At 38.9% G+C, this 115,343-nt stretch carries 92 protein-coding genes and 1 tRNA gene (2 of these 93 cut by a window edge); 43 read left to right on the top strand and 50 right to left on the bottom strand.

All coding sequences use genetic code 11. From position 1 onward, the window contains the following. A protein-coding gene (locus HUU81_RS06060) for a S9 family peptidase (RefSeq protein WP_407644846.1) crosses the window boundary here: on the bottom strand, nt 1–637 show its start. 1,484 nt of this gene lie to the left of the window's left edge; 637 of the gene's 2,121 nt are visible here — the first part of the coding sequence; its start codon is at nt 635–637; its stop codon lies beyond the left edge, outside the window. A gap of 182 nt (nt 638–819) precedes the next feature. Continuing rightward, nucleotides 820–2,349, bottom strand: a complete 1,530-nt coding sequence (locus tag HUU81_RS06055; protein ID WP_199611366.1) for a fumarate hydratase — start codon at nt 2,347–2,349, stop codon at nt 820–822. Between the two features lie 291 nt (nt 2,350–2,640). Between HUU81_RS06055 and pabB the strand changes: the two genes are divergently transcribed. From pabB to HUU81_RS06040, 3 genes are all read left to right on the top strand, one after another. After that, on the top strand, nt 2,641–4,065 hold the full coding sequence (pabB, locus tag HUU81_RS06050) for an aminodeoxychorismate synthase component I (RefSeq protein WP_199611365.1): 1,425 nt from the start codon (nt 2,641–2,643) through the stop codon (nt 4,063–4,065). Nucleotides 4,066–4,067: 2 nt separating this feature from the next. After that, nucleotides 4,068–4,643, top strand: a complete 576-nt coding sequence (locus HUU81_RS06045) for a CoA pyrophosphatase (protein ID WP_199611364.1) — start codon at nt 4,068–4,070, stop codon at nt 4,641–4,643. An 85-nt stretch (nt 4,644–4,728) separates the two neighbouring features. Further along, a complete protein-coding gene (locus HUU81_RS06040; protein WP_199611363.1) occupies nt 4,729–6,105 on the top strand; it encodes an L-serine ammonia-lyase in 1,377 nt (458 codons plus the stop codon). An 83-nt stretch (nt 6,106–6,188) separates the two neighbouring features. On the opposite strand, the gene HUU81_RS06035 is transcribed toward HUU81_RS06040, so the two are convergent. Continuing rightward, a complete protein-coding gene (locus HUU81_RS06035; protein ID WP_233520580.1) occupies nt 6,189–6,704 on the bottom strand; it encodes a hypothetical protein in 516 nt (171 codons plus the stop codon). Nucleotides 6,705–6,736: 32 nt separating this feature from the next. Next, nucleotides 6,737–8,179 carry an MFS transporter gene (locus HUU81_RS06030; RefSeq protein ID WP_199611362.1) on the bottom strand — a complete coding sequence of 481 codons (1,443 nt, stop codon included), beginning with the start codon at nt 8,177–8,179 and terminating at the stop codon, nt 6,737–6,739. A gap of 95 nt (nt 8,180–8,274) precedes the next feature. Between HUU81_RS06030 and HUU81_RS06025 the strand changes: the two genes are divergently transcribed. Further along, on the top strand, nt 8,275–8,721 hold the full coding sequence (locus HUU81_RS06025; protein ID WP_199611361.1) for a helix-turn-helix domain-containing protein: 447 nt from the start codon (nt 8,275–8,277) through the stop codon (nt 8,719–8,721). A gap of 1 nt (nt 8,722) precedes the next feature. Here HUU81_RS06025 and HUU81_RS06020 read toward each other — a convergent pair whose 3' ends face one another. Together HUU81_RS06020 and cysB are read right to left on the bottom strand one after the other, a co-directional pair. After that, nucleotides 8,723–9,283, bottom strand: coding sequence for a thioredoxin family protein (locus HUU81_RS06020; RefSeq protein WP_199611360.1), 561 nt, complete (start codon nt 9,281–9,283; stop codon nt 8,723–8,725). 46 nt (nt 9,284–9,329) lie between these two features. Beyond that, entirely contained in the window at nt 9,330–10,307 is a 978-nt protein-coding gene (gene cysB / locus HUU81_RS06015; RefSeq protein WP_199611359.1) for an HTH-type transcriptional regulator CysB, read from the bottom strand. A gap of 324 nt (nt 10,308–10,631) precedes the next feature. Between cysB and HUU81_RS06010 the strand changes: the two genes are divergently transcribed. The 11 genes from HUU81_RS06010 (at nt 10,632) to HUU81_RS05960 (ending at nt 19,730) form a co-directional block, all read left to right on the top strand. Further along, nucleotides 10,632–12,254, top strand: a complete 1,623-nt coding sequence (locus HUU81_RS06010) for a response regulator (RefSeq protein ID WP_199611358.1) — start codon at nt 10,632–10,634, stop codon at nt 12,252–12,254. Continuing rightward, nucleotides 12,247–12,954 carry a sensor histidine kinase gene (locus tag HUU81_RS06005; RefSeq protein WP_199611357.1) on the top strand — a complete coding sequence of 236 codons (708 nt, stop codon included), beginning with the start codon at nt 12,247–12,249 and terminating at the stop codon, nt 12,952–12,954. Before HUU81_RS06010 ends, HUU81_RS06005 begins: the two co-directional genes overlap by 8 nt. 99 nt (nt 12,955–13,053) lie before the next feature. Continuing rightward, nucleotides 13,054–13,821 (top strand): hypothetical protein, encoded by a 768-nt coding sequence (locus HUU81_RS06000; RefSeq protein WP_199611356.1) that lies wholly within the window; start codon nt 13,054–13,056, stop codon nt 13,819–13,821. Nucleotides 13,822–14,200: 379 nt separating this feature from the next. Then, nucleotides 14,201–15,103 carry an esterase/lipase family protein gene (locus HUU81_RS05995; protein ID WP_199611355.1) on the top strand — a complete coding sequence of 301 codons (903 nt, stop codon included), beginning with the start codon at nt 14,201–14,203 and terminating at the stop codon, nt 15,101–15,103. Between the two features lie 18 nt (nt 15,104–15,121). Next, nucleotides 15,122–15,421: a YciI family protein gene (locus tag HUU81_RS05990; RefSeq protein WP_199611354.1), complete on the top strand. Its 300-nt coding sequence runs from the start codon at nt 15,122–15,124 to the stop codon at nt 15,419–15,421. 153 nt (nt 15,422–15,574) lie between these two features. Further along, nucleotides 15,575–16,063: a hypothetical protein gene (locus HUU81_RS05985; protein WP_199611353.1), complete on the top strand. Its 489-nt coding sequence runs from the start codon at nt 15,575–15,577 to the stop codon at nt 16,061–16,063. Between the two features lie 116 nt (nt 16,064–16,179). Next, nucleotides 16,180–16,788 (top strand): glycine zipper 2TM domain-containing protein, encoded by a 609-nt coding sequence (locus HUU81_RS05980; protein WP_199611352.1) that lies wholly within the window; start codon nt 16,180–16,182, stop codon nt 16,786–16,788. Nucleotides 16,789–16,853: 65 nt separating this feature from the next. Continuing rightward, nucleotides 16,854–17,099 carry a hypothetical protein gene (locus HUU81_RS05975; RefSeq protein WP_199611351.1) on the top strand — a complete coding sequence of 82 codons (246 nt, stop codon included), beginning with the start codon at nt 16,854–16,856 and terminating at the stop codon, nt 17,097–17,099. Between the two features lie 16 nt (nt 17,100–17,115). Beyond that, the gene (locus tag HUU81_RS05970) at nt 17,116–17,790 is read left to right on the top strand and encodes a response regulator transcription factor (protein WP_199611350.1); all 675 of its coding nucleotides are present in this window, start codon (nt 17,116–17,118) and stop codon (nt 17,788–17,790) included. Nucleotides 17,791–17,826: 36 nt separating this feature from the next. Beyond that, complete coding sequence (locus HUU81_RS05965; protein WP_199611349.1) at nt 17,827–19,239, top strand: ATP-binding protein; 1,413 nt, start codon at nt 17,827–17,829, stop codon at nt 19,237–19,239. A 59-nt stretch (nt 19,240–19,298) separates the two neighbouring features. Next, entirely contained in the window at nt 19,299–19,730 is a 432-nt protein-coding gene (locus tag HUU81_RS05960) for a hypothetical protein (RefSeq protein WP_199611348.1), read from the top strand. Nucleotide 19,731: 1 nt separating this feature from the next. Here the strand turns inward: HUU81_RS05960 and HUU81_RS05955 are convergent, their stop codons facing one another. Together HUU81_RS05955 and HUU81_RS05950 are read right to left on the bottom strand one after the other, a co-directional pair. Beyond that, nucleotides 19,732–21,405 (bottom strand): response regulator, encoded by a 1,674-nt coding sequence (locus tag HUU81_RS05955; RefSeq protein WP_199611347.1) that lies wholly within the window; start codon nt 21,403–21,405, stop codon nt 19,732–19,734. Nucleotides 21,406–21,551: 146 nt separating this feature from the next. After that, nucleotides 21,552–21,636, bottom strand: a tRNA-Tyr gene (locus HUU81_RS05950). Between the two features lie 113 nt (nt 21,637–21,749). On the opposite strand from HUU81_RS05950, the gene HUU81_RS05945 reads away from it, so the two are divergent. Then, nucleotides 21,750–22,259: a VC2046/SO_2500 family protein gene (locus tag HUU81_RS05945; protein ID WP_199611346.1), complete on the top strand. Its 510-nt coding sequence runs from the start codon at nt 21,750–21,752 to the stop codon at nt 22,257–22,259. A gap of 67 nt (nt 22,260–22,326) precedes the next feature. On the opposite strand, the gene HUU81_RS05940 is transcribed toward HUU81_RS05945, so the two are convergent. The 3 genes from HUU81_RS05940 to HUU81_RS05930 form a co-directional block, all read right to left on the bottom strand. Next, entirely contained in the window at nt 22,327–27,825 is a 5,499-nt protein-coding gene (locus tag HUU81_RS05940; RefSeq protein WP_199611345.1) for a FimV/HubP family polar landmark protein, read from the bottom strand. Nucleotides 27,826–28,078: 253 nt separating this feature from the next. After that, complete coding sequence (locus HUU81_RS05935; protein WP_199611344.1) at nt 28,079–29,098, bottom strand: aspartate-semialdehyde dehydrogenase; 1,020 nt, start codon at nt 29,096–29,098, stop codon at nt 28,079–28,081. 12 nt (nt 29,099–29,110) lie between these two features. Further along, nucleotides 29,111–30,325 (bottom strand): 4-phosphoerythronate dehydrogenase, encoded by a 1,215-nt coding sequence (locus HUU81_RS05930; protein ID WP_199611343.1) that lies wholly within the window; start codon nt 30,323–30,325, stop codon nt 29,111–29,113. A gap of 281 nt (nt 30,326–30,606) precedes the next feature. On the opposite strand from HUU81_RS05930, the gene guaD reads away from it, so the two are divergent. Beyond that, nucleotides 30,607–32,007: a guanine deaminase gene (guaD, locus tag HUU81_RS05925; RefSeq protein ID WP_199611342.1), complete on the top strand. Its 1,401-nt coding sequence runs from the start codon at nt 30,607–30,609 to the stop codon at nt 32,005–32,007. Nucleotides 32,008–32,059: 52 nt separating this feature from the next. Here the strand turns inward: guaD and fabB are convergent, their stop codons facing one another. Then, nucleotides 32,060–33,274, bottom strand: coding sequence for a beta-ketoacyl-ACP synthase I (gene fabB, locus HUU81_RS05920; RefSeq protein WP_199611341.1), 1,215 nt, complete (start codon nt 33,272–33,274; stop codon nt 32,060–32,062). A gap of 291 nt (nt 33,275–33,565) precedes the next feature. Here fabB and mnmC point away from each other — a divergent pair, with 291 nt between their 5' ends. After that, on the top strand, nt 33,566–35,650 hold the full coding sequence (gene mnmC / locus HUU81_RS05915) for a bifunctional tRNA (5-methylaminomethyl-2-thiouridine)(34)-methyltransferase MnmD/FAD-dependent 5-carboxymethylaminomethyl-2-thiouridine(34) oxidoreductase MnmC (RefSeq protein WP_199611340.1): 2,085 nt from the start codon (nt 33,566–33,568) through the stop codon (nt 35,648–35,650). A 175-nt stretch (nt 35,651–35,825) separates the two neighbouring features. Next, nucleotides 35,826–36,434, top strand: coding sequence for a hypothetical protein (locus HUU81_RS05910; protein WP_199611339.1), 609 nt, complete (start codon nt 35,826–35,828; stop codon nt 36,432–36,434). Nucleotides 36,435–36,481: 47 nt separating this feature from the next. Here the strand turns inward: HUU81_RS05910 and HUU81_RS05905 are convergent, their stop codons facing one another. After that, nucleotides 36,482–37,351 (bottom strand): flagellar protein MotY, encoded by an 870-nt coding sequence (locus HUU81_RS05905; RefSeq protein ID WP_199611973.1) that lies wholly within the window; start codon nt 37,349–37,351, stop codon nt 36,482–36,484. Nucleotides 37,352–37,642: 291 nt separating this feature from the next. On the opposite strand from HUU81_RS05905, the gene rnt reads away from it, so the two are divergent. Continuing rightward, nucleotides 37,643–38,350, top strand: a complete 708-nt coding sequence (gene rnt, locus HUU81_RS05900; protein ID WP_199611338.1) for a ribonuclease T — start codon at nt 37,643–37,645, stop codon at nt 38,348–38,350. Between the two features lie 38 nt (nt 38,351–38,388). Here the strand turns inward: rnt and HUU81_RS05895 are convergent, their stop codons facing one another. The 9 genes from HUU81_RS05895 to HUU81_RS05855 all read right to left on the bottom strand — a co-directional run bounded on the left by HUU81_RS05895 (nt 38,389) and on the right by HUU81_RS05855 (nt 49,372). After that, nucleotides 38,389–39,483, bottom strand: coding sequence for a response regulator (locus tag HUU81_RS05895; protein WP_199611337.1), 1,095 nt, complete (start codon nt 39,481–39,483; stop codon nt 38,389–38,391). Next, nucleotides 39,480–41,885 (bottom strand): ATP-binding protein, encoded by a 2,406-nt coding sequence (locus tag HUU81_RS05890; protein ID WP_199611336.1) that lies wholly within the window; start codon nt 41,883–41,885, stop codon nt 39,480–39,482. Before HUU81_RS05890 ends, HUU81_RS05895 begins: the two co-directional genes overlap by 4 nt. Before the next feature lie 5 nt (nt 41,886–41,890). Next, nucleotides 41,891–42,436: a heme NO-binding domain-containing protein gene (locus HUU81_RS05885; protein WP_199611335.1), complete on the bottom strand. Its 546-nt coding sequence runs from the start codon at nt 42,434–42,436 to the stop codon at nt 41,891–41,893. Nucleotides 42,437–42,653: 217 nt separating this feature from the next. Further along, a complete protein-coding gene (locus HUU81_RS05880) occupies nt 42,654–43,109 on the bottom strand; it encodes a hypothetical protein (protein ID WP_199611334.1) in 456 nt (151 codons plus the stop codon). Nucleotides 43,110–43,278: 169 nt separating this feature from the next. Then, on the bottom strand, nt 43,279–46,302 hold the full coding sequence (locus HUU81_RS05875; protein WP_199611333.1) for a DUF1194 domain-containing protein: 3,024 nt from the start codon (nt 46,300–46,302) through the stop codon (nt 43,279–43,281). Nucleotides 46,303–46,393: 91 nt separating this feature from the next. Then, entirely contained in the window at nt 46,394–46,756 is a 363-nt protein-coding gene (locus tag HUU81_RS05870) for a dihydrolipoyllysine-residue succinyltransferase component of 2-oxoglutarate dehydrogenase complex (protein WP_199611332.1), read from the bottom strand. A 151-nt stretch (nt 46,757–46,907) separates the two neighbouring features. Beyond that, nucleotides 46,908–47,519, bottom strand: a complete 612-nt coding sequence (locus HUU81_RS05865) for a cohesin domain-containing protein (protein ID WP_199611331.1) — start codon at nt 47,517–47,519, stop codon at nt 46,908–46,910. Nucleotides 47,520–48,251: 732 nt separating this feature from the next. Next, the gene (locus tag HUU81_RS05860; RefSeq protein ID WP_199611330.1) at nt 48,252–48,857 is read right to left on the bottom strand and encodes a peroxiredoxin; all 606 of its coding nucleotides are present in this window, start codon (nt 48,855–48,857) and stop codon (nt 48,252–48,254) included. Nucleotides 48,858–49,027: 170 nt separating this feature from the next. Then, on the bottom strand, nt 49,028–49,372 hold the full coding sequence (locus HUU81_RS05855) for a Grx4 family monothiol glutaredoxin (protein ID WP_199611329.1): 345 nt from the start codon (nt 49,370–49,372) through the stop codon (nt 49,028–49,030). Between the two features lie 363 nt (nt 49,373–49,735). On the opposite strand from HUU81_RS05855, the gene sodB reads away from it, so the two are divergent. From sodB to HUU81_RS05825, 6 genes are all read left to right on the top strand, one after another. Beyond that, nucleotides 49,736–50,320 carry a superoxide dismutase [Fe] gene (gene sodB / locus HUU81_RS05850; protein WP_199611328.1) on the top strand — a complete coding sequence of 195 codons (585 nt, stop codon included), beginning with the start codon at nt 49,736–49,738 and terminating at the stop codon, nt 50,318–50,320. 106 nt (nt 50,321–50,426) lie between these two features. Next, nucleotides 50,427–51,377 carry a citrulline utilization hydrolase CtlX gene (ctlX, locus tag HUU81_RS05845; protein ID WP_199611327.1) on the top strand — a complete coding sequence of 317 codons (951 nt, stop codon included), beginning with the start codon at nt 50,427–50,429 and terminating at the stop codon, nt 51,375–51,377. Nucleotides 51,378–51,605: 228 nt separating this feature from the next. Next, entirely contained in the window at nt 51,606–53,528 is a 1,923-nt protein-coding gene (locus tag HUU81_RS05840; protein WP_199611326.1) for a PrkA family serine protein kinase, read from the top strand. A 27-nt stretch (nt 53,529–53,555) separates the two neighbouring features. Next, the gene (locus HUU81_RS05835) at nt 53,556–54,824 is read left to right on the top strand and encodes a YeaH/YhbH family protein (protein WP_199611325.1); all 1,269 of its coding nucleotides are present in this window, start codon (nt 53,556–53,558) and stop codon (nt 54,822–54,824) included. A 65-nt stretch (nt 54,825–54,889) separates the two neighbouring features. Beyond that, entirely contained in the window at nt 54,890–56,425 is a 1,536-nt protein-coding gene (locus HUU81_RS05830) for a SpoVR family protein (RefSeq protein ID WP_199611324.1), read from the top strand. 34 nt (nt 56,426–56,459) lie between these two features. Then, nucleotides 56,460–56,711, top strand: a complete 252-nt coding sequence (locus tag HUU81_RS05825; RefSeq protein WP_199611323.1) for a hypothetical protein — start codon at nt 56,460–56,462, stop codon at nt 56,709–56,711. A 65-nt stretch (nt 56,712–56,776) separates the two neighbouring features. Here the strand turns inward: HUU81_RS05825 and topA are convergent, their stop codons facing one another. Then, nucleotides 56,777–59,491 (bottom strand): type I DNA topoisomerase, encoded by a 2,715-nt coding sequence (gene topA, locus HUU81_RS05820; protein WP_199611322.1) that lies wholly within the window; start codon nt 59,489–59,491, stop codon nt 56,777–56,779. Nucleotides 59,492–59,725: 234 nt separating this feature from the next. Here topA and astB point away from each other — a divergent pair, with 234 nt between their 5' ends. Continuing rightward, nucleotides 59,726–61,063, top strand: coding sequence for an N-succinylarginine dihydrolase (gene astB / locus HUU81_RS05815; protein WP_199611321.1), 1,338 nt, complete (start codon nt 59,726–59,728; stop codon nt 61,061–61,063). 274 nt (nt 61,064–61,337) lie between these two features. On the opposite strand, the gene HUU81_RS05810 is transcribed toward astB, so the two are convergent. After that, the gene (locus tag HUU81_RS05810; RefSeq protein WP_199611320.1) at nt 61,338–63,518 is read right to left on the bottom strand and encodes an Ig-like domain-containing protein; all 2,181 of its coding nucleotides are present in this window, start codon (nt 63,516–63,518) and stop codon (nt 61,338–61,340) included. A gap of 191 nt (nt 63,519–63,709) precedes the next feature. Here HUU81_RS05810 and HUU81_RS05805 point away from each other — a divergent pair, with 191 nt between their 5' ends. Next, nucleotides 63,710–65,065 (top strand): dicarboxylate/amino acid:cation symporter, encoded by a 1,356-nt coding sequence (locus HUU81_RS05805; RefSeq protein WP_199611319.1) that lies wholly within the window; start codon nt 63,710–63,712, stop codon nt 65,063–65,065. A 140-nt stretch (nt 65,066–65,205) separates the two neighbouring features. Here the strand turns inward: HUU81_RS05805 and sohB are convergent, their stop codons facing one another. Then, nucleotides 65,206–66,207 (bottom strand): protease SohB, encoded by a 1,002-nt coding sequence (sohB, locus tag HUU81_RS05800; protein ID WP_199611318.1) that lies wholly within the window; start codon nt 66,205–66,207, stop codon nt 65,206–65,208. A 122-nt stretch (nt 66,208–66,329) separates the two neighbouring features. Beyond that, nucleotides 66,330–68,786, bottom strand: a complete 2,457-nt coding sequence (locus tag HUU81_RS05795) for a VolA/Pla-1 family phospholipase (protein ID WP_199611317.1) — start codon at nt 68,784–68,786, stop codon at nt 66,330–66,332. 204 nt (nt 68,787–68,990) lie between these two features. On the opposite strand from HUU81_RS05795, the gene HUU81_RS05790 reads away from it, so the two are divergent. After that, nucleotides 68,991–69,737 carry a YciK family oxidoreductase gene (locus HUU81_RS05790; RefSeq protein WP_199611316.1) on the top strand — a complete coding sequence of 249 codons (747 nt, stop codon included), beginning with the start codon at nt 68,991–68,993 and terminating at the stop codon, nt 69,735–69,737. Nucleotides 69,738–69,816: 79 nt separating this feature from the next. Here HUU81_RS05790 and rluB read toward each other — a convergent pair whose 3' ends face one another. From rluB to HUU81_RS05760, 6 genes are all read right to left on the bottom strand, one after another. Then, nucleotides 69,817–70,671, bottom strand: a complete 855-nt coding sequence (rluB, locus tag HUU81_RS05785; protein WP_199611315.1) for a 23S rRNA pseudouridine(2605) synthase RluB — start codon at nt 70,669–70,671, stop codon at nt 69,817–69,819. Next, complete coding sequence (gene scpB / locus HUU81_RS05780) at nt 70,664–71,284, bottom strand: SMC-Scp complex subunit ScpB (protein ID WP_199611314.1); 621 nt, start codon at nt 71,282–71,284, stop codon at nt 70,664–70,666. The genes rluB and scpB overlap by 8 nt, the downstream gene beginning before the upstream one ends. Nucleotides 71,285–71,342: 58 nt before the next feature. Beyond that, nucleotides 71,343–72,200 carry a segregation and condensation protein A gene (locus HUU81_RS05775; protein WP_199611313.1) on the bottom strand — a complete coding sequence of 286 codons (858 nt, stop codon included), beginning with the start codon at nt 72,198–72,200 and terminating at the stop codon, nt 71,343–71,345. A gap of 19 nt (nt 72,201–72,219) precedes the next feature. Then, nucleotides 72,220–72,840 (bottom strand): L-threonylcarbamoyladenylate synthase, encoded by a 621-nt coding sequence (locus tag HUU81_RS05770; RefSeq protein WP_199611312.1) that lies wholly within the window; start codon nt 72,838–72,840, stop codon nt 72,220–72,222. A 35-nt stretch (nt 72,841–72,875) separates the two neighbouring features. Next, the gene (rnm, locus tag HUU81_RS05765) at nt 72,876–73,715 is read right to left on the bottom strand and encodes an RNase RNM (protein WP_199611311.1); all 840 of its coding nucleotides are present in this window, start codon (nt 73,713–73,715) and stop codon (nt 72,876–72,878) included. Nucleotides 73,716–73,958: 243 nt separating this feature from the next. Beyond that, nucleotides 73,959–76,031 carry a hypothetical protein gene (locus tag HUU81_RS05760; RefSeq protein WP_199611310.1) on the bottom strand — a complete coding sequence of 691 codons (2,073 nt, stop codon included), beginning with the start codon at nt 76,029–76,031 and terminating at the stop codon, nt 73,959–73,961. 1,011 nt (nt 76,032–77,042) lie between these two features. Between HUU81_RS05760 and HUU81_RS05755 the strand changes: the two genes are divergently transcribed. The 7 genes from HUU81_RS05755 (at nt 77,043) to HUU81_RS05725 (ending at nt 84,496) form a co-directional block, all read left to right on the top strand. Continuing rightward, nucleotides 77,043–78,650: an anthranilate synthase component 1 gene (locus HUU81_RS05755; protein WP_199611309.1), complete on the top strand. Its 1,608-nt coding sequence runs from the start codon at nt 77,043–77,045 to the stop codon at nt 78,648–78,650. A 3-nt stretch (nt 78,651–78,653) separates the two neighbouring features. Next, on the top strand, nt 78,654–79,277 hold the full coding sequence (locus HUU81_RS05750; protein WP_199611308.1) for an aminodeoxychorismate/anthranilate synthase component II: 624 nt from the start codon (nt 78,654–78,656) through the stop codon (nt 79,275–79,277). Nucleotide 79,278: 1 nt separating this feature from the next. Then, nucleotides 79,279–80,319, top strand: coding sequence for an anthranilate phosphoribosyltransferase (gene trpD, locus HUU81_RS05745; protein ID WP_199611307.1), 1,041 nt, complete (start codon nt 79,279–79,281; stop codon nt 80,317–80,319). 32 nt (nt 80,320–80,351) lie between these two features. Further along, nucleotides 80,352–81,731, top strand: a complete 1,380-nt coding sequence (gene trpCF, locus HUU81_RS05740; protein ID WP_199611306.1) for a bifunctional indole-3-glycerol-phosphate synthase TrpC/phosphoribosylanthranilate isomerase TrpF — start codon at nt 80,352–80,354, stop codon at nt 81,729–81,731. Between the two features lie 11 nt (nt 81,732–81,742). Next, nucleotides 81,743–82,945, top strand: coding sequence for a tryptophan synthase subunit beta (gene trpB / locus HUU81_RS05735; protein ID WP_199611305.1), 1,203 nt, complete (start codon nt 81,743–81,745; stop codon nt 82,943–82,945). Continuing rightward, on the top strand, nt 82,945–83,751 hold the full coding sequence (trpA, locus tag HUU81_RS05730) for a tryptophan synthase subunit alpha (protein WP_199611304.1): 807 nt from the start codon (nt 82,945–82,947) through the stop codon (nt 83,749–83,751). Before trpB ends, trpA begins: the two co-directional genes overlap by 1 nt. Nucleotides 83,752–83,944: 193 nt before the next feature. Next, on the top strand, nt 83,945–84,496 hold the full coding sequence (locus tag HUU81_RS05725) for a septation protein A (protein WP_199611303.1): 552 nt from the start codon (nt 83,945–83,947) through the stop codon (nt 84,494–84,496). Nucleotides 84,497–84,572: 76 nt separating this feature from the next. Here HUU81_RS05725 and HUU81_RS17565 read toward each other — a convergent pair whose 3' ends face one another. Continuing rightward, nucleotides 84,573–85,475, bottom strand: coding sequence for a methyl-accepting chemotaxis protein (locus HUU81_RS17565; RefSeq protein WP_199611302.1), 903 nt, complete (start codon nt 85,473–85,475; stop codon nt 84,573–84,575). Nucleotides 85,476–85,827: 352 nt separating this feature from the next. Here HUU81_RS17565 and HUU81_RS05715 point away from each other — a divergent pair, with 352 nt between their 5' ends. Continuing rightward, entirely contained in the window at nt 85,828–87,057 is a 1,230-nt protein-coding gene (locus HUU81_RS05715) for an EAL and HDOD domain-containing protein (protein ID WP_199611301.1), read from the top strand. A 103-nt stretch (nt 87,058–87,160) separates the two neighbouring features. Here the strand turns inward: HUU81_RS05715 and HUU81_RS05710 are convergent, their stop codons facing one another. The 10 genes from HUU81_RS05710 to HUU81_RS05665 form a co-directional block, all read right to left on the bottom strand. Continuing rightward, a complete protein-coding gene (locus HUU81_RS05710; RefSeq protein ID WP_199611300.1) occupies nt 87,161–87,463 on the bottom strand; it encodes a ComEA family DNA-binding protein in 303 nt (100 codons plus the stop codon). Between the two features lie 214 nt (nt 87,464–87,677). After that, complete coding sequence (locus tag HUU81_RS05705; RefSeq protein ID WP_199611299.1) at nt 87,678–89,399, bottom strand: SLC13 family permease; 1,722 nt, start codon at nt 89,397–89,399, stop codon at nt 87,678–87,680. A gap of 139 nt (nt 89,400–89,538) precedes the next feature. Next, nucleotides 89,539–90,966, bottom strand: a complete 1,428-nt coding sequence (gene cysN, locus HUU81_RS05700; protein ID WP_199611298.1) for a sulfate adenylyltransferase subunit CysN — start codon at nt 90,964–90,966, stop codon at nt 89,539–89,541. Between the two features lie 97 nt (nt 90,967–91,063). After that, complete coding sequence (cysQ, locus tag HUU81_RS05695; RefSeq protein ID WP_199611297.1) at nt 91,064–91,831, bottom strand: 3'(2'),5'-bisphosphate nucleotidase CysQ; 768 nt, start codon at nt 91,829–91,831, stop codon at nt 91,064–91,066. Nucleotides 91,832–91,836: 5 nt separating this feature from the next. Then, nucleotides 91,837–92,457 carry an adenylyl-sulfate kinase gene (cysC, locus tag HUU81_RS05690; RefSeq protein WP_233520611.1) on the bottom strand — a complete coding sequence of 207 codons (621 nt, stop codon included), beginning with the start codon at nt 92,455–92,457 and terminating at the stop codon, nt 91,837–91,839. A 68-nt stretch (nt 92,458–92,525) separates the two neighbouring features. Continuing rightward, nucleotides 92,526–93,434: a sulfate adenylyltransferase subunit CysD gene (cysD, locus tag HUU81_RS05685; RefSeq protein WP_199611295.1), complete on the bottom strand. Its 909-nt coding sequence runs from the start codon at nt 93,432–93,434 to the stop codon at nt 92,526–92,528. Nucleotides 93,435–93,617: 183 nt separating this feature from the next. Then, nucleotides 93,618–95,603, bottom strand: a complete 1,986-nt coding sequence (locus HUU81_RS05680; RefSeq protein ID WP_199611294.1) for a polysaccharide biosynthesis protein — start codon at nt 95,601–95,603, stop codon at nt 93,618–93,620. A 244-nt stretch (nt 95,604–95,847) separates the two neighbouring features. Continuing rightward, a complete protein-coding gene (locus HUU81_RS05675; protein WP_199611293.1) occupies nt 95,848–97,023 on the bottom strand; it encodes a DegT/DnrJ/EryC1/StrS family aminotransferase in 1,176 nt (391 codons plus the stop codon). A gap of 15 nt (nt 97,024–97,038) precedes the next feature. After that, a complete protein-coding gene (locus HUU81_RS05670) occupies nt 97,039–97,665 on the bottom strand; it encodes an acetyltransferase (RefSeq protein WP_199611292.1) in 627 nt (208 codons plus the stop codon). Continuing rightward, nucleotides 97,662–98,255: a sugar transferase gene (locus HUU81_RS05665; protein ID WP_199611291.1), complete on the bottom strand. Its 594-nt coding sequence runs from the start codon at nt 98,253–98,255 to the stop codon at nt 97,662–97,664. Before HUU81_RS05665 ends, HUU81_RS05670 begins: the two co-directional genes overlap by 4 nt. A 299-nt stretch (nt 98,256–98,554) precedes the next feature. Here HUU81_RS05665 and HUU81_RS05660 point away from each other — a divergent pair, with 299 nt between their 5' ends. The 6 genes from HUU81_RS05660 (at nt 98,555) to HUU81_RS05635 (ending at nt 107,224) form a co-directional block, all read left to right on the top strand. After that, a complete protein-coding gene (locus HUU81_RS05660; protein WP_199611290.1) occupies nt 98,555–99,745 on the top strand; it encodes an MATE family efflux transporter in 1,191 nt (396 codons plus the stop codon). Continuing rightward, complete coding sequence (locus tag HUU81_RS05655; RefSeq protein WP_199611289.1) at nt 99,729–100,829, top strand: glycosyltransferase; 1,101 nt, start codon at nt 99,729–99,731, stop codon at nt 100,827–100,829. Before HUU81_RS05660 ends, HUU81_RS05655 begins: the two co-directional genes overlap by 17 nt. 88 nt (nt 100,830–100,917) lie before the next feature. Further along, a complete protein-coding gene (locus tag HUU81_RS05650; RefSeq protein WP_199611288.1) occupies nt 100,918–102,042 on the top strand; it encodes an O-antigen ligase family protein in 1,125 nt (374 codons plus the stop codon). After that, complete coding sequence (locus tag HUU81_RS05645) at nt 102,039–104,186, top strand: bi-domain-containing oxidoreductase (RefSeq protein ID WP_199611287.1); 2,148 nt, start codon at nt 102,039–102,041, stop codon at nt 104,184–104,186. The genes HUU81_RS05650 and HUU81_RS05645 overlap by 4 nt, the downstream gene beginning before the upstream one ends. Then, nucleotides 104,187–106,004: a heparinase II/III family protein gene (locus HUU81_RS05640; RefSeq protein WP_199611286.1), complete on the top strand. Its 1,818-nt coding sequence runs from the start codon at nt 104,187–104,189 to the stop codon at nt 106,002–106,004. Further along, complete coding sequence (locus tag HUU81_RS05635) at nt 106,001–107,224, top strand: glycosyltransferase family 4 protein (protein WP_199611285.1); 1,224 nt, start codon at nt 106,001–106,003, stop codon at nt 107,222–107,224. The genes HUU81_RS05640 and HUU81_RS05635 overlap by 4 nt, the downstream gene beginning before the upstream one ends. 148 nt (nt 107,225–107,372) lie before the next feature. On the opposite strand, the gene wecC is transcribed toward HUU81_RS05635, so the two are convergent. The 7 genes from wecC to HUU81_RS05600 form a co-directional block, all read right to left on the bottom strand. Further along, on the bottom strand, nt 107,373–108,635 hold the full coding sequence (gene wecC / locus HUU81_RS05630; protein ID WP_199611284.1) for a UDP-N-acetyl-D-mannosamine dehydrogenase: 1,263 nt from the start codon (nt 108,633–108,635) through the stop codon (nt 107,373–107,375). A gap of 18 nt (nt 108,636–108,653) precedes the next feature. Beyond that, nucleotides 108,654–109,793, bottom strand: coding sequence for a non-hydrolyzing UDP-N-acetylglucosamine 2-epimerase (gene wecB / locus HUU81_RS05625; RefSeq protein WP_199611283.1), 1,140 nt, complete (start codon nt 109,791–109,793; stop codon nt 108,654–108,656). A 106-nt stretch (nt 109,794–109,899) separates the two neighbouring features. Then, nucleotides 109,900–110,649, bottom strand: coding sequence for a WecB/TagA/CpsF family glycosyltransferase (locus HUU81_RS05620; RefSeq protein ID WP_199611282.1), 750 nt, complete (start codon nt 110,647–110,649; stop codon nt 109,900–109,902). Between the two features lie 53 nt (nt 110,650–110,702). Beyond that, entirely contained in the window at nt 110,703–111,995 is a 1,293-nt protein-coding gene (locus HUU81_RS05615; protein WP_199611281.1) for a WzyE family oligosaccharide polymerase, read from the bottom strand. Then, nucleotides 111,985–112,929: a Wzz/FepE/Etk N-terminal domain-containing protein gene (locus HUU81_RS05610; protein WP_199611280.1), complete on the bottom strand. Its 945-nt coding sequence runs from the start codon at nt 112,927–112,929 to the stop codon at nt 111,985–111,987. The genes HUU81_RS05615 and HUU81_RS05610 overlap by 11 nt, the downstream gene beginning before the upstream one ends. A gap of 113 nt (nt 112,930–113,042) precedes the next feature. Then, the gene (locus HUU81_RS05605) at nt 113,043–114,086 is read right to left on the bottom strand and encodes a glycosyltransferase family 4 protein (RefSeq protein WP_199611279.1); all 1,044 of its coding nucleotides are present in this window, start codon (nt 114,084–114,086) and stop codon (nt 113,043–113,045) included. A 23-nt stretch (nt 114,087–114,109) separates the two neighbouring features. After that, nucleotides 114,110–115,343 carry the 3' portion of an asparagine synthetase B family protein gene (locus HUU81_RS05600; RefSeq protein ID WP_199611278.1) on the bottom strand. Its footprint extends 278 nt past the window's final position, so the window shows 1,234 of its 1,512 coding nt (coding positions 279–1,512); its start codon lies beyond the right edge, outside the window — the gene reads right to left on this strand; it ends in the stop codon at nt 114,110–114,112.

Raw genomic sequence — 115,343 nt, 5'->3', positions numbered from 1 at the left:
CATGTGTACGTAAGTCATCTTTCCAAGTATCCCAGTGACGTACAAACAATTGATCATATACTTGACCAGAATGCTTCTGCTTTGACTTGTCTTCTTTGTGTTTCGTTGTACAAGCCAGTGTTTTACAACTTGGTAGCACTGACATAGCCAATGCTAGCTGTTTGTTGTCTGGCGATAAAATTAGCCCTTCCACATCTAAAGGTAAATCAGTAACCTGCTCGGCTTCACCACCACTTAAATTAAGTTTCCAAACCTGAGTACTGCCCGTTCGGTCAGCTAAAAAGTAGAGTGATTGACTATCACTGCTCCACTGCACACTGTGTTCAGAGGATTGATTGCTGGTAAGCTTCGCAATTGAAGGTGTTTGTTTGGTTAAGTCTCTTAGATATAAATTGTCTGACGCCTTTTTTCCTTCATCGTCATACGCTTTTACACCATAAACTAACCACTTTTGATCTGGTGATACTTTTACATCATGTAATTTAGAAAACGTATTTAATTTTTCAACAGTTAAGTATGGAGAATTAACACGCTGCTCAACTTGGTTTTCAACCGCTACTTGATTTGAAGTTGATGATTGCGCTTGCATCGCAGTAGCTTGGCTAGCCAGCACCAAGGTAGGTGTAGCAAGTAGCATGCAACTTAACGCTAACTTACTATAAAAATGTTGTTTTATTCTTTTCATTATAACGCTCCCTTCACTCAATATCTTTTGAGTTCATTTATTTTGTATTCTTTTCTTTCTTTGCAAGTTAAAAAGCTATACCCATAAAAGAAAAAGAGCGTTTATCACGCTCTTTCATTTACCGTTAGCGAGCCTTATTTAGATAGCTCACCATCAAGTTCTTCTATTTTGGCTTTCCAGATTGCAGGACCACGCTCATGTGCATTAGTGCCTTGGCTATCTACGGCCACCGTAACTGGCATATCTTCAACTTCAAACTCGTAAATTGCTTCCATACCCAAGTCTTCAAACGCAACCACACGTGCTTTCTTAATTGCTTTTGCCACTAAGTAAGCGGCGCCACCAACAGCCATTAAGTAAACCGCTTGATGCTGTTTAATACTTTCAACTGTTGCAGGGCCACGTTCAGCTTTACCAATCATGCCTGCTAGCCCTGTTTTTTCTAGCATCATGTCAGTAAATTTATCCATTCGGGTTGATGTTGTAGGTCCTGCTGGCCCAACAACCTCGTCGCCAACCGCATCTACTGGGCCAACGTAATAAATAAATTTACCATTGAAGTCGACACCTTCAGGCAATGGTTCACCACTCTCAATCAAACCTTGAATACGCTTATGCGCCGCATCACGACCAGTTAATATTTTACCTGATAACAACACTGTTTCGCCGGTGCGCCACTCTTTGATGTCTTCTTTGGTAATATCATCCAAATTAACACGACGCACGTTATCACCTAGCTCCCATGTGACTTTTGGCCAATCTTCTAGCTTTGGTGGCTTTTGATCGTAAGGGCCCGAACCATCAAGTACAAAATGCGCATGACGAGTTGCAGCACAGTTTGGGATCATCGTAATCGGTTTTGAGGCTGCATGAGTTGGAACTGAGTTAATTTTTACATCAACGACCGTTGTTAAACCACCTAAACCCTGTGCGCCAATACCTAGGTCATTCACACGTTTGAAGATTTCTAAACGTAGCTCTTCTTCGGCATTTTCAGGGCCACGGTCCATTAACTCTTGAATATCGACTGGATCCATTAGCGACTCTTTTGCCAATACCGCAGATTTCTCTGCCGTGCCACCAATACCAAGACCAATCATCCCTGGAGGACACCAACCTGCCCCCATAGTAGGAATCGTTTTCACTACCCAATCAGCAATAGAGTCTGAAGGATTCAACATAGCCATTTTAGACTTGTTCTCTGAACCGCCACCTTTTGCAGCAATCATCACTTCAACTTTATTGCCAGCAACCATATCAATATGAACAACCGCTGGCGTATTATCTTTTGTATTAGAACGTTTCCCAGCTGGGTCGGCAACAATTGAAGCACGTAACGGATTGTCTGGATTCAAATATGCTCTACGTGTGCCTTCATCAACCATTTGCTGAACGGTTAAGTCGGTTTTGTCCCACTTAACATCCATGCCTACTTTTACAAAACAAGTAACAATACCCGTGTCTTGACAGATAGGACGATGCCCTTCAGCAGACATTCGTGAATTAATTAGGATTTGTGCTATCGCATCCTTGGCAGCTTGGCTCTGTTCTTTGTTATAGGCTTTTTCTAATGCTTGAACAAAATCGAGTGGATGATAATAAGAGATGTATTGCAGTGCATCTTCAACACTGTCGATGAAATCTTGCTGGCGGATTACCGTCATAATGAGCCCTTCCACGTATTTAAATGTGCTTTTAAATAATAGTATTAGTATTCTTATTAATGATGGTTTAATTAACCTTAAACCACTAAAAATAGTAGATACTAGGGTGTACCCTAAGATATCTCGTTAAAATAAGGCGAATATGATAACCTGCTTGGCATTTTGCGGCTAGTACTACAATCTAAAATAGCCTTTAACCATATATACCTAAAGAAATTGAAGATAACGATTACCGTATCTACAGCAAATAAGTTTCTTAGGTATCAATGACCAAATTTAGTAACGAATAACATGTCAAAACCCATTTTCATCCAGTCGTTCGACCGTGCCATTACACACTCAATTACCGACTTATCGTGCGTTTTTCCATTATTTAAAGACTTACCATGGGCCATGTTGCTTGATTCAGCCAACAGCAACCATGTAAATAGCCAGTATGACATTCTTGTTGCTGCACCTATTCATAAAGTTGAAGCCAAAAATAACCGTGTATTTATAGATGGCCATGACGTTGAATCAGACCCCTTTTCGGCAATAAATACCACCTTAAAGAAAGCGGGCCTCTATCAAGTAAAACGGCCTGCCAATGCCTTGGATAATGATGCTAGCCAATTACCTTTTTTAGGTGGTGCATTAGGCTACTTTGGCTATGATACTGGACGATACATTGAAAAACTGCCGCAGCATGCAAATAACGATATCAATATTCCTGACATGGCTGTTGGCATTTATCATTGGGCGCTTATATACGACAACAAAACGCGCACGTTATGGTTGATTGACCATTCCGATAATGCGCAACAGCGGTTTGACGATATTTCACAGCAACTGCTTACACAGCAACATATAAATATAAATCAAACTTTTTATATCACTGATCAATGGTCAGCTAACATGTCCGCAAAAGATTACGAGAATAAATTTAATGCGGTTCAGCGTTATATTCGCGAAGGTGATTGTTACCAAATCAATTTAGCACAACGGTTCTCTGCGTCGTACTCTGGGGATGAGTGGCAAGCATATCGTTTATTACGAAAAGAAAATCGTGCACCTTTTTCTGCCTTTTTATCGTTCGACGAGTTCAGTATCTTGAGCATTAGCCCTGAACGCTTTTTACAGTTAAACGGTCAGACTATTCAAACGAAGCCGATTAAGGGAACACGCCCACGCTCCACCAACGCAGAACAAGACAACGCATTAGCAGCAGAGTTAAAAGCCGCAGAGAAAGATCGTGCTGAAAATGTCATGATTGTTGATTTATTAAGAAACGATATCAGTAAAGTGAGTCAGCCAGGCACGGTAAAAGTGCCACATTTATTTGAGATTGAGAGTTTTCCTGCAGTCCATCATTTAGTGAGTACGGTAGTAGGTGAAATTGCACAACCTAATACTGCCTGCGACTTGTTAAGAGCTGCATTTCCTGGCGGGTCCATTACGGGCGCACCTAAAATTAGAGCCATGGAGATCATTGAGGAGTTAGAGCCTCATTGCAGAACAGTGTATTGCGGCTCTATTGGTTATATTTGTGCAACAGGTAATATGGACACCAGTATTACTATTCGTACACTTGTAGCTAAAGATAATACGCTATTTTGTTGGGCTGGCGGCGGCTTAGTGGCAGATTCAGTTATGCATAGTGAATATCAAGAAACCTATGATAAAGTAAATAAGATTTTACCTGTATTAGCAAGTTTGAATAAATTGGAAAGCAACTAATTATGACGCTTGAGGAATTCATTACTCGTTTTAATTTATTTCAACCCGAAGGCATTGTAACTCCTTTTCACAAGCAGCCTAAATTAAGGCAAGCGAGTGTCCTCATTCCATTAATTGATCATGGCACTTCATTATCTATCTTACTCACAAAACGTGCTGCACATTTAAAGCATCATCCTGGGCAAATTAGTTTTCCGGGTGGACGAGCCGAGCCTTATGATAATTCAGTTGTAGACACCGCGTTGCGTGAAACTGAAGAAGAAATCCAAATTTCACGCGAACATGTCAACGTTATTGGCGTGTTGCCGCAATATGCAACTATTTCAGGATATATGATCACGCCAGTCATTGGAGTAATTGAAAGTGGTTACGAAAGCGTAAACGACGAAAATGAAGTGGTTGATGCGTTTGAAGTTCCCTTTGAGTTCTTTCTTTATCGCCAAAACCAACATCAACTTATGGTACATCGGCTTGGCCAACAATACCCTATCCACTTTATGCCTTATAATGATAAGTTTATTTGGGGCGCAACCGCGGCCATGCTTAACCAACTGATTCATCAAATTGAATACCAATAAGCCCGACCAGTCTTTATCTTAGTTACAAATGCTGTGCTAAGGTTTATTATACGCGCCGAAGTTATACCAAACGATTAGAAGATTTATGATTAGTGTATTTGACATGTTCAGCATTGGCATTGGTCCATCAAGCTCTCACACCGTAGGGCCGATGCGCGCGTCAGTAAAATTTTGCGAAACATTGACTGAAAAAAACCTCTTAAACGAGGTTACATCGGTAAAAGCAGAGTTATTCGGTTCATTAGGACAAACAGGAGTAGGCCACGGTACAGGTAAAGCCGTTATCTTAGGCTTATTAGGATATTTACCAGAATCTATTGATCCTGAAATGATTGATAGTTTATTAGAAAATGTTGCGCAGACCGAGTCGCTAAATCTTAATAATCAAAAATATGTCGCATTCCCTAAACAGGGTGCAATTGTCTTTCATCGAAGAAAATCATTGCCAGGCCACGCCAATGGTATGACGTTATTTGCTTATAAAGGTGAAGAAGTTATTCTGGCTGAAAGTTATTACTCCATTGGTGGTGGCTTCATTGTCAATGCTGATAACTTTGAAAGTGAGAAAAACAAAGCGCTTGATTTTGAAGAGTCTCATTGTCCTCCGTATCCATTTGAAACGGCAGCAGAATTAGTTTCACTTTGCAAAGAACACGGCTTAAGCATTTCAGCATTAATGATGAAGAATGAAAAGTCGGTATTACCAGAAGCCGAAATAAGAGAACGATTGGTACAAATTTGGCACACCATGAAGGCTTGTGTTTCGCGTGGAATAAATACCGAAGGTATATTACCTGGCGGATTAAAAGTAAAACGCAGAGCGCCCAGCTTATATCACCGCTTAAATTGTGAAAACAGCAACGACCCACTACAAGCAATGGACTGGGTAAATTTATTTGCACTTGCTGTGAATGAAGAGAACGCTGCTGGTGGTCGAGTTGTTACCGCACCCACCAATGGCGCTGCTGGCATTATCCCTGCGGTACTCATGTATTATGATAAGTTTGTTAAAGAAGTGGACGATACAATTGCAGTACGCTACTTACTCACTGCAGCAGCAATTGGGATCTTATATAAAAAGAACGCATCTATTTCGGGTGCTGAAGTTGGCTGCCAAGGCGAAGTTGGTGTTGCATGTTCAATGGCTGCTGGTGCATTAACCGAAATTGTTGGCGGTAGCGTGGACAATGTAGAAAATGCCGCTGAAATTGGCATGGAGCACAACTTAGGGTTAACGTGCGACCCTGTTGGCGGGTTAGTGCAAGTACCTTGCATTGAACGCAACGCAATGGGAGCGGTAAAAGCGATAAACGCGTCTCGATTGGCATTACGTGGTACTGGCGAACATAAGGTATCGTTAGATAAAGTTATCAAAACCATGTGGGATACCGGCAACGATATGAAAACCAAGTACAAAGAAACCGCTCGCGGTGGCCTAGCAGTTAATATTATTGAGTGTTAATACTGCATTTCTTACTTCTTTAAAAGTTACTTCTTAAAAGTTAAATAAATAACGCAGTATTACATTAAAGTCGCTGCGTTATTTTACTCTGATAAATATTGAATCAACCGCCCTTCCGATTTTTCCTTTTTAAAATCACAACTCGTTAATCTAAACATTAATACATAATCTGATAAACATTCAGTATCATGAATATCGCCGGGCAAAAATGCCTTACAGCCACCCACGGTAATTAACTCTTCACCGCGACTTACCAAATGCGTTTTGCCACTTTGATTGGTAACCGAACTATATGTCGACATTGCCATACGACCATGCTGAATAGCATACAACACCCAGCCTGCACCATGATTGTGTGGCACTCTGTATTTACCTTGTCTTTCAACATGCGCTAAAAGAATAAAGCCATGCACCTCGTCTCGATATAATTCAATGCTTTCCTCCTTCTTCTCATGTAACTGTACAAGCCAAGGCTCTGTCGAGGGTGCTTTAGCAAGTTCGCTAAGCAATGCTCTGCTCTTACTCACTGTTTCGCTGTTTAATCCGCTCCAACATTGTGCAATCTCTGTTATAAAATGTCTTAAAGAATGTTTAATCATTATTTTTCCCTCTATACGTTTATCATTGTGAATTAATGTCTTGTTGTTATAGGTGTTGTTATACGTGCAGTTATTTGAGCCAATATTGCGACTACCAATAACAAACATGCTAAGTAGTAAGCTGAATGCAACCCGGCCTCTATCAGTTGAGAATGAGTCACTGAAGTACTTGTCATGCCAGAGTTGCTGGCAAAAATTGAACTCATTAGCGAAGCGCCGGTGAGTAAGCCAAGCATTCTTGATAGGTTTAATATGCCTGATACGCTACCGCGAGAATTCGCAGGCGCATTAATCATCGTAAATGTGTTATTCGCAGATAAAAAAATGGCATAACCAATTGATATAACAACCGTGCAAGCCATATAACCCACTAAACCATGCTCCACAGTTAACTGCGTCATGCAGAATGTGCCAAGCACCATAATAAATAGACCCGTTAAAATGATGTCTGTTAATTTATCAACAGTGGCAAAACGTCCAACTATTGATGATGTTATCGCAACCGCACAAGGACTAACGGCAATCACAAAGCCTATGTGAACCAAACTAAGCTGTAGTGCAATTGATAAATAAAACGGTCCGATAACCATCGAAGTCATCGCCACCGTCGATACCATTAAATTACTAAATAGGCTGGTTACACGTTCACCGTTACTAAACAAAGTAAAATTGATCAACGGAGATTGGGCCTGCTTTTCCGCATGAATAAAAAGCCACAAGAACAACATCGAAACAAAGAATAAACCGACGCTTTTCGCACTAACAATATGCACTGCCTCTTTAAGGCTAAAGGTGTAAATAACAATGGATAAAAAAAGTAAGACAATACCTAGGTAATCAACAGAAAATTTCTTTTTGGTTTGCGCACGGTGTGGATTAGGTATGTCAGGTAAGTACTTGTAAGCTATCAGGAAGGTGACACCACCTAAAAACGCTTTTATTAAAAAAACGCTCTGCCAGTTAATTAAGTCGGCAAGTATGCCGCTGATAACAGGCCCAAGAGCAGTACCTAAGGCAGACATACTTCCTGTTAACCCGATAACTGCGGCAACGTTACGCTTAGGAAAAACATCACTAATAATTGCCAACGTAAGGGTAATTAAGATTGCACCACCCACCCCTTGTATTGCTCTTACTGTAATTAGCAACCCTAAATTATCTATCAACCCACACATTCCCGCAGAAAGAGTGAATATGATGAGCCCTAATAAAAACAGTGGCTTACGACCGAGCGTATCACTTAACTGACCAGTAATTATTAAAGTAGGAGTTAAAGAAAGCATATAGGCAATTGTTACCCATTGAACGTCTTCAAAATTTGAACCTAACGCTCCCACTAATCTAGGTAAGATAATGTTCACGCTACTAATCGCAAGTGACGTAATAAATACCGTCATGGCTAGCACTACGGTGATACCAACACTTGAAGAAATAGGCTGACGTAATGCTGGGGTATTGTTTGACTTTTCTATCACAGTTATTTTTCTCTATGGAAAATAGTTTACTGGATAGCTATGATAAAACCTCAAGTTAACTTTAGGTCAAGTAAGAACTAAAAGAAGGTAGTGATATGAATAATAAAACCGAATTAACCATCAGAGAGGTCTCAATTCAATGTGGCATTCCGACGCCCACACTGCGCTTTTACGAAGAGAAAGGGCTAATTTCATCAATAGGCAGAAAAGGCATTACCAGAGTGTTTAAATCGAGTGTTATTGAGCAACTGTCATTAATATCACTTGCTCGATATGCGGGGTTTGCTTTAGATGAGATTGCTGGCATGTTTTCACCCAATGGCACGCCAACCATTAACAGAGATCAGCTTCTTACAAAGGCAGAGCATTTAGAAAGAAAAATTCAACAATTATCGGCCATGCGTGACGGGCTGCGCCACGTTGCTAACTGCCCTGAAGAAAACCAACTGACATGCCCTAAGTTTCAAGCACTTGTCACCAAGGCAGCAAAAGCACAACTACTTGAAGATAAAAGAAGACATTTAAATAAAAGCGCCAAGTAACTTACATTGCGCTAAGTAACTTTTCCTGAGCATCATTATTGGTGATAACAAATAAATCTTGCGCTAATGATGATTCAGGTTGCTCAACAATACGGCCTATTTCAACGTCATCCTCTAACACTACAAACGTTGGCGTATATTTTAACTTGTGTTTTTTCGCTACCCCTTGTTCATCTTGCTTTTTGTAATTAACCGCAACATATTGAACATCAATTAACGGGTTAGGATGCTGTTCTAATATCTTTATAAATCGTGGTACTTCTCGCTGACTGTCATGGCACCATGCACCAAATAGCACAATAATTGAAATTTTCTTCTCAATTTTTTTCAACCACGCAATATCACTTTCAGAAACTTCATACGAATCATAATGATGTTGGAACTTAGGGTAGTCGCTAAGCAACTTTTCGCTCGAAACCTCCCCAATTAACATAGAGGATGTTGTGCCAGCCTTTTTAGAAGAGGTTAACTCATGTGCTTGTACATTGGCACTTGCAAAAAGTAACACCAACGCCAATAGAGATATTTGTATTTTTGTTAGGGCTTCAAAAGGATAAATCACGTTACATCACTTCTTAATTTTAGAGAGTTTCACTGAATTTTCGTTATTACCTAACTGGTAAATCGAACGACTTAAACATTTCATCAATGTCATCTTGGTTACGCAGCAGTGTTGCTTTTTCAACTACATCGCGTGTTAAATGTGGAGCAAATCGCACAATAAAGTCAAACATATAACTACGCAAAAACGAGCCTTTTCTAAAACCTATTTTAGTGGTGCTCGCTTTAAATAAATGGCTTGCATCAATTGACACAAGATCTTTATCAACAATGTCATCAACCGCCATGGACGCAACAACACCAACCCCCAGCCCCATGCGCACATAGGTTTTAATCACGTCAGCATCTGTCGCAGTAAACACAATTTTTGGTTCAAGCCCTTTATCTAAAAACGCCTTATCTAACTCTGAGCGACCTGTAAAACCAAACACATAAGTGACTAACGAGTACTGAGCTACGTCTTCAATCGTAATATCGTTACCTTTTTGAGCCAAAGGATGGTCGGCATTAACAATGATGCTTCGGTTCCAATGGTAGCAAGGCAACATCACTAAATCGCTGTATAAATGTAACGCTTCAGTAGCGATAGCAAAGTCGGCATCGCCTCTTGCAGCGGCATCACTAATTTGCTGTGGTGTACCTTGGTGCATGTGTAGGGATACTTTTGGGAATTTATCCATGAACCCTTTAATGACATCTGGCAATGCATAGCGGGCTTGAGTATGAGTAGTCGCAATATTTAACTTACCCTGATCAGGCAACGTATGTTCTTTGGCGACTGCTTTTATGCTTTCAACTTTCGACAGAATTTGCTGCGCGATATCAATAATATCTTTACCAGCTGACGTTACGTGCGTTAAATGCTTACCACTTCGCCCAAATACTTGCACACCTAGCTCGTCTTCAAGCATTCGAACTTGTTTACTGATCCCCGGTTGTGAAGTGTATAAACTCTCTGCAGTAGCCGAAACATTTAAATTATGATTGAGCACTTCAACGATGTATCTAAGCTGTTGTAATTTCATTTTATAATGCGCTAGCTATTCTTTGATTACATATTACTAATTTATATACTTTTCTCGGCATTTATTCCATAAAATTTTTAATATGCACATTATTTAATCTAATAAATGTCTATGCTTGCCACTTTCGTTGAATATTTGCGGTAATCGACTGAGTTTTACCGTAATGCTGATTGCTTTCGCGCAAGAATATTTACCCCAAGTATTACATTCAAACCTGAAAGATAGCACCGCCCTAAACGATGATATTTGCAAGCGTAGGATAAACAGTGATATTTTAAAAAAATAGCTTAAACTTCAAGTTAACTAAACAAAATTTATGACGACATGCCTAGTGCGCTAAACCGCTATATCGACAAACACTTTCTAATTATTGACGACTTCGCCGATTTTAGAGTCGCCATTAAACAAATGTTAGAAAGCATTGGTATTAAACAAATTGAAACTTGCTCAACTGGCGAAGAAGCGATTGAGTTATACGCGCAAGCAAATCATGACGTGGTGTTTTGTGACTTTAATTTGGGCGAAGGCATTAGCGGTCTGCAAGTTTACGAAGAATTAAACTATCGTGGCCTGCTTCAACCCCACACCCTATTTCTTATTTTAACTGGTGAATCAACGGTCAGTTTAGTTACAGGTGCCATTGATTTTAAGCCTGATGACTATTTAGTAAAACCGTTCACCAAATCTACCCTTAAAGCGCGACTAGATAAGGCCTATTCAAAGAAAAAGCTGCTTGAACCAATTAATAAAGCTCTAAATGCTGAAAAGTTTGCGTTAGCTGCTGCGCATTGCGAGCAAGTTGCAGCCAAACATGTAAGACTTGCCAATGCTTGCAATAAAATTCATGCGGACTGCCTTCTAAAGCTAAATCAAGTAGATAGTGCCATCAGCATCTACCAAACAGCACTATTAAAAGGAACGCAAGCATGGGCCCAATTAGGGTATTCGCGATGCTTGATTCATCAACATCAATATATTGAAGCAATTCATATATTAGAAGAGTTACTTGAACGCAATAAATTCTCAATTGAAGCGTATGATTTAAAAGCCGAGTGCGAGAAAGCTACAGGACAAAACGAAGCCGCATTTCACACCCTTACAGACGCCGTAGAACTAAGCCCTAATGCACCAAATAGGTTAAGAGCATTGGGTGAATTGGCTTTGGCATTTCATAAATTACCGATTGCCCAAAAAGCTTATCGGCAAGCAATTAGGCTAAGTAGAAACACCACAAAACAAACACCGCTTGATTATGTAAGATATGCGCAAATTCAAACGCTACTATTTATTGGCAACAAAGGCGTAACTACTCGCAGAGTGCTTCATGAGTTAAGTAATCACACCAAAGTCACACATCGGCATAACCCAAAAGATATCCAGCTACAATTAGCTATGGACATTCATACAGGATTGATGCAACTTTTGACTAGCCAAAAAGAAAAGTCTAACGCCTTACTTTCAGATGTCGTTGTCAAAATACATGACTTACCCGACAAGCCTCACAGCTATTTACTTGATGAAATAAAATTTGCTTATAAGCATGCTAGCGATAATACACATATCGAAAATTTATACCGAAATATTTATGAGCCGCACACTCAATTTATAACGCAAGACGAGCCAATTAAAGCAAACAGCGAAAATGCGAAAGGCATGGAGTATTTCCAAGCTAAAAACTTTGAGGCAGCCTATTTGGCGTTTAAATCAGCATTTTTGAATTCACAGAACAACGTCAACATCGCCCTTAACTTAATGCAAGCCATGTATAAATTGCTAACTAAAGAAGTGATAGATAAGGAATTTGAGCCGCTCTTAACAATGGCCGTTAATTCATGCCGTACGTTGAATGCCTCAGACCATCGATTTGAGCACTTTCAATCACTATTAAAAAATATTCGCATTAAACTTTCAGCTCAACAATTAACCGAGGAAAATAGCAATGAATGAGGATCTTCGTCCAGATCATAACAGCACCATCGACTTTTCGACCGTGCTGGCATCGGCGGTGCATGACATGAAGAACTCATTATGCATGCTTATCCAGTCAATTGACCAACTTAGCGGAGACACTGCGAATAAAAATGAAAAAGAGTCTAACGAACTCGCTAAAATTCATTACGAAGCCTCTCGCCTTAACACCAATCTACTACAGCTATTGTCTTTATATCGCGCAGAAAAAAATCAACTTCCGCTTATGATTGAAGAGCATTACTTGGATGACATTTGTGATGAGGTCATCGAAACCAATCGTTTTTATATCGAAAATCGGGATTTATCTATTGAACTAAACGTTCAACCTGATTTAGCTTGGTACATGGATGGCAGCCTTATCGCTAACCTACTTAATGATATTATTGTAAATGCACTGCGTTACACTAAAACCAAAATAAAAGTCTCGGCACATGAAAAAAATAATCAACTCGTCTTAACCATTGAAGATGATGGTGACGGCTACCCGCAGTCAATGCTAGAAATAACCGAAATGCCAATGCAGGATATTAATTTAAACGCTGGTAGAACAGGATTGGGCTTATTTTTTGCAAGAATGATAGCTAGTGCGCATACTAATAAAGGTAAATGTGGTGAAATTGCATTAACCAATGGAGGTGAGTTAGGAGGCAGTACTTTTACATTAACCCTGCCCTAACGGTTTTTGTTTGTAAAACATGACGCTACCTTATTTCTAAAAAATTAGGTAGTATGTTAGAACACCGTAGTATTTAGGTCATCTTGTGTAGGAATTTACATGGTCATTTCTATCATTGTCGTTTTAATAGTTGCGCTTGTAATTATTGGAATTTTTGTAAACGCAGTACAACAAAACAAACAAAAGCGTGAACGACAACGTAGGCAAGAAACTGCTAAGTTAAAAACAGTCATTGAAGAAACGGAAAATGTGCTAATGAACGGCGCCAATATCCCGATGTCTGGTAATTTAATTAAAATTTTGCATAAACGTATTTTTGAAGCCTTAAAAACAATGAGCGAATTACAACCCGAGGCTAAAGAAATAAAAAAGCGTTTAGGTGATGCTAAGGCTCGTGCTGAGAGTGCACCTGCCGCAGGCGCGAACGAATCAAGTGATTCAGTTAAATTACCTGATAACGATAAGCAGCTAGTTGCTATGTTACAAGGCATTAAAAAATTAAGAGCAATTCTGCGCACCGAAAATGCCAAAGGTGTACTAGATACACAGTTATTCATGGTAGAAGATAAAAACTTAGAAAAACTACAACTTCGCATTAATGTTGAAAGCCAAATTAAACGCGGGCTTATGGCGAAGAAAAGTAATATGCTTGGTTCTGCTCGTCAATATTTTGAAAAGGCATTAGCAACGATGGACGCACAATCGTTTGCTGATGAATACACCACTAAAAGAAGAGCTTATATTTCACAACAATTAGAAGAAATTGTTGGCGAATTAAAATCTGCTAATGCGGAAGACCGTAAAAAACGCGCTGAAGCAGAACATGATGAACTAGACGAACTATTCGCGCCAAAGAAAAAGTGGTAATGGTGCTAGAGCGTGTTGATAGGTATTCATTAACATGCTCACTTTAACAGCCTTCAAATCACTTTGCTTGTTTAAACTTTATTTTTTTAATATTCATATAGTTGCCTGAAAACTTAAGTTTTAAGCCTAATACTCCCGACAAATGTATGCAAAATGTGAATTTTTTGTCTATTCTTTAACTGGGAGTAAGGCTAATGCATAGAAATCAATAGCAGTTAAACTTAGATGCGCTGAAATACGACTTAAGTGCATTGTACCTCAGCATAATAATTGTTCTAGAAGAACTAAATGGCTGGTGGTGTTGTTGATTCACATCATGAATTGGTGTTCATCATGGACAGTATGCGAATTGCACTATTGCACTGAGGGTTCTTCAAGAATGCAAGTATTGCTCATTTTTTTATTTTTAGTTTGCTTAGCTTATGGCTGTGCAATCGCGTTTGCATATATAAAAATAAAAAATATTTATGCTGCAAAAAACATCCCCTTCTCTTCACTTTCTAAATCGCAGTTATTTGCTTTCGCCATTCAAATCATTAAAGGGCTAGCCTCACTTGTCTGGTGGGCATTAAGTAAAAATAAATACACACATCAGCCATTAGCTAATTCCTGTCTTATTGTAAAAAATGCACGCCAACTGAAAGCACCTCCCGTTATTTTATGTATACATGGATTTCATGCAGATGGTACATGTTTTTGGGGAATGCGAAAATTTTTGGAAGAAAATGACTGTACCACTTATGCGGTAGACATGGGCTTACCTTACGTTAACCTTGATAATTATATTCAGCGTTTATCCGCGCAAATCGATAACATCTTACGCGCTCACCCTGAACAAAAACTAAATATAGTCGCCCACTCGATGGGAGGCCTCATGACTCGTTTACTATTAAAACATAAACCTGACTACGCTAATCACATAGATAGCATCATTACACTAGGCTCTCCACACTCCGGTACTCAATTAGTAAACAATTACTTCCTTACATGGATGAAATCTCTTTTTCATGTTGATAGTCCATTTTTAAAAGCGCTTCCTACGCTTCACGAGCTTGCTCCCCATACAAATGTTACCACCCTTGCTTCGCAACACGATCTCATTGTATATCCATATCCAAATGCTCACTTACCTAATGCTAGTAACATCACTGTAGAGTCCCTAAGCCATATAGGCATGCTAACTGAGCCACATATTCACCAATTTATATTAGATACATTGCGGGCGAGAAAGATCAATCAACTTATTTCTTCACCAAAGGAAGGGCAATATGCAATTAAATAACAAGATAGGTAGTAGTAAATGTGGTACATGATTTGTTCTGAAGACGTTGAAAATAGCCTTGAATTAAGACAACAAGTGCGTGACCTACACATTGTTAGGCTAACAGAACTTAAAAACCAAGGACGACTGTTAATTGCAGGTCCGTTACCTGCAATAGATAGCACCGACCCCGGAAATAATGGATTTACAGGCTCGCTAGTAGTGGCTGAGTTCGATAGTTTATCGGACGCCCAAACGTGGGCAGACTGCGATCCTTACATTACTGGCGGTGTATATAAATCAACAATTGTAAAGCCATTTAAAAAGGTTCTACCTTGATGGATTAAAAACTTTACACAAGTGTGTGTTGTTAAATGGCATTCTGGACGTGGTTACTAAAGGGTTTTTAACCACGACCGTTAACAGTATATAAATTAGATTTAATGTGCATAAAAGCATACTTATAATCTTATGTGTCATGAGGAAAAACGTATGAATGCTCTAAACAATACCACAGATAAAGCCCCCCTCGATTTATCTGCTAAGCAAAGTAAAGTCGCTCAGTTTTCAAAAATGGCTGGACTATCTAAGACAGCGGCATTAGTTACCGTTGCTGTCTTAACCATTTCTGTACTGATAACGGGCAAAGCGTACATAACGCCTGCTTCTTATACCTTCGACACGGTTCCGTCTAGTATGGATGCAAGTATTGAAGCGTCTTTATCAAAAGTATTAGATGACATTAAACGCGTGGAGGAGTGGAATTATAAAGGTGCGGTACGCACTTCAGACAACACTACCCACGTTTACGTAAAACTTTCACTGGACTCTTACGAGAAGAAAGCAACTAAATTACTTGCTCGTACTAAAAAGTGGTGTAATAACAGTGTAGGCGACTTCTATTCTGCAGGTGCAGACGAGTCTATTAAGCTTCACTTGTATTATAAAGAGAACCAAAAAGAGCATTTAATTGCTTGCTAAGTGCATCAGGCATACTTTTGAATTTGTCGAGTTAAGTAACAAAGTAAGCTAGGTTCAGATTATGTTCAGCTAATGTCCATTATGCTTATTACAAAGGTTAATAGAGGAAGACCATTGTGAAAGCATTAACATTATTATCTGGCCTATGTATTTTGACCGCTTCACAATTAGTGGCGCAGCCAACGTATGCAGCAGAGTTAGAAAAAAGTCAGTCTAACAACGAGTACTATTCTGCAATAGAAGAAAGTGCTCTACACCACAACTCAGGGACTCTTTACGACTACGCTACCGTGCTAAGTGCTGAGCCCGTTTTTAAAACTATTCACCACTCTACTCCTGTAAAAAACTGCTGGGTTGAGCCAGTAACAGTCCACCATAAGCGAAAAGATTCTGCCACTCCAGAAATCTTCGGCGCCATAATAGGTGGCGCTATTGGTAATGCCATTGGGCATAATAAGTCTAATAAGCGTGTAGGCACAGTGGCAGGTGCCATTTTAGGTGCATCCATCGCGCATGATGCCGAAGGGAGTAGTAAACGCCGCCACCATCATCACGTTGAGTATCGTGAGCACTGCGAAATAACCGAAGTAACAAACCACGTTGAGCGTAAACTTAAGGGTTATCATGTTACCTACCGATACAAAGGACAAACACTACAGACTTATACAGATTCACACCCCGGAAAAAAGCTAAAAATAGCATTAAATATTTCGGTGGCCGAATAATCGAGTTTTAATTATCAGCATTACGAATTACACTAGCGAATACATCTGTTTATTAGGAATAGTCGATGCGTTTATTACTTGTAGCATTAATCATAAGTATTGTTCTTCTAATCCCGCATAACACCTTCGCTAACAATAGTAATGTGGTTAAAAGCAAGCAAGACGCTGTGCGGGTGGTTAAAAAGCAAGTACAAGGTAAAGTGTTGAAAGTAGAAAAAGTAAATCAAAACTTTAAAGTACGAATGCTTACCAAAAAAGGGGTTGTCACTACTTTAGTTGTTACGCCCAACGGCCGAGTAAAAAAACAGTAGTAGGTTGAGAAACAGTATGCGTATATTAATTGTAGAAGATGAAGATCAGATACGTGAGCCATTAAAAAACACTCTACAACAAGAAGGTTATAGTGTTGATGATGCAGCAGACGGTGATGCAGGATTATTTCAAATTGTTGAATACCCGTACGACTTAGCTATTGTCGATTTAGGCTTACCAAAAATTGACGGCATCGAACTTATTAAAAAAGCTCGTAAAAATAATATTACTACGCCAATTATTATCCTTACCGCCCGAGATAAGTGGCAAGAAAAAGTTGCGGGATTAGACGCAGGCGCAGATGACTACTTAACCAAACCCTTTCATTCTGAAGAACTTCTTGCAAGGTGTAATGCGTTAATTCGTAGAGCATCTGGTGATTCATCTCCAGAAATTGAAAAAGGCCCACTGACCATCAATACACGCAGCCAAACAATTATGATTAACAGCCAAGAAATTGACTTAACGGGCCATGAATATAAAGTTCTAGAGTATTTAATTCTGAATGACGATAAAGTCATTACAAAAACGGAATTAACCGAGCATATTTATGATCAGGATTTTGATCTCGATAGTAATGTCATTGAAGTCTTCATTATGCGATTAAGAAAGAAGCTAAATCTAGGGGACGGTTACAACCCTATCAAAACAAGGCGCGGACGCGGCTATCAGTTTAGTGAACACGCTTAAGCCACTACAATTAATTACTAGACATTAAAGAATAAAATGCAAATTACTGCGCTAGCACTAAGAACTCGGTTTATTACCCTAGCCATCGCAATCGCTTTGATTATTATTCCTTTAATTGCGCTGGTGCTTGATCAAGCACATTACCGTTCTTTACAGACAACCACCCAACAAAAAATAGAAGCATTCTTATATAACATTATCGCTGAAATTGAGGTAAGCAACGGTGACGCATTTGTTCAAGACGGCTTATTGCCTCCTGTTTTCGAACAAGAAAAGTCTGGTATTTTAGCAGTAGTGACGAGTGATAAAAGGATGCTGTGGCAATCACTGTCCGCAATTCACTTCTCAAAAAGTACCATTAGTACGCTGCTATTTTCAAATTCGCAACGCAGCGAGTTTAAAGGCAAGCAGCAGGGAATAGAACATAATGCTGTTACCGCAGATTATGGAAAAATCAATTGGGCAACGAGTTCACACAAGAAAGATAATTATTTAACGGCCATCATGCCACTTAAATTTGAATCGAATAATAAAGCCATTCCTATCAATGTGTATATTTTGCACGATAATGCGCTAATCGACGAGCAGCATAAAAGCTACCGCACCACCCTCTTCATGGGATTGTTCACCGCCACATTTATCATCATTATTTCACTTTCATTAGGTTTTTGGTGGTTTTTACGCCCAGTTCAACGCTTAGATGCCGCAATTAAAGAAATTGAAAAAGGGAATAAAACACAAATTGATGACAATTTTCCTAAAGAGTTAACTAGCCTAGTTACCGATCTTAATTTGCTACTTAACAACCAAGATAAACAAAAGCAACGCTATAGCAAAGCGCTGAGCGATTTAACCCACGCACTCAAAACGCCCTTAGCGATACTTAATACATCTCCCTTAGCACAGCAACATGAATTGAAAGAACAATTAGACCGTATCAATAACACCATTGAGCATCAATTAAAGCGAGTGAGTACAGGCTCAAGTACCATTTGGAAAAAGCACATCAGTATCGCCCCTCTGCTAGCGCAGTTAACCAATGCAATGAATAAGATTTATCGTGACAAGCAATTACGTATTGAAGTTAAATCTGAACAGCAAACCAGCTTTGCTGGAGATGACACTGACTTTATGGAGATAATGGGAAATTTACTAGATAATGCCTGCAAAGCCGCAAAGAAAAATATTGTGATCACTGCACAGAACCAACCTGACTATCTATTATTAACTATAGAAGATGATGGTTGTGGCTTAAAACAAAGTGATCTATCACAATTATTTGAGCGTGGTACCCGCTTAGATAATTACAGTCAAGGACATGGTGTAGGCTTAGCAATAGTTAGCGATTTAGTATACGACTATCACGGCACTATTGATGTTAATCAAAGTCACCTAGGCGGTGCTAAATTTTCAATTGTGCTCCCTACGCAGAAAGTAATTGCAAGTTAGCCTGTATATTTATTTAAATTAATTATAAATAATTTAACCACTAGTTTAATAGGAAAATAATGTCTATATCTTTCAACGCTGTAAAGCCTACTGTTTTCTCATTTATGTTGTTGTACGTGTTTTTATCTAGCACTGTAACGGCAGCACAAAACAAAGTAGATGCATGTTTGAAAAAAGATCCCATTACCTCACAGCTCCAATGTTTGGATCAACATATTGCATCCTTACAGCGCATTCAAGAGTCTTGGGAAAACAGCCTGACTGTGGGATTAGAAGAAATTGCACGCAACAAAGGACGAAAAGACGCTTTAGCAAAAGCGAAGAAGGAAAAAATATTTTACGACAAAATGGTAAAAGAAAGTTGCGGGTGGCAGTACTTGTTGCAATTGCCAAACACCCAAGTAGGGGCGCTATTTTATAAAAAGTGCGAAATTAAAATGATTGAGCAACGAATTGATAATTTAAAATATTTTTCAAACTTACTGAAGTAGCTTATTTTTTTCGTGCCTCTTCATTATTCAAAATACTATCAAATTCCTCCCGTAGTGCTTTATGGCGAGCACTATGTGCTTTAGGGAGGTTCATACCATCAACCACTTTAAATGTTTGCTTTGCTTTGTCGATAAGCGCCTGATTAATCTCTTTCTCATCATTCAAAAGCTGTAAACAGGCTTGAATTAAGTTAAGCGCACTACCAGTATTCATTGGAGCAAATTTTAAAGCGTTTTCAAAATGTTCAATCGCGGTTTTATACTCTTTGTTCTTATATTGCTCTATTCCCGCTTTATTTTCTGCTGTAAATTGCTCAAAGTTTAAAGCAGACTTTTGCTGCGCTTCTTCAATAAGGTTAGTTAATTCGTCAGAAACTTCGCTGTGCTGCTCTTGTAGCTCCTGTAATAACAAATTAGCTTGCTCGTATTCGCCTATGTCCATCATTAATAAAATAGCATCTGGAATAGTATCAATAGGCTCTTCTTCATGCTTTTCTTTATACTCTTCTACAGCTGTTGAATATTTTTTCTTTGCCATAAAGTGCTTGCCGCTAATCCCATCTATTCTCGCCATACACATGGACTCAAACATTCCGTAGTCAAAGTTCTTAAACAAAAACTCATCACGTTTATTGCGCTGTAACGTATGAATCGCCTCTTTTTGATATTGTAATTGCTCTTTTTGAGATTCACTGTGTTCAGAAGCATTAATAATTTTTCTTACATAGCTCATTAAGTCATTAGAGCCATAATTAACTGACCGCTTTGCCATTTCAAAAATACTGCCACAAGCAGACATCGCCAAAGCATAATCTTCATTGTCTTTTGCGATTTCATAAAGCGATGATTGTCGCTCTGTCGAATAAGGAGAAAGCTCAATTGCATGCTTAATGGCTTTTAGGGCTTTGGCAGGTAAGTTTATTGCTAAATAAGCTTTTGCTTGTATGTCGTAAGCTTCAACCAAAAAGCTATTTTGGCTAAGCGCTTCTTCAGCAAGTTCAACAGCGTCTTTGTATTTATGCTGTAATAAGTAAGCTTCTGCTAGTCCAATTAAAGCCCAAGTAACCCGTTTAAATACAAGCTCATCGTTTAACAAAGACTCTACTTCATCGTATCGGCCCACTTTGCAATAAACCTCAGCAAGCAGCTTGCTACAAAACTGTCGGTATCGAGGAAAGTCAACAATTGCCTTTTTGCACTCCTCAATAACTACCTCATAATCTTCATCCATTAATGCTTGGTAGATAGGCTTAAGAGATTGCTTTTTCTTATAAACTTTTTCAACGCGGGATTTTAAAACGTTTTGTGAGAAGGGCTTAATCAAATAATCGTCTGGCTGTCGTTCAACTGCCCCCATCACCATAGGACGAGAACTTTCTCCAGAAACAATAATAAACACACTGTCGGCTTTTAGTAGTTTTTGCTGCTTAAGATCTTCAAGTAACTGACGACCACTTTTTCCAGTACCTAGATTATAATCAACAAATAAAATATCGTACTGTGTTTTTCTACACTTCAATAGTGCAGCTTCACCGGTAGTAGCGAACTCTGACGATTTAGCACCTAAATTATGCAAAATACCTTTTAGCATAAATTGAAATGGGCGCTGATCATCAACGATTAATATTTCTTTATCTTTATAATCAACAAAGTTTGTTGAACCTTTAATTAGCAAAAACGCTCGCCTTTATTCAGTAACGCCAATGGACTTATTTAATATAACGTAACATTAAAGTGTTTGTATGGTAAATAAATAAGCGATAGTGAATTAAAGTAAAATATGAATTTAAACAACGAATAAAACAGAGAACGTCGAAAGAATGGTGGAGGGGGCAGGATTCGAACCTGCGAAGGCGGAGCCGTCAGATTTACAGTCTGATCCCTTTGGCCACTCGGGAACCCCTCCAAAGCGACGGGAGGCATAATACCAAAAAGTTTCGTCGAGTAAAGAGAAAATACTAACTATTTTAATTATTTTGCCGATAAATAGACTTACCACACGCAAAGAGGTCGCTATTTGTGCAGTTAGCTGAAATATTAGTCAATGAAAAGCAATTAGGAAATAAACTCAATCGCTCAATCAATGAAGCGCGAAGAGAAGATTTTGGATTATTGCTATCAATGCTTTCTCAAGATGTATTAGATCAAGCTGTTTTCTCTTTGCCACATGACGACATTGAAGATAACACGTTAACAGAAGATAAGCTGCGGAAGCAGTTTGGTGTAGCGCCCGCAAGAGATTTCTCTACAGCAGAGTCTGATATTGCGCTATTCAATGAAGTATCTAATAGCTTTTTAAAGGATGGTTTATCCTCAGCGAAACTGTTTATGGCAGTTCACCCTCTTCCACTTGCTTTAAAAGATAACCCAAACAAAATCGATAGTGACGTAATTAATAACTGTGAGCTTAGTGTGCGTAAAAAACTTGTCTCTGGGTTGTCAAGTCTGCAAGAAACTGCCATTCTTGATGAAACGGGGCTCTACGAAATTATTCCAAAAGCACAGGCTGCGCTTTCAATGACAGCCTAGCCCCTGTAATTAAAGTTGTTATAAATAATGTTAGCTTTGAGCTAAACAGCCATTCTGATTAGCTTTATTAGCTTTGTTTAGTGGTAGATAATAAATCCTGAACTTCAGACTGCATAGCATCTGATAAGTCCTCTTCAGCTAAATCATTCAACATGCTTTCAGCATTTTCATAGTCGCCAATTTCAATATAAGCGCGTGCTAAATCTAGTTTTGCCCCTGCACCGCCATCAACCGTATCTACATCCAGCGGCTCTTCTTTAGAAATTAAGTCGTCAAACTCATCTAATCCGACTTCAATCTCCACACTATCGTAGGGTTCAAGCTCTTCTTCAGCTTCATCAGACTCATCCAATAACGATGCAATATCCACATAAGGCTCTTCTACCGAGCTAGAGTTTTGCTCTTCCTGTAATTCAAATTCATCAACTAAAGGCTCAATATCTTCAATGTTCTCATCTGCAATATTAACGTCTAATTCAATATCTGGATCTATGGCAGGCTCATTGGCATCCTGACTATCAGAATCAATTTCAGATAAAAGAGCATCAAAATCTACATGTTCAAGCTCGTCTAACTCTTGGGCTTCGTCACTTTCAGGTAAATCTGTTAAAACATCTTCATCAGAAACTGTCTCATCTAGCAGTGCGTTTAAATCTACTGGTAACTCGTCATCGCTTTCAACATCACTTATCCCTGCAACACTCTCATCTTCTGTAGCTTGCTCAGGCTCAGTATTTAGCTCTTCGTTTAAATCAGCATCCAGCTCTGCATCAATGTCTTCTGTTATTTCAAACTCTTGATAATCATCTTCATTCAACAGAGACGCTAAGTCGAGCTCATCTTCATCGGCATCATCTGTTTCTAATATAGGATCTTCTGTATTAAGTTCAGCTTGTTGCTCATGAGGTTCATCTTCAAGCACTTCATTTTCATCAATAGTGAGCTCTGGATATTCATCTAGCTCTGCACTCGGGTGCTCTACTCTAATATCCGCTTCTGAAACTTCAATGTCTTCATCAGGCGAATCAAGCGATACCGCTGAATCCGTAAAGGCATCTTCCTCAGGCGTATCTGTCGTGTCTAACGTTTCTGCCCCTAATAAATCTACTTCTTGTTCAGGTTCATCCAATTCAAGTTCAGGAAGCTCATCGTCCTCTAACGTTAAGTCTTGTGATTCAGCTTCTTCAGGCTCCGCATCACTTTCTGTGGCCTCATCTAAAAGCTCTGTTAACTCTTCTGTAGGCTCTTCCGGAAATTCTTCAACAGGAAGTTCGCCAAGCATTTCATCATCAGCAAGCGGCTCACTTGTTTGTGCTTCTGCTTCTAACGCTTCATCAAGCGCTAACTCTTGTTCTTGAGCCTGCCCTTCTATTTCAAACTCTTCTTGTTCAGGCTCTTCTTGGGCAGGATCTTCAAGCATTAAGTCTTGTGATTCAGCTTCTTCAGGCTCCGCATCACTTTCTGTGGTCTCATCTAAAAGCTCTGTTAACTCTTCTGTAGGCTCTTCCGGAAATTCTTCAACAGGAAGTTCGTCAGGCATTTCATCATCAGCAAGCGGCTCACTTGTTTGTGCTTCTGCTGACTCTGGTGCTTCATCAAGCGCTAACTCTTGTTCTTGAGGCTGCCCTTCTATTTCAAAGTCTTCTTGTTCAGAGTCGTCTTGCACAAACTCTTCTTGTTCAGGCTCTTCTTGGGCAGGATCCTCAAGCGCTAACTCTTGTTCTTGAGCCTGCTCTTCTAATGTTAGGTCTTGCGCTTCAGCTTCTTCTAACTCCGCATCACTTTCTGCGGTCTCTTCTAATAGCTCTGTTAACTCTTCTGTAGGTTCTTCCGGAAATTCTTCAACAGGAAGTTCGTCAGGCATTTCATCATCAGCAAGCGGCTCACTTGTTTGTGCTTCTGCTGACTCTGGTGCTTCATCAAGCGCTAACTCTTGTTCTTGAGCCTGCTCTTCTATTTCAAAGTCTTCTTGTTCAAGTTCTTCTTGGGTAGGATCTTCAAGCGTTAAGTCTTGTGATTCAGCTTCTTCAGGCTCCGCATCACTTTCTGCAGTCTCATCGAAAAGCTCGGCTAGCTCTTCTGCTGTCTCTTCCTCTAAATCTTCAGCAGAAAATTCATCATCAACTAGCGGCTCGCTCGTTTGCGCTTCTGCTTCTAACGCTTCATCAAGCGCTAACTCTTGTTCAGAATCTTCTGGCGTGAGTTCTTCTTGTACAAGCTCTTCTTGTTCAGACTCTTCTTGGGTAGGCTCTTCTAACGTTAAGTCTTGTGATTCAGCTTCTTCTAACTCCGCATCACCTTCTGTAGTCTCATCTAAAAACTCGGTTAACTCTTCTGCTGGCTCTTCTTCTAATTCTTCAATAGAAAATTCATCTGGTATTTCATCATCAACTAGCGACTCACTCGTTTGCGCTTCTGCTTCTAACGCTTCATCAAGCGCTAACTCTTGTTCAGAATCTTCTGGCGCGAGTTCTTCTTGTACAAGCTCTTCTTGTTCAGACTCTTCTTGGGTAGGCTCTTCTAACGTTAAGTCTTGTGATTCAGCTTCTTCTAACTCCGCATCACCTTCTGTAGTCTCATCTAAAAACTCGGTTAACTCTTCTGCTGGCTCTTCTTCTAATTCTTCAATAGAAAATTCATCTGGTATTTCATCATCAACTAGCGGCTCACTCGTTTGCGCTTCTGCTTCTAACGCTTCATCAAGCGCTAACTCTTGTTCAGAATCTTCTGGCGCGAGTTCTTCTTGTACAAGCTCTTCTTGTTCAGACTCTTCTTGGGTAGGATCTTCTAGCGTTAAGTCTTGTGATTCAGCGTCTTCAGGCTCCACATCACCTTCTGAAGTCTCATCTAAAAGCTCGCTTAATTCTTCTGTTGTCTCTTTCTCTAAATCTTCAACAGGAAGTTCGTCAGGCGTTTCAGCATCAGTCACTGACTCACTTGTTTGTGCCTCTTGCGCTTCAGCTTCTTCAGACTCTGCTCCACCTTCGGCTTCCTCACCTAAGTCCAGATCTTGCAGCTCATCCTTACCAATTGTTTCATCAGCGCTCACTTGACTTGTATTTTCAAGCTCTGGCTCTTCCGTCACGTCTTCATCAAGTAAGTCTTTTTCATGAGCGACTTGCTCTTTTACTTCATTACTTGCAGGTTCTTCAGTACTATCGGTTAGCTCTGACTGCGATGCTTGAGTTTGTTCATCTTGCTCAGAAATGATATCTACATCTGTTACCTGTTCATTTTCTAAGCTCGCTATATTTTCCGATTCCTGTAACTCATTGCTTTCTTCAACTTTGGCTTCTTCATCGTCATGAGTATCAGTTTGTGCTTCACTATTTTCAGCTTCATCTATCTCTATATCATCTTCTGAAGTTGATTGAGCATCCAACTCATCAGCATCAATCAAATCTTCAAAATCTAGATTTTCATTTTCAACACCATCAGTTTCATCGAAGATTGCCTCTTCATCTAACTCTTCAACCTCTTCATCATTTTCTGATAGAACCTGGTCAATATCAGTATCTAGAATATCAGCCGCTTCACTCTCAATATCGGACAATTCTTGGATTTCATCTTCTTGCACATCTTCTTCTAGTTGATTGTTATCAGCCGTTTCTTCAAGCAAAGCGTCAATATCATCTAATTCATCACTTTCATCGAGTTCACCTTCTTTCGAGCTTTCTTCCAAGTCAGCTGTATCATCAGAAGTGTCGATATCATGATCTGCCAATTCGTCCATAATTGCATCAACATCATCGATTGCCATTTCTTCATCGCTGGTAGCGATATTAGATGCCTCAACTTCAAGTTGATTATCTGCATCTGGCTCCGAACCTTCAGGTAAGTCTAGCTCGACTTCTTCTAAGCCATCTTCCGTTTCTTCACTAGCTGCTACATCAGCTAATAAATCATCTACATCAAAATCATCGTCTGCTTCAACCGACTCATCTGCGGCTTGGTCAGCTGGCTGCTCGTCGGATTGTGTTTCATCTAATAGCTGATCAATATCTACTTCTTCCGTAGCATCTTCATCATCCGCTGCAACATCACCGTCTACTATATCGCTGTCTTCTCCAGACGCTTCCGCGACTATGTCATCAACGTCTATATTCTCTGAATCCATATCAAGCTCAGCGGCAAAAGCTTCATCATCCAAGTCTAAATCTGTTTCATCAATTTCTTGATTAAGAAGTTCATCTAAATCATCATTTGATAAATTCTCATCTTCATCTGCTTCATCTAGTTTGGATAACTCTTCATCTACTGATAACAGATCGTCTAACTCGCTTTGATCAAGCATGCCATCATGCTCTGGCACTAATTCTTCACTGTCCTCAGTTTCTTCAGCTTCAATATCAGGCACTTCTTCTTCAACTTCTACTTCATCATGTAAAAGTTCATCGTCAGCTGAAGCGTCTTCTTCATAAAGAATATCATCTGGTTCTTCTAACTCGTCACCGTCAATTTGGATAGCATCGTCATCTGGTAAGTCTGTGCCATCGTCAAGAAGATCGTCACCAAACTCTTCTAATGCATCATCCTCTTCTTCTAAATTTAGCCCTTCATCATCATCCAGTGACAATTCATCTGGCTCATCTAAACTTAGCTCTTCATCTAAGGACAGTTCATCCTCAGGTTCGTACATATCGGCACTTTGTTTTGCTTGAGGTTCAAGAACGATCTCTTCCTCTTCTTCTTTTTTATTTCTTAACTTCATAATAATAAAGCCAAGAATTGCAAGAGCCGGGATCGTCCCCACTAAGACCCAAAAAACCGTGCTTTCGGCAATACTTTTCCCTGTATCGGCAAAGTTAAACCCTTTATCTGCTTCTGCTTTGGTTATTTCTAAATCTTCTTTTGTTTGTGCAAGGATTTGCGACTGCATTTCTAACAGTTGAGCCGTTGCTTGCTCATCTTTACTTAATGCATCTTTTAGGAGGGTAATTTCTTCGTTAATGATATTTAGTTTTTCTTTTAGCTGCGCATTTTCTTCTAATACATCTTTTACCGTTGAATACGAACTGCTAAATTCACTTTTAAGAGATTCGAGTTGCTCTGTTTGCTCAGATTGTAACTTTTCTAATTTGTCTGAAAGCTCAGTTTTAGCTTGCTCAATATCAACTTGCTTTGCATTGCTTAGCTTTCTTTCAGCCTCTGAAACACTGCCTGATATATCTTCTCCGCGCAGCTTTCTAGCCCATAAATCGTCGTCTGACTGTGAACGCATTAAGGCGTCGGTAGGATCAATATTTTTAATTTCTTGAATGGTAGGGATGGAAAGGTAACTACCGTCAGACATGTGGTTTAAGTTTTTATCAAGAAAGGCGCCGGGATTTTTCTGATATAAAGCAACCATTACTTGGTAAAGGCTTACACTTGCTTCTGGCCTAACTTTTTGCGCGATATGCCACAAGGTATCTGACGACTTAATTGGCCCGTAAATACGGCCTTGCTCACCGTAGTCAACACCTTTAGGCCCTTTGAGCCGTGTTCCTTCTAACGCATTAGTGTCAAAAGTATTAGCAAAAAGAGTAATTGTAACTATGCTCAACAACAGCAAAAAACGGCGCATCAGCTATCCTAAGAATCCCATGTTATAGTTATTATTTGAAAAAAAGCATTGTCTTGCAAGCCGTATTCCAATTTTAGACTTTATTTACCATTATGGTATGAATTGGTTTGCATTATTTTACGCAATCTCACTATGAGATATTAATTGTATCGGCAGGTAGCCGTGTCACTTGAGCAACACGGCTTAGATATATACATGAATTGTATGAAGTTATAAAAATCGACTTTTAAAAATCATTTAACCATGCCAATTGCTATAACATGTGCTCGTCAATTAACAGCTCAGCAATTTGAATAGCATTCGTTGCTGCGCCCTTTCTCACATTGTCTGATACAACCCATAAATTTATGCCATTTGGATGAGTAATATCGTGGCGTAAACGACCAACATACACATCATCATTTCCACTAGCATCTGTTACCTGCGTCGGAAAATCTTGCTCGTCTTCAATCAATGTTATACCTGGCGCACTATGTAGCGCTGATTTAATACTATCTAAATCAATAGGCATGTTAGTTTCTAAATGAATGGCTTCTCCATGACCATAGAACACAGGCACTCTAACGGCGGTGGCGTTTACTAAAATAGTATCATCAGCCAGTATTTTTTGTGTTTCCCACACCATTTTCATTTCTTCTTTGGTGTAGCCATTGTCTTGGAATGCATCAATTTGAGGAATACAGTTAAAGGCAATTTGTTTACTAAAGGCACTTGTCTCTAGTGGACGTGCGTTCATTAAGCTAGCCGTTTGTTTTGCCAACTCATCCATCGCTTTTTTGCCCGCACCAGATACTGATTGATACGTAGAAACATTAATGCGGTTAATCCCCGCTAGGTCATGAATCGGTTTTAACGCCACCATCATTTGAATGGTAGAGCAGTTTGGATTAGCAATAATGTTACGATTTCTAAAGTCTGCCAATGCTTGTGGATTTACTTCAGGCACAACAAGTGGGATATCTGGCTCATATCGGTAATGTGACGTGTTATCTATAACAATACATCCCGCTTCAGCGGCAATCGGGGCAAACTTAGCTGAGACATCTCCGCCTGCCGAAAAAAAGCCAAAATGTGCATTGGTCCATTCAAATGTTTCTGCGTCGATGACTTCTATTTCTTCACCATTAAAAAATACGGTTTCACCTGCAGAACGACTACTTGCCAGAGGGTATAATTTGTTAATAGGAAACTTTCGCTCCGCTAATAACTCGATTATCGTTTGCCCTACCAAGCCAGTGGCTCCCAATACCGCCACATCAAATAGTCGTGACATTCATTTCTCCTATTAATTTTGTGAAAAACCCAATTGCATTAATTGGTTTATAAGTAATTTATTGTTAGGTTCAACAGCAATATTTGTAGCACTAAACTCTCTGCGAACAGGATAGTTTTTGCGTAACCAATCAAACCCTTCGCCATTAATATAAAATCGGAACAAATTATCGTCTCGTCTAACATCGTACACACTATGCACTAAACGAGTTAACTGCGACTGATCGAGTATTTTTTCTAAGCCGGTTTGGCTTAACACTGTTGTTCCTGAACCATTAAGCGTTATAGTATTAAAAAAGTCAGAAGGAAGAAATTCTTTTAACGCTTTTTTAATTTTCACGTTCAGTGTATTACATACAGCTTGGTACAGATATTCTGTGCCGCGAGTTTTTCCTTCTAAGCTATACCCAGCAATATGTGCGGTGGCAATATCAGTATGTGGAATTAATGCCTCTAAAATATTAGGCTCATTTTCCCATACATCTAGCACTAGCCCCCCAAGCATTCCTTTTTTTCTGGCATTCAATAGCGCTTTATTATCAATCACTTCACCACGAGAAGCATTAATTATCATCGCGTCACGTTTAAGTTGTAAAAGCCTATCAGAGTCTAATAAGTGATATGTTGGATGGTCACCGCTTTTTGTTAATGGTACATGGAAAGTCACAACATCCGATTCAGCTAACAACTTTTCGTAGCTAACATAGTTAACATTGCTAATATCACCAATGGTATCGTTTGTTTGATTAGTACTTGGCTTTTTAGTGTCAGTTCGCTGCTTAAATGGATCACACACCAGCGTTCGAATACCCAACGCGTCAAGCTTGGTCTTTAATCGACTACCAATATTTCCTAACCCAACAATACCCACTGTAAGATTATACAGATTACGTTGGTATTTATTGCACAACACCAACAAACTACTGATTACATAATCCGCAACCCCCATCGCGTTACAGCCAGGTGCGTTGGTAAAAGTAATATTTCTAGACTGTAAGTAAGGTTGGTCAATATGATCTACACCAATTGTCGCAGTGCCAACAAACTTAATCTTTTTGTTTAAGCTAAGTAAGGCTTCATCAACTTTGGTGATGGATCTTACTAACAATATATCTGCATCCTTAACTTGCTCTGCGGTAACTGTGCGCCCATTAAACGCAGTTAATTGCCCAAGTTCAGAAAAAAACGCTTCCACATAAGGCATGTTTTCATCATAAAAAATGTTCATTTCTGACAATATCTTATCCGTGCAAATTAATTTGTTGGAATTGTAACTGATTTTAGATTCAAATTGGAAAGCCAGCACGTCTAAACCATTTTTATATTCTCGTTTGAATACATACCGCTACATGATTGTTCAGTAAGGTATGTTCATGCTGCAAGTCACAGCCCACTTATCTAGTACAATATATAGTGTTTATTTTTCCTGTTAACATTGATATTTAGCCAAAGTGCGACTAATTTTTGCGAGACCACTACGCTCTTTTCCTACCTTGATGGACAAAAATTATGAGACACTTTTTATTAGTAGTCGCGCTTTTTACATTCCTTACTTCAACATCTGTACTTGCCAAGACGGTCGCATTTAAAGCCAGTATTCTTCACTTTAAGTCTAACCCTGCTTTAGCATCAACGCTTGAGGATAGTTACGAGTACTTCCAAGATGGCATACTCATTATTAAAGATGGAAAGGTACATAAAGTGGGGAGCGCAAGCGAACTATCTACTGCATTAAAAAATATAGATGTTGTTGACTATAGCGGTAAGTTAATTATCCCAGGCTTCATCGATACACATATTCACTACCCACAAACTGAAATGATAGCGGCTTTTGGTGAACAGCTTTTAGATTGGCTTAAAAAGTATACGTTTCCAACTGAAAAGCAATTTGCAGATAAAGCATACGCCAAGAAAATATCAAATGTTTTCCTACACCAGATGTTGAGCAATGGCACAACATCTGCGCTTATTTTTGGTACTGTACACCCTCAATCTGTAAATGTACTTTTTGAACAAGCTTATGACAAAAACATGCGGATTATTGCAGGTAAAGTGATGATGGATCGCAATGCCCCTGAATACCTGCAAGACACCGCCCTCAGTAGTTATAACGATTCTAAACGCTTAATTAAAGATTGGCATAACAAAGGACGGCTTCACTACGCTATTACGCCTAGGTTTGCTCCAACGTCCACTCCAGAACAGCTTGAGCAGGCAGGTAAATTAAAGAAAGAATTTCCTGATACATGGGTTCATACACATCTATCAGAAAATAAAGGTGAGATTGCATGGGTAAAAGAATTATTCCCCGATAGAAAAAGCTATACCGATGTATATGACTTTTATAATTTAACCAGCTCTCGCTCTATTTTTGCACATAGTATTCACCTAGATGATGAAGAAATTCAAACTCTTGCTAAAACTAAATCGTCTATCGCGTTTTGCCCTACTTCTAACCTTTTTCTGGGCAGTGGCTTATTCAAACTTAAAACGGCTAGAGAGGCCGGCATTCGCGTCGGATTGGGCACTGATGTAGGCGCAGGCACCAGCTTTTCAATGCTAGAAACATTAAATGAGGCTTATAAAATCATTCAGCTGCAAAACCAAAAGTTTTCAGCATTTGAAGGCTTCTACTTGGCAACATTAGGTGGGGCTGAATCACTTAGCTTAGATGACAGCATTGGTAATTTTTTAAATAACAAAGAAGCTGACTTTATTGTGATGGATTGGGCAGGTACGCCTTTTCAGGAGTATAGAATGTCGAAAGCTAGTTCACTACACGAAAAACTATTTGTATTAATGATGCTTGGCGACAACCGTAATATTCATGCAACTTATGTTATGGGTGAAGAAGTATTTAACCGGAATATGAAGCACCCTGTCATGGATTTAATTAATAATCAAAACTAACAAGGCGTGAAATACCGTTCGCTTTACGCGAACGGTAACAACCTAATTGCGATTACGCTTTATATTTTTGCAGTACTAAAGTTGCGTTAGTGCCACCAAAACCAAAACTATTCGACATCACTGTATTTAGCTCTGTATCACGCTTTTCAGTCACGATATCCATGCCTTGCGCTGCTTCATCTAGCTCTTCAACATTAATGGAAGGGGCGATAAAATTATTTTCCATCATCAATAATGAATAAATGGCTTCATGTACGCCCGCTGCACCCAATGCATGCCCAGTCATTGCTTTAGTTGCACTAATGGCTGGTATATTCGAGCCAAACACTTCTTTAATACCTTGCAGCTCTTTTACATCGCCAACAGGCGTTGATGTACCGTGCGTATTTAAATAATCAATTGGTGCGTCAACATTGCTCATTGCCATTTGCATGCAACGCATCGCGCCTTCTCCGCTAGGTGCAACCATATCAAAGCCATCTGATGTTGCGCCGTAGCCTACAATTTCTGCATATATTTTAGCGCCACGTGCCAGTGCATGTTCTAGCTCTTCCACTACAACCATACCGCCGCCACCAGAAATAACAAAGCCATCGCGGTTAGCATCATAGGTTCTAGAGGCTTTTGCTGGCGTTTCGTTATACTTACTTGAAAGTGCGCCCATTGCATCGAACATCATGGCTAAAGTCCAATCTACTTCTTCACCACCACCAGCAAAAATAATATCTTGTTTACCTAATTGTATTTGCTCAACCGCGTGTCCAATACAATGTGCACTTGTGGCACAAGCAGAGCTAATTGAGTAATTAACCCCTTTAATTTTAAACGGTGTCGCCAAACAAGCAGACAGCGTACTCGACATGGTTTTTGGTACCGCATAAGGCCCCACACGCTTCACGCCTTTTTCTCTTAAAATATCGGCTGAAATAACGGTATTTGCCGACGACGCTCCACCAGAGCCAGCAACGATACCCGTTCTAGGGTTAGACACTAATTCTTCCGTTAAACCACTGTCATCAATTGCTTGTTGCATTGAAATGTAACCGTACGCCGATGCGTCCCCCATAAAGCGCATTGCTTTGCGGTCAACATGCTCTTTAGGCTCTATATCTATATCGCCCCACACTTGGCTGCGCAATTTCATATCCACAAATTGTTCAGATTTTGTAATACCAGAGCGGCCTTCTTTTAATGCAGCAAGCACTTCATCTTTATTGTTACCAATGCTTGATACTATACCTAGTCCTGTAATTACAGCTCTTTTCATGGGGGTTCCTCAATTTAAAACGGGTTTAAATAAATGTAATATGGCGCTATTGTACGGCAATAAAATTTTCAACTGGTCAGATTTCAGCTTACAAGTGTAAGCTAATTTATTTTTTATTATAAAATCTGTTGCTTAGGCCATTTTATTCACATCAAAATGATAGCCTATTTGCCTAATAAACAAACTATCTCATTCTATACTTTTTCGCTATGAAAGCGTTGTGGTATATACTAGCGGCTTAGTCTATTTCTCACCGAATTTATTCGTTAAAAATGCAAGTGTAATCAATTTATGAGTTCATCAATTAAAACTGCCCAAATCCACTTTAATGAAGAAGGTACGCCTGTTGCAGATCACTTTGATGATATTTATTACTCTAATGCCGATGGGTTAGCAGAGTCCAACTACGTGTTCATTCAAAATAATGATATTGAACAACGTTTATCTGAACAACAAGCTGACAGCTTTGTTATTGCTGAGTCAGGCTTTGGTACAGGGCTAAACTTTTTACTTACGTGGCAACTATTTGATCAACTTCGCGAAAAAAATCGCTCAACAGTAAACACTCTACACTTTATTTCTTTCGAAAAATATCCTCTAACGCCAGAAGATTTAGTTAAAGCACTGAATAATTGGCCCCATTTAAAAAAATACAGCGATGAATTAACGTGTAAATACCCCCTTGCGCTTCCCGGTTGCCATCGAATTACACTAGCAAACGGTCGCGTGATTCTCGACCTATGGTTCGGCGATATTGAAGACTCAGTTAAACAGATAGCTGTTAATCAGTCAGGCTTAGTAGATGCTTGGTATCTAGATGGATTTGCGCCCAGTAAAAACCCAGATATGTGGTCTACCAACTTATTTAATGCCATGTCGAAACTTGGTAAACCTCACAGTACATTTGCTACCTTTACCGCAGCAGGTTTTGTGCGAAGAGGCTTACAAGAAGCCGGTTACGAAGTAACAAAAATCAAAGGCTGGGGGTATAAGCGAGAAAGTTTACGCGGCTCGTTAAACAATAAAATAGACTACCAAAGTGCGCCTGATTGCTATTATCGCAACTCATTAACGCCTAGGCTGAATACTCAACCGCATCACGTTGCCATTATTGGTGGTGGTATTGCATCAGCTTGCTTAGCTTACTCGTTAGCGCAAAAAAACATTAGCTCAACCATTTATTGTAAAGACAACGAGCTAGCTAAAGGCGCATCAAGTAACCGTCAGGGCGCGCTTTACCCTTTATTACAGTCAGACTTTAGTATTCTTAGTCAGTTTTATGCACATAGTTACTTGTACGCTAATCGTTATTATCGAGATTTAGCCAAAAACGAAATGTTTTCACACGACTGGTGTGGGGTACTACAAGTTGGTTTTAATGATAAAACACGGTTTAAATATCAAAACATCGCACAAAGTAACGTATGGCCGAAAGGTTTTATCGACTGCCTCTCTCCCGAATCTGCAGCAACGATCGCCAATATTCCATTAAACTATTCTGGCTTATTTTTCCCGCAAGGAGGATGGATAAACCCAACCTCGTTAACGCACGCTTTAATTTCTGCTGCAAAAAAATTAGTGAACGTAACAATTAAGCTTAATCATAAAGTTACTGATATTCACAATCAGAAAAACAAAGCTGAAGAGGACTGTGACCCTAATGTGAACCCTAACGATTCATACTGGACGCTAAAGATAGCTGAACACCCTTCGTTAGGTAAAACACAACTCACCTGTAACGAAAGTACAATTATTCTTGCTAGCGGCCACCTCTCTAGTCAGTTTGCAATCAGTAACGCAATGCCTTTTCAACCTGTCAGAGGTCAAGTAAGCCATGTAGTGCCAACAACTTTATCTGAAAACTTAGCGACAGTGCTTTGCTATAAAGGTTACATGACCCCTGCATATATGGGAGCGCATTGCGTAGGTGCTACGTTTAATAAAGATAACGAATCAACCGAAACTAAATTAACAGATGATGAGTATAATATAACGACGCTACAGTCTTGTTTTGAAAAACACGAGTGGGCAAATAGTTTAACTGAAATTCATAGTGCTAATGCAGCAATTCGCTGTACAACACCTGATCATCTCCCCATTGTTGGGGCAGTGCCTAACTTTGCGCAACTTGAATCAAGCTACCATGATATTTGGAAAGGACTACCACACAAGCGTTACTCTACAGATTGCGATTACCCAAATCTGTTTATCTTTGCAGGTTTAGGTGCGCGTGGCTTATGTTCCGCACCACTGTTAGCAGACATGCTAGCTCACCAACTATGTAACCAGCCACTACCATTACCACAACATTTACTTGATGCGCTTCACCCTGCCAGATATAAAATTAAAGCCATGGTGCGCAAAGAGCACTTGTAGCGAAAATTGACTTTCACTAGCTTTTAACAAACGTTAGGCTGACGCTGTACTACCAAATAGGTATTAATCAACCATACTTATTGAAAAATGAGTTAGCTGTTTTGCAAGACCTCGATGGTCTAAACCTCTTATGAAGAAATTCACAAGAAATAGCACTTAACTGAATGGCAGAAAGATGATAAGCATCGAACAAAGTAAAATGGAAGTTCATAAGGTTAATACAGATGTTGTAGAAAGCACTAACCCTAAGGTTGTTGCTATCTTTTCATATGATGTAACTCAACAGGCCATTGCCTCTATTTTATTTTCTCTTGCCTTAAAAAGAGAAGGGAAACGCGTATATTTAAATAACCTTGAAGATCATGTTATTTTTCCTTTAATTGCACCGTACGATAAGCAGCCAGATTTTCTTGTACTCAATAGCCCAGTCAATTGCCTCAAATCAAGGCTAGCAACACTAGAGTGCGCAACCTCAAAGATTCTATTTGCTAAAACTGAAAGTGAAGTTAGCTTTTTAACTCAAGCCCCCTTACAAACAAAGTGTCGAATGCACTTCGCTTCCATAGACTCTCCCAACCAAACTCATGAGGAGAAATTATTTAAAGCCATCAAATGTAAACTGGAACCACAATTTAAATTAAATTATCTTGGAAACCTAAATAACAATCAGAATGTCAGCAAACTAATAAACAGTGGATACCAACTAACTTTAGTGGATCCCGCTGTTGCTCAATACCTTTCAATAGCACAAAAATTCATAGTGGCCTCATCTTCACCTTCGTAACGCTCACAAAGTACCAGCTTTCGAATGTGCGATTTAGCACCACATACTCACTTAACCATTTGAATAACAACCCTTCGGTTTTTCTGTCTGCCAAGCACATTCTCATTGGATGCGGCGTGACGCTTTTCACCGAGCGCTTCTACCGATATACGAGACTCATCTACGCCATTTTTCACAAAAAAGTCTTTCACTACTTTTCCGCGCGCTTTTGATACCTGCATGTTTTTCCAGCGCCCACCGTAACTGTCGGTATACGCTTTTATCGAGATGCGCTGAATATTAGGATCGTACTTTAAGTACTCGCCTATCATTGCTAGGCGTTTCTCCGACTCTTTTGTTAATTCACTTCCGCCAAATTCATAGGTAAGCACGGTATAAGCAATGTCATCAAAGCTATAACGCAACAAATTATTATTGCACTGTAAAAATGCATAATAAGAAGGCTTAAATTGAGTTGACGACAAACCAACTGCTACTTTGTCGTAATCGTTGTACCAATCTTGATAATAAAAAGTAGGGATATTTCCTTTTTCTAGCTCGGTTAATAATGTCCATGCTTCTTTCATCGGCAAGTCACTATTAAATTGTTTGCGTAATTTCATCTCTGTGATGTTTTTTGTCAGCACACCGGGCTTCCAAGCAGGGGCTATAGATTTAACCGCGGCAAGCTCATAACTGTCAGGCATACGCAACATATCAAGCTCAAAATATAAATCTTGTTCTTTACCTGCAATGGTAGAAAAGATAGCTTCGCCATAATTTGGAATGGTATGCCTAAGCTCGCATTGCAATCTTCCGTCTGAGTTAGTTTGCCATACTGAATTTTCAATAGTGGCAGAATAGCGCCGAATCGCTGCATTTGCATCGCAGCCTATCGCACTTAGTAATATACCGACTATTAATAAATAAATTCTCATCATACTCATGTTACTTTCAGTAATACTTTTATTTGTTTACACAATCATTAAATTCCGCAAACCGATAACGTTTCGGTCAATTATTTGTCACCCATTACATGATGAATGAATATTGACACCCTTTTGTTATTTTATCTGCAAAATTTACACCAAGGTAAATCTTTCACCGCTTTTATGCACTTCCACTATAAATTCTTGCTGGTTTATTTAAAACACGAAAGACATAAAAACAGATATCTGAGATAATGCGCAGCCGAAAAAGAGTCATCGAAATTAATTAAAGTGTAGGCAATGGCAGAAAAAGATAAAACAGAGTTTGCGAAGCGTTTCAGAGGATATTTTCCTGTAGTCATTGATGTAGAAACCGCTGGGTTTAATGCGAAAACAGATGCACTGCTAGAAATTGCAGTAATTACATTAAAGCTTGATGAGCATGGCGACTTTCACCCTCATAAAAAAATACACTTTCATGTTGAACCTTTTGAGGGAGCTAACATTGAGCAAGCCGCCATTGAATTTAACGGTATTGATCCTTTCTCGGCACTTCGCGGTGCAGTAGATGAAAAAACAATGGTAAAAGAGATTTGCAAACTGGTTCGTCAAGAACAAAAGTCTGCGGGCTGCCAGCGCTCAGTCATAGTGGCACACAATGCTGCATTTGATCATGGCTTTTTAACTGCTGCAATAGAGCGTACTAACTACAAGCGCTCGCCATTTCATCCCTTTGTTAGCTTCGACACCACTACATTGGCTGCATTAGTGCTCGGTCAAACTGTGCTAGCAAAAGCGTGCCGAACGGCAGGTATTCCATTCGACAATAAAGAAGCGCATTCAGCGTTATACGATACTGAAAGAACTGCTGAGCTGTTCTGCCATATGGTGAACAAGTGGCGTATGTTGGGTGGTTGGCCTCTTCCAGAAACAGGTTTAGAGGACGAAATAAATGAGAGAGAAAACGGCCCAGGTAATACCGAGACTACAGAGCAAAATAACACATAAAGGTGCGCTTTAGTTATATACTCGTAATAACTAAAGCGTTACTCTTCCCTGCTTTTTATGGTGTGGATTAAATCATCCAGCTGCTTAGCCAGTGCTTTTGCATCATTAATCAGCACCATTCTGCTATCATAGTTGGCATCTATTAGCGCCAATATTTTATTTTCTTGTTCTTCTGATAATTGAAGCTCAGGAAAAGCGCGCTCTATTTGCTCATGAATATTGCTAATTTGCCAATCGTCAGGGTTTTCATTGTTCGACAAGTTTTGCTCTATGTCAGACAACAAACTTTGTAGCCATGGTAAGAGTATATTAGTGCTTGAAACAGGGAAAAGTACTTCACCTCTATTAGATTTAGGCGCTTTTCTAACTAAACCTAGCAACTCTAATTTCAAGTTTACATATTCTGTCATAGCCAATAGCACTGTTTTTAGCTGTTCGCTTTCCTGTTCGTTTTCAGGCATGTTTTTCACCAACACGCTGACTCTATTAATATTTATAAACAAACGACGTTGATGCGAATGTATCGTTTCTTCCATTAAAGCGATACGATCTAACAGCTCTGTTTCTAAGGCAGAGGTCTCGCCACTGGTTGATTTATTTACGACTCCCGCTTTAGCTCTGCACTGCACTGAGCAGTTCAATTGCAAACGGTTAAAGCAGTCTAATATTAGCGATATATTTTCAACTACAGGAAGCAGCTTACTATCTACCTTTTCATCAATGCCACTTTGTGCTTTCGATGCGCTATTCGTACTTTCATATTGAATATTAGCGTGCGCTAACGCATCTTCTATTTGCTCTAATAGTGAATCGGGTTTGAATGGCTTAATAATATAATCACTACCTCCAACTTGGTAGCCTTCAATAATTTCATCGATGCCATCGTTCGCCGACAAAAATAATACGACCAGTTCGGGTAAGTCTTGCTTGAGTTTTTTACATAACTCGTAGCCATCCATTTCTGGCATCATAACATCAAGTATTGCTAAATCTGGTGTTTGCTGCTCAGCCATTTTTAGCGCCATTTCCCCACTGGTTGCTGCAGTAATTTGAAAATCTGCTTTCAAAAATTGAACTAACAATTGTAAATCTTGTGGCGTGTCGTCTACTACAAGCAACTTAGGTTTATTCATTGTACATTCCTATTTTCTAGCTTATTTGAAATGTCCTTAATGTATTGTTCAACACCAGTATAGTTAAAAGTTTGAAAAGCAGAGTCCAGCCGCTGCCCATCTTCTTCTATTTCTGTACCACTTAATAAACGGTGTAAAGTACCGATACTCTCTTCTGCCACCGCTAAATCTGAATAAATAGCGCTCTGGATAACAGTTAAAAGTGAGGTAATTTCGTTTGCATCAACACGCTTATTTTTTTCTTTTTTATCAATATATTGACTATTTAGTTGATGCTTTGTTATCAGGTCAATATCGCTAAATGCCTTATTTAGCTGCATCGCCAACTCTTCATGTAAGCAACTCACATCAGTGAACGCATTTTGTTTGACTTGCTTTTCTAGCTTAGCTGCGCAGTGCGACAGCCACTCTGCGCCAATATTTGCAGCACTCCCCTTCAAGCTATGAGCAAGGCGAATAACTTCATCTAGCTGTTTACTTTTTAATGCTTCATTAAATTCAATGGAAAAGTTTTGATACTGATTTTTAAACATTTTCAATATTTTATATAGAAGATCAGTGGAGTGATTAACGCGTTTAAGTGCCTCATCCAACTCCCAGCCGCTTAAATATTCAAAATGCTGATCTGTTTTGATTGAGCTTTTTTCTTCTTTACTTGCAGATTCGCACTTTTCTTGTTGGTCTGAAATCTGCTCAATATATTTAGATATTGTTTTAAGCAGATGTTCTGGATCTATTGGCTTGGTTATATGCTCATTCATCCCTGCACTAACACTTTTTTGCTTGTCTTCTTCTGTCGCGTGAGCTGTCATTGCAAAAATGGGTAATTTTTCATATTGCTCTCCTAGCGCCCTAATTTCTGCCGCAGCAGATAAACCATCCTTTATTGGCATTTGAATATCCATCAATATTAAGTCATAGATACCTTGTTGAGCCTGCTGTACACCTTCTAGACCATTATTTGCAATTGTTACTTCAAAACCCGCATCATGTAATAGCGCTTCAGCAACCATCTGATTCACTACATTGTCTTCAACAAGTAGCACATGCCTTCCATAAAACTTGTGTTTCTCATCTAACTCTCGATAGCGTTTACCCGCATTCTCCTGCGAAAGTAGTTTTAGCATATTTTGAAATTCACCTTGCCGGATTGGCTTGCTTACAGAAAAGTAATGCGTGCTCGAGTCATATTGATGCTCAATACACTGTATAACAACTAGCTTACTCAGCTTAGCGATTGACGAGAGTAAACTTTCCTTTTCCTCCTCATATTTGGCATCCTGTTTTATATAATCAACTAGTACAAGGCTCCTTTCTAGCTCTTGCTTGTTGTCGATGCTCTTTAAGTAATGATGAATGTCTTCAACCTGACTCAGTTCAATAAACTTCTTATCTATTCCAGCCTGCCAAGCATTCAATAGCTCTATGGTATAAGCTCGGCGCACTGGGTGGTTAATGCATAGAACAACCCGGTTAACTGATGCTAAGATGGGTATTTGCGGTATCGCGTTTTCTATAACCACTTTCAGCGGTAGCAACACACTAAATGTTGTGCCTTGATCAATTTCACTATCAACTTCTATCCTTCCATTCATCAACGCAACCAGTTTTTCACATATATTTAAGCCTAATCCTGTTCCACCGTATTTACGGGTAGTTGATTGGTCGGCTTGCGTAAATTTTTCAAAAATAATTGTGACCTGCTCCTGTGTCATACCTATCCCACTATCAATCACTTCAACAACAAACTGAGAGTCAACCATTTTTGCTTTTACAATCACTTCCCCGGTACTGGTAAACTTCATTGCATTTGATAAAAAGTTGGTAATAATTTGCTGTATTCTTGTTGGATCACCAAGTAGTTGATTAGGTAACAAGGGCGATAAGTAACTAACCAGCTCTACACCTTTCGTATTCGCATCTGTTACAAATGGAGCGATGGTATTTTCTAATAGCACCGTGGGATTGAAAGGTATTTCTTCAAGCTGAAGCTGATCTTCTTCCAGTTTTGAAAAGTCGAGAATATCGTTGATGATAAACAGCAGTAATTTGCCTGACTCGGTAGCCGTTTGAATTAGCTTTTGCTGTTGCTCAGTTAATGATGTTGACTCTAATATGCGCAGCATGCCCAACACACCGTTCATTGGCGTGCGAAGTTCATGGCTCATGTTCGCTAAAAAATCCGTTTTTGCTCTGGCATGCGCCACGGCTTGGTCTCTTGCAATGACTAGCTCTGTGGTACGGGAAGCCACTTTATCTTCCAAGCTTTGAGCCAAAGTTTTTAATTCATTGTTTGATTTAAATAACTCAAGTGACTTACTTTCTAGTAATTCCTCTGCTTCTTTTCGTGCTTTTTTCTCTCGCGCTAAGCGCCGCTCTAAACGTGCCAGTTGTTCATCCATTGTCGTTAATCTTGCTTATGCAAAATAAACTTTACACGGCAAACATCTTCAGTTGAGTAATCTTCTCGATGAATAGTAAAACTTTCGTTGTAGTGGGCAGATGTGCCCACTATCAATCCCTCTGCTAAATCGGCAAAACCTCGCTTTGATTCATAGTGCAGCTCAAATTTATCAGGGTTTGAATCATCATAAGTAAACTTTGGAAGTTCAGCATCAGGATAGAGTTTGGCAACTTCAACATGAATATGGTTGTCTACTATTTTTAAAAAATCTAACGTATTTGCGCATTCAGCAAAAAAATCAGGATATTTTTTATAAAAGATGCGCGCTAAATGCTGGCCAAAGGTGAATGTTAGTTTATCTACAGGGATATTTACTTTGTCACTTAAATTTTTAACCAGCGTTACCAGTTCGCTGTGATCATATGTTCCTACCGCCGTATATGCTCCGCCCGATGGTAATGCAGACTCTTCAATAATAAAGTCGGCAACATCGTCACCGAACGTATCCTCAACCATTTCTATAAATTCACTGAATACCAAGCCTTTCATAAGAAGCCTTATAATATACGCGCTAAAAGATAGGGTAACCTTTGTTATAGAATAAGAGTATGGTCTTTTCAATGAATAGCAGTGGTTCTCAGAAGATTTAGTTTTAGTAAATATGCACGCTTTATTAATGGCGTAATGCAAACTGCATTACCAAACCTCATTACAGTGCTGTATTTTTTTAGCCGTTAGTGCGCTTACTCTCTTTATAAAGTCAGCATTATAAAACAGCTCCACTTACACCCAGTTCTCCGTATTGGAAATCAACGGTGACTCTGCCCTTTTGAATGATAAGCTGCTGCGTACAACCAAAAACAGACATAACATAGGTGTTTGCATCTTCAACAGGCCTAGCTAAGTCACCAATGCAAAAATAGTACTTGCCCGCTGGGAGCATTAATTGATACTGGCCGCTTTTATTCATTTCAGTTGAAGCGGCTACCACTCTATTCGCCAAAGTATGGGTTAAAGCAAAGCTTAAATGCGCTTCTGTTGTTCCATCTTGCCAGCTATTTTCTGCCTCTAGCGAGGCTTTAAACAGTGGCCATTTTTCGCTACTTATCGCCGCAATTTTGCCTTGGGTATAATACATCTTACCTGATCCAGAAACATCGCTAATATATTGAATTTTACCGCGAACATCACTTTCACCAGCTTCAACTATAACGTTATCCATTTCGTTTTCTCGCTTTTCGCAACCGACCATTAAAACGCATGTGTATATTAGAATACTTAACTTAGTTACCTGACCCATATTACTCCACATAATTTGCTTCAATAAATAGAAAGGGGCAGATTACTGCCCCTTAGTTGATATAACTTAATGTTGCTAAATTAGCAATATTTTACTCAACTGCACAACTTGGACGAGTACATGACAACGCAACTAAACGCATATCTAATGCGTTGATAACTAAGTCGTCATTCATATCACATTTTGCACCACAAGCACTGCCATCAACTGGCTTACCTAAGTCTTGACGAATTAGGTTAATATCATTTTTATCTAAGTCACCATCATTATCGGCATCGCCTTTAATTTGAGGCTGAGTAAGACTTAGAGTGATATCAACTGTATCAGTTGATGATAAACCACCAGCGTCGGTACATGTCATGGTGATTGTATGGCTTCCTTCTCGTAGGCGTTTTATACCATTAACCGTGCCTGTACCCAGCTCAGTAATTAAACTTAAACCGTTGCCAATATTACCGTCTAAGTTACTGGTCCACTGTACGTTGGTAATTGATTCGTCTTCAGCATCATGCGCGAACGCTTCTAACGCAATTGGCTGAACACCTATAAACGACGCATTATCAAATGGAGTAGTTATGTCACACGTAGGCGGTGTATTCGGTGTCACGAATGTGCCATCTGAATCATCTTGCGCAACATTAAAGCCCTCGCTTGCTTGCACTCGTAATAAGCCATCTGATGTTTTACCTAAGTCACCTAAATCAACCTCTAAGCTGGTGCCGACATAATCCGTCGCAATCGTTTCCCAAGTTGCTCCAGCATCAGGTGAGAATTGTACGGTATATAGTAAGCTATCCCCGTCTGCATCACTGCCCGTCCACATAAATGTGGTGCTTGGCGGATTAAGAATTTCTCCTCCATTCGGAAAAGTAACTTCAACAACAGGTGGATTATCGCTTGAGGTTAATGAGCCAATCACTGGACCTGACGGTTGTTTTTCAATTTCAAACGTCCAAATCGCAGGATCTGCCATTACAGGAATTAAAAACAGTGCTTTCGTGTTTGCTGAACTACCACCACCATTTTCAGAATCAGACTCAAGCAACATAGGTGTAAATGGAATGCGATTTAATTCCGCCCCCGTTACATCCTTAATGATCAAGTGATAATCACTTCCTGGTAAGCTTGGCGGCGTAATTGAAGAATCAATTTGAAAATGATTAATCGCATCAAATACCACTGTATCTAAATCAATATCAATAATACCGCGAATTAACATCCAATCTACTAATGCTGCTGTTGAGGCCTTCGCTGACATAAGCGCGGCATGCTTTACTTGAGCACGTTTAGCAAACGCATTTTTATCATTTACACTTGCAGGTGAAAATGTAGAGTTGATAAAGCTTCTTATCCCTTCATACGTGAAGTCTGAAGGCCAGCGGTAACCTGGACAATAACTCATCATTTCAAATGTTTGATTAGGATCTACAACACTATTACGTTGACTATCCCAACCAAATACTAACTTATCATCACCTGAGCCCATTGGGCCTAATGTTGCACGTTGAGAACCGCTTACCGTTGCAATGTTCGGAAACTCTGGACCAGAAAGCGAAGATACCGAGCCACATGGACCATTTTTAGACGTTGCATTCCCACCAACCAAGGCAAGATTTGTAGCATGGTGGCGTCCCATTGTGTGAGCTATTTCGTGCCCATGACGATTACGCCCATAGCTATTCCCATCTCTAATTACCCCTGTAGACACAGAGCCGGGGATCCCATTAGCAAGGCCACCATTACCATTACCGTTCACATCAACCAACGAACCTGTTTGATCTATAGCGCCATAATATAAACGGTCGCAACCAAAAACATTCCAGCAGAAATCTAAAAAGCGCATGTTAGATAAACTCGACAGTATATTTTGATCAACAGGTACACCTGCTCCCGCATTCAATGTGCCAGTGGTTCTATCAATTTTCGATGTAGGGAATGTGGCAAGTAAGCGCTTTTCTAGCTCGTTCATATCAGCGTTTGAACTTGCAATGGTGCTGCCGCCACTCGTATAAGATACTTTTACAAATTTAACTTCCAGCTCAGAGCCAGTGTTAAACGTTACTGTCGCCTTACAGTCATTCGCTGAAGGTCCTGCTTTTTCCATACAGTCTAACGTGCCACCTACACCTTCAAGCTCTAACTCTATGGTGCCAGTTAACCATGACTCTGGTAGTTGAAAGTTCAAGCTATCTGTTAATAAGTTTCTACGGCTAATGGCGTTTGGTTTAGCGATAATCGCACCACCCGAGTTACTTGCTGTAAGTGGTGACCCCGGAAGATCTACTCCACCACGAGTACCTTTTAAACGGGCGGTAGCTTTTACAGGATCAGTGCCATTTTTAGGCTCTAAATAAGTACGTACTAGTGTTTTTTTCTTCTCAACTAGCTTCACTTTATTCTCTAAATCTTGAATAACCTGTGTTACTTCCATTCCTACCAGCTTAAGTGGCTCACCTAAACAAAGTGCACCAATAAAGCTTGCGAACTCAGTAAAGTTATTCACTACAAATACTGCTCCACCACCAAATACGTGGGGGCCGTAGTGGGTTGCCGCATCACCTGCATCAAAAAATGGGGGATCTTCAATGGCTATCACGCTGTAACGGTCTAGCTCAAATGCTGCTGTTTTGGCCGATGAAATGGCATCACCTACTGTTGCCCCAGTATTTCTTGTACCGTCTGTAGACATACAATATGACTGAAAATCATCTTTTAGGGCTCCAACACCCGTTAGATGGCTGGTCGCAGCGTTGATACCATTACCCGGACCTGTTGATGACCTAAACTGACTCATGCCCTGCACTGCTGATATTGCAGCTTGTGCATCCGCTTCCGAGTCTATTAATGTGTAGGGGAATTCAATTCTGGTTGAGCCAGAAAACTGAACCACACTAATAGCAATGGAGCCATCACGAGGAATAACTAAAGGGTCTTGAATTGCAGCGACAATACCATTGCGCTGTATGTTCCAATCTGTGGAATTGATACTACCTGAGCCGTCTACAATGAAGACAAGATCAGTCGTTGCATGTGTGTTAAATGAAAACACCGCACTCAAACATAAGAGCAATGTTCCAATGTATTTTTTAAAACCTGTTCCAGACAATATACGCATTTTTATCTCCTTAATGTGCGTAATTTACCTACCTGAAACCAGCAAAAACTTTAACTACATAGCTGGTATTTATTTTTTGTTTTGTTCGTCATTATTTTGATTCTGTCACTGTTGCTCCATTTTGATCCATAAAGGTGATCGACCATGTTAAAGTGGGTGGTTCGTCGTTTGCTTGCCAACTTAATGTGACTAACTCACTGGCACTTTGACCTACCTCTAAATCACCATAATTCACTGTATTTGTTAATCCATTGGGCGTTGCCACCTCAACATCATAAAGCGTTGTGTTAGATATATTTTTTGCGATAAGTTCAAATTGAACGTACCCTTCTTCTTTTTGCTTAACATCGTACTGCAAGCTAATTGAAGCAGCACTCACGAAAGAAGAAACAAGCCCAACTGAAAGTACGCCTATTGCTATAAATGAGGATTTAAGTGTTTTATTGAATTCCATGTTCGCCTCCGAACGAGTTGATATTTTGCCAATTAGGCATTCCATTACTGCTTTCAACGCGTAAAATACTAACGCATTACACACAGCGATTAGCCCTATATTACTTACATATTAAGAATTAAGGCTAAACGCCATCATACATTTTTCATTTTTACATGCGCTGAAAATACGACCGAGTTGAAGCTAGCATCAGTAGTCCTAAGCCCCACAAATACAGCATGGTTGGCTCTGGAATTTGACCTCCACCAGAGTTTACATTCACCCTGCCATTTTGAATGGCCGTTGGCGTTAATAATGTTAAACCAGATGCATCTGAAATAGACTGTACTGCTACCGTCAGGTCACTAATGCCTGCTGATAACGCAGTAAATTCGATACTAAACAGCATAAAGTCTTCAGGCTGAAACGAATTTAGATCAGCTTCAGACTCAAATGAGGTTTCATCAACACTGACTGTTCCGCCAGCTAATGAATCATTTTGTAACGAGCCAAAACCTAAATCTAACCCATTGCCAAAAGTTAATGAGTTAAATTGAAGGATTGCTGAGTCAAAATCAAAATCTATATCAAATGCACCTATGCTTGGTGCTGCACCATTTCCAAGATTTAACGCCATGATTTCTATTTGAAAAACATCGTTTATATCTGGATTTAATGCACTGGGTTGAACTGAAATTTCAAATGCGGTGGCTTTCTGAGTTATGCCTGATATTCCTATTATCAAGACAGCCATTAAGCTCATTAATTTCCTAACTTGTAACATACAATAATCTCCTAGTGATGACACATAGAGCAACGCTTCAACTGCTTGTTACAATTTTCGATTGACCACTATCGACTACAAAATGTGTGACAGATTATTTGATGTTCATTATTTGGCTGGATACCGAGTGCGGTTTCAGCAATACCACAAGAACCCCAATATTGAGGCGTATACTCAAAATAATAAAATAAATTACCTGAAAGGTTTTTTTGGTTTACCTCCTTGTGTTTACTTTCAATCCTTAAGATGTCCTAGTCATTACCTAAGTAATTACATTTCGAATAGCGATGCGGTATTACACATTAAGAATAAGCCACACTGCCAAACTGTGCAATAAATAGGCAATTAATAAGCCAGTAAAATATACTATTGATTTTAAAATGTTTTTTTGTGATTTTTCGAAGAAGGCAGTGTTTTTTGTAAAAAAATCAGACGTGTAAATCGAGTGAAATTGTTTAAATTAATGCAATTTAACTACTTTGCCCACTTTTTAGGAACTAAACATTGGTTTTGAACAATTACTTTGGCGCATAATGCACTAAAAGTGACTTCAATGATCTTAATATATTTATATAGCTGGTTATTTATAATGAATGTTGCTTTTTAACTATGTTGTACCGTTAAATTTCTTGACATTATTTGTTAAATTTTAACAGATACAAAAATGCCGCTAATAAAAAGCGGCATTTTTCAATCAAATAAGCCTCTATCTAAAAGGCTCTGATTTTACAATTATAGTGATTCTGAGTGCTCAGAAAGGTACTTAGCTACACCTTCAGAAGATGCGTCCATACCTGCACTGCCTTCTTGCCAGCCAGCTGGACAAACTTCACCGTGCTCTTCATGGAATGCTAATGCGTCTACCATGCGTAGCATTTCATCAATGTTACGACCTAATGGTAAATCGTTAACTACCTGATGACGAACATTACCTTCAGCATCGATAAGGAAAGAGCCACGGAATGCAACGCCTGCTTCTGGGTGCTCAACATCAAATGCTTGGCAAATTTCGTGTTTCACGTCAGCAACTAATGTGTACTTAACTGGGCCAATACCACCTTCGTTTACTGGCGTGTTTCTCCATGCATTGTGCGAGAATTGTGAGTCGATAGACACACCAATTACTTCAACACCACGCTTTTGGAATTCTTCAAAACGCTTATCAAATGCGATTAGCTCTGAAGGACATACAAATGTGAAGTCTAGTGGGTAAAAGAATACTACTGCTTTTTTACCTTTAATTGCTTCATGAAGGTTATAAGAGTCTACAATTTCGCCATTACCTAGAACAGCTGCAGCAGTAAAGTCTGGTGCCTGACGGCCTACTAATACGCCCATTTTTATCTCCATTTTTCTTTATATATAAATAAAAGCCAGAAATTTAGTCACTAAATTTCTGGCTTGCAAAGAAGCTGACAAACTATATATAGCCAGATTTAAAAAAACCAAGCCATTAGTTAGAAAATTAATAATATCTAACAGAAGCTCGCTCAAGAAAAAGACAAGTCTTATTCAGCGTCTGTGTTAGACGCTGCGTTTTTCTCAGCTGACTCTTTAATTAGTGCTTGCAGTTCACCTTTCTGGAACATTTCAACGATAATATCGCACCCGCCAATCAACTCACCGTCAACCCATAGCTGCGGGAATGTTGGCCAATCAGCATAAGCTGGTAGCTCAGCACGGATATCAGGGTTTTGTAAAATGTCTACATAAGCAAACTGCTCGCCACATGACATTAGCGCCTGCGCTGCTTGAGAAGAAAAACCACAACTAGGTAATTTAGGTGAGCCTTTCATGTAAAGTAAAATTGAATTTTCAGCGATCTGCTGCTTAATTTTCTCAATGGTTTCCATTGCAACCCTCAAATAACCGATAAAATAGATATAGGCCATGAACATTACTCAGCAATAGTAAAAAATACAACAAGGTATACCTTGAAAATATTGAAAACGGCCTAATATGGTTTAGGGTATATAACAGTTCAATACTATGAGTACGTTGTATTACTTTACCGTTAATCAGAGTGTATCGCGGCCAAGTTATAAACTTAGGGCGATTTTAGCATCAAACGTATACTAAAGCGATGGCGCTTGATGTTACATCAACATGCTCACAGTATAAAAACCTATCGTTCAAGCATTGAAAAAATATTTACTTGAACGAATACAATGATCGAACATATTTGAATCACTAAATAAAGCCAACGGAGAAACACAATGGCCTTTGAATTACCAGCACTACCATATGACAAGTCAGCGCTTGAGCCACACATCTCAAAAGAGACATTAGAGTACCACTACGGCAAACACCACAATACGTATGTTGTTAAATTAAATGGTTTAATCGAAGGTACTAACTTTGAAGGTAAGTCATTAGAAGACATCGTTCGCTCTTCTGAAGGTGGCGTATTTAATAATGCAGCACAAATTTGGAACCACACTTTTTATTGGCATAGCTTAAGCCCGAATGGCGGCGGCGAACCAACTGGCGCAGTAGCAGATGCTATCAATGCAAAATGGGGTTCATTCGCAGCGTTTAAAGAAGCATTTAACGATAAAGCAGTAAACAACTTTGGTTCTAGCTGGACATGGTTAGTTAAATTAGCTGACGGCTCACTAGATATTGTTAATACTTCTAATGCTGGTACACCATTAACAGAAGATGGTGTAACACCGCTAATGACGGTAGACTTATGGGAACACGCTTACTACATCGATTACCGTAACGTCCGCCCTGACTACTTAAAAGGTTTCTGGTCTTTAATTAACTGGGATTTTGCAAATAAAAACTTTGCAGCATAATTTAAGTTAAACTATTTAAATAATAAAAACGCTCTATCAATTAGAGCGTTTTTTTATTCTTAGCACTCACCACACACTACATTATTTAAAAACAGGTATTTGTGATATGTCCATTGTTACTAGTCCAGCACATCAACCTCAATGCACAAACACCGTTCTGATGGTGCGACCTACTGACTTTAGTTTTAACAGCGAAACGGCTACAGACAATGAATTTCAAAACAAACCCGCATTGGGCCAAGAAAACGCTATTACACAACTAGCACTTCAAGAGTTTGAAGGCATGGTGAAGTTGTTACGCTCTCATGGTATTCACGTCATTGTGATGGATAAGCAAGATTTACTCCGAACACCTGATGCAGTATTTCCTAATAATTGGTTTTCAACAACAGCTTCGGGCGGTATACACCTGTACCCGATGAAGGCTGAAAATCGTCGTTTAGAAAGACGCTATAATCAACTCACTCAGTTATTAGTAAATCATGATAAAACAATATCGCATGTAACCTTTATTGGCCTTCCAGAAGAAAGCAAGCGCGTGTTAGAAGGCACTGGTGTACTTATTTTTGATCATAAGCATGCAACAGTTTATGCAGCACTATCAGAACGCTGCGATCCAATACAGCTTGCGAATTATGCAAAGTTAAATGGGCATACTGTGGTTGCCTTTGAAACTGCAAGCGCCAATGGAAAACCGATTTATCATACTAATGTAATGCTCAGTATAGGCGAACGCTTTTGTGTAGTATGTGACGAAGTAATCACCACAGAATTTCGTGGCAAGGTGCTAGAACAACTGGCTAAAAGAAAGCAAGTTATAACTATTTCAGAACAACAGATGTCTCAATTTTGTGCAAATATATTACAAGTAAAAAATGCCACTGATAAAGATTTTATCGTTATGTCTGAAACAGCTTACAATGCTTTCACAGATGCGCAAAAGGCTCAATTAAGTCAATTTGGAGAATTGTTGCCTGTTGCAATTCCAACCATTGAAAGTGTTGGCGGTGGTAGCGCACGCTGCATGCTGGCGGAAATATTTTTACCTCATTGTTAATTTTCAAAAATACGCAATGGATTGCACGATTATTAAAGTTAATGCCTACCAAGCACTTTTTTCAACTCACTTTTCAGTATACTTATGCTGTTTTGTTATTGAAAATTCTTAAATAAATTCCCTATTTATTCACGCAAAATCTGCAAGACCTACTACGCTTAAATTAAAGCCACATGCTTTTAAACAACTAAAAAATTTTGCGCTAAATAACATTTTTTTGGGGGCGATATGAGTATATTTGAGCATTATCAATCCAGATATGAAGCAGCTAAAGAAGAAGAGTATTCAATTCAAGAGTATCTTCAACTTTGTAAAGATGACCGAACCGCTTATGCCAGTGCTGCAGAACGACTGCTGATTGCAATTGGCGATCCGGAAATGATTGATACCTCTCAAGACTCTCGACTCAGCCGTATCTTTTCTAATCGTGTAATTGCGCGTTATCCTGCCTTTTCAGAGTTTTACGGCATGGAAGAATCCATCGAACAAATCGTGTCTTATTTAAAGCACTCGGCACAAGGGCTTGAAGAGAAGAAACAAATTCTATACTTGCTCGGTCCTGTGGGTGGTGGTAAATCATCCCTTGCTGAAAAACTAAAATACCTAATGCAGCAAGTACCAATATACAGCCTTAAAGGCTCGCCAGTTCACGACTCTCCACTGTGTTTATTTGATGTGTTGGAAGACGGTGAAATACTCGAGAAAGAATATGGTATTCCACAGCGTTACCTAAAAAATATTATGTCGCCGTGGGCAGCCAAAAGACTGCATGAATATAATGGCGATATATCACAGTTCAAAGTAGTGAAAACAACGCCCTCTATTTTAAATCAAATCGCTATTGCCAAAACAGAACCAGGAGATGAAAACAATCAAGATATCTCCTCACTAGTTGGTAAAGTAGATATTCGAAAGCTAGAGCATTATGCACAAGACGATCCAGACGCTTACAGTTACTCTGGTGCGCTTTGTCGCGCCAACCAAGGTTTAATGGAATTTGTCGAAATGTTCAAAGCACCGATAAAGGTGCTGCACCCACTGCTTACGGCAACTCAGGAAGGAAACTACAACGGCACTGAGGGACTTTCTGCCCTGCCCTTCGACGGCATCATACTTGCGCACTCGAATGAATCTGAATGGCAAACGTTCCGTAACAATAAAAACAATGAAGCATTTTTAGACCGCGTTTATATTGTAAAGGTACCTTATTGTTTACGTATTACTGAAGAACAGCATATATACGAAAAACTGTTGGAAAACAGTGAGCTAAACAACGCACCATGCGCACCAGGCACACTTGAAACCTTGTCTCAATTTTCTGTTCTATCGCGACTTAAAGCCCCCGAACATTCGTCAATTTATTCTAAGATGCGAGTTTATAATGGCGAAAGTTTAAAAGACACCGACCCGAAGGCTAAGTCATATCAAGAATACCGAGACTTTGCAGGAGTGGACGAAGGAATGAGCGGATTATCAACCCGCTTTGCCTTTAAAATTCTTTCTCGTGTCTTTAATTTTGATCATGCCGAAGTGGCCGCCAACCCAGTACATTTATTCTATGTGATTGAACAACAAATTGAGCGTGAACAATTTCCGCAAGAAACACAGGAAACCTATTTAGAGTTTCTTAAAGGCTATCTAACACCTAAGTATGTTGAATTTATTGGTAAGGAAATTCAAACCGCCTACCTAGAATCGTATTCAGAATATGGTCAAAACATCTTTGACCGCTATGTGATCTATGCTGATTTTTGGATTCAAGATCAAGAATACCGCGATCCAGAAACGGGGCAATTATTTGACCGAGCAGCGCTAAATGCGGAACTTGAAAAAATTGAAAAACCTGCGGGTATTAGTAACCCGAAAGATTTCAGGAATGAAATTGTTAACTTCGTACTTAGAGCAAGAGCGAATAATAATGGCAAGAATCCTACATGGACCAGTTACGAAAAATTGCGCACTGTTATTGAGAAAAAAATGTTCTCAAATACCGAAGATTTACTTCCTGTTATTTCATTTAATGCAAAAACATCGGTGGAAGATCAGCAAAAACACCAAGATTTCGTTAACCGTATGGTACAAAAAGGCTACACAGCCAAACAAGTTAGGTTGTTGTCAGAATGGTATTTGCGCGTTAGAAAATCGCAATAAAGCACTTAGCTCACTTGCGGAGGCATTATGACGCATTTTATTGATCGGCGCCTAAACGGCAAAAAAAAGAGCACTGTTAATCGACAGCGCTTTTTACGCCGCTATAAAAAACAAATCAAAAAAGCAGTTTCTGACGCGGTCGGCAAACGTAGTGTTACCGACGTCGATAAAGGCGAAAGTATTAGTATTCCGACTAGAGACCTATCAGAACCTATTTTTCACCAAGGCAAGGGCGGAAAAAGAGATCTCGTTCACCCGGGTAACGACCAATACGTTCAAGGTGATAAAGTAAAGCGACCTGTGGGCGGAGGTGCTGGAGGTGGTGGCGAAGGTGATGCCAGTAAAGACGGTGAAGGACAGGACGACTTTGTTTTTTCAATTTCCAAAGACGAATATTTAGATTTGCTGTTTGAAGACTTGGAACTGCCCAATTTAAAAAAGAATCAGTTAAACAAACTCATTCAGTATAAAAACGTTCGTGCTGGTTATTGCGCTGAAGGTGTACCCACTAATATCGATATTGTAAAATCATTAGAAGGTTCACTTGCTAGACGTATTGCTATGACAGCAGGCAAAAAGCGCCGTGTTAATGAAGCAAAACATGAACTAGAAGCATTATTAAAAAGCCCTACCGAAAACGAAGCAGATATACGAATCTTACAGAAAGAGATTGAAGAACTAGAAGCGAAAATTTCGAAAGTGCCATTCATTGACACTTTTGATCTGCGTTTTAGAAATTTTGATCGTCGTGCGGTTCCAACCAGCAAAGCTGTCATGTTTTGTTTAATGGATGTATCAGGCTCTATGGATCAAGCCACCAAAGACATGGCAAAGCGTTTCTACATTTTGCTATACCTATTCTTAACACGCACATATAAAAATATTGAAGTGGTTTATATTCGCCATCACACCCAAGCAAAAGCAGTAGATGAACACGAGTTTTTCTATTCGCAAGAAACCGGTGGCACCATTGTTTCAAGCGCACTTAAGTTAATGGATGAGATTGTCAAAGAAAAATATAATCCTGCAGAATGGAATATTTATGCGGCACAAGCATCAGACGGTGATAATTGGGCAGATGACTCTCCTCACTGTTCACACATTTTAGCCAATGCAATACTCCCCGTCGTGCGCTATTACACTTACATTGAAATCACTAATCGTGCGCACCAGAGCTTATGGCGAGAGTATGAAAAATTAATGCGTATTCATGATAATTTTGCAATTCAGCATATACAAAGCGTGGCTGATATTTACCCAGTATTCCGAGAACTCTTTAAAAAACAAGCAGCATAACCAAACGTCAATCTAGTTATGTTTAGTATTAAACTCAGCACTAAAAATAACTTGTTGGGGGGATTATGACCAAAAGAAAAATTGCTACAACACCTTTAGATGATGGACCAGACTGGACTTTTCCTTTATTACAAGAATATCAAACTGAAATTGCGCGCGTCGCTGAATACTATCGACTAGACACTTATTTAAATCAAATTGAAGTGATTACTTCTGAGCAAATGATGGACGCCTATTCATCAGTAGGCATGCCACTCGGATACAGTCATTGGTCGTATGGCAAAAAATTTATTCAAACTGAACAAGGCTACAAACGCGGACAAATGGGGCTAGCCTATGAAATTGTGATTAATTCAGACCCCTGTATTTCTTACTTAATGGAAGAAAATACCATGCCTATGCAGGCGCTTGTGATTGCGCACGCCTGCTACGGCCATAACTCATTCTTTAAAGGAAACTATTTATTCAAAACATGGACAGATGCCAGCTCCATCATCGACTATTTACTATTTGCCAAAAACTACATCGCTAAATGTGAAGAGCAACACGGTGTTGAACCTGTTGAGCAACTTATAGATTCCTGTCATGCACTAATGAATTACGGTGTAGATCGTTATAAACGCCCCCAAAAAATATCTTTACATGAAGAGCAAAAACGCCAAAAAGAACGTGAGGATTACATGCAATCGCAAGTAAACACTTTATGGAAAACATTGCCTTCAAGTAAAAAAGGAAAACAGAAATTAAAACAGCGTTTCCCCAGTGAACCACAAGAAAACATTCTGTATTTTATTGAAAAGAACGCGCCGCTGTTAGAGTCTTGGCAGCGCGAAATAATCCGTATCGTTCGCAAAATAAGCCAATACTTTTATCCCCAAAAGCAAACACAGGTGATGAATGAAGGGTGGGCCTGTTTTTGGCATTACACTATTTTGAATCATTTATATGATGAGGGACTGGTGACTGATAAATTTATTCTAGAGTTTTTACATAGTCATACTAATGTAGTTTATCAACCACCTTATAACAGCCCATATTATTCAGGTATTAACCCGTATGCGCTGGGCTTTAATATGATGATTGATATTCGTCGGATTTGTGAAAACCCAACTGAAGAAGATAAACGATGGTTTCCAGAGTTTGCTGGTTCTGACTGGCTAGATACAATGCACTTTGCAATGGAGAACTTTAAAGATGAGAGCTTTATAAGCCAGTTTTTATCCCCACGCTTAATGCGCGAGTTAAAGTTTTTTTGTGTTGAAGATGACGATACTAAGCAGCTTTTAGAGATTTCAGCCATTCATAACGATGAAGGCTACCGCATAATTCGTAATAAGCTATCGCAACAATATAACCTCAGTAATTTAGAGCCGAACATTCAAATTTATAACGTTGATGTCAATGGTGACCGCTCACTTACATTAAGATATGTGCCGCACGACCGTATCCCACTGTCAGAATCAAAAGACGAAGTAATGAGGCATTTGCATCAACTCTGGGGGTTTGATGTGAAGTTAGAATATGAGAATGACAACGGCAATATTGAACTACTTGCAAGATGTCCGGAAAAGCCAACATCACAAGACGAGTTAGATATATAATGCCCCAACTATTGAAACACAATGTTTAATATTAATGGCAAAACCAAATAAAAAAGGGCCGCAAACTACAGTCGCTGTATTTTGTGCAAAATGCGCTACTCAATTGTTTAAATATAGAAAAGGTGGGAAAGGCGCACTCGTTAAGTGTTTTAAAGAACGTATTGTAGAAGACTTTACTTTAGCCCCCTGTTTTTGTCCAAACTGTGATACGCAGTTTGCCAGAGATACCTTAATTCGCGGCACTCCGGCATATAAAATGATTGGCGGTAAAGTTTACGCTAAATAAAAAAGCAACCCTTAGGTCGCCTTTTCGATTTATTCCGCTCGTGAAATTAAAATCTATCCGTCTGTTTAACTTTCACTTTCTTCACTTTCAGCCTTTTTTGTGGACTTTTTAGCAGGTGCTTTTTTAGTGGTAGCCTTCTTTTTAGCCGTTTTCTTAGCTGCTTTTTTAGGTTTTTCTTCAACCCACTTACCGTCAATATATTTAGCCGTCCAGCCCGTTGCTTTACCGTCAACTTCAGTCATAACATATTGTTCTTTAGTTTTACGGCTAAAGCGAACTACGCTAGGGTTACCTTCATCATCCTTTGCTGGCGCATCAGCTAAATAATAAAACTTAGGTGAAATGCGATCTCTAAAACGCTGCAACTCTTCCACTTTTGGTGCACGCGTTTCTCTTGATTTAGGAAAACTTGACGCTGCTAAGAAGATACCTGCAGCACCGTCTCTTAACACAAAGTGCGCATCAGACTTTTCACATGGTAACTCTGGCAAATCAACTGGATCTTCTTTTGGTGGAGCCGCTTCGCCACTCTTCAGCAGTTTTCGGGTATTTTTACAACCTTCATTGGTACAGCCAAAGTATTTGCCAAAACGGCCCGATTTAAGTTGCATATCAGCACCACATTTATCACATTCGATAAGCGGTCCATCATAGCCTTTTATCTTAAACTCGCCCTTTTCAACTTCCACGCCTTCGCAATCTGGGTTATTACCACATACATGCAATTTACGCGTTTCATCGATTAAATAGCTATCCATCGCGGTACTACAACGAGGACAACGGCGCATATTTCGTAATGCTTCCGTTTCTAACTCATCTTCGTTTGCACTAACCGCATCATCGCCCGATACAAGATTCAGCGTTTGCGTACAACGCTCTTTCGGTGGCAGGTTGTACCCTTCACAACCTAGAAATACACCTGTTGAAGCCGTACGTATCCCCATTTTTCTGCTACATGCTGGGCAGTCAATATCGGTCATGACCATTTGATTAGGGCGCATGCCGCCTTCTTCATCTGGTTTTTCGGCCTCAATGAGGTTTTGCTTAAAGTCTTTATAAAAATTATCTAATACATTCCGCCAATCTAGCTCACCTTCAGCAATATCATCTAAATGCTCTTCCATATTCGCGGTGAAGTCGAAGCTCATCAAATCAGAGAACTTTTCGTCTAATCGGTCAGTCACTATTTCACCCATTTTCGCAGCGTAAAAGCGCTTATTTTCTTGGGTAACATAACCACGATCTTGAATCGTTGAAATAATTGCCGCATATGTTGACGGGCGGCCAATTCCTCTTTTTTCCAGCTCTTTTACTAACGACGCTTCGCTAAATCTAGCTGGCGGCTTGGTAAAATGCTGTTGTGGATCTAGTGCTTGTAATTCAAGCTTATCGCCAACTTTTACTTCAGGTAACAAATTCTCTTCATCACCTTTTTTACGGTTTGGTTTTTGCACTCTTGTCCAACCATCAAATACAACTACGCGACCTTTGATTTTTAATTCAAAGCGCTCTGCTTTTGTAATAATCGACGTTGAGTTATATTTTGCTGGTGTCATTTGGCAAGCAACAAATTGTCGCCAAATCAATTCATATAAACGCTGAGCATCGTTTTCCATGTCGGATAATGAACCAGCAGTTACGGCAACGTGAGATGGGCGAATTGCCTCATGCGCTTCTTGCGCACCTTGCTTACTACCATAACCAATTGGATCTTTTGGTAAATAATCGTCACCAAAGTTATCTTGGATATAGTCACGACAAGACGCTACCGCTTCTGAGCTTAAGTTAGTCGAGTCGGTACGCATATACGTAATATGGCCAGCTTCGTACAAACGCTGTGCCATCATCATGGTTTTCTTTACACCAAAGCCTAGACGGGTACTTGCCGCTTGCTGCAAAGTGGAAGTAATAAATGGCGCTGATGGCTTGCTTTGAGATGGCTTCTGCTCAATTGCATCAATAACATAATCAGCTGTTTTTAATGTCTCTAGAGCCGTATCCGTTTGTGCTTTATTAACGGGCTTAAACGTTTTGCCATGCTCTTTAGTCACCATCATTCGCAAGTCAGCCTTGCTGGCGTGCGATAAATCAGCATGAATATCCCAAAACTCTTCTGGAATAAACGCTTTAATTTCTCTTTCTCGTTCTACCACTAACTTTACAGCAACTGACTGCACTCGTCCGGCGGACAAACCACGCGCAATTTTTTTCCATAAAAGTGGTGAGACCATAAAACCAACAACGCGGTCTAGAAAACGTCTTGCTTGCTGTGCATGCACCCGCGAGATATTTAACTCGCCAGGGGTAGAGAATGCTTGGTTAATGGCTTTTTTGGTGATCTCATTAAATACAACACGTTTATATTTGTCGTCGTCACCACCAATAATCTCTTTTAAGTGCCAAGCGATGGCCTCTCCTTCTCTATCCAAATCCGTTGCTAGATAGATTTGATCTGCATTTTCAGCTAGAGATTTCAGCTCATTGACAACTTTTTCTTTACCGGGAAGCACCTCATAACGTGCTTGCCATTGCTTGTCTGGGTTAATTCCCATTCGCGCAATGAGCGCTTCTTGATCTTTCTTTTTCTTCAGTTCAGCTTTTTCTTCTTTAGACAAGCCTTTAGTGGTTTGCGCAGCCTTAGCGCCGCTTTTAGCCTGACCACTAGTTGGTAAATCACGAACATGACCGACGCTTGACTTCACTACAAAGTCTTTACCTAGATATTTATTTATCGTTTTAGCTTTCGCTGGAGACTCGACTATAACTAGCGATTTACCCATGTTAATCAACAGTTCCCGATTTATAATTCAAAATTTGCATATATTTATATGATACTAGAACAATAGCTATTACAAGCTTATATTTATTTTATTATCCAGACATTTATCAGCGAGTACAATAGGAGTATACTAATTTGCTTTGTATCGCTATGAATAGAGTAATAATAGAGCAAAAAATAACAGGCAAAACAAAAATAATAATAAAAGCCGTTTAAAATAGGAGCAAAACCATAAATGAAGCACTTTGAAGCAAATTTTGACGGCCTAGTCGGTCCTACTCATAACTACGCAGGTTTATCCTTTGGTAACGTTGCCTCACTTAGTAACGCTAAAGAATCATCAAGTCCTCGCCAAGCAGCCAAACAAGGGCTGCAAAAAATGAAAGCGTTGCATGATATGGGCATGGTTCAAGGTGTATTGGCCCCTCAAGAGCGCCCGGATATCTTTGCACTACGTCGCTTAGGCTTTTCAGGCTCTGATGCTAAAGTGTTAGAAGATGCCGCTAAGAAAGCCCCACAAGTATTTAGAGCATGCTGTTCTGCGTCAAGCATGTGGACAGCAAACGCGGCAACCGTTTCACCAAGCGGCGATACTGCTGACAATAAAATTCATTTTACACCCGCTAACTTAACCAATAAGTACCATCGCTCACTTGAGCCTGTTACCAGCGGTAATATTTTAAAAGCGATGTTTAACGATGAAAAGCATTTCGCGCATCATCAGCACTTACCAGATAACGAGCATTTTGGTGACGAAGGGGCCGCTAATCACACGCGTTTTTGTAGCGAATACGGAGGTGCGGGTGTAGAGTTATTTGTTTTTGGACGCTATGCATTCGATGCTAGCAAGCCTGCACCAACTAAGTTCCCCGCTCGCCATACATTTGAAGCCTGCGAAGCTGTTACTCGCTTACATCAATTAAATGATAATAATATTGTTTATATGCAGCAAAATCCTAATGTAATCGACCAAGGTGTTTTTCATAACGACGTAATTGCAGTAGGTAACCAAAACGTGCTGTTTTATCATGAACAAGCATTTTTAAATACACAACAAGGGCTTGATGAAATACAGCGCAAAATGGGTGATACTCAAATGCATTTCATTAAAGTTGACACTGCTGATGTATCAGTGGAAGAAGCAGTAAAAACTTACTTGTTCAACACTCAAGTCATTACGTTACCTGATGGACATATGGCCATCATAGCGCCAACTGAATGTGAAGAAAATGAGCGTGTGCACGCCTATCTACAATCATTGGTAAACATGAACACGCCAATCAAAGAAGTGAAATACTTTGACGTAAAACAGAGTATGAGAAATGGCGGAGGCCCAGCATGCTTGCGTTTACGCGTAGCAATGACCGAACAAGAAAAGAACGCACTTAATCAAAATGTATTAATGTCTGAAGCGTTGTTCAGCACACTTAATTCATGGGTAGATAAACATTATAGAGATGCGCTATCGGAAAATGACTTGCGCGATCCTCAGCTATTAATTGAGTCGCGTACAGCGTTGGATGAATTAACTCAGATATTGAAGTTAGGTTCGGTTTATCCTTTTCAACTGTAAAATAAACCAAGTTCAACTAACGTTATATTTAACGTTAGTTGATTTCCTCATAATCTATACACATTATCTTTCATCATCAACTACTCTCTCGACTGAACTACCTTCAACTGAACACCCGAAGCCAGCTCATCCTGCTTGTTTTGTCCTCTTTAATTAATGTATTTGATTGTGGGCTCAATAGGGAGTAGATAATAAATATCGTGCAGAAAAAAATAAAAAGCGAAATAGGCTAAGCCTAAACTTAACCTATAGCGTAAGAGAAAAATTTATAGTCTTAGAGAGTATTAGGATCTGGGCATTCCAATCCACCATCACCCAGAGGGTTTTCTGGAGGTGGAGCGCCTTCTTTCTTAGCATCATCAACCAAGTAAGTTAATTGAACTTCTCTTGTGCTCACTGACTCACTTCCACTCACTTTACCTGAAACAGAGAGATCTCCTTTAACCCAAACCCCGTACTGTTTAGGATAACGAAGCTCAATTAACGCAGCTCCTTGTTCATTTGTAATTACCTTACTCGAAATAGTCCAAGGAGTACCAGGTGTTATAAAACCATCATTATTAGCATCTTCTCCAGCATCAAGAATACCATTACGGTTCACGTCTTCAGATGGAAATTCATTACCTGGTGCAGATAAAGGTAGGTAAGAGTCAAATTCACCATCTTTGTTCTTCTGGCACCAAGCACCCAGCTCATATGAGATAGGTACAAACGAAACTGTTAACTCTTGGTTCGCGATAGCATTACCATCAGCATCTGACGCAAACACCACATAATCTTGTAAATACGTAGTCTCTTCATTTTCCACTTTAATTACTGATGATGTACCAAAACGGAAAAATAATGCTCTATCAGCAACGGTAATAGATGCACTGTCAGACTTATTTGAAACACTTTCAGTGGCTGTAATTGTGACTCCATTATTTGCTGAGATAGAGTTAGAGGTATAAACTGAAGATGCGATCCCCTGAGAGTCAGTTGTATCTGAAGCTGGTGATAAGCTTCCCCCGCTCACATCATCTACAGAAAAGTTTATAGTTTTATTTTTAACTAAATTGCCCTCGTTATCTCGCACAATTGCTGTAACTGTACTTGTTTCGCCGCTAGGACCAATTGAAGCAGGGGACAACTGAACATTTATCGAATCAACATCAACCGCTACAAATTCAACTTCAACTTGTGTGACCAATTCCATTTCATTACTACCCTGCGCAACCGCTCTAACTAAAGCAGGACCAGACGTAGTTGACGATAAGCTAATTTCTACATTCCCGTCTTCATCCGTACTTTTTACATTGGTTACCGTACCTCGAGTGGAAGTAAATGAAATAGACTCCCCTTCTACAGGCTCACCATCTTTTAACCAATTAAGCGTTATCATACTGCTTTTGTTTAATTCAAGCTCTTTACCTTTCGCATTTACAAAAGTGAATACGTCCGATTGAACATCAATGGTGATTGTGCTACTTACACCTAAACCTGAAACCGTCAAAATGTCTTGCCCACTATTTGTACCGGTGTAAGAAATTGTTGCCTGTCCCGCAGAGTTTGTTACTGGCGTAGCATTATTAATTGCATTACCGTTTTTAGAGGTAATAACCAACGGCACACCTGAAAGAGGTATCCCTTCAGAGGTTGTGACTAATGTAGTTACTGTAATTACATCATCTAATACCGCTGATGATTGCGCATTTACGTCAATGCCAGTTCCTACAACATCAACAATTAAAGAAGAAGAGGTTGTGCCTACCGTAGCAGAGACTGTAATCGTTCGGTTTTGAGGGTTGTTTTTCGTCGTTAAAATTGCCGTAGCCTGTCCAGAATCATCTGTTGATGCTTGAGTCACTAATATTTCAGCGTCATTATTAGCTGAAAAGCTCACATTTTGGTTGGCCAGCAAATTGTTATTAATATCTTTAACAAGCACCGTTAGCTCAATTTTATCATTAATACCTGTATTAAGCTGAAGCTTATCTGCAAGTAGATTTACTTCTCCAATTGCAATATTTCCAACAGGGAAATCACCTAGCGACTCTAGACCAATCGTAGTTTGTTCGCCTGTTGAAAGCGATATAGTTACTGTTGCAGCGCCACTCACAGTCGTAGGCGATACTTGGATCGTCGCTACACCATCAGCATCTGTAATTGCTTTCAAGTTTTCTTTCGAGAAAGAAAACAGCGTGCCATCTTCAACTGAAAAGCTAACGACTTTTCCAGATTGAACTGCACCGCTTTGGTTTGTGACTTTGACGGAAATTTGGACTGGATCGTCAAAAGAGACGACTCTTGACTCATCACCACTAGTTACGCCTGTGGCAGTAACAGAAAGTACGAATGTTTCATTTCCAGTAGTACCTCCCCCGTTGTTATTGTCTTTAGAAAGGGAGCCCCCTCCGCCACACGCTGCCAAAATCATTGAAATAAATATAGCCCCAAATAGGCGAATCATTTGCATGAAACTACTCCCTTGCAAAATTATTGTTTGTAATTATTAGAGCGCTATCTTAACTCAATATTCTTTCTTGCGTCATTATTAAGTTAAAAAAATTAACAATTCTCACTGAAAAAATATCCCGAGACTGGTAATCTACGCTTTTATACAACAACAAAAATAATCTAATTACTTATTTTTATATGAGTACATCTATGACTTCAAATAAAAAACTAGGTCTTACCACACGCATACTGATTGGTATGGGTTTAGGTATAACGGTTGGCATGTTCTTTAATCTTCTGACTGACAGTGGCCAAAACCCGCTTGCGTTAGATCTTGGCGTTTTTACTTTTTCTGTAAAGGAATTTTTTGTAGACGGTATTTTTAATATCGGTGGGCAAATATTTGTATCAAGTTTGAAGATGCTTGTGGTACCTATGGTGTTTGTATCACTGGTATGTGGTACTTGTTCGTTAAACGATACCTCTAAGCTTGGCCGATTAGGCGGAAAAGCCGTTGGCTTATATTTACTAACCACAGCGATCGCTATCACTACTGCGATAACGCTTGCCCTGATTGTATCACCAGGCGTCGGCGCGAATTTAACAGCTGATGTTAACTTCACAGCTAAGGAAGCACCATCATTAGCACAAGTATTTATTGACATGTTCCCAACTAACCCCATTGATGCTATGGCAAAAGGGAACATGTTACAGGTTATTGTTTTTGCATTGCTTTTTGGCATTGCACTAGCATTATCTGGCACTACCGGTGAACGTTTAAATACATTATTTTCAGACTTAAACGTTGTGATCATGAAGCTGGTTACCATTTTAATGAATTTAGCACCCTATGGTGTTTTTTGTTTAATGGCAAAGCTATTCACAACGATTGGCCTCGGTATAATTATAAAACTTTCACTGTACTTTGGGTTAGTTTTAGCGGTGTTATTTATACATGCACTAGTGGTTTACCCTGTCCTACTGAAGATGCTTACTGGGCTAAATCCTGCTATTTTTTTAAAGAAGATGAAAGATGCAACACTGTTTGCGTTTAGCACATCTAGTAGTAATGCAACTATGCCGGTAACACTAGAAACAGCGACTAAAAAGCTTGGTGTAAAAAATAGTATTGCATCTTTTACTGTACCGTTGGGCGCAACTATCAATATGGATGGCACTGCAATTATGCAAGGTGTTGCCACGGTATTTATTGCGCAAGCCTTTAATGTAGATTTAACAGTGTCTGATTATTTAATGGTAATCTTAACTGCAACTCTAGCTTCAATTGGTACAGCAGGCGTTCCTGGTGTAGGGCTAATCATGTTAGCCATGGTATTGCAGCAAGTTGGCTTACCAGTTGAAGGGATAGCACTAATTATAGGTGTAGATCGCTTACTAGATATGACTCGTACCGCTGTGAATGTAACCGGTGACTGTATGGTTTCATGTATAGTGGGTAAATCAGAAAAAGAATTTGATGCGAACGTATTTAATAACCCAGCAGCAGGTACTGAAGCTGAGTCGGTAGATTTCCACCATTTACACGGGAGCTCAGAAAAAGCTTAGTAAGACGATGAGGCTGTAACGAGTTTTACTGCTCTCTATTGTTCTAAAAGAGTTACATAATATGTATCTTTTCTACGCAATAAGCACCTTTTCGATGCTTATTGCGTGGTCTTTCTAGCAATCACTAATTATCGTCACGTTTAATAACGATTTATGCCTTGTTGAAAAACCTTATTCCATACGTGATCAATGGCTTTTGTGAACGGAATATTCAACTTGTCGGCCAGTCCTTTTTTCTCGCTATACTTAATAGCAAAAATCATCTTATCCTTTTGATTCATTAAATAATCATCACTCGTTATTAATTCGTCTACTAATCCCTTTTCTTTCGCTAGGGTGCCAAACCAGTGCTCACCAGTAGCAACTTCTGCTATATTGAGCGACGGTCTATTTTCTTCAACAAAGCGTTTAAAAAGAGTATGTGTCTCTTCAAGTTCTTCACGAAATTTTGCTCTTCCAACTTCCGTATTTTCTCCAAACATCGTCAGAGTACGCTTATATTCACCAGCAGTTAATTGTTCAAATTCAATATTGTTCTTTTGTAGTAGTTTGTTGAAGTTTGGTAATTGTGCAATAACACCAATTGAGCCTAAAATTGCGAACGGGGCCGCTACTACTCTGTCAGCTACACATGCCATCATATAGCCACCACTCGCGGCCACTTTATCAACCGCAACAGTTAGCTTAATACCTGCGTCTTTAATGCGTTTTAATTGCGATGCTGCAAGGCCATAACCATGAACCACACCTCCTCCACTTTCTACTTTTACTAATACTTCATCTTTTTCATTAGCGAATGTCAAAAGTGCCGTTATCTCTTCTCTTAATGATGCGACTTCATGAGCGTCGATACTGCCTTTAAAATCGATTACGAATAATCTCGATTTATTTTCTAGTGCTTTCTTACTTTCTTTTTTTCTTTTCTTCTCAAGCTGTTTTAATTCGTCTTTGGACAGGATTTCAGCCTCTAGAGAGTGCTTAACATCTTCAAAATGCTCAGAAAGATTTTCTAATTCAAGTTCACCACTTTTCGCTTTAGGTTTTGCCGTAGCACCCACCACAATACCCACAATAACTAATACAGTTAATACTATTGTTACCGCCTTCGCGAAAAACAAACCATAATCATATAAAAATTCCACTTTTTATCCTTTACTTCATCACATACAAGTTCATTGAACTAATATTGGGATATTTATAAAAATAAAAAGCCCGGACTAAGCCGGGCTAATATATAAAGCAATTTAGTTGTTTGAACTAGATGTTAGTTTCCAGCAACAACCTCTGAGTCAGTTACAGAAATCACTTTAGCACCACTAGCAAAATAGGTAGCAACTTGTTGCTGCATTTCAGCAGTAGCCCGTGCACTCATCGCAGCATCTGGTGAAGAGTCACGTGTGCGCGGGTCAAGAATAGAGCTATGATGACCTTTAGTAAACCTTACAATGCCAGACACATTACCTTCAGCAACTGCTGTAGTGTCAGAAATGCCATTCAACATCATAATACCTGCCAATGGCTCGGTGCCGCCAAGTGGCGTGTTGACTGTTTGGTTTGGAATAACTTGGTCACTTAAGTTTTGGTCGCCGTCACCTACAACCTCAATCATATGCACTGGTGTTTCATTCACCACAATATGTTGAGCGTAGTTGTTAGGATCGCCCGCATCAATAACAGTTTGCGCTGCAAAGGTGAAGCTAGCCATCGTGCTTGATACTTGCGCTAACTTCGCTGATTCACCATTAGTAACAAGTTGAGTTAAATATGCATCTGTTTGACATGCAGCATATGCTTCAGCACTTGCGGCAAGTGGAATACATGCAGCGTCGGGTTGGTTTTCTATAAATGCTGCTAATTCAGCAGAAATATTATCCCCAGTACCAAGTAACACTGAACCTTTCACGAGATCACCAAATGAACCAGACTCAATAAGCAATGGAGCAATCCCGCCTCCAGGCATCGCTAAAGAGGCAGCTTTAACCTGATAAGATGCATCCAACATTGGCACACCAGTTGGTGCATTCGTCACTGCAGTAAATTTAGTAGATGAAATAGCACCTAAAGAGTGACCTAGCACATACACTGTACTGCCATCTACATCAGCCCCGGTCGTCATATTTAAACCAAGACGTAATGCTAGCATGTCAGACACACTTTGGCGTAAATTATCACGACCGATTAGTAAGTCAGCTAAATTTAAATAATGAGTAGCAGAAACGGTTGACGCATTTACTTCATCAACACCATCTCCAGTTAAATCAAACCCGCGAGAACCATGTAATGGGTGATCAATTGCAACTGTTGCAAAGCCTTGCAAAGATAATGCGCCAGTAATTGCTAGCATATCTTCTTTTTTGGAAGTGATACCATGTTGTAGCATAACAACTGGCCAGCCTGCTTCCGGCATTGTTAACGGCGACAGCCCTAAAGATGCACGAACACCATTCATCATGGTCATGTCAGGCGTTGTCATTTGCACATCAAGCGTCTGTAGGCTTTTCACCTCTGGAATAGTGTTATATTTTGTCAAATGTCTAGCTGTATCAACACCTAAATCACGTAACGTTCCACTACTTACCAGCTGGCAGAAGCCATCGTTTTCACTTACTGGCTGCTGTGGTATTTCTCCACCTTGAGCAACAAAACCTGCTAAAGTCGCGGCACTATCACAGGCAGCACTCCAAGGAGTAAAGTTAACACTAGGATTGCCTTCAGCATCCAGCTCAAGTGTAGGAGTACCTAAATAGTAAGGAACCGTAATACTACCTGAGTACAATTGTGCCGTTTTAAATACAGCTGAATTGGGATCGGTAGGGTCTAATAGTTGCTGTGAAACAAGCGCATCAAATACAGTTACACCTGTATTTGTTACTGAAACAGCAGGCATTTGTGCTGGATTTGCAGCCATTAACTGCTTCACAGTTCCAAGCACATTACCAACCGATTGCGTTGTCATCGCTGATGTATAAATAATGGCTTCTTTATCTACACCAAAGCTTTGTACTATATTTTCATAATTATTAATAACTTTTTGTAGACCAAGCTGAGCTTCGGTTGCCAATGGTTTAGTTTCAATATCTTGTTTTACTAAGCCATAGGTTGAAGAAGGTTGAAGTGCATTACCATTGCTATCACTTAACTGATTAGTTAACGCAACAATATAACCCGTCGCAGGTTTAAGCGGCTTCAGTGGAACAACCGCTACGCCACTGCCTTGAGCCTTGGTCACAAAATCAACGCCAAACGTAAGCTCTGCAATTGGCTTACATGGTAATCCAGCTTGTGGAGCCGCTTGACACTCTGCATCAGCACTCAATGGGCCAGTCAGCTCTACTTCATAAATTCTTACCGAGCCTGGCTGTTGCGCAGAATCAGCATTAAGTGAAACGCCTTGGTCGAAAGCTAAATTAATCACAAATGGGTTTTGAGTCGACCAACCATCCAATGCACCCAGTGCAACAGCCGGATCAGAATAGTCAGGCGCCATGCCTGCAGCTATTGCTGCTGATTCGTCTGGCATGTTTAATGTGCCATCGGTAGTGCCACTAAATAATAAATCGTTCGGCGCAGATAAAACACCATTGGAAGGATCGAATAGAACTCGAGATGCTGCTACAACAGGCTCAGAGTTATTTTTAACATCTTCTAGGCTTTCTCCACCGCCACAGCCTGTCAGGCCTAGAGCACTTGCTATCGAAATGCTCAATAATAGCTTTTTCATTTTTTCTCCCCAAAATGCAGATATTTTTGTTCTTTTTCTGATTTATATTTTATATGGTATAACACCTTAGACCAGTTAAATTAACCCAATATAAAAAAATAAGCTACCAGAATTTCCTCATTCTAGCTTAATTCCCGTGCATTTTTTTAGGCTAAACGCTACTATGCGCAAAAAATTCCATAATTCACTAATAAAGGGGCTAAAATGCATAATTTTAGAGCAAGTGACCGCTGTCTTGAAGGTAAAACAATATTAGTCACAGGTGCTGGTGATGGTATAGGCCGTCAAGCCGCGTTGTCATATGCTCAATATGGAGCCACTGTAATTTTATTAGGTAAAACGGTTCAAAAACTTGAGTACGTATACGATGAGATTGTGGCTTTAAATAAAATGCAGCCAGCTATTATTCCGCTCGACTTACGTGGTGCAACTAAGCAAAACTACATTGATATGGCATCAACAATAGAACAACAGTTCGGTAAGCTTGATGGTGTTTTGCATAATGCCGGTTTATTTGTTGCGTTAAGCCCGCTTGCACATATTGCAGAAAAAGACTGGCTAGATATTATGCAGGTAAATGTTAATGCACCGTTTATAATGACTCAGGCGCTACTGCCTGTACTTAAAAAAGCTGAAAATGCATCAATCATTTTTACCTCAAGCGGTGTTGGCAGAAAAGGCAGGGCTTTTTGGGGTGCTTATTCTACCTCAAAGTTTGCAGTTGAAGGTTTAATGCAAACTATTGCCGATGAGTTTGAAAATACAAGCATTCGCTGTAACTGTATTAACCCTGGCGCGACGCGTACGATGATGCGCGCAAAAGCGTACCCGTCAGAGAACGTTGAAAACCTTAAAACACCTGAAGATATTATGTCACCGTATCTATATTTAATGTCTGATGAAAGTGTGAATACAACAGGTCAATCAATTGATGCTCAACCAAAAAACTAGCCTTTGACTAGTTTTACACTAAAAAAGGTGCCTTTACGCACCTTTTTTGATCATGACTCATACAGCTCAAAACGATTAATTAACTCTTACCGCTTTTCTTTCTGATATTATGCTTTTTTACCGCTCTGCGAATTTGTGCCGTTTGCTTTCTCTTAGCAGAACGTCGCTCTATTGGCTTAACTTTCGTTTCTCGCTCGGGTCTTAACTCAACTAACTTACGCAGGTAGTTCACCTTACCTAACTCAAGCTCTTTCCAGCCGCCCTGCGGTAGTGATTTTTCAAGCTCTAAATCGCCATAACGTACACGAATTAATCGCGAAACTTGCACCCCTTGAGATTCCCACAGGCGCCTAACTTCACGATTGCGACCTTCGGTTAGCATTACATGAAACCAATGATTAATGCCTTCTCCACCCGCATTCTTTATGCTTTTGAATTTAGCTGGTCCATCTTCAAGGGTTACGCCATTGCGTAAACGCTGTAACATTGCATCATCAACTTCACCAAATACGCGTACCGCATATTCACGCTCAATTTCAAATTTTGGATGCATTAAACGATTAGCCAGTTCGCCATCAGTGGTAAACATCAACAAGCCACTGGTGTTTATGTCCAACCTACCTATCGCAATCCAACGTCCTTCTCTTAACTTAGGTAGCCGATCAAATACCGTTTTTCTGCCCTCAGGATCATGGCGAGTGCATAATTCACCCTCAGGCTTATGGTACATAAGTACACGGCAAACCGTGTCTTGTTCACTGCTTATTTTTATCTCGCGGCCGTCAACTCTTACTTTTTGAGTTGGTTCAACACGATCGCCCAATGTAGCTACTTTGCCATCAACGCTTACGCGCCCTTCTGCAATGACAGACTCCATCTCACGACGCGATCCTACACCTGCTCGCGCAAGTACTTTTTGCAATTTTTCACTCATTAATTGTGACTTCTTCTTTGTTGTATTCTTTATTTTGTTGAAGAGAGCTGGTTAACTCTCCTTGACTGTTTAAATCAGATATTGAAACATCTTGTAACTCTGGCAATTGCTCTAACGCTTGCAACGAAAAATAATTCAAGAACTCGTTAGTTGTCGCATACAGTGCGGGCTTGCCCGGCACCTCTTTATGACCAATCACTTTTATCCAATCTCTTTCGATTAGCGTTTTAATAATAGTAGAACTTACGCTAACACCTCGAATATTTTCAATTTCACCTCTTGTAATTGGCTGTTTATACGCAATTAAAGAGAGCGTTTCGAGTAAAGCGCGGGAGTATTTCGGCGCTTTTTCTTGCCACATATTTGACAACCAAGGACTTAGCGATGTGTTGCTTTGAAATCGATAACCCGATGCAACTTTAACTAAGTTTATCCCTCTAGCCACGTAATCTAACTCTAAATCTTTTATGATTTTATTAATACGAGAATGACTCACATTCAAATCTAATAACACAGTCGCTTTCAACGATGCAGCTGTTTGAGGCGTATCAGATACAAAAATAGCGGCTTCAATCAGCTGTTTTAATTGTTCATCCGTTATCTTTGTCGCCATATCGTTATTTCATTGTTTGTTGACTAGCCTAATGTTAGGCGGAGTATTTTGGCCGACATTATGCCTGAAAGTGACGCGCTTTAACATTGATTTGCGTAAAAGGCGCTGTTTGAACAATATCTATATAAGACTCTTTAATCAGTTCTAACACTGCTAAAAAGGTTACTACCACACCTTGCTTCCCCTCCTCAACAGTAAACAAGGCCTCAAAGGGTACAAAGCCATCGGTACCATTTAAGTAAGCTAAAATAGCGCTCATTCTTTCTCGGGTAGAAAGTGCTTCTTTTTCGATATGGTGGTGACTAAATGCAGAAGCACGTTTTAAAACTTGTTGCATGGCGATGGCTAAGTCTTGCAGCGCCACGTTGGGTAATATGATTGTTGGTGAGCATCCCTCAGCAACATCAACATTTGCAAGATAAAAGTCGCGCGATTCACGTGGTAATAAATCGAGCTCCTGCGCAGAGTGTTTATACTTTTCATATTCTTGAAGGCGTTTTATTAATTCAGCTCTAGGGTCGTCAAACTCATCTGACGGGTGCGCATGAACTGGTAGTAATAGTCGACTTTTTATTTCAGCTAGAATTGCAGCCATAACTAAATACTCAGCCGCTAATTCAAGCTTTAAGTCTTTCATTAACTCTACATACTCCATGTATTGCAAAGTAATTTCTTGAATCGGTAAGTCGATAATGTCAAATTTTTGCTTTTTTATTAGATAAAGCAAAAAGTCGAGTGGTCCTTCAAAAGCATCTAAAAACACCTCAAGTGCTTCAGGAGGAATATAAAGATCTTCCGGTTGCTCAACTACCACTTCACCTCTAACAAACGCTAATGGCAGTGGCTGCTGAACCGTTATATCTGTAAAATTATCTTTTACCTCAGCTTGTTTACTCGTAACTTGTTGCTTTGTCATCAAAAATTATACGAAGTAATTATTCAAACGGTGATGGGTCACCATGCCCTACCCGCACTATCTCTGCATCCCCTTCAGAAAAATCAATCACTGTAGTTGGAGCTTCTGCTAAATAACCACCATGAATAATTAAATCGACCTGCTTTTCTAAATAATTGCGGATCTCATCAGGATCAGTTTCAGAAAACTCACTGCCCGGCAATATTAACGACGTCGACATTAATGGCTCGTCTAGTGCTTCAACTAACGCTTGTGTAATGTTGTGATCGGGAACCCGAATACCGATGGTTTTCTTTTTTGGATTTAACAAGCGTTTTGGTACTTCTTTGGTACCTTTAAAAATAAATGTATAGGCTCCAGGGGTATTGTTTTTTAACAACCTAAACGCAGTATTCTCAACCCGCGCATATACCGAAAGCTCTGATAAATCCTTGCACACTAAAGTAAAGTCGTGCTCTTTAGAAAGTTGACGGATTTGAATAATTCTATCTAACGCCTTTTTATCACCTAAATGACAACCAATTGCGTAGCCTGAATCGGTAGGGTAAACAACAACACCACCGTTATTAATAATTTCAACAGCTTGATTAATTAAACGTGCTTGTGGGTTTTCTGGATGCACGTGGAAAAACTGGCTCATTTATTATTTATCCTAATTTAGGTGAAACGTAATCATTAGTGTTGAAACAGGGTCCAAATTGGTTCACAACCTTTCGGAAGGTATAAATTTCTTCCAAGCTCTGTCCATGGCGATGGATAATGAAAGTCTGAACCAACCGATGCATAAAGTCCATATTCTTTAGCGTATATTGCCATTTGTTGCCGTTCAGACAATGCTTGTTGTGGCTGAGACACCTCCATACCGTCTCCACCTGCATTCTTGAACTCAATTAATAATCGGCGCAGCCACTTTGCGGTCATATCATAACGTGCAGGATGCGCGACTACTGCTACCCCACCAGCATCGTGAATCCACTGTACAGCTGTTGCAATATCAATCCATTGACTTGGGACATAGCCAGTTTTCCCACGACCAAGGTACTTTTTAAATACACCCTGCATTGACTTGGCGTGGCCTAACTGAATCAAGTATTTTGCAAAATGCGTACGACTTATCGCGGCATCACCGGCTAGTTTCTTAGCTTCTTCATAACCATTGACTATTCCCGCCTTGGCTAAGCGTCGTCCAATTTCCTGTGCGCGTTCTTCACGCTTTTCACGCTGCGTGAACAGCCGCTGCTGAAATTGTTCGCAATTCACATCAACATTCAAACCAACAATATGGATCTCAAAACTTGTCCACGATGTTGAAATTTCTACGCCGTTTATTAGTGTTAATGGTAGTTGTAAATTACTTACATATTCCTGCCCAACCGGTAAGGCCGAAATATTATCATGATCGGTAATAGCAAGAATATTTACACCTCTCTCTATAGCGCGATCGATAAGCTCAATTGGCGTTAAATTTCCGTCCGAATGGGTTGTATGGGAATGAAGATCATAAATTTGATGCATGTAAGGTGAATCGCCTTAGGTTTTACGAGCGCGTTGCGCTATGGCTGCGTGCATAAGCAATAATTGGAATGCACACATACTAACACGACTCCCCCATCAACCAAAGCAACACAAGGTTTAATGCCTTATGAAAGTGAGAAGTTACAAAAAAGCCACGCTAAATATACTTATTTGCGTGGCTGATATAAGTTAACGCTATGTTCTTAAACTGGGATGTACCCTAAAAAACAACGTTTGTAGATATTACCAGAAACGAATTTTAGTGCTTTTTCCAGGTAACCAGCTTTGACCGAAAACATCACCAACTTTAATGTACGCGCCGCCGCTATCTACTCTAGCAGTGCCACTTTTTGATGATTGAGCTTTCGTTCTCCACTTACCTTTCCAGTTGCGTGCTTTTATTTTGAACGAGCCTGTGTATTTAATTTTTGCTACACCCGCTTCAACTTTAGCGTTATAGCTAATAGATGATTCAAATTTAAAAACACCTAGATTTAGCTTAGGGCTAATAGAGAAGCTATTGATACCATCAGCTATCATCTTACCAGCAGACTGAGCAACGTTTTTTACATTAAACGATTTGCCACCAACCGATACTTTACCGTTACTAAAGCTTACTGCGCCAGACTGAGCCAAGCTAACCGTCAAATCAGAGATATCGTTAATTTTCTCTTTAGCACTGCTGAATGTAGTTGCAGCAGCATTTGCCGCAGCTTGACCAGCCATCAATACTTGTTCACCCGCTACACTTAGATAACCCACAACATCAACAATACCAGCGGCACCTTTACACAAGTCAACAGATACGCTACTTAAATTTTTGCCACCAATATTTAAAGATTGTGAACTAGATAGCTCTGTTCTACAGCTTGATTTACTTGCTTTAACGCTTGCCGTAAGGTCGGTGCCCATTACCTTTGTTGTACCTGATAATGTTAAACCAGACATATCAATTTGCTGGTAACCATTTAGCATATCTAAGCCAGCAATTTTAATGTCGCTTTCAGCGTAAAATGAAAAGTCCTGAATACCATAATTACCACCAAACTTTATGTAACCATTTGCTTTAAAGTTTGGATCAGTATCCATATTTGATTGGTTTAAAAGACGTACAACTTCATTACCCACGCCTCCCATGTTGCTAAAGTCAACGGTATCTTCAGCCCAAAAAGACAATACGTCAGAATCTTTATTCCAAGACCAAGTACCTTCTCCTAGCACTAAACTAAGATCAAGAGGGCCAACTGAACCTAAGCTAGCTTCAAGTTCAGCATTAGAGGCGATGTTCACGCTATTAATAGCAGACATTGGCATAAGCAGTTTGAAAACATCTTTCATGTTTCCAACATTGCCAGGGTCTAAATCAACCATCATGTGACCGTTCACATACAGTGGATATTGACCAAGTTGGAAGCCGCCTTTTACGAACAAGTTACCATCTAACGTATATGGATCGCTGCCGTCTAGACCAACCCACTCATTGCCGTCATATACAGGATAGTTAGCAGTAAAAGTCATGTAACCATGGTATGAAACCCCCACCGCTAAAGAGTCGTCACTTACACCGCTTGGCACCCAGCCTCCGCTGCCTAATACGTCACCTTCAACGTACCCCATTGGGTCAAGTGGGTCGAAAATCACTCTAAATTTCTGACCACCAGTATCTGAACTTGCTGTTAATGAACCACTCATAAATTCAGCACCAGCATTGGTGTCAAATTCGAATAAGAAATAGTGCTGAGTATCTTTTAAGCCAAATTCAAGCCCCCAATCCCCGTTCACATCAATCATATTCTGCATCACTAGGCCATTAGCAATACCGAACGCTACGCTTGGGCCACCCGCAGACATAAAGTTAAACTGTGAAGATGCCGAGCTTACATAATTGTTTGGTAAATCAGACAATTCACCATAAAACTGACCGTCACTACCCACTAACATGTAGTTTGGTGACATGTTAGTCATCACACCATTTAAGCCAGAAAGTGTGGCGCTGCTATCACAAAAATAATAGCTGTGATTACCTGTTGCATTTAGGTACTCTGAAGAAACGTCTTCCCACCCATCAGCACACTGAATACCAATGTTAAATGGACCTAATTGATAGTCCACTTTCATGCCATCTTGACTCAATTGTGCGCCGATAGTTAGATTCGCATTTTGCGCAGCATTTTTACTTGCCTGCATTACATTCAAAACGCGTTGGTTATTAAAGCCATGAAGGCCTGAAAGATCAGCAGCATGGGCAACACTCGTGCCCGCTAAAGTGATTGCTCCTAACACAGCAAAACGTAACGTTGAAGGTTTAAATCTCATGTTTAAATTTCTCAATTTATTATATTTATATATTGGCTGCCACATGCACTTACTGATGAGCTTGCAAAAACTTAATGAAGATCTGAAAGCTAACGCTAAATGCATGTTTTCGCTTTTATTAAGTGCGGTATGTTGTTATGGATATTGCTATTCACAACTACACTTAAAATCAAATTTTAGCGGTTCAAAGCAATACTGAGCAACATTTATTTACACTTTGAAAATAAAAACAATCCTTTAAAAACATAATGTTAACCCGATAATAGGGACTGTAAATGGCTTTCTTTTTGATTTCATTAATATTTTGTTAAGTAACTTGCGGAGCTCATAAACTACAAGGTGGGAAATACAACCATTATATAAATACTCTAAAACATAAACGTTTTTTAAATAAATATCCTAAGGGGGATTGACAACGTTAGCAGTAGGCTGTTTTACTAAGCACTACTGGATAGAGAGATAGTAATATTTCAATATCCAAACGATACGGTGATATTTAAAATATTTGGTGATAATGATTATGTTCAATAAAACTTCTTCTACACATTCTACTAAATGGTGGTGGCGCAACCTTTAAGGGTGGCGTGTAACGTGTAGTTATCAGTTTTATCGAAGATAACCAGTTTCATTAAACCCGCATAAAGCGGGTTTTTTTATGTCTGAGTTTTAGTTTTCAACACAATTTAAACCAGACAGATAAAAATAATTTTTATAGCTTTCAATATTTTATAAAAAGTTTTATAACAAGGCATAACATGAGCGCAGTCGCTTACATTGAACAAATGTACACAGAAAAAGTAATAAGCTGTAAAGAGCACCGTGATGTTAATCAACATAATTATACAAATTGCGTTTACAGTGCAAACAACTGGCAATGGTGGTGGCAATCTCGCAAGCGGGAGCATTAACTGTGGCCAACTGTTGGTCGTTATAAGTTAAGAGAAAACCCGCTTCACTATATTAGCGGGTTTTTTTATGTCAATTTAAATAGAAAAATTAAGTGGAATTAGCATGTTATTTAGCAATATTAATCATCACCCAGGTGAAGTTACCAGCATATCGCTTGAAGCGGACTACATAGAAGATCCGCTCGCGCTGTTTGCTCAGTTAAGCCAATCTACTCAAAACAACATGCTGCTGGAGTCAGCAGATGTGAGCAGTAAAGATAATTTAAAAAGTATACTGCTCATTGACAGTGCATTAAGAATTAGCTGCAACGCACAGCAAGTAACACTCGACGCTCTCTCTGAAAACGGCATGAGTCTACTGCCCTTTTTACAGCATCAGGCTAACCACCTTCATACTGACAAAGTTACATCTCACCTTGAAGGGAAAACGCTCACACTTACCTTTGCCAACACCTTAACAAAGTATGATGAAGACTCTAGGTTAAAGGCAACAAACTCATTTGATGGGATAAGAACGCTGCTAAATAGTATCTCAGCAAATAATGAACAACCCTTTGCGGTATTTTTAGGCGGGATCTTTGCGTACGACATGATTGCTAACTTTGAGTCGTTACCAAACGTTTCTTCACATGAAAATAATTGCCCTGATTATGTTTTTTACTTAGCAGAAACCTTGTTCGTTATTGATCATAAATTAAAAACAACCCAATTAATTGGTAATGTTTTTTCTGGTCAAGACGCTATTGCAAATTGTTTTGCTATAGGTCGCCGTTTAGAAATGTTACAGCAAACTGTACAGTCGACTATTCCACCTCTAACCAGAAACGCCATACCAGCAACGAACGGCGACATAACGGTAGACATTAGTGATGACGCTTTTTGCCTGCAAGTTCAAAAGCTAAAGCAACACATTGTTGAAGGCGACGTATTTCAAGTAGTGCCCTCTCGTACTTTTACCTTAGACTGCCCAGACTCGTTATATGCATACCAAGTCCTCAAAGAGCAAAACCCAAGCCCATATATGTTCTATGTTAACGATAGTGACTTTACGTTATTTGGCGCCTCGCCTGAGTCAGCACTAAAATATTGCGCCACTCATAATACCGTTGAAGTTTATCCCATTGCAGGCACACGAGGCCGTGGACGCAATGCGGATGGAAGTATTAATTTAGATCTGGACTGTCGCATAGAGCTTTCATTAAGAAATGACGAGAAAGAAAAAGCTGAACATATGATGCTTGTTGACCTAGCAAGAAATGATGTAGCTAAAATCTCAAAAAGTGGCACTCGCTTTGTTAAAGACCTGCTTCAAGTAGACCGTTATTCACATGTAATGCATTTAGTCTCTCGAGTTCAGGGGCAGCTTAGAGAAGATTTAGACGCCCTTCATGCCTATCAAGCTTGTATGAATATGGGCACCTTGGTTGGCGCGCCAAAAGTGAAAGCCGCCGAGCTAATTCGCCATACTGAACAAAAACGTCGTGGCAGTTACGGTGGTGCTGTAGGGTATTTAACGGGGCAAGGAGAAATGGACACGTGCATTGTGATACGTTCAGCATTTGTTCGAAATGGAAAGGCGCATATTCAAGCAGGTGCTGGCGTAGTATTTGACTCTGTGCCGCAAGCAGAAGCAGACGAAACACGTAAGAAAGCACAAGCTGTCATTACAGCCATTCAAACCGCCAATACACAAAGCCAAAATAAGAGTTAAGCCATGACAACAATATATTTAATCGACAACTTTGACTCGTTCACCTATAACTTGGTTGATGAATTTGCACAGTTAGGCTTTAACCTAAAAATTTACCGCAACAATGTGAGTGCTGACGCTATTAAAGCGTCGATGGATGTAGAGCACGAGCCGGTCGTATTAGTCCTTTCACCCGGACCGGGCAAACCCAGTACGGCTGGAAACCTATTAAAAATAATACAGCTTTGTGAGGGTAATTACCCGATGTTAGGTGTCTGTTTAGGGCATCAAGCCATTGTGGAGCATTTTGGTGGCACAGTAGGTAAAGCTGGGCAAACAATACACGGTAAAGTGTCTGATATTCAATTAACCTCTCACCCTATATTTGCAGGCCTAGGCCACTCAATGAGTGTAGCGCGCTACCACTCATTAATGGCAACCACGATTCCAAGTACACTCTCTGTAATTGCACAGTTTGAAGACGAACATTTCCCTGTTCCTATGGCTGTTATCCATGAAAATGCCTGCATCATTGGTTTACAGTTTCATCCCGAGTCCATCCTTACAACCCAAGGCGCAACCTTAATTCAACAGTGTTTGGCCTATTTAACAAAGAACAACACAACAAGCAGTGTGAAGGAGATATAGCATGAGTCAGGTTAATACCATTCAAGATGTATTAAACGTGTTATTAAATGGCGGCCAATTGGATCAGGCCAGTTGCACATTTTTCTTTGATAAAATCATGCAAGGTGAAGTATCAGACATTCAACTTTCAGCGGCATTAAGTGCACTGAAAGTTCGTGGTGAAACAGCTGAAGAGATTGCTGGTGCAGCCATTGCTATGAAAAACAATGCGCTACCATTTTCACGTCCAGATTATGACTTTGTTGATAGTTGTGGCACTGGTGGGGACGGCAGCAATACATTTAATATTTCTACTACCGCAGCTATTGTTGCAGCTAGCTGCGGGGTTAAAGTTGCCAAGCATGGCAATCGGAGCGTATCGTCTCAATCAGGATCTTCAGACTTATTAACAGAACTAGGCATAAACTTAACCATGTCGCCAGAAGTTGCCCGAACATGTTTAGATGAAACAGGCCTTACTTTTCTTTTTGCCCCGCATTATCACCAAGGTGTAAAACACGCAATGCCAGTTAGAACTGGCTTAAAAATCCGCACTCTGTTTAATTTATTGGGGCCTTTAATCAACCCTGCTGCCCCCAACTTTCAGTTAATGGGCGTCTATGATCCTGCGCTAATCAAAACCATTGCACATACTTTACAAAATTTAGGTGTTGAACAAGCCATGGTTGTCAATGGCGCCGGACTTGACGAAATGGCGATTCATGGTGAAACCCAAGTCGCACATTTACGAAATCACACAATCACAGAATACACACTGTCACCAAGCGATTTTGGACTAAGCACATACACGCTAACAGATATTGAAGGCGGCAGCCCGCAGCAAAATGCCTTAATTACCAAAGCAATATTGGCTGGCAAAGGTACTGAGGCACACAATGCCGTGATTGCCATTAATGTAGCCCCACTTCTGGTCATGCTAGGGTTGCAAGCAAGTTATAAAGCAGCAAGTTCATTTGTTTTAGAGGTATTGCAAAGTGGTAAACCAATGCAATTATTAGCCGAATTTGCCGAGCTAAGCCATAGCGGCGCTATAAAGCAGTAACACGATTGAAGAATAAAAAAAGAGTATAAATCATGACTAATATTTTAGAAAAAATCGTGGCTGACAAACGCGATGAAATCATACAACGCAAAAAATCTCATCCGTTAAGTACATTTGTAAATAATCTACAACCCTCATCAGTGAGTTTTTATGACGCTTTGGCCAAACCCACAACCAGCTTCATTCTTGAATGTAAAAAGGCATCTCCTTCTAAAGGCCTCATTCGCCCTGAATTTAATCTTAATGAGATTTGCTCAGTTTATAAAAATTATGCTGACTGTATATCCGTTCTTACCGACGAGAAGTATTTTCAAGGCAGCTTTGAGAATCTACAAAAAGTTCGAGCACTGGTGTCACAGCCTATTATTTGTAAAGACTTTTTTATTGATGAATACCAAGTTTATTTAGCTCGGCATGTAGGCGCTGATGCTGTTTTGCTGATGCTTTCAGTGCTAAAAGATGCAGAGTATAAACAGTTAGCTGAATTGGCCAGCTCGCTTAATATGGACGTGTTAACTGAGGTCAGCAATGAAGAAGAGGTTGAACGTGCTATAAATTTAAATGCGCGAATCATAGGTATTAATAATCGTAACTTACGGGACTTATCAACTAATTTAGCCACTACATTTAAGTTAGCTGAACTTATTCCTAAAGACCGATTAATTATTTCAGAGTCTGGCATTTATACTCATCGACAAGTAAAAACACTCAGTAACGTTGCAAATGGCTTTCTTGTTGGCAGCTCTTTAATGGCAGAACCAAATTTAGATGTTGCTTGTAAGAAGCTTATTTGGGGCGAAAACAAAGTATGCGGCTTAGCTAGAATAGTTGATGCCAGAGCTGCATACATGGCTGGCGCAGTTTATGGCGGGTTAATTTGTTATCCCAAGTCACCACGCTATGTAGATCTAGACTGTGCTAAAGCGATTACGCAAACGGTTCCCCTTGAATATGTAGGGGTTTTTGTAAACGAGCCTACACATAACGTATTAAAAATCGTAAATGCACTGAACTTAGCCGCTGTGCAACTGCATGGTGATGAAAGTAGCGGATACATACAAACACTAAAAGAAACATTACCTGAAACATGCAAAATATTTAAAGCGCACGCAATTTCAAATACCTCTGCAACAATCAATGAATTAGCCGACCGCACGCTATTTGATACAAAAGCAATTAAAGGCGAAGGGGTAAGTGGCGGAACTGGTAGACAGTTTAATTGGGCATTACTAAGTCATTTAAGTTTAGATGATAACTTCATTCTTGCTGGCGGTATCAATCCAAATGTCATCGATGAAGCCCTAAATATTGCAGCAAACGGACTAGATATAAACTCAGGGGTAGAAGTGAGTCCGGGTAAAAAAGATCTGCTTAAAATCAATCAAATTTTCGAAAAAATTAAACACTATTAGGACATAGAGTAATGAAAAAATTATCCGCTTATTTTGGCGAGTTCGGCGGCATGTTCGTTCCTGAACTGCTAGTACCCGCACTTGAACAGCTTGAACAGGCTTTTTCTGACGCGTACCAAGACGCTGAGTTTTTAGCCGAGTTTAACCAATTACTCACAGAGTATGCTGGTCGCCCTACACCGCTTACACTATGTAAAAACTTAACCAAAGGGACTAAAACAAAAATCTACCTAAAACGCGAAGACTTACTACATGGTGGCGCACATAAAACCAATCAAGTGCTAGGCCAAGCGTTGCTAACAAAGCGCATGGGCAAAAAAGAAGTGATAGCAGAAACCGGTGCTGGTCAGCACGGTGTCGCAACAGCGTTAGCCTGCGCCTTGTTAGGGTTAAAATGCCGCGTTTATATGGGGGCGAAGGACGTAGAGCGTCAGCAGCCAAACGTATTCAGAATGAAATTAATGGGTGCTGAAGTCATTCCAGTTACAGCAGGTAGCGGCACATTAAAAGATGCGGTAAATGAGGCACTCCGCGACTGGGCAGCAAACTACGATACTGCGCATTATTTACTTGGCACAGCAGCTGGCCCTCATCCATTTCCTACTATAGTGAAAGAGTTTCAAAAAATGATTGGCGAAGAAGCTAAACAGCAGCTGCTCAAAGCAGAGGGACAACTACCTGATAAAGTCATTGCTTGTATTGGTGGCGGCTCGAATGCAATTGGCATGTTCAGCGATTTTATCAAAGAAGATGGTGTACAACTTATCGGTGTTGAACCAGCAGGAAAAGGACTTAATACGCACGAACATGGTGCAGCATTAAATAAAGGGACTACTGGTATTTTGCACGGTGCCTTTACTTACATTATGCAAGACCAGCATGGTCAAATTGAAGAGTCGTATTCGGTATCGGCTGGACTTGATTATCCAGCCGTTGGGCCAGAGCACGCTCACTTAATGCAAATTGGTCGTGCTGAATATGTTGCTGCCACAGACGAAGAAGCATTAAGCGCATTTCAAGATTTAGCGAAGCGCGAAGGAATCATCCCAGCTCTTGAGTCCTCCCATGCACTAGCATATGCATTAAAATTAGCAAAAGAAAATCCTGAACAAGAGCAAGTGTTACTGGTTAACTTATCTGGTCGAGGCGATAAAGACTTAGCCCACGTTCACGCGATTTTAGAGCCAACCTCATCTACCAAAGGAGAAGCGTAATGAATACCCGTTATGACGCCATGTTTCATCACTTACGTGAACAAAAACAAGGAGCATTTGTTCCGTTTGTTACTATTGGTGATCCCAACCTTTCAACATCATTACGCATAATTAAAACGCTCATCGATAATGGTGCCGATGCGTTAGAACTAGGCATACCGTTTTCAGATCCCGTGGCGGATGGGCCGACCATACAAGCGGCAAATATTAGAGCACTTGACGCTGGAGTAACACCAAGTGACTGCTTCGAATTATTACGTGAAATAAGACTGTACGCTCCTAATATGCCAATCGGCCTGCTGTTATACAGCAACCTAGTTATGGCAAAAGGAATCGACAATTTCTACGCATTAATGAATGAAATAAGTGTCGATTCGGTGTTAGTTGCCGACGTGCCGTTAAGAGAGTGCAAGCCTTTTCGTCAAGCAGCAGTAAAGTATAACGTTGCACCTATTTTCATTGCCACACCAAACGCCAGCGATGATCGTTTACGTGAATTAGCATCCTATGGCCGAGGCTATACCTATTTACTTAGCCGCGCGGGTGTAACTGGTACTGAGACCGTTGCTCAAATGCCAGCTCAGGGTGCCATCAAGAAACTGCTTAACTACCATGCTGCGCCACCACTTTTAGGCTTTGGTATTTCACAACCAGAACATGTAAAAGAAGCAATTGCTAATGGTGCAGCGGGTGCTATTTCAGGTTCTGCAGTCGTTAACATTATCGAGCAGCATTTGGATGATGAAAGTTCGATGCTAAAACAACTGGGGGAGTTTATTGAAAATATGAAACAAGCCACCAAATAATTATTTTACCTCCCGCCTTAATAGGCTGTGTTTTTCTACACAGCCTTTCCAAACACTCAGCACCAAGCACTACCTGTAATCATGTAGCCCATCGCTAGATTACTCTTTTACTCGTCTAGGCTCCTTGGTATCATCTACTCTGTGAACATTGTTTGTTCACTAAGTTGATTCACTTTTGAACTTGGAATTCTGAATGAAAGCTATCTTAGAATATGGCCCGTTAATTGTTTTTTTTGTTTTTTATAAACTATTTGATATTTACTGGGCAACGGGCGCTTTAATGGTAGGTGCTGTTATTAGTGTCGCCTATATATACGCAACAGAAAAAACGGTTAGTAAACGACTCTTAGTGCTATACGGGTTCGTACTTTTTGCAGGTGGACTCACGTTGTTTTTTCAAGACGACACTTTCTTAAAATGGAAGGTTAGCGTTGTGTATGGCTTATTTGGCTTAGCGCTACTGGTTAGCCGCTACGGTTTCAAAAAAAATCTACTACGCGAAGGTTTAAAAGAAAAGTTAGAATTGCCGAATAACATTTGGGATCGCACCAATCTTGCGTGGGCCAGTTTATTCTTTCTCATCGCGGTAGCAAATGTGTATGTTGCTTTTAGTATGTCTCAGGATACATGGGTTAACTTCAAGGTATTTGGCATAACGGCAATTACTTTTGTGTTTGTATTCATTAATATTTTAATGATTTACAAGTATTTACCTGAGGAAGAAGAAGAGAAGAAAGAGCAATAACTACCTAAATTATCTATCACCAAAGTGAAGCTAACAGAGTATATCGCTGTTAGCTTCAGCGGTTAACCCAATTACACTAGCGCTTCATTTGGGAAACTTCATAAACCAACGTATTACTTAATTCTTCGGCTCGAGCTGCACTTTCTAAAGACGCTCTTAACGAGCCTAATGCTCTTCCCATTTGTTCTACAATCATATCTGAATTGCTAACTTGCTCTCTGACTTGATCAATAACACTTTCAACCGACTTCGAGCTTTCTTGAGCAATGCCAGTCAGTGTATTTAGCTTTTCTGAGGTTTCGTCAGCAATTGACACGCTTTCATCAATTAATACCTCTACATCTTTTTGCTTGGTAATAATTGAGTCTGAAATATCCATTATCTTTTTCATTTCAGTTTGAATTTGATCGGCTGAACTGTTCGCCGTATTTGCTAATGATCTAACCTCATCCGCAACAACGGCGAAACCACGACCGTGTTCACCAGCCCTCGCGGCTTCAATTGCAGCGTTTAACGCAAGTAAGTTGGTTTGCTCAGCAATGCCTTTAATCGCTTCTACTAGGTGGTCGATATTCTTACTGTTCTCACTCAAGCTCGATAACAAATCCGTAAACTCAGAAATAAGTTGAGCAGAGTTACCAATTTTCGACACTAAGGTATTAATTTGATCAATACAGTCTTTACTCGTACTACTTGTTTCTGATGCTGACTCAAAAGAGGTTTGAGATAAATTTTCAATATCGCGGGATTGATCAACAAAACCACTTACAATACGGTGACTGTCTTCTAGTTGCGCTATGTCTTGATTAGCTGAGCGATTAATTTGCTGTGTTGCAACAGCAATTTCTTCAGCTAATTCTCCTGCAGCACTTCCCGAAATTTCATCTAGTTTCGCTGCTTTTGCTTTTAACTCTTGCAGCTCTTGCGTATCAACAAGGGTTTGCCCTTCTGGAATGCTCGGTTTCAACCAACTCAACATAGCTTTTTATTCCTTAATTATTTTGTTCAAACAATCACATATCAGTTATATCGGTAAAAACAATTACACCTTAAGTTAATTTAGCAAAAATTTTCATTTATACATCATTAATTTAAAAGTCAGTTATAAAGTTGTCTATAACGTGGTGGGAAAAATGCAGTAGAAACCCTCTACCTGCAAATACAGGCTGTACCTTATTTGTATAAACAGTAAACAATTTATTGAAAAATGTAGCCACCGTAGTTAATACACGCTAGTGACCATGTTCCATTATTTTGTATAAAGTGCTATCTTCCTTAAAAACAGTGGTTCACAGACCTTATCTCATTAGCTTTTGTATGGACGTTTCCTTATGCTATTTTATGCCGCTCGTCAGCCAATTTTAGATGTTAATAAAGAGCTTTTTGCTTACGAACTTTTATTTAGAGAAGGAATTGACAACGTATTCCCAAATATTGATGGAGATGAAGCTACTTCAAAAATAATTACTGGGAGTCAATTTGCATTTAGTGTAGAAGACTTTACTGGAGACAAGCCTGCGTTTATTAACTTTACCCTTGAAACACTTCAAAAAAAATATCCCACTTTGATTCCTAATCACCAAGTTGTGGTTGAAGTGTTAGAAACTGTTCAACCAGGTAAGCGATTACTGCGAGAGTGTAAAGAGTTAAAAGAGAAAGGCTATACGCTTGCATTAGATGACTATGAGCATCAACCTGTTTGGAAACACTTTTTCCCGTATATCGATATTATTAAAATTGATTTTCAAATTAGTTCAATTGACGATATCAAGCAGTTAATTACGGTATTAAAGCCCTACCCGCACATCAAATTACTCGCTGAAAAAGTTGAAACAAATGAACAATTTGAGACCGCAAAATCATTAGGTTTTGCATATTTTCAGGGGTACTTTTTCTCAAAGCCTGAAATTATGCACGCTAAAAGCTTGTCTCCCTCTCAAATGACACTCGCTGAATTATTGTATGAAACCTCTAAATCTGAGATGGATTTACAAAAAATCACTCAAGTATTTGAACGTGATATTAATCTTTCATATAAATTATTGAGATATTCAAACAGCGCCGCATTTAAGAGACGCACCGAGATTAGTACCATTAAACAAGCACTGATTGTTTTAGGCAGTGCTGAACTTAAAAAATTCCTTTCTGTACTGTTCACAGCGCAAGTATCAAATGACAAACCTGCTGAATTAATGGGAATGGCGATGACCCGTGCTCGCTTTTGTGAAGGTTTAGCAGAGCTACACAATAAAATTCAAGACACACCGATGGCATTTTTGACCGGCATGATGTCATTAATTGATGCAATACTAGATGAAAAAATGGAAAGCGTTTTAGAAAAGCTGCCATTAGCTCAAGATATCAAAAATGCATTAATTAATGGAGAGGGTTTATTAGCGGATTACTTAACACTGGTAAAACACTATGAAAGTGCTGACTGGGATAAAGCTAACGAGAAAATAGCAGAGTTAACGCTGCCGTCTCAACAAATTCCAAATATTTACCACGATGCTGTTCAATGGTCTAATGAGCAGATGAAAGCGATGAATGAACAAAGCTAGCTAAGATTAAAATAGTTCGCATCGACGCTATTTTTACCTATACGAAAAACACGAAAAAGGGAGATTTATCTCCCTTCTAATTTCAACACTGTCAAAGTAACTTTTATAGTGTTAAGCGCTCTTTATTCTTTTCTAAGAACTTTTTGCCAATTCCTTTGACGTTTGTTATTTCTTCCACTGTGCTGAACGCTCCATACGCATCTCGATATTCAATAATCGCAAGTGCTTTCTTTTCACCAATACCTTTAATTTCCATTAAAGTTTGTTGATCAGCACTATTAATATTTATAACCTTAACCACCTGCTGACTAGCACGACTTTGCTCATCATTATTTGCAGAGGCTTGGTTAGTAAAAGAAATTGCGATAAAAAGCACGAAGAATACGTGTAGAAGTGTTTTGTTCATAGTTAACATCCTTTTGTTAAAATTATCCTATTTGCCGAAGCAGCTTATTTATACTTAATCTCAACCTCTAATTCAACGCAAAATGTTACACTTTCATTAAAATGAGAATAAAGTGTTACACTGGCATTGATAATTCCACATATCTGGCATTTGGTATTCAATCAAAGCGCTTTTGCTAACTAATTATTTTTTAAAGAAAAGTATTTATCTGCAGCTATCCATACAGAAAATATAACATTCCAACCACAGATAGCGAGTAAATTACTGATACTTTATAACCAGTTTTTGCAAACTCTTGATTAGTAAAGTTACCCGCATTAAACACTATAAGATTCGTTTGGTAGCTATGAGGGAATATAAAGCTTGCACTGGCACCAAACACTACAGCCATAATGCTTGCTAACATATATTCTTCACCTAGCATCTGACCTATTGAGTAAGCGATAGGAAACGCAATAGCTGCGGCGGCATTATTGGTGACTAGCTCTGTAAGAATTAAAGTTAAGACATATATTGCAATCAACAAGATTATCGGGCTGGCAATATCAAAGCTAAATACCACCTGGGTAAACTGCTGAATGTAATAGCTTTCAATGACTGATGCAATGGATAAGGCAGAAGTAACAAGCATCCATAACTCAAATGGAAAGCGCCGTTTAAGATCGGCCGTATTAACCAACCCAAATACTACGGCACAAAAAATGAAAAGACTTAATGAAAGTTCAAAAGGAACAAGTTGTGCAATACCAGCCACGATGGCAGAAATAAAGCCGACGACTGCGAAAATTTCCTGCACTCTGTTGAGTGAATATCGATGAGCAATTTGTTTATCAATTAAATAAAAGTTCTTTCGAACGTTTTGGCGCTTCAAAAAGTCACTTCCAGTAGCTAAGACCAACAAATCGCCAGCGATTAACTTAACTTTACCCAAACCACCGGATATACGCTCACCGTCGCGTTTAATGGCAACCACAGCGGCATCAAACTGAGTTCTAAATTCAATCTGTTTAAGTGTTCTTCCTATCAAAGTGGATTTATTCGACACTATCACCTTGGTTAAGTTTCTTGTTAATGCGCCTTCAGGCGAGGCGAAAAGCGCTAACCCATCAAAGCCTTGCAGTAAACCTACACTCTCTACGCTACCACTAAATATTAACTTATCGCCCTCGCATATATTCTCGTTAGGCGCTACAGGGCTAATTAAACGATTACCGCGATAAATTTCAACTAAAAAAAGTTGCTCAAGTTGACGAAGATTATTCTCAGCCACTGACTTTCCAATAAGAGCTGAACCACTTTTTACTTTAGCCTCAACAAAGTAATCCTCTGTAGCCTGCTGCCCCGCTTTTGCTTCTTTCACATTTCGCGATAAATAAAATAAACAAAACGACGTAATGATTGCCGTTGGAATACCAATTTTAAGAAACACAGTATAATCTAGCGTGCTATGCCCTTTGTCTAACCAAAAGCTATTTACGATTAAATTTGTAGATGTTCCCACAATAGTGAGGGTACCACCCAAAATTGCGCAATAAGAAAGCGGAATAAGCAGCTTACGCGCATAGGGACGTGCGCTTGCATTTATTACACTAACAAAAGATGCTACCACCGCAGTATTAGACAATGCAGAGGACATTAAGATAGTAAGTACTGACATCCGCAAATAACTCATAGAAAACGAGGTATTCAATAATCTATCAGCAACACGTTGTAATACTTTTGTGCGTTCTAAAATATTGGCAGAGAGAATAAGCAGCACAAGTGTGACCACACCTGAATTAATGCCGTTTTGTAATATTTGGTTGGTTTCAATATAGCCAGATGCAAGCAAAACAATTACAGCTGTAAGAAATAATTTAGAAGGATGTAGATTAGAAAAGATAAGTGACGCAAAAAGGCCACAAAATACAACAAGTGGAAAGTAATGACCTAACATAAGCATTCCATCATTATGTCTAATTCCTTAACTTGACTCAGTTACAATCACTTACTCTTATCGTGTGATAATTGAATGATTAATGATGGCTAACACCTAATAAACCATGTTAGCCACCAATAATGTGCGATATAACTATTTATAACTTAGTAATATCCTTTGCTTCCCAGTGTGGAAAGTGTTTTCTAACAAGTTGGTTCAGCTCCAACTCAAATTCTGGCCAATTCACTTCATTTGCAGTTGTGCCAACATCAGAGTTTTCATCCGCAGCAGCGTCAATCATTCCAGCGCCAACAGTCACATTAGTGAGTCTATCAATAACGATAAACGCCCCTGTTGTTTGATTAAATTGATAGTTATCAAAAATAAAAGGCTTTTCTAATGAAATATTCACTTCACCAATTTCATTCAGCGCTAACGTCTCAGCATCATTATGCTCAAGCGTATTTACATCAATACGATGCGCCACTTTACTTACTTTACCTGAACTGGTTTGGGTAGCTAATTTAAAATCATAAGTTTTTTTCAGGCTTAAACCTTCTTCTGCCATCCAAATTAACTTAGCCTTTATCGACTTAGCTTGTAATGGTTCCATACCTGGCTTCGTTAGTACATCACCTCGGCTTACATCAATTTCATCTTCTAATGTTAGTGTAATAGCCTGACCTGGATAGGCGGTATTTAAATCGCCATCAAAAGTAACGATACTTGCTACTTTAGAGGTTTTCTTAGAAGGTAAAGCAATAACTTCATCACCAACATTAATGGTACCCGCAGCAATAGTGCCACAGAAGCCTCTAAAGTCTAAATTAGGTCGGTTAACGTATTGCACCGGTAACCTAAAGTTTGCAAAGTCTTTGTCTTTTGATATTTCGATTGTCTCTAACAGCGGCATTAATGGCTGATCTTTATACCAAGACATGTTATCGCTTTGCTGAACTACGTTGTCACCGTTAAGTGCTGAGATAGGCGTATAATTAATATCTTTTAAACCTATCGACTTTGCAAAGTTTGCGTAGTCTTGTTTAATTTCGTTGTATCTCTCTTCACTGTAATCCACTAAGTCCATTTTATTAATGGCAACTACGATATGTTTAATGCCAAGTAAAGATACAATAAAGCTATGGCGCTTAGTTTGCGTTTGTACGCCATAACGCGCATCAATTAGAATAATCGCCAAATCACAGGTCGAAGCGCCCGTAGCCATATTTCTGGTGTATTGCTCATGCCCAGGAGTATCGGCAATAATAAATTTACGCTTTTCAGTAGAGAAATAACGATAAGCAACGTCAATCGTAATGCCCTGCTCACGCTCAGATTGGAGGCCATCAACTAGAAGAGCTAAATCTAACTTCTCACCGGTTGTCCCCATTTTTTTACTATCAACGGTTAGTGCAGCTAAATGATCTTCAAAAATCATTTTTGAGTCGTGCAGTAATCTACCAATTAAAGTACTTTTTCCATCATCTACACTGCCGCAAGTAAGTAGGCGAAGTAATTGTTTGTTTTCGTGTTGCTTTAAATAAGCATGGATATCTTTTTCAATTAAATTAGTTTCATTATTCATAATTATTTACTCAGAAAGCGGCATCACCATAAAGTATTAATACCGAGTTATACGCTTCCTTCTCTCTTCACCTGAAATTAAGTATTAAAATATGCAATTACGATTGTGCGATAAAAAACGGGTTCAGTACGCTTTCTTTTTGGTTATAAGCCAATCTTTCGTTCGTTTCAAAATCAATAACTTTACCACCAGCGGCCTCTAGCACTGCTTGCGCAGCACCTGTGTCCCACTCCGAAGTAGGTCCTAGTCGAGGGTAAATATCGGCATTTCCTTCAGCAATGACACAAAATTTAAGCGAGCTCCCCATCGGCACCATTTCAACTTGATCAAACTGCTCTAAATAGTCTGCTAATTGTGGGCTAGGATGTGAACGACTACCCACAACTCGAGTCATTGAGTTTGACGTTAAATTAGCCGAAGTTACTGATAGCTCAGTAATATTTCCAGCCTCTTCAACAAAAGCACCATATTCCACACTGCCCCAATAACATTTACCCAACACAGGAGCATACACTACGCCCATTACTGGGAAACCATCATGAATTAAAGCTATATTCACGGTGAACTCACCGTTTTTCTTAATAAATTCTTTCGTGCCATCTAATGGGTCAACTAACCAGTAAGTTCCCCATTGCTGCCTTTCTTGCCATGAAATAGCAGAAGATTCTTCACTTAGTACTGGGTAGTCAGATAATTTGTTTAAGGCATTTACAATGACTTCATTTGCAGCCAAATCTGCTTCTGTTAAAGGGCTGTTATCTTCCTTTTCAGTAGCAGTATATTCACGATGATAAATTTCAAGAATTTTACTTCCCGCTTCTATCGCAATAGCTTTCACTTCATCTATTAATTTAACTGTGACCATCAACATTAATCCTTTACGTTTTCTTGAGTATCTACAATGTAACCACACTCAACAAGGTAGTTAATTGTCTGTCCGACGAGTTCTTCAATAGAATACTCAGCTGTCTTTAAAACTAACTCAGGGTTTGTTGGCGATTCATAAGGAGAAGAAATACCAGTAAAATCTTTTATCTCGCCAGCACGGGCCTTTTGATACAACCCTTTAGGATCTCTTTGCTCACAAACTTCAATTGGCGTATCAACAAAAATTTCAATGAACTCGTTTTCAGCAAGTAGCTTTCTTGCTTGTTCACGATCTTGTTTGAAAGGTGATATAAATGCCGTTAAAACAAATAAACCGGCATCAACGAATAGGTGAGAAACATGCGCTATGCGCCTAATGTTTTCTTGTCTGTCATGATCCGAAAAGCTTAAGTCTTCACATAATCCATGCCGAATATTATCACCGTCAAGCAAATAACTGTGTAAGTTCAATTCGTTTAATTTACGCTCGACCGCATTCGCAAGTGTTGATTTGCCTGAGCCACTTAACCCGGTAAACCAAAGCACTGCTGGTTTTTGATTTTTTATTTTTGCTCGATCATTTTTGTCGACATGCTGAGAGTGCCAAACAATATTCTCGTTAATAGAATTCATTAACTGTGACTCTTTTTTTGATATAAAAATATTAGATACCAGCCATTAGCGCATTAACGCTAGAAGTACCCTTCCATTTTTTTCTTTTCCATTGAGCCCGCAGAGTCACTGTCAATTACTCGCCCTTGGCGTTCAGAGGTTTTTGTCAGCAACATTTCTTGAATAACTTCTGGTAACGTTTCAGCATTCGATTCAACAGCACCGGTTAGTGGGTAACAACCAAGTGTTCTGAATCTTACTTTTTCCATTTTTGGCTTTTCGTTTTCAGCTAAAGGAATACGATCGTCATCAACCATTATTTTAACGCCGTCTCGCTCTACAACAGGACGTTCTTTAGCTAAATATAAAGGAACAATATCGATGTTTTCTAAGTAAATGTATTGCCAAATATCTAGTTCAGTCCAGTTAGATAAAGGAAAGACACGGATACTTTCGCCTTTATTCACTTTGCCGTTGTATACGTTCCATAATTCTGGACGCTGATTTTTTGGATCCCAACGATGGTTTTCATCACGGAATGAATATACACGCTCTTTTGCACGAGATTTTTCTTCATCACGACGTGCGCCACCAAATGCTGCATCAAACCCGTGAATATTTAACGCATTTTTCAACCCTTGAGTTTTCATAATATCGGTGTGCTTTGCACTACCATGTTTAAACGGGCTAATCCCCATATCTAAGCCTTCAGGGTTTTTATATACAATGAGATCGAAGTTATATTCTTTTGCCAAACGATCACGAAATTCAATCATTTCTTTGAATTTCCAGTTTGTATCAACATGCAGTAACGGGAAAGGAATTTTACCTGGATAAAAGGCTTTACGGGCTAAGTGAAGCAATACTGAGGAATCTTTACCGATAGAGTAAAGCATGACTGGGTTGTCAAATTCCGCAACCACTTCCCTTATGATATGAATACTTTCAGCTTCAAGTTGCTTTAAATGCGTTTCGTTATATTGACTCACTCTTTAACCCTTTTTTCATCATCAAATGCGATTCTTCGCATCATTCTAATACTGTTTTTATTATGGCATCAATAGCATCACAAAAGACAGGACTAAAAACTTATAATTTAGAATTACATGGTGTAAGAGTAAATTTAACGATTATTAATCTACAACAGAAACAATTTAAGCATTTATTGATAATTAATTTAAAGACTCTAGTGAGTTAGCCTTTATAACTTGCGGTGCCCTAGTGTTTAACAATATGTTTTCTGCTGGAGTATTTCCGTTATCTTTTTCCGTTAACATTAAGTCTGAAATCGGCATGTTCGGCATATATCCCAAATTAGCGCTTTTTAGTAACTCTCTAATACTGTTCAATTCCTCCGCTTCGATAAACCCATCAAGCTTAGTTAATAAAGCGGACAACTCCTGAGACGTTAATTTAATTTCTTGCGCGACACCAATTCTTGGATGAGGAGTTGATATTACATCACCATCTATCAACAACTCTTCAAATAACTTCTCTCCCTGTCTTAAACCTGAAAAAGTCACTTTAATGTCACCAGATATTTGATTAGGAAGCCTTTCTTTAAAACCCATAAGGTGAATCATTTTTATCGCTAAATCTAGAATTCGAACTGGCTCCCCCATATCAAGTACATAAACATCCCCTCCTTCTGCCATTGCACCGGCCTGTATCACTAAGGAGGCAGCTTCAGGAATAGTCATAAAGTATCTTGTCATTTGTGGATGAGTAACCGTTACTGGGCCACCTTGTTCAATTTGATGCTTGAATAAGGGAACCACTGACCCCGACGACCCCAACACATTACCAAATCGCACCATACTAAAGACTGTTTTATGTTCTGGTGATTCATAAACTAAATCATTTAAAGATTGCAAAATGAGCTCCGCAATCCGTTTAGACGCCCCCATTATATTTGTCGGTCGAACCGCTTTGTCTGTAGAAACTAATATAAAGTGTTCAACATTATGATTCAGTGCAGCTTCAGCAACGTGTTGAGTCCCCCAAATATTGTTCCTTAAACAATTGGCAATATTAAGCTCAGTTAATGGCACATGTTTGTATGCAGCTGCGTGATATATAGTGTTAACATTAAATCGGTCAATTACTTTGTTAACTAATGATTTATCACACACTGAACCTAGTATAGGGGTGACTTCCAATAAAGGATTTACGTGCTTTAACTCTTTCTCTATTGCATATAAATTATACTCACTCATCTCAAACAGAATAATCTGAGATGGCTGTGAATTAACTATTTGACGGCACAACTCTGAGCCTATTGAGCCACCAGCACCAGTTACTAGTACCGTTTTTTCTTTAATACAAATACCCAGTAGGCTAGGCTTCGGTGTTACGGCTTCCCTTCCTAGTAAGTCTTCAACAGCAATTGTACGTAAATCATCCACTTTAAATTTACCGTTAACAATATCTGCACTACTTGGCACTTTTAATACTTGAATTTCGTAACGTGATAGTTGTTCAATTATTTTCTTTGTTTCATCTACGTTTGCATCCGGTATAGCCAGTAATATTTTGCTGACCCCTTTTACTTCAATCAAAGAAGCGATATGTTCTGTAGAATAAACAGGCACGTTACCGATATGCCGCCCTACAAGGTTTTTATTATCATCAATATACCCAACAGGCAAGAATTCGCTAGCATGTTGCAATGAAAGACATAGTTGACGCGCAGTTATGCCTGCACCATAAATAATGACAGGAGCTTTATCTACGAAATGTTGGTCTTGAAGAATGGCACGAATAGTAAGGCGAGATGTAGCTACAAATATTAAAACAAAAGCAAAATAAAGTATTGGTATAGAGCGAGGTAATGCGGCGTCTAATATGAAGCCTGTCAACATTAGAATAATCGCAGATACGAAACTAGAAAATATAATATTTGAAATCGCTTTGGCATCAATATATCTGATAATTGCTCTATACAAGCCAAGCTTAGCCCATATAACAATTGTCAAAAGGGTTGATAAAGCTAGCGTGAGTAAGAGGGGAAAAGCTAACCAACTGATGAAGTCTTCACCCAGACGAACAATTAATGATAAGAAAAAAGCACTAATAATAAAAAGTACATCTACACTAATCGTGACGATCCGCTTTGCGATACGTGGTATTTCGAAAAACCTGAACAACAAACTACTCATGCTATAAAACCAACTACATATTATTATTCTTACATCCGTGCAATTTTGTTTCTAATTGAATTTTTTATGCTATTTAGTCATGCATTACCAAATAAGGCATAACTCACACCACTTTTATTTTGCATTGATTGATAGTGAGGATATAAAGCAATAACTGTTTAATAAAAGTACGGGCAGCGCAGTGTAACGGTTATTAAATAACAATACTAGCTTCCCGTATAAGTTAAGTTATTTTATCTATATATTAATCAACAGCTTGACTGAGTACATTGCTAATAGCTTTGCAATACTGATCAATATTGTCCTTAGTCAAACTTGGATGCACTAAAAACATCAAACTTGTTTCACCTAACACTTTAGCGTTTTTCAATGCCTGTTGTGGTTTGTACGCTTTCTCATCAAATGCATTTTCCAAATAGACTTCCGAACATGAACCTTGCATGCACGGTACCCCCATCTCATTTAATGCTTTAACAATCTTGTCACGACTCCAACTATGTTTGAGCTTTTGCGGTTCTACGAAAGCATACAACTTGTAATAAGCGTGCTCAATATCAGATAAAACATTGGGCACCCTAATAATATTAAACGTTGATAATGTGGATATAATTTGACTCGCATACTGGCGTCTTTTAGCTGTCCATGATGGCATCTGTGTTAGCTGAAAGCGCCCAATTGCTGATTGAATTTCAGTAAGTCGGAAATTAGAGCCAAAGCTATTATGAAGCCAACGAAATCCATCAGGGTGTTTGGTATGATAAACGGCATCATAGCATTTACCATGGTCTTTATAAGACCACATTTTTTTCCATAGCTGCTCGCAATTTGTGGTAACCATACCGCCTTCACCACCCGTAGTCATGATTTTATCTTGGCAAAAAGACCAAGCCGCAACATGTCCTAAACTACCTACTGGGCGGCCTTTATATTTTGCTCCATGAGCTTGCGCACAATCTTCAATAACAAAGCAGTTATGTTGTTCAGCGAGTTCATTAATTGGATCCATATCACACGGCATGCCTGCTAAATGTACACACATTATTGCTTTCGTTTTTGGAGTGAGTACTTCTAGAATGGTGTCGACAGTAATATTTTGGCTGTTAAGATCAACATCAGCAAATACTGGTGTCGCCCCCACATTAATAATAGAACTGACTGACGCAATAAAGGTTCTTGAAGTCACAATGACTTCATCTCCTTTTCCAATACCTAAACCAATTAATGCTAGATCTAATGCAAGAGTTCCGTTTGCAACTGCAATAGCAAAACGGGTATCAGCAAACTCAGCAAATTCTTTTTCAAATAACCGCCCCTCCTGCCCTGTCCAGTAGTTTACTTTGTTAGAAAGTAACACTTTAGCAGCGATATCTGCTTCTTCTTGTGAAAAATGTGGCCAGCTGGGAAATGATGTATTAAGCATTATGCACTACTCTAATCAGGAATTTTTATTTGAAATAGAAACAGCTGGACAACCCACAACTGTTTGGTAGGGCTTAACTGAGTCAATGACTGTAGCGCCAGCCCCTACGATAACGCCTTTACCGACAAAGACATTTTGGATAATTGTGGCACCAATACCCACCCAACTTAACGTTGAGATTGTAACGCCGCCAGCCAAATTTACACCAGGACTTATATGGCAGAAGGATTCAATATTGCAGTCGTGATCGACTGTTGCGCCTGTGTTGATTATTACCCCCTCACCAATAGTAACGTAAGGATTAATGCAAGCTTTTGCGACAACTAACGCTCCTTGCTCTATAGTCGCATATTGGCTTACATAGGCATGTTTTGAAATAAGGCTAATCACTTCAAATCCAGCTTGAATAAATTGCTCAGACTTTTGTTTGCGTAACTTATTATCTCCAATTGCAATAAACACATGTTTAAAGCGTTCTTTGTATGATAAAAGTTCGTCATCATTACCTATAACAGGCCATGTTCCACAAGCCTTCAATTCAGGATAGTTATAATCAAAAAAATAAACATCCCAACCATTTTGTTCGGCAATTTCGCCAGCAACTTTACCGTGCCCACCGGCACCAACGATAGCTAACCTCAACTTGATTTACTGCCAGTAAACTTTTCAATAGTAGCGTGATTATTAGCTGAGATACCTTCTCTATAGAAAACCTTCTTTGCTGTTTTAAATATTATTTTAAGATCCAGCCAAAAAGAATTGTTATTAACATACCAAACGTCGTGCGCGAACTTTTCTTCCCAACTAATCGCATTACGTCCATTAATTTGTGCCCAACCTGTCAAGCCTGGCATGACCTCATGCCTTCTAATTTGCACATCGTTATATAACGGTAAATACTCAACCAATAACGGTCTCGGGCCAACAAAGCTCATTTCGCCTTTCAAAATATTATAGAGTTCTGGTAATTCATCTAGGCTAGTTGCCCTCATAAACCGTCCAAACGGCGTTAAGCGCTCACTATCACTTAATGACTCACCCTTTTTTTGTGCCTTCATCGTTCTAAACTTGTACATTGTAAAAACTTTATTGTTTTTACCAATTCGTTTTTGCATAAAAAATACAGGCCTACCTAACATTACCAAAATGAGTACTGAGATACTCAATAATATTGGAATAAATGCGAGTAGCAGGACAAATGAACTTAAAAAATCAAAAATGCGTTTTAACACCTATTACACCTATTACACATAAAAAGTTTATTCGTTAGATAGTTTATTCGTTTGTTGCTCAGTAAATAATCTGCTGTATATTATTAATCACGTTCACATCATAAAGGGAAAAGTGTATATTTAAAATATGGACTTAAGCTTAACGTCTCGGGTTACGCTATATTCCATTAATATTGTAATCAATATGACTTAAGTAGTGACTTACGCTTATTAGTGCGGAAGTCTGTTTATTGACTTAGCAAAGAAAGCTATCAAATTACAAAATGCAGTATCTGAATATCAACAAGTTCAACCATCTATTGACAACAATGGTTTTGTTTATAGCGGGTAGTGCATCTGCAAAAGCACTTCCTATCATAGTCGGGGCAGTGACCGCATTAAAACTCTCAAGTTTAGACTACTCTATTTTTATTTCTTTTTTACTCTTAGCAAACCTACTATCCAGCGTATCAGTTTTAGGCTGCACACCTCAAATCATATCGTTAAATGAACCTCATGCCCATTCACAATTCAATGAAATATTAACTTCGGGTCTAACTTGCTTTACCTTAGCCTGCCTAATAAGCCTTGGAGTTTATTATTTATTACCTAATGCTATTGTTGGTTTTAACAACTTCTCTCCCTTCGTTGTAATCATATATTCTCTTGGCCAGTTTTTTATACATGCGTTCACATCTAAGCTAAATAACAAACAGCGACATACTGAGGCTTCTATGGCGTGGCTCACCTTTGCAGTATTGTCTCTTATTAACCTAACAGTATGGTACTTTTTATTAGATACGCTTAAACAACTGCTTATTCTTTTAAGTATATGCTCAGTGGCGTCTGGAGTAGTAGCTTATGTAATACTAAGTAAATCGGAGGAAAGTATCTTCCTAAATTTAAATTGTTTTAAATTTAAATGGGGTACGCTTGGGAACACCTGTTTAATATCTATATTCGGTTTATCCATTTCAGGAGTACTTTTCTTTCTTCAAAATAACGTTTTAAAATATAACGCAGTTGACGGTGCAACATTTTCATTTATGTACCAAATATTCTCTCTTATTATTTTTATTCCTTCCGTTCTAGGCGGAATAGTGGTTCCTAAATTAATACGAACTGGCCACTCAAATATGGTGTATTTATATTACATAATAATAGCAGTAATTCTTACGCAAACCTTTTTACTAGCCTACCCTCAAGTTGCTTCTTACTTTAATTTACCAAGCTTTGAAGCTATCAAGCATGAGTTACTTGTATTCACTATAGTTTGCATATTATCCTCAACTAATGCATTTTCAAATCAGCAGATCGTTGCTTCCAAAAACTTTTTTGTACTAACAAAATTTGCTTTAATCTTTGCAACCACTGCATTAGTCACTTTTCTTCTCAATCCACCTTCTTTGCTTTCAGCTTGGACGGCTCTCGGTATCGCATATATTTTCGGCTCTATATATATGTGCACCAACATCTACTTTAGAGGGAAGCTACGTGAACAACACCGTTAATTGGTTAGCAAATCCACATAGCCCACATGTAAGACACTGGGTTGATATTTGCCAAAAAATTGAAGATATAAACATTGTTATTTGGCATATTCATCATAAAAAACAGCCATGCCATTTTACAGCTAATAATGTACAAATGAAGTGTATTGTCCCAAGCTGGTTAAAGTTCCTACCGGAGTCATTTCAGTACATTCTGCTAGGTCTACAACTAAGAGTAACTAAAAACCAAAACCTAATTCATGCACATAACACCAGTGGCTACGGTATCGCTGCATTATTATCAGGGTTTAGGTTTGGTGTGACAACATATGGTAGTGAAATTTTCAGCGCTCAAAACAAAAGCTATCTATATAAACTTATTCTTCAAAGAGTCCTTAAATCTGCCAGTTTTATTACCTCGACATCGAGCACTATGACCTCTTCACTTAACAATATTTTTCATATTCCAAATAAACAAATAAGTACATTTTCTTTAGGAGTTGCCTCTACATTTCACTTTAGTCATATTGAAAGAGCAAAGGTCCGAAACGCATTAAAGTTAGATAGTCACGATAAATTGTTTGTTATTAATCGAAGAGTGACGCCACTATATCGCACCGAGCAAGTATTAAGATGCTTTATGAAAGCCTTCAAAGGTGAATCACGATTTAAGCTACTTGTATTAGCTGGCGATGCAGACCCTGATTACCTAGCTCTGCTCAGAAATAAATATCAAAATAACGAAATTACTTTCAAATGTGAATTTTTATCTCAAGAAGAACTTTCAAGTATTTTATCTGCAAGTGACTTCTTTATTTCAACACCAAAGTCTGATCAGCTGAGCTCCGCAATATTAGAGGGAATTACCTGTGAAAGTGTCCCTATTCTCTCTAATTTAGCGTCATACGCTCCAGTAAAAAAAGCCTCCTTCCTGGTCGACAATAACAATTTTGAACCTTCACTCACAACGACATTTTTAAAGCTGTATAAATTATCACCCGAAGAATATAGTGAGACTTTATCAAACTGCCGCGAGTTGCAAGTACAGTTTAACATCGCACATGCGGCTAATAGCTATAGGCATATACTTTTAAATTATGCATAAGCCAGCATCTAAATACCTCTCATTTGTTATTGGGATCAGCCTCTGCCTACCTATTTCAATTAGAGTTGGTAGCTTAGGTAGTAAGCCCATGGATATGATCATTTCTGACTTTTATCCCTTCATACTTCTTCCATTCTTTTTTCTTTATGGTTTAAAAATCAAATCTAAGGCTATTTTTCTCCTCCCTCTAGTTGCAATTGGATATTATTTGGGAATAGCTATTGTTGCATCGTTTACGGAGTATGGTTCTATAGGTAACTTAGCCTCGTCTTTACGCTTCTCTAAACAATTTTTGCTCATCCCATGTGGCGCATTACTTTTTACACTTTATGGGTGGCGGGGGGTTAAAAGCTTCTCCTCGAGTATTATATTCATACTCTGTGCAATTTTACTTAGTGACTTAATTTACGGTTCATGGCCAAGAGGATGCGGCTATGAGGGCAGATGGGGGGGGTGCCTGGCAAAATTTGAAGTTTACGGCTTTCCGAATTCATCAACATCTTACATTGTACTTTTAAGCTTAACATTAATTCTTTTTCATCATGTAAAACTCATTTCTACAAAACTATTGACGTTAGCATTACTCATCTCTGCTTTTATAGCTCTATTAAGCATCTCACGTTCAGCTTGGGTTTTCATTACTACTGGGCTATTTTTTACTTTCTTGGTATCTATTAATATTAAAAGGAAAGTACTCTACCTATATATCTTATCTATTTTAATAATATTGCTATTTGCTTTTGATTGGAACCTACCTATCAATACGAGCTTGTTTGATGGCGTATTAAATAAATTTAACTACTACACTGCTGGAAATGAAATAACATCTGGTAGAACTGATATATGGCTTGCTGCAGCAAGTTTAATATTACACAGCCCACTATTCGGCTTTGGATTTAATTATTTCTCTATCTACATGCCTCAATTCGATACGCCCCACCAACAATATCTCGAATTACTGTTTAAAAGTGGCATAATAGGGTTCTCTATATACATGTATTGTATATATCTGTTTTGCATTAAATTCAAACAGCTTTGTTTTAACCATCAAGTAGATATTAAACTATACAAATTAATGCTTATGAGTGTATTACTCCCCTTACTTATCAATGGGTTATTTCAACCTATTTTTAGTTATTCACTCATGGGTAATTTTTTTATGTTTGCTCTAGGCTTCGCGATTGAAGCAACAAAATCCATTGAGGAATTATGAAACAAGTATTACAAGACCTAAAAAATGGTGACACTTTTTTGGTAAATACCCCTTTGCCTATAGTAAATAAAAATGATGTACTCATAAGTACACATAAGTCTTTAATATCTGTCGGCACAGAAAAAATGCTCGTTAACTTTGGTAAAGCTAACCTTGTAGAAAAAGCTCTTCAACAACCAGATAAAGTAAAAATGGTTATCGATAAAATTAGAACCGATGGAGTTCTAAGTACTGTTAGCGCGCTTAATTCAAAATTATCACAACCTATCCCTTTAGGGTACAGTAACGTTGGGCGTGTAATTGATATAGGTTCTAATGTTACGCATGTAAGCATTGGTGATAGGGTTGTCTCAAACGGTTCTCACGCTGATATTGTACGTGTGAATAAGAATTTATGTGCCAAGGTGCCTAAAAATGTGACTGACCAGCAAGCTGCTTTCACTGTTCCGGCAAGTATCGGATTACAAGGCGTGAGATTGGCAGCACCAACCTTAGGTGAATGTTTTGTGGTAATAGGCGCTGGTTTAATTGGCTTACTGACCATTCAATTACTTATCGCAAACGGATGCAGAGTATTAGCTGTAGACTTTGATGAAGATAAACTTAAACTAGCAGCAAAATTCGGCGCTGAATCTTTTAACGCGAATAACAGTGAGGAGTTGATTAGCACCGCGCTGAGATTTAGTAGAAGTAATGGTGTTGACGGTGTAATAATTACTGCCTCCACAACTTCAAGCGATCCAATTTCTCAAGCGGCGAATATTTCAAGAAAACGTGGTAGGATTATACTAGTAGGTGTCACAGGCCTCACACTAAACCGTGCGGAGTTCTACGAAAAAGAGCTCACCTTTCAGGTCTCTTGCTCATATGGACCAGGTAGATATGACTCAAGTTATGAGGTAGATGGGAATGATTATCCAATTGGCTTCGTAAGATGGACAGAGCAGAGAAATTTTGAAGCCATACTCGACATGATCGCGACAAATAAAGTAGATCCATCCCCAATTGTAAGCCACTCATTTAAACTAGATGAAGTAGTAAAAGCTTACGACACATTAACCACATCTCCAGCACCTTTAGGTGTAATACTTGAATATCAGAGCAAAAAAGAACTTGAAACCAAAACAAAAGTTGAGATCACCCCTTCTAAAATATTAAGTTCTGAAAGTTGTGATAATGTAACAATTGGCTTAATTGGCGCGGGTAATTACTCTTCTCGGGTGTTTATTCCAGCTTTAGCTAAAACACCTGCATTGCTGCACACATTAGTTTCATCAGGGGGAACAAACAGTGTCATTCATGGAAAAAAGTTTGGCTTTAATTTAGCGTCAACTTCAGTTGACGACATATTTGACGAAGCAGATATTAATACAGTTGCTATTACGACACGACATAACAGCCACGCAAATTTCGTGATTCAATCTTTAAATAGCGGTAAGCATACTTTTGTTGAAAAGCCTCTGGCACTTACTCATACGGAATTAGAAGATATCAAAAAAGCGTATGAGGCTGCTAAAATAAAGGTACCTCATTTACAGCTGATGGTAGGGTTCAATCGCCGCTTTTCTCCACTTGTTGTTAAAATGAAATCTCTTCTCGAAAATGTTAACGCCCCAAAATCATTTATTTTCACTGTTAATTCTGGGAGCCTCCCTCCTTCACATTGGACACAAGACATCCAAGTTGGAGGCGGCCGAATTATTGGTGAGGCCTGCCATTTCGTAGATTTAATGAGGCACCTATCGTCTAGTAAAATTACATCTGTGCAAGCAACCAAAATGTATGACTCATCCATTCCAAGTTACATTGAAGATGTTGCAACATTAAATATAACCTTCGCGGACGGCTCATTTGGCTCTATTCATTATTTGGCAAATGGAAGTAGCTCCTATCCCAAAGAACGCTTAGAAGTCTTCACATCAGGAAAAATCCTTCAGATTGATAATTTTAGAAAACTAAAAGGTTATGGATGGAAAGGCTTTAAAAGTACCACGCTATGGAAGCAAAATAAGGGACATAATGAATGTATTTCGTCGTTTATAACATCAATAAAGGCAAATAAAGCCGCACTTATTCCTTTTGATGAGCTCTATGAAGTAAGTAAGTTTACGATAGATGCTGCTGCACAGTTGCGCGATAAGTAAATGACGTTACTTAAGCATATAGATACCTTTTGGCGGCTTGGGTTTATAAACCTGCTGCGAGTCTTGATTTACAAGTTAAAAATTAAATACTGGAAATTATTTCCGCCAACAAAACCTAAACTTTCAACTTCTGATCTTTTTTTTCAAGAAGCAAGTGATATAGAACAAGCTAAAGCGGATAAAAGTTGGCTCAGTGGGCGCATGTATTTTGGATGGTACCAAGTAGAAAACCACTCGACACCAAATTGGTTTCAAAACGTATTTAATCAACAAGTAATGACTCATAATAATACCCCTTGGTGGTCAATTAGTGATTTTGATAACAATGTGGGGGATATAAAAACCGTTTGGGAATTATCACGCTTTGAATGGGTTGTAAAGTTCGCACAGCTAGTAAAAACAGGTAATAGTGAGGCATTAGATAAAATTAATAAATGGTTAAAAGATTGGTTGTGTAAAAACCCTCCTTACCTCGGACCAAACTGGAAGTGTGGGCAAGAAGCATCAATTAGAGTAATGCACTTGGCCGCAGCATCACTCATTATTAACAACTCCAAAACTGAACCAGCATTAATTGAGTTAATTCAGCTACACCTCAAGCGCATTTCAGTCACTATCGGTTACGCTCTTGCTCAAAATAATAATCACGGTACTTCAGAGGCTGCTGCGCTTTTCATTGGAGGATCATGGTTAGAGCGATATGGTATTAAAGAGGGACGATATTATTCTACTCTTGGACGAAAATGGCTCGAAGAAAGAGCTAACAAACTAATCGATGCGGATGGAGGCTTTAGCCAATACTCTACGAATTATCATCGTTTAATGCTAGATACATTTTGTCTTACTGAAGTTTGGAGAAAGCATTTGAATCTACATGCATTTTCTTCATCGCTTTATTTTAAGCTAGCTAAAGCTTCAGAGTGGCTATATGAGATGACTCAGCTTTCCACAGGTTTAACACCTAATTTAGGAGCAAATGATGGTGCTAAACTTTTACCTTTAACTTCGTGCGACTATCGAGATTATCGCCCTTCTTTACAATTATCGATGGCTTTATTTAATGACTCTCGAGCTATTGTTAAGAGTGGAGCTTGGGATGAGGTATTTGATTGGCTCAATATTACAAAACCTACAACACCAGCCCCCAAACAGCGAAGCACTTTATTCGAAAATGGAGGGTATGCAGTATTAAGGCTAGGCTCTGCATTTGTCTTATTGCGCTACCCAAAGTTTCACTTTAGACCAAGTCATTGTGATGCTTTACATGTTGACTTTTGGATTGACGGGGAAAACTTACTTAAAGATGCAGGTTCATATAGTTACAACTCTTCAGAAGACTTGCACCTTGAAAATACTGAACATCACAACACAATTCAGTTCGACAACACACAACAAATGCCCCGAATAAGCCGGTTTCTATTCGGAAACTGGCTAGAAAGTAAAAAGTCATCTGCATTACTGATAGAAAGTGATACAGCTTCATTTTCTGCATCGTATAAAAATAACAAACAACATTATCATTTACGTCAAGTTCAGTTATCAGAAGGGGGTTTACGTGTCATAGATAATGTCTCAGGGTTTAAAGATGAAGCAATCCTACGATGGCGACTTAGCAACTCTAATTGGAAGTTACATAAAAACACCTTGAGTGATGGCAAACACCTAATCAAAGTATCAGCAAACACATCTATAAAAAAAATGTCTCTAACCACTGGCTGGGAATCTCTTTATTACCTTAAGAAAAACAAAACCCCAGTGTTAGAAGTCACTGTTAGTAGCGCTTGCACAATAAAAACAGAGTATATATTCAAACTATGAAGTTAATCTATTTTCATCAACATTTCTCTACCCCATACGGCTCTACGGGAATACGCTCGTATGAAATGGCTAAAAAGCTCGTTAACTCTGGTCATCAAGTTACAATGGTTTGCGGTAGTTATTCGGGAGGTAACACTGGAATCACTAAGCGCTTTAAGAAAGGAGTTAGAAAAGGATCCATTGATGGCATTGATGTAATTGAGTTTGAGCTTTCTTACTCCAATAGTGATGGTTTTTTTAAGCGTTCAAGGACATTTATTAAGTTTGCATTAAAGAGCATTAAACTGGCACTAACAGAAAAGTATGACATTATTTTTGCAACATCAACCCCTTTAACCGCCGCAATTCCAGGTATTATAGCGTCGATATTCAGACAAAAAGAGTTTGTTTTCGAAGTTAGGGATCTTTGGCCTGAATTACCAAAAAAGATGGGGGTCATCAAAAATCCTATTATATTAACATTGCTAAAATTACTAGAGTTATTTGCTTATCGAATGGCTGACAGGTGCATTGGCCTATCACCAGGTATTGTTGAAGGAATAGCGAGCCGTGGCATTCCGCTAAACAAAATTAAGCTTATTTCGAATGGTTCAGATATCGAATTATTTAAAAATAAACATAACGGTGCTCGACCTAGCGGTGTCAAAGAAACAGATTTAATGGCTATTTTTGCTGGAACACATGGTATCGCAAATGGATTAGATAGCGTTTTAGATGTAGCAAAGGAGCTGCAGCTACAACAGGTTGATGACATAAAATTTGTACTTATAGGTCAAGGAAAGCTTAAGCCTGAATTAATAAAACGAGCCAAGCACATGAATCTCAACAATGTGATATTTTTGCCACCAGTTGATAAAGCTACTTTAGCGGCATTATTTTCCTCTGCTGATATAGGATTACAAATTTTAGCTAATGTGCCTGCATTCTATTATGGTACATCTCCCAACAAGTTTTTTGATTATATCTCTGCAAGCCTACCTGTATTAGTCAACTACCCTGGTTGGTTAGCTGACTTGATTCAACACCATAACTGTGGCTTTGTTGTGCCCCCGAATAGTACAGACATATTTGCTGAAAAATTAATTTTTGCTCTAGAATTAAAACAGAGGAATAGCTTAGCTAAATTTGGTTGTAACGCAAATAAGTTAGCAAAACAACAGTTTGATAGGACATTATTAGCTAATGAATGGGCTGAATGGGTAACAGCAGGTAAGAAATGAGCTCAAAATGTCACATACAATGAAGCTGTTTACAAATATAAATTAGTGTAAGGTGCTCAAGTGCTTTTACTATAGGCTCAACTGCAACTCATCGTAAACTACGATAACGTAATCAAGCCTATGCAACACTCGAAGTCGGCTTAGAATATCAACTAAGCATTCCAATCGTATCAATAGTATTATTAGTACTTAATACATCTTTGATACTAATAAACTCTTCGTGCTTTACAAGTAATACCGAAATATCTGCACCTTTTCTCGCACTATCAATTTCTGAAAGAGTAACAGTAGATATTAATGATTTAGGTAACTCATTAATATTCGGTTCAACCACCAGAACCTCTCCAGCGAACCAATCTGCGATCTCTTTCGTGATCTCTAATGCAGGGCTTTCCCTTAAGTCGTCAATATTTGGTTTAAAAGCAATACCATAGCAGGCGATAGTAACATCTTTCGCAGATTTCTCTGGGTTTTCAGTCAAAAACTCCGCTAATTTCAATTTAACTTTTTCAACTACCCAGTCAGGTTTACTGTCATTTACTAAACGAGCGGTGTGGATAAGTTTTGCATGCTCAGGTGCCGAATCAACAATAAACCAAGGATCAACAGCAATACAATGCCCTCCGACGCCACAACCAGGTTGTAATATATTCACTCGAGGATGACGATTGGCAAGCTGAATTAGTTCCCAAACATTGATATCTAACTTATCACAAATAATAGATAGCTCATTTGCAAAAGCAATATTCACGTCTCTAAAGCTATTTTCTGTTAATTTAGCCATTTCTGCAGTACGCGCATTTGTGACTATACAATCACCTTTAACAAAAGTTTTGTATAACTCTACACTTCGTTTAGCGCAAGTTTCAGACATGCCGCCAATAATCCGATCATTAGCCACTAACTCATGCATTACATGCCCTGGTAACACACGCTCAGGACAATGAGCGATATTTATATCAGCATTATCCCCATCGGTTTGAGGGAAGGTTAGGTCGACTCTAAACTCAGCCAACCAACTAGCCATCTGCTCTGTTGCACCAACAGGCGACGTTGACTCCAATATTACCAAGTTGCCTTTCTCTAGTACTGGTGCAATGGCTTCACAAGCGGCGCGTATATAACTTAAATCTGGCTTGTGATCATCTTTAAAAGGCGTAGGCACGGCAACGATAAATGCCTGCGCAGCTTGAGCTTGAGTCGTTGCCGTCAAATAGCCAGCAGTTACAGCAGATTGAACAGCAATATCTAAGTCAGGTTCAACAATATGAATTTTTCCCTGATTAATAGTATCAACAGCATGTTGATTAACATCCACTCCAATGACTTTAATCTTACGAGAAGCAAATACTGCAGCAGTAGGTAGGCCAATATAACCCAGCCCAAAAATTGAAATTGTCTCAAAACTCATAGCAAATCCATATTATATTTATACTTTGTTAGTATTTTTCCAACTCTGTAACGCTTGTGCAATACGTTCACACGCTTTACCATCACCGTACGGGTTATGTGCAAAACTTATAGCATTATAGTAATCAGGATCTTCAAGCAACTTAAACACTTCTGATGTGATAACATCAACATCAGTCCCAACAAGTTTAACGGTACCAGCCGCAACGGCCTCTGGACGCTCTGTAGTATTTCTCATTACTAATACAGGCTTACCAAGTGAAGGCGCTTCTTCTTGAATGCCACCAGAGTCAGTTAAAATTATGTTTGAGCGTTCCATTAAATACACAAATGGAAGGTAGTCTTGTGGTGATATAAGAAATATATTGTCAATTCCGCTTAATAAGCGATTAACGGGTTCTTGTACATTAGGGTTTAAGTGCACCGGATAAACAACATTTACATCTGGTTTGGCTTTTGCGATTAACGCTAAAGACTCACAGATCCGCTCAAAGCCATCACCAAAACTTTCTCTTCGATGCCCGGTAACCAAAATCATCTTTTTATCTTGCTGCAAAAAGTCAAACTGCTGCTCAAAATCTCTTATTAAGCTTTCATCTGACTTTATTGCATTCACAACCTCTAATAAAGCATCAACAACCGTGTTACCCGTCACATGTATGCTTTGAGCATCAATATTCTCTTGTAATAAGTTTTCTTTTGATTGCTCTGTAGGAGCGAAATGTAGCTCCGTTATTGCACCGGTAAGCTTTCTGTTAGCTTCTTCAGGCCAAGGCGAATATAAATTCCCTGTACGTAAACCTGCTTCAACATGTCCAACAGGAATTTGCTGATAAAAAGCAGATAAGCTAGTTGAAAATGTTGTAGAGGTGTCGCCATGCACAAGCACAATGTCGGGCTTAGATTGGTTTAATACTGACTCCATTCCAGATAGGATATTTGAAGTAAGCGTTGAAAGCGACTGACCAGGTTTCATCACATTTAAATCATAATCAGGCGTAATATCAAAAAGTGACAAGACTTGATCTAACATCTCCCTATGCTGAGCTGTAACACAAACCTCCACTTCAAAGCTCTCATTATCTTTAAGCTTTTTTACAAGTGGGCACATTTTTATCGCTTCAGGGCGCGTCCCGAAAACTAAGAGTATTTTTTTCATTTAGAGAATTACTTAAACCTTATATTGCTCCACAAACCAGATTGTTTGCCTGATATTCCTTTACGGTGTTGAGGAGTTTTAATCAAAAGAAAAACTTTGGCTTGCATTATAGACGATTGAATAGATATCTCATTAAGAATTTTAACAATGGAACTTGCCTTTTCCACCTTGAAGGTTGAGACAACACCCTATACAACCACTCTAAGTTTGCTTTTCTCCATGCTTTGGGAGCTCTTTTAACATTCCCTACATATACATCGTATGTTCCTCCAACCCCCATATAAAATGCATCTGGATACTGCTCACGACACTTTTGTATAAATATCTCTTGTCTTGGAGAGCCTAGAGCTACAGTAATTATCTTAGCTTTTGAGTTCTTAATTTCATTTATCAGAGCATCTTCATCAGAAAAATAACCACTGTGACTACCTACTACATTAACTCCTCTCGACTTTAATTTCGTGCAAACCAACTCAGAAACGTGCTTTTCTGCACCAAGAATATAAACTCTTGTTCTATAAGGAGCAGTATTAGATAACAGTGACTCCCACAATTCAACACCAGGGATTCTATCTAACTTTTTCCTTGTCTTCTTTTGAAGAGCTTTTACAACACCAATACCATCAGCATAACGGATTGTTCCTGATAATAAGATATTTTTTACTTCAATACTTTCATTTGATTTGATTATTTTCTCTGGGTTAATCGCAATAGCAAAACCAGGCTGAACTACTCCCGCTTCGCAAAGAATAGTAGATAACATAGTTTCTATTGAATCAAAACAATGAATAGGAACTCCCAAAACTTCAACCGTAACAACTTCATTTAGAGCAGTTACACTTTTACTTTCCGACATATCTTTCTTACTTAAAAATTAAATACATTGGCAAATTGACAACACCTAGTAACCTAAGAGCTGACTTTAACCTTTCCAGTACTACCACCACTTAAATACATATTCTCTTTTATACTTTGAAAAACAACGGTAATCGACCAAACAAATGTGAATGTAAAAAGGGTTATTATAACTTTATAAATGAATAATTCTAAAGACTCTCGCATCATAAAAAATGAATACGGAAGTAATGTGTAACAGATTAAAATTGGGAACGGCTTTGAAGAAAAAATTGACACTTCTAAAACATAACTAAATGCTAATAAAAAAATCAACCCTAATAACATCCCTATACTGCCAGCCATCATATAAAAGCCTCCTACTAGGGTAGGAGAAATGATGATAGACTCATTAGATGAACCTAATATTACATCGGTATAATACAATGCATTAGTTAGCGGAACGATTGGTTTTTCCGGCCAAAGAACTCTTGGCACTAAACCGTAAAATTGTGCTGCAATATTATTTAGCCCGAGAAACTCTTCATCACTTTCATTATAAAAAGTGATTATGTTATTAAAAGAGTCGTAAGGAGACAAGCTATCAATTAAATAGCGGAAACCTAGTTCAAGTGTACTATCATCTAACCCTTGTCCATATCTTACAAATGCAAGATAATTAATCACAAATATCAAAGCAATAACTATACTAAAAAGAGTACTAAGAGATATTAACTTTAATCTCTGAGCAAGTATTATAGTACCCAATAGCGCTGCTGCTAATACATTTCTTGACCCCCCCAAAATAAAATATACTGCAACGCCACCTAGAATAGCTACTCCGGATGCTGTAATTAATGCACCTTTTGTCCTATATGTGAGCAGAATCACAAAAGCAGCAGGAATAAACAAGTAGAAAAAAATCATAAAAATGCCATTTCCTGCATTCGATGCTAATCGGTCGCCATAGTTACCAGCACTAAAACTAATCCCATTAATTGCTACATAGCCCAATGTTGCCATAATAAATACAAATAATGATATAAACATCACTAACTTATTTACATCTGGAGGGTATATCGGAATTTCTGAGGCCCTTACATTTCGCGTCAAAAATAGGCTTAAGAAGATATACAAATTAAAAAATAATAATGTTAACCAAAGCCCAGGCATATAAATTTCATCTGATGAAAGCTCTAATCCAAACAACGTATTAGCAGTCCAGCTAAGCGGGATCCACAGAAACATTGTAATGTAAAGAAAACATGAAATGAAATAAACAAAACCAAGCCTATCTCTAAGGATGAACATGCAAACTATTAAACTGGCTGTACTGATAATAAATATCAGTAATAATTCATTTAACACTATGTTTACTCAGCCTAAGCCCATAAACAATTAAAAAAGTGACGGTGGCCAAAATAAACCCTAAGACTGACAAGCCTATGCAAATCAAAGCCCTGCTAGGAGAGTACTTTTTTTCGGGAATATATGCTGATTGAATAGTTTCTAATGTATACTCAGCCTTACTCTTAGCAAGCATTAAAGCACGCATTTGTTCTTCTATAAGCGCAAATGCTGTTTGTTGAATTTCTTTTAATTCTGTAGTCTCTATATACTTCTTAAGAAAATCTAAATTACGGTTAATTTCTGCTAACTCGTTAATTCTATTATAATGATTGAAATCTTTAATCAATTCACTCAACCATTCCTGTGCAATTAAAGGGCTGTAAAAGTCAATTGATAACTTAAACAAGTTTTTCTTTCTAATATAGGTTACATTAAAAATTTCTCTGAATTTTTCATATGCCTCTTCATCTGTAGGGGTTTTCTTTTTAGGGTATTTGACATCACGGATCCAATTGTTATTTTTGTCATAGATTTCATGGTCGAGAATTAATGTATTCGACTCTTGCTGCCACTCTTTAGTAGCAAATAAATATGGTTTTAGCTTATGTTTATTTATGAAATCAATCAAAAAATCTCTAGATTTGATTGATTCCTCAATTCTATATGTATCTTTTCCCTTTCCACCATCTAAACTGATTCCAGCTACTGAGGCTAGACCACCAAGCTGATTTAACATTCCCGACAGACCAGAGTTACTCGAGCTTGTAACTGGAACTAATTGAGCCTCACTTCGATAAATATTAGGCAACGAAATTGCGTAAAAGACACTCGCAATCATCGTTAATACTGAAAAAGCTAAAATAAAGTATTTATACTTTCGAATTCCTTGCACAAAAAAAGTTAGGCTAGACACAGCGTCTAACTCAACCTCTTTTACAGTTGAATGAACCACTTGAACTCCTATAGTTACAACATTTTAATATAATTTTTTTTGCATTTAAAAAGTTAAATAAAATTAACTTGCAAAAAACTAAGCATTGATACAATTGTAATGCGGATTTAACACTACCTTCCGCCGTGCGTTAATGTAATATAAATCTTCTCAATTTCAGATGACACATTCTTAATAGAGTGAATTTTGCTTAACTTAAGCGCATTATTATTAATATTTAATCTTTGCGTATCATTAAGAGCTAATGCTTTTAATACTGTTTTCTCGACAGAGTTTATTAAAGCATTTTCTGAATTCTCAGAGTCGATAATAAAACCACTATTATTAGTAATCTGCGCTTTGGCTCCATCTGTGCTAGTTGCAATAACAATACATCCGCTTGCCATAGCTTCTGTTAAAACAAGTCCGAATGACTCATTCCTACTTAAATTGAGAAGTATTTTACTTCTACTATAAATAATTGCTAACTCAGAGCTTTTCATACTTCCCAATAGCTTTACATCGTGTACACTTCTAAGGCTAGATAAGGCGCTATGATACTCTCCGCAACCCACCACTGTAACCTTCATTGGCTTTTTCAGCTGCTTTAAAAGGCTTATGAGTCTATCTGTGCCCTTATTTTTATCTAACGTGCCAACAAAGAGGATGTCGATGTCTCTATCAAATGTTCTCTTTTGATAAAAGTCGTTACTGATTCCAGCACTAAGTATTGCGTAGTTTGTTACAGGTTGAAAAAACCTCTTCATTAGTTCTCGACTAACAAAAATCGGATAATCAATAAACCTTGTAGCTAAACGATAAACCTTCGAAGGGGGGGAGTAGTGATATATATCACTACCATGAAAAGTAACTACTAATTTGCACTTGGTATTTCTAAATAGCTTATATGTTAGCGCTAAAATAATTGTCGGATAAAAAAAGTGTATATGAATAATATCATATCGCTTTCTTTTTAAAATTATATGTTTAATAAAAGACATGAAGAAAATTATATATTTGAATTTACTTGTAATTCTGGAAGTCATTACCTTCATACAATAATAATCAACTGTACAAAACCTTGAGCCCTTAAGCTCCTTATATTGATCCCTAACAAATTGACCTAAATAAGGCTTGGAAGGATCTTCAGGCATATTTGTTAATATTAATACATTCATTAGTAGCTTAAAATTTAATTATATTATGTATTATTTCTACGAGCGCTTTCTAATTGCTTCGAATAATTTCCATCTCCAGGCAGAAAGTGGAGCTTCACACGAGTGAAAAAATGGATGAAAGGAATAAAAAATGGAGGTGTTGAAGGTTTAAAACCAGTCTCAGTTTTTACTGATTTATATTTGCTCGGTATATTTTTCCATATTTTATTTATTAATTTAAACTGAATTCCCTTTGCATGTGACTGGAGTAACAGGGGTTCAAAAATACTCAGTTTGGTAAAGACAGGAATGACAGTAAAAAATTGTCCACCTATAATATTTCCACCATTAACGGCTAATCTAGCACCGCGACCGTATACGAATTCGTAATATGTTACCTTTTGATAATCAGTAAGAGACAATCCCTTTGTTTTATTTTGAAAGTCACTATATAAAACTTCTTTTTCTTTCTTGTTTAATTTAGAATATCTCTTGAATAAAATATACTTAGCACTTAAAGGAAGCGAATAAAGAATGGGAAATATGCGAAACAATTCACCTAACCATCCTTGAAATTTTATAAACTCTCCTCGTTGTAAAGTATCTCCCGCATAGCCATCAAAAAATGCAAATGCACCATTGCTATTTTCTTTAGCAAACTTGTAGGTAGTCAAAAGCCTATATACCGCCTTCGACGAACCAAAAAATATTTCTTCGCAAATATCATCTTCATGCTGAACCTTACGAGGATAGTCATAATCAAACTCTATATAATGAGTAAAGTCCGCTTTAAAGTGTCTAGCGACAGGACGATCACCGCTGTGCTCTGGTCCATATGTGTAACCAAAACTATAGTTGGAAGAGGCTAAAATTAACCTTGAATCTAAGCCTCCACTTATGGCTAAAGCTCGAACATCTGTATTCCAATGCTTAGCAAGTTCATTAATTTCAGCCGATAAGTTAGAAATACAGCTATGTTTGCTATATTTATGAGTGTTAACACTATAATATTTTCTAATAGAATCCTTCATAATTATAGCTCCAGGCTCTAGCCGCTCAACATTCTTAAAAGCAGTAAAGTTACCAAATAAGCACCCATGCTTCTTTTGAATTCCATCAAAGAATATATTCTTTTCTATATCATTGAAGGCTTGAATAGAAGGCGCTATAACTAGCTTATCGAGACTATCATGCTTATAGTGTGCTGAAATTCCTAATGGATCTGTAAATAACTTAATGATGTCTCTATCTTTTATTAATATAACAAAACTACCAGCT

This window comes from Flocculibacter collagenilyticus, from assembly GCF_016469335.1.
In the GTDB taxonomy this organism is placed as follows: domain Bacteria; phylum Pseudomonadota; class Gammaproteobacteria; order Enterobacterales; family Alteromonadaceae; genus Flocculibacter; species Flocculibacter collagenilyticus.
This window is presented reverse-complemented; position numbering and strand designations above follow the sequence as displayed.

Bases quoted from the DNA above. Each gene is read 5' to 3' on its own strand.
- HUU81_RS06055 (WP_199611366.1), bottom strand. From the start codon at position 2,349: ATGACGGTAATCCGCCAGCAAGATTTCATCGACAGTGTTGAAGATGCA.
- pabB (WP_199611365.1), top strand. From the start codon at position 2,641: ATGTCAAAACCCATTTTCATCCAGTCGTTCGACCGTGCCATTACACAC.
- HUU81_RS06045 (WP_199611364.1), top strand. From the start codon at position 4,068: ATGACGCTTGAGGAATTCATTACTCGTTTTAATTTATTTCAACCCGAA.
- HUU81_RS06040 (WP_199611363.1), top strand. From the start codon at position 4,729: ATGATTAGTGTATTTGACATGTTCAGCATTGGCATTGGTCCATCAAGC.
- HUU81_RS06035 (WP_233520580.1), bottom strand. From the start codon at position 6,704: ATGATTAAACATTCTTTAAGACATTTTATAACAGAGATTGCACAATGT.
- HUU81_RS06025 (WP_199611361.1), top strand. From the start codon at position 8,275: ATGAATAATAAAACCGAATTAACCATCAGAGAGGTCTCAATTCAATGT.
- cysB (WP_199611359.1), bottom strand. From the start codon at position 10,307: ATGAAATTACAACAGCTTAGATACATCGTTGAAGTGCTCAATCATAAT.
- HUU81_RS06010 (WP_199611358.1), top strand. From the start codon at position 10,632: ATGCCTAGTGCGCTAAACCGCTATATCGACAAACACTTTCTAATTATT.
- HUU81_RS06005 (WP_199611357.1), top strand. From the start codon at position 12,247: ATGAATGAGGATCTTCGTCCAGATCATAACAGCACCATCGACTTTTCG.
- HUU81_RS06000 (WP_199611356.1), top strand. From the start codon at position 13,054: ATGGTCATTTCTATCATTGTCGTTTTAATAGTTGCGCTTGTAATTATT.
- HUU81_RS05995 (WP_199611355.1), top strand. From the start codon at position 14,201: ATGCAAGTATTGCTCATTTTTTTATTTTTAGTTTGCTTAGCTTATGGC.
- HUU81_RS05990 (WP_199611354.1), top strand. From the start codon at position 15,122: ATGTGGTACATGATTTGTTCTGAAGACGTTGAAAATAGCCTTGAATTA.
- HUU81_RS05985 (WP_199611353.1), top strand. From the start codon at position 15,575: ATGAATGCTCTAAACAATACCACAGATAAAGCCCCCCTCGATTTATCT.
- HUU81_RS05975 (WP_199611351.1), top strand. From the start codon at position 16,854: ATGCGTTTATTACTTGTAGCATTAATCATAAGTATTGTTCTTCTAATC.
- HUU81_RS05970 (WP_199611350.1), top strand. From the start codon at position 17,116: ATGCGTATATTAATTGTAGAAGATGAAGATCAGATACGTGAGCCATTA.
- HUU81_RS05965 (WP_199611349.1), top strand. From the start codon at position 17,827: ATGCAAATTACTGCGCTAGCACTAAGAACTCGGTTTATTACCCTAGCC.
- HUU81_RS05960 (WP_199611348.1), top strand. From the start codon at position 19,299: ATGTCTATATCTTTCAACGCTGTAAAGCCTACTGTTTTCTCATTTATG.
- HUU81_RS05940 (WP_199611345.1), bottom strand. From the start codon at position 27,825: ATGCGCCGTTTTTTGCTGTTGTTGAGCATAGTTACAATTACTCTTTTT.
- HUU81_RS05935 (WP_199611344.1), bottom strand. From the start codon at position 29,098: ATGTCACGACTATTTGATGTGGCGGTATTGGGAGCCACTGGCTTGGTA.
- HUU81_RS05930 (WP_199611343.1), bottom strand. From the start codon at position 30,325: ATGAACATTTTTTATGATGAAAACATGCCTTATGTGGAAGCGTTTTTT.
- guaD (WP_199611342.1), top strand. From the start codon at position 30,607: ATGAGACACTTTTTATTAGTAGTCGCGCTTTTTACATTCCTTACTTCA.
- fabB (WP_199611341.1), bottom strand. From the start codon at position 33,274: ATGAAAAGAGCTGTAATTACAGGACTAGGTATAGTATCAAGCATTGGT.
- mnmC (WP_199611340.1), top strand. From the start codon at position 33,566: ATGAGTTCATCAATTAAAACTGCCCAAATCCACTTTAATGAAGAAGGT.
- HUU81_RS05910 (WP_199611339.1), top strand. From the start codon at position 35,826: ATGATAAGCATCGAACAAAGTAAAATGGAAGTTCATAAGGTTAATACA.
- HUU81_RS05905 (WP_199611973.1), bottom strand. From the start codon at position 37,351: ATGAGAATTTATTTATTAATAGTCGGTATATTACTAAGTGCGATAGGC.
- rnt (WP_199611338.1), top strand. From the start codon at position 37,643: ATGGCAGAAAAAGATAAAACAGAGTTTGCGAAGCGTTTCAGAGGATAT.
- HUU81_RS05895 (WP_199611337.1), bottom strand. From the start codon at position 39,483: ATGAATAAACCTAAGTTGCTTGTAGTAGACGACACGCCACAAGATTTA.
- HUU81_RS05890 (WP_199611336.1), bottom strand. From the start codon at position 41,885: ATGGATGAACAACTGGCACGTTTAGAGCGGCGCTTAGCGCGAGAGAAA.
- HUU81_RS05885 (WP_199611335.1), bottom strand. From the start codon at position 42,436: ATGAAAGGCTTGGTATTCAGTGAATTTATAGAAATGGTTGAGGATACG.
- HUU81_RS05880 (WP_199611334.1), bottom strand. From the start codon at position 43,109: ATGGATAACGTTATAGTTGAAGCTGGTGAAAGTGATGTTCGCGGTAAA.
- HUU81_RS05875 (WP_199611333.1), bottom strand. From the start codon at position 46,302: ATGCGTATATTGTCTGGAACAGGTTTTAAAAAATACATTGGAACATTG.
- HUU81_RS05870 (WP_199611332.1), bottom strand. From the start codon at position 46,756: ATGGAATTCAATAAAACACTTAAATCCTCATTTATAGCAATAGGCGTA.
- HUU81_RS05865 (WP_199611331.1), bottom strand. From the start codon at position 47,519: ATGTTACAAGTTAGGAAATTAATGAGCTTAATGGCTGTCTTGATAATA.
- HUU81_RS05860 (WP_199611330.1), bottom strand. From the start codon at position 48,857: ATGGGCGTATTAGTAGGCCGTCAGGCACCAGACTTTACTGCTGCAGCT.
- HUU81_RS05855 (WP_199611329.1), bottom strand. From the start codon at position 49,372: ATGGAAACCATTGAGAAAATTAAGCAGCAGATCGCTGAAAATTCAATT.
- sodB (WP_199611328.1), top strand. From the start codon at position 49,736: ATGGCCTTTGAATTACCAGCACTACCATATGACAAGTCAGCGCTTGAG.
- ctlX (WP_199611327.1), top strand. From the start codon at position 50,427: ATGTCCATTGTTACTAGTCCAGCACATCAACCTCAATGCACAAACACC.
- HUU81_RS05840 (WP_199611326.1), top strand. From the start codon at position 51,606: ATGAGTATATTTGAGCATTATCAATCCAGATATGAAGCAGCTAAAGAA.
- HUU81_RS05835 (WP_199611325.1), top strand. From the start codon at position 53,556: ATGACGCATTTTATTGATCGGCGCCTAAACGGCAAAAAAAAGAGCACT.
- HUU81_RS05830 (WP_199611324.1), top strand. From the start codon at position 54,890: ATGACCAAAAGAAAAATTGCTACAACACCTTTAGATGATGGACCAGAC.
- HUU81_RS05825 (WP_199611323.1), top strand. From the start codon at position 56,460: ATGGCAAAACCAAATAAAAAAGGGCCGCAAACTACAGTCGCTGTATTT.
- topA (WP_199611322.1), bottom strand. From the start codon at position 59,491: ATGGGTAAATCGCTAGTTATAGTCGAGTCTCCAGCGAAAGCTAAAACG.
- astB (WP_199611321.1), top strand. From the start codon at position 59,726: ATGAAGCACTTTGAAGCAAATTTTGACGGCCTAGTCGGTCCTACTCAT.
- HUU81_RS05810 (WP_199611320.1), bottom strand. From the start codon at position 63,518: ATGCAAATGATTCGCCTATTTGGGGCTATATTTATTTCAATGATTTTG.
- HUU81_RS05805 (WP_199611319.1), top strand. From the start codon at position 63,710: ATGACTTCAAATAAAAAACTAGGTCTTACCACACGCATACTGATTGGT.
- HUU81_RS05795 (WP_199611317.1), bottom strand. From the start codon at position 68,786: ATGAAAAAGCTATTATTGAGCATTTCGATAGCAAGTGCTCTAGGCCTG.
- HUU81_RS05790 (WP_199611316.1), top strand. From the start codon at position 68,991: ATGCATAATTTTAGAGCAAGTGACCGCTGTCTTGAAGGTAAAACAATA.
- rluB (WP_199611315.1), bottom strand. From the start codon at position 70,671: ATGAGTGAAAAATTGCAAAAAGTACTTGCGCGAGCAGGTGTAGGATCG.
- scpB (WP_199611314.1), bottom strand. From the start codon at position 71,284: ATGGCGACAAAGATAACGGATGAACAATTAAAACAGCTGATTGAAGCC.
- HUU81_RS05775 (WP_199611313.1), bottom strand. From the start codon at position 72,200: ATGACAAAGCAACAAGTTACGAGTAAACAAGCTGAGGTAAAAGATAAT.
- HUU81_RS05770 (WP_199611312.1), bottom strand. From the start codon at position 72,840: ATGAGCCAGTTTTTCCACGTGCATCCAGAAAACCCACAAGCACGTTTA.
- rnm (WP_199611311.1), bottom strand. From the start codon at position 73,715: ATGCATCAAATTTATGATCTTCATTCCCATACAACCCATTCGGACGGA.
- HUU81_RS05760 (WP_199611310.1), bottom strand. From the start codon at position 76,031: ATGAGATTTAAACCTTCAACGTTACGTTTTGCTGTGTTAGGAGCAATC.
- HUU81_RS05755 (WP_199611309.1), top strand. From the start codon at position 77,043: ATGTTATTTAGCAATATTAATCATCACCCAGGTGAAGTTACCAGCATA.
- HUU81_RS05750 (WP_199611308.1), top strand. From the start codon at position 78,654: ATGACAACAATATATTTAATCGACAACTTTGACTCGTTCACCTATAAC.
- trpD (WP_199611307.1), top strand. From the start codon at position 79,279: ATGAGTCAGGTTAATACCATTCAAGATGTATTAAACGTGTTATTAAAT.
- trpCF (WP_199611306.1), top strand. From the start codon at position 80,352: ATGACTAATATTTTAGAAAAAATCGTGGCTGACAAACGCGATGAAATC.
- trpB (WP_199611305.1), top strand. From the start codon at position 81,743: ATGAAAAAATTATCCGCTTATTTTGGCGAGTTCGGCGGCATGTTCGTT.
- trpA (WP_199611304.1), top strand. From the start codon at position 82,945: ATGAATACCCGTTATGACGCCATGTTTCATCACTTACGTGAACAAAAA.
- HUU81_RS05725 (WP_199611303.1), top strand. From the start codon at position 83,945: ATGAAAGCTATCTTAGAATATGGCCCGTTAATTGTTTTTTTTGTTTTT.
- HUU81_RS17565 (WP_199611302.1), bottom strand. From the start codon at position 85,475: ATGTTGAGTTGGTTGAAACCGAGCATTCCAGAAGGGCAAACCCTTGTT.
- HUU81_RS05715 (WP_199611301.1), top strand. From the start codon at position 85,828: ATGCTATTTTATGCCGCTCGTCAGCCAATTTTAGATGTTAATAAAGAG.
- HUU81_RS05710 (WP_199611300.1), bottom strand. From the start codon at position 87,463: ATGAACAAAACACTTCTACACGTATTCTTCGTGCTTTTTATCGCAATT.
- HUU81_RS05705 (WP_199611299.1), bottom strand. From the start codon at position 89,399: ATGTTAGGTCATTACTTTCCACTTGTTGTATTTTGTGGCCTTTTTGCG.
- cysN (WP_199611298.1), bottom strand. From the start codon at position 90,966: ATGAATAATGAAACTAATTTAATTGAAAAAGATATCCATGCTTATTTA.
- cysQ (WP_199611297.1), bottom strand. From the start codon at position 91,831: ATGGTCACAGTTAAATTAATAGATGAAGTGAAAGCTATTGCGATAGAA.
- HUU81_RS05680 (WP_199611294.1), bottom strand. From the start codon at position 95,603: ATGAGTAGTTTGTTGTTCAGGTTTTTCGAAATACCACGTATCGCAAAG.
- HUU81_RS05675 (WP_199611293.1), bottom strand. From the start codon at position 97,023: ATGCTTAATACATCATTTCCCAGCTGGCCACATTTTTCACAAGAAGAA.
- HUU81_RS05650 (WP_199611288.1), top strand. From the start codon at position 100,918: ATGGATATGATCATTTCTGACTTTTATCCCTTCATACTTCTTCCATTC.
- HUU81_RS05645 (WP_199611287.1), top strand. From the start codon at position 102,039: ATGAAACAAGTATTACAAGACCTAAAAAATGGTGACACTTTTTTGGTA.
- HUU81_RS05640 (WP_199611286.1), top strand. From the start codon at position 104,187: ATGACGTTACTTAAGCATATAGATACCTTTTGGCGGCTTGGGTTTATA.
- HUU81_RS05635 (WP_199611285.1), top strand. From the start codon at position 106,001: ATGAAGTTAATCTATTTTCATCAACATTTCTCTACCCCATACGGCTCT.
- wecC (WP_199611284.1), bottom strand. From the start codon at position 108,635: ATGAGTTTTGAGACAATTTCAATTTTTGGGCTGGGTTATATTGGCCTA.
- wecB (WP_199611283.1), bottom strand. From the start codon at position 109,793: ATGAAAAAAATACTCTTAGTTTTCGGGACGCGCCCTGAAGCGATAAAA.
- HUU81_RS05620 (WP_199611282.1), bottom strand. From the start codon at position 110,649: ATGTCGGAAAGTAAAAGTGTAACTGCTCTAAATGAAGTTGTTACGGTT.
- HUU81_RS05605 (WP_199611279.1), bottom strand. From the start codon at position 114,086: ATGAATGTATTAATATTAACAAATATGCCTGAAGATCCTTCCAAGCCT.